We start from the raw sequence: 115,343 nt of genomic DNA, 5'->3' as shown, positions 1-115,343 counted from the left end.
CCGGCTGCACGATGGCGACTGCCCCCTTCTCGAGCACCTCGCGGAAGCCCCAACGCGTGAACAGACGCTCGCCCGTCGCGATCGGAATGCTCGTCGACTGCGCGACGCGCAGCAGCGCATCCACGTTCTCCGGCAGGCAAGGCTCCTCGATGAACATCGGATAATACGTCTCCAGCGCAGCCGCGAGCCGGATGGACATCGCCGGACTGACGCGCCCGTGGAAATCGATGGCGATGTCGAGCCCGCTGCCCGCCGCTTCGCGGATCGCCGCGAACTTCGAGGTTACGCCTTCCACGAAAGCGAGCGTGTCCACCTGCCGCACCGGCGCGTCGACGCCGATCTTGATCGCGGTGAATCCCGCTTCCATCCGCTTCTTCGCGTTGGCTGCGATCTCATCCGGCGTCGCTCCTCCGCAGTGGCTGTACATGCGGATCGTCTCGCGGCATTTGCCGCCGAGCATCTCGTAGACGGGCATGTTGTAGAACTTGCCCTTGATGTCCCACAACGCCTGCTCGATGCCGCTGATCGCGCTCACCAGCACCGGGCCGCCGCGGTAAAACGTGCCCCGGTACATGACTTGCCAATGATGCTCGATGCGCATCGGATCCTGGCCGATCAAATACCGCTTCAGTTCTTCGACCGCGGTCGCGACGGTGAGCGCACGACCTTCGACAATCGGCTCTCCCCATCCGCAGATTCCCTCGTCCGTCTCAATCTTCAGAAATAGCCAGCGCGGTTTCACATGGTACAGCTTCATATCGGTGATTTTCATAACGCTTCGTCTCCTCCTGCATCTTGGTACTGTAATCGACCATGCTCGGTTCGTATGACTCGCGGAATTTAAGCGCACTCGGGTTGGTTGGCAGAATAAATGCGTTTTTGCAGTTATTTACTGGCCCAATCGGTTCATGCGTGGAAATAACTGCAGTTATGCATCTATTTCCACGCTTTTGTTCGATAGCTGACGATAGAATGTAAAATAAGTGCTCATTTGCAGTTATTTGCTCTAAGAGCTCGTTTGAGGACGAAATAAGCGCACATTTGCAGTTATTAGTTAGAAATGGCGGAACAGCCCTAGCCCTTATCGGCCCATACCGGCAGCAGCGAGCCGCCGTCCATGTACATCGTCGTTCCCGTCATGTAGCCTGCATGCTCGGACGAGAGGAAAACGGCAGCCTCGCCGACTTCCGCCGTCGTCGCGAAGCGGCCAAGCGGAATGCGCGAAGACACGTTGGCGATACCCGCGCGCATGCGTTCGTCCTTGGGCTCGCCGAGCAGCGTATAGCCCGGGGCGATTCCGACGACGCGGATGCCATAGCTCGCGAGGTCAAGCGCCATGTTCTTCGTCAGCTTGTTGACTGCCGCTTTCGCCGCGGCGTATACCGTCGCGTTAGACCACGTACCTTCCGCATGGTTGGAACTGATATGGATGAGAACGCCCTTCGTTCCCAGTTCCGCCATGATGCGCGCCGCGCGCTGCGAGCAGAAGTACAGTCCTCTCAGATCGGTATTCATGACTTCGTCGAACAGCTCCGGCGTCGTCTCCAGAAACGGCCGCATCCGCGTAATGCCGGAATTCGCCACGTGAACGTCCAGCCGGTCGAACGAAGCGCGGAAGCCGGCGTACAGACGATCCACGCCTTCGATCGTCGAGATATCCGCCTGCACCGCCTCCGATCGGAGTCCCATCGCGCGAATTTCCGCTACGACGGCTTCGGCCCCTTCCGCGCTGCGGTTGTAATTGACGCACACGTCATACCCCGCCCGGGCAAAAGCCAGCGCAATGCCTCTGCCGATGCCTCTGCCCGATCCGGTCACCAATGCCACTTTGCGTTCCACCTGTATCCCTCATTTCCATGAAGTCTTCCTTGCTTATTTAATTCTTCGCTTCACGATGCTTTCTTCCTTCTTCGCCTCGCTGCGAATCCGCCGGAAGGGAACCAGCAACACTCGCCATCAATAAAAGTCAGCGCATGCAAAAGGCGCCGTTCCGAGGAACGGCGCCCGCAGCGCTCGCATGCGCGGGTGCGCAAGCAATTGTTCATATGCTGTGCTGTATGCACATCTTGCGCACAAACCAGCACATGCTTGGCAATTATCTGCTCCGCAGCTTCGAGAGCAGGCGGAGAATTTCAATGTACAGCCAGACGAGCGTGACGATCAGGCCGAATGCGCCGTACCACTCCATGTACTTCGGAGCGCCGCGCTCCGCGCCTTGCTCGATGAAGTCGAAATCAAGCACGAGGTTCAGCGCGGCGACGACCACGATAACGAGCGAAATCCCGATGCCGATCAGGCTGCTGTCATGCAGATAAGGAACCGTTACGTCGAACATGCCCAGCACCATGCTGACGAGATAAAGCAGCGCGATGCCGGCCGTGGCCGCGAAGACGCCAAGCTTGAAATTCTCTGTCGCCCGGATGATGCGCGTCTTGTACGCGACCAGCAGCGCGAAGAATACGCACATCGTCACAAGCGCCGCTTGCAGCGTAATCCCGCCGTACGACGACTCGTAAGTTGCGCTGAGCGCACCGAGGAACGCGCCTTCCAGCGCGGCATAGACCGGTACCAGGAACGGCGCCGTGCGCGGTTTGAAGCTGATGATCAGCGCGCAGATGAGTCCGCCGATTGCCCCGCCGATCACGTAAGGCATCACGTCGTGGCCCTTGAAATACATGTTCCATGTCGCGAACGCAGCGCCGAGCAGCACGGCGAGCGTAATGAACGTTTTATTCACCGTGCCGTCGATCGTCATCCGGTCTGCGCCGGAATGCGAGCCCGTGCGGTCGAACGTTTTCTCGTTTAAGGTTGGATTACCGCTTCTGCCTAGCATGAACTTGACCACCTCATCGTCATTTTTTACCAAGTATATCATATTCCGGACGGTTTAGAACAAGCCCTTCTTGGTCGACTCCCGGCATCGTCGGGCATAGTCGGTGCTGGCCGCATTCGGGACAGGCAGCAATCGATCGCCAATCATCCTTCCATTCTTGAACGTTCTTCTCCGTTCCATAAGCAAGCCGTCACGAAGCCGATGAGCAGCTTCGCGATACTGACGAAAGACCGGCTGGTGCAAAGCGCGACGTACGGCAACGATCTGAAGGTGACGGTCAACTTCTCCGGCAGCGATTATTCGTCCGGCACCTACGGCACCGATGTCATTCCGGCGCAATCGGCGGTCATCGAGAACGGCAAGCAGCGTCAAATTTTCCACGCCGCGTCGTAAGACCATGCGTACCAGTCATACCGCAGTCATGCCTGCCATTGGATTACGGGAGGAACGATATGTTATTGAAGTAACGCGTATGAAAGTTTTCTAAAATAAAATTAGGGAACGTTCGCTAATGTAAGGGTTAGTACGCGAAAGTAGCGGAAGTAAGCGGAAGTGCGGAAAATAAGAGGCAGTCCGATAGTCATCTTACGATGACACGGGCTGCCTCTTTCTTGCGTAAACGAGCGCGGTTATTTGTGATTCGGACAAGGGAACATTCACGCAGGCCGGCCCTCCCATAGGAACGGCTCGCTTCGTCCGCTGTTCCTGATCGTGCAAACACGACACAAACATGACATGTTACATGTACGGTAACTCCGTACGAGGAGTACGCCCGCTTGGCTGACGAAATAGATGCAAATCTGCATCTATTTTTTCGTTTTTGACCATTCATTCACGCCATAAGTGCAAATCTGCACTTATTTCGAATGAAAGAGCAGCCAATCGGTACAAAATCAACAAAATAGATGCATAATCGCAGTTATTTTATTCCAGTCGTCGATTTTGCGAGAAATAGTTGCATAATTGCAGTTATTTTTCCCGGGCGTAGTAGGTTACTGGGAGGTTTGTGCACGGCTGAGTGCCGGATCACCAATCATCCCTTCTCGATCCGCTCGTACTCCTCCATGAACGCAAGCTGCATACCCGCGAAAATATAGTCGTACAAGAACAAAAGCAAGAAGAAGAAGAAAGAGATCCATACCGCATTGATCAGCAGCCCGAACAGCACGTTCAGAATGATCGTTTTGACGATCAGGCTCGTCGTCACTCCCGTCCGGTTGCGGAATGCTCGCAGCGCGCGCGGGAACGCTTGGCGTATCGAGCAGTTCTCTGCGACAAGCGTAAATTCCAAGTAGACGAACCATACCCGAAGAATAAGGAAAACAAGCAGGCTGACGACGGCGCCGAAGCCTTGCAGGACATAGATCGCCAAGCCGCCCCCGATCAGCATCAAGGCCAGCACGAGCAAGTTCAGCAGCAGGAAACGACCGAAGAAACGCATGCCGTACTTACGGAAGACACTCATCGTTACCGGACGTTCATGGGCCGCTTCGCGAAGCAGTCCGATATAGCCGCCTTGAAAGAACGCCTGCACGAGCAGGAACACGATCAGCACGAGCAGCACGATCGCCGCGCTGCCGGCAGCTATGCCGCCCTCTGCATTTAACTGCACGGAGCCCGCCATAAACCGCTGCTCGGTCACGGCGCTGACCGAAGGCAGGCCCATTTGGAGCGCAAGCTTGAACGCGATATGCGGACTGCCGTGAAAGCCGTTCATCAGGATGCCCGTTAACGCAGACAGGCCGTCTATGGCGACGGGCAGCCCGACGAGCAGCGGCAGTCCCGGTAATTTGCGAATGGCGCTGAGCAGCATCTCCTCGCCTCCTTTTGCTTGTACTACGCAGCCCGTCTGGAAAATGTTGCATCTATTAGGAGGCTTCAAGATGCCGCTGGAGAACGCTCAAACGTCAATTCATCGAGATTGCTCCACAATCGGAGCTCAAGCGGCACCGGTCGCTCAACCGACGCTTTATCGCCTGCCGCGCCATCAACGGCGCCGCTTGTAGTAGTTCACGCCGGCATGCTTCGCCGCCGTTTCGACCATGCGGGCCGCGGCAGACTGGGCGGTGACGGCGATGCGGCGTTCATCGATATTCACCAGCCGGCCTTCCTTCACCACGATTTTCCCGCCGACGATGGTCATGTCTACGTTTTGGCCGATGCCTGCCACGACCGGCAGCGTCGAATCGTCGAAGAGCGCGCCTGCGTAGTCCAGCCTGCGGGAATCGATCATGAACAGATCCGCCGCTTTGCCGACTTCCAGCGAGCCGATCGCATCCTCCCAGCCGAGCACCCGAGAGGAACCGACCGTGCCGAGCCATATGCTCTCCTCGGCCGTAGGTCCTTGATTGCCGGAAATCAGCCTGTGCAGGAGATATCCCTGCCGCACCTCGCCAAGCAGATTCGACGCGTCGTTGGATGCCGAGCCGTCGACGCCGAGCCCGACATGCACGCCCGCCTTCAGCATCTCCATGAGCGGCAATACGCCGGAGGAAAGCTTCATGTTGCTGCTCGGGCAATGGGCGACGCCGCAGCCGCACTGCCCCATCCGGCGAATCTCGTCCGCGTTGAAATGAATGCCGTGCGCATACCAGACATCCCGCCCCGTCCAACCGGTTTTCTCCATGTAGGCGAGCGGACGGAGGCCTTTGGCCGCGAGGCAAAATTCCTCTTCGTCCTTCGTTTCCGCGAGATGCGTGTGCAGCCGTACGCCGTAGCTTCGGGCCAGTATCGCGGACTCGCGAAGCAGGTCCTCGGATACCGAGAACGGAGAGCAGGGCGCCACGCCGACGCGCAGCATGGAAAACTTCGATGCGTCATGATACGTCTCGATAACCCGCTGCGTATCCTTCAGAATGACGTCCATCGTCTGCGTCACTTCATCCGGCGGAAGACCGCCCTGCGAGCGTCCCAGATTCATGGATCCCCGCGTCGGGAAGAAACGGATGCCGAGTTCGGACGCAGCGCGGATCTCCTCGTCGATCAGCTCGCCGCTGACGGCATTCGGAAAGCAGTAGAAGTGATCCGATGCCGTCGTGCAGCCCGTCTTGAGCAGCTCCCCCAGGCCGACCATGGCGCTCAAGTAAACATCCTCGGGCCGCATATGGCGCCAAATGTCGTACAACGCGATCAGCCAATCGAACAGCTCGACGTCCTGCGCCCATGGAATATTGCGCGTGAACGTCTGATAGAGATGATGATGCGTATTGATCAACCCGGGATACACGATCATGCCTGCGGCATCGATGACGGTATCCGCAGTTTCATACGGAATGTCATGGCCGATGGCCTTGATCTCCTGCCCGTCCGCGAACAGGCTCCCTCCCCGGTAAACGTTGCGCTCCCCGTCCATCGTAACGATGCTGCGCGCGTTCTTGATAAGCAGCGTAGCCATGCTTTCCATCCCCTTCCCTCTTCTTCCGCTTCAACCGACGCGAAAATAAAAAATCCCAACGACAAACGCCATGCCGCGAAGGACATGACGTTCGTAGTTAGGATGTTTACGGATCCCAGTAGAGCCCCCGAACCGATTATCGGGGTTATACGAATTATCCCAAGTATAGAAAGGCCCGGCAAGCGTTGTCAATCGTTCCCGCGCAAGTTTGGCAGGAGTAACGAATCGTTGACTCCGGCATTGTTACCCGTAACGAAATCCCTCGGACTTTTGCCATCTTGCGGTCTCATTCCGGATCCCTGCCGCATGCATTCGGGCTGTGCTATAGTTATCGGCAAATGAACGCAGAAGGGATGCGAATATCGCCATGCATACGATCATCAACCCCAAAATCCTTTACTTCGGCACCTCCGTCGTGCTGATCAGTACGGTCAATGAAGACGGCACCCCCAATCTCGCGCCGATGTCCTCGGCCTGGTGGCTCAATCAATCCTGCATGCTCGGACTCAGCAGCAAATCGCAGACCGTTCGCAATCTGATCCGCGAACGCGAATGCGTGCTGAATCTCCCCTCCGTCGATCTGGTCCCCGCGATCGATCGCCTGACCTTGCTAACGGGACGCAATCCGGTTCCGGAATCCAAAGCGGCAAGAGGCTACCGCCATGAAGCCGATAAATTCGGCATCGCCGGCTTGACCCCGCTTCCGTCGCTGGCCGTTCGGGCGCCGCGCGTTCAAGAATGCCCTGTCCATCTAGAGGCTTCTTTCGTGAAGCTGCATGCATTCGAGGAACCGAGCTCCCTCGTCGCCATCGAAGTGCGGATCGAAAACGTGCATATCGAGGATCGTCTGCGGATGGAGGCGCATCCCGAATATGTCGACCCGTCGAAATGGAATCCGATGATCATGAACTTCTGCGAATACTTCGGCCTCGGCGAGCAGCAATCCGCTTCCAGGCTGGCGCCGGTATTCGGACCGAATGCCGTAAAATAGTCAGGCTGCTCGTATGGCTTATATCGCTTGTATGGCTTGTATGGCTCGGTCGGTCGCTCGCCCGCCTCGTTGACTCATCCCCGCGCCTCGTCCCAAGATCAGGGGTACCCTCGCCGAAAAGCATAGGATACAATGGAGGATAGTATACATTCCGAGGTGAGGATATTGTCACGGCATACCTGGAAGGCTGCCGCCGAAGAAGCAGCCGCTGGCGGGCGCGATGTGATCGGCTTGACCTTCTGCCTGTTATCCGACGCCTCCGCGGAGGCGGAATTGCTGCCGTTGCTGCCGGACCAAGAATTGGCCGCAGCGGTGAAAAACGCGGTTTATCCGCTCGATGAACGCTGGACGGCATCGATGAAGAAAGCACCAAGCCACGTGCAGAGGGACTGTGCCTTCAGCGTATCTGCCAGCAGTGACGACGCGGTTCGGCTCGTTTCTTCCGGCACGGCGGACCTGTTCGGGGTTACGCCTGCCACGAAAGCAGCTCTTCGGCTGGCTGCGCTTGTGCGGGACACCAGCGACTTGGGTCCATTACAAATCCATCTGCGGGAGCTTCATGCCCCGGCGATTCTGGCATACGGCAAGCTATTGGCGGCGCTGCTCGAGCTTCGTTCGTCCATCGTCTTCGAGCTGGCAACGGCTGCGGGCGAGCGGCGCGTAACGGAGCTCAGCTTCCTTCAATTGCAATCCGCATATTCCTATATCAATGAAACCGAGGTTACTTCGGTTCTCCTGCGCGTCCGAGGCAGCTTGACTGCGCTGAATCTCTCGGCAAAATCATTCCACGTCGACGGCGATGACGGATCGCGTTATGACGGGAAAATAACGAAAGAGGTGCGCCAGGAGCTTGTGAAGTCGGCTGTCTCCCCTTCGCTTCCCCTCATTGCGGAGGCATTGATCGAGCGAAGGACAACCTATCAGGCGAGCATCGACGAGGAATCGACCGTCGACCTGCTGATCGAGCTGGATCCCGATCCCGGCTTGAGCTTGGACGAGACTCTGCCGGTGTTCCAACGACTCTATGCCCGCATGAACGCCGTACTGGAACGCGACGACGGAGACGAGCATTCGCCTCCGATTACGGCCGCGGACTATTGGGAGCTCACGGAGCTCTCCGAACGGCTTCAGGGCAGCAACCCGCTCAAAGGTGCCCGGCGTGCGCTTCACCCGGCGGATACGGCCGAGATGCATGCGCTGCTCGCGGAGAACAAACCGATCGGCAGGCTGGTGCTGTCCGATGAAGGCGGAATGAATGAAGACGATGAAGATGCAGAGCATTACGCACCGAGCCCGGCAGCGCGTGCCGCTAAGCTCAAAGCCATCGCCGAGCGCCAGAAGCTGGCGGCAGCCGCTTACGCCGACATCGTCAAGCTTACGAGCCGGCTGCTCCGCATGATCGACGCCCTGCAGGACATAGAGGCCGCTTCCGGCCAGCCAAACTTTCCAAGGAGTTGAGCGCATGATTCAATCCATCGTTCACATCGCATTGGTCGTCGACGATTACGACGAAGCGATCGCCTTTTATACGAAGAAGCTGCATTTCACGCTGGTCGAGGACACCTATCAGCCCGCGCAGGACAAACGATGGGTCGTCGTCTCTCCGCCGGGCTCCGTCGGCACGACCATCCTGCTCGCCAAAGCATCCAAGCCCGAGCAAGAGCCGTTCGTCGGCAACCAGGCCGGAGGCAGGGTATTCCTGTTTCTGAACACGGACGACTTCTGGCGGGATTACAACGATATGGTGGAGCGCGGCATCGAATTCGTGCGAGAGCCCGCGGAGCAGGCATACGGCACGGTCGCGGTATTCAAGGATCTGTACGGAAACCTGTGGGATCTCCTGCAGTTGAACGAGGATCATCCGATCGCGAAGCGGATGAAGTAAGGTCGGAGACTGGCATAGTAGTCAATCCGAAAAGAAGCCAACCGCTGACCGAAAGAGAGGAACGCCATGTCCGTTAAAACAAACGCCTGCCGCATACTCGACAAGTTCCAAGTTGCTTATACGCTGCATGAATACGAGTGGGACGAGGAGCACTTGGACGTCGACACCGTAGCGGCCAAAGTCGGCTTGCAGCCCGGCCAATTATTCAAAACGCTCGTCCTGCGGGGCGACAAATCCGGCGTCCTCGCCGCCTGCATCCCCGGCGACCGGGAACTGAACCTGAAGAGCCTGGCTGCGGTCAGCGGCAACAAGAAGGTCGAGATGGTGCCGGTCAAAGACATTCAAGGCCTTACCGGCTATATCCGCGGAGGCGTCTCGCCGCTCGGCATGAAGAAGAGGTATCCGTTCTACTTTCATGCGTCCATCCAAGCGATGCCGCTCGTCAGCATCAGCGCCGGCCGCAGAGGCTTGCAGATCTTCCTGCAGGGAGACGACTTGATCGCCGCTTCCGAAGGGCAGCTTGCGGATATTGCGCAGTAGCGGTGCGTCGGCTATCGCCGCGAAGACGGCACGCAGGGATAGCTGCATTAGGTAAGTGAATAGAGCTCGCTGTTCGGGGTTCCGCAGGTCTCCGGGTCAGCCTGCCCGTTGATCCGAATACACGACAAAGAAGCTGCCGGCGCAAGCCGACAGCTTCTTTGTTGTCTTTCAATTGTCATACAATCGTACATGGTTGCCGATTACGCCAGCTCGAGCAGCGCCATCCGCACCGCGCCGCCCGAGGCGTCGTCCGGCGCCGCGACGCACTGCATCGCAGGGAATTCCCGCTTCAGCAGCGTCTCGAAAGCCTTTCGCACATACGTATTCTTGAGCAGCACGCTGCCTGCCAGCACAAGCCGGCCACCCTGCATGGCCAGCTTCTCGGCGACCGGAACGACGAGCTCCAGCAAGGAGGCCGCGCTGCGTTTCACGATGGCTTGCGCCACGCCGTCACCGGCATCGCAGGCCGTCGTGAGCAATGGTGCCAATGCCGCGATGTCCTTCTTGTTGGTATTCTTGTCATGCGCGAAGCCGATCAACTCCCGGACCGTCGACATGCCGAGACGCGCATAGACGAGCTCCGTGATGACGGTGGGTTGAATCCGTCCGTCAGCCGCTTTTACGACCGCCGACAACAGGTCGCGGCCGATGCTGTAGCCGCTTCCCTCGTCGTCGATCAGATAGCCGCAGCCGCCGGTACGGTGCGTGCGATCGTCCGCGGAACGGCCGAAGCAGATCGAGCCCGTCCCCGCGATCAGAATCATCCCGACCGGACTATCGAGCGCGCCGCACAAGGCGGTCTCGTGATCGCCCGTAATGAGCAGCCCGCCCTCGTAGCCGCACTCCCGGACATTGGCCGTAAGCCGCTCCTGCACGACGGGATTGCTGACGCCGGCCGCGCCGATGCAGATCTGCGCGCAATGCTCCAAGCCTCCGCACGCCTTGCCGATCTCCGCCATGATCGTTCGGAAGCTGAGCCGAATGCTCTCTTCGTCCTGCCCGTTATAATTGATGGCGCCGGATACGAAGGTATGGATCGGCCGCCCTCGTTCATCGGCAACGGTAACCGCGGTCTTCGTCCCGCCGCCGTCCAAGCCGGCTACGTATCTCATCTGTCCCCGCTCCTTCTCATGCGCTCTGGATGCTCAGCTTGCCGGTCGGAATAACCTCGCCGCCCAGCACGCGGATCAACGATGCCATCGCAAGCGGCGTATATTCGAAAGCGGCCAGGCCGCAGACGCCGCCGCTAAGCTCCTCCAAGTCATACGGCTTGCCGAGCGCAACGGCCGTCACCTTGTGCCCGCCGGCCGCAAGCTTGTTCGCCAGCTTCAACTGCCCGGCATTCTCGCGTCCGTTGAACAGGCCGATCACGACATGCGCATAGCCTTCCGCCTGCTTGGATGTCCGTTCGATCTCCTGCTCATCCGGATCGATGCCGATCATGACGCTTGGCGCGTCGAACGCTTCCGCCATCGCCGCCGGGAACGACAACCCCGACTTGGCCTGGCTGGAAGCCTGGTCCGTCCGATACGGATAGCTTCCGATGAAGATCGTATCGCCGCCGCTTCGGCGTACGGTTTCGAGCTCGCCGCGCACGAGACAGATGCTCTCCTCGCTGATGGCCGCCGCAGCGCGGAGGTGCACATCGGAGCCGACGACGTCCAGGTCGGATGCGCCGGTATCGCCATACTTCTGCTTATAATAAACGACCTGCTCGAGCGCCTCGTCAATGACGGACATCGGCAGCTCGCCGTTATTCACGGCCTGCTCGATCAGCTCCACCGCTTCAATGACCAGCGCAGGCGTATGGCTGACGAAGACCAGATGGACGCCGGCTTTCAACGCGCCCAGCGCGCCGCGGGCCGTGCCGTAATACTTCTTGATCGCGTCCATCTCCAAGCAGTCGGACACGACAAGGCCGTCATAGCCGAGCCGCTTCTTCAGCAGGTCGGTAACGATCGTCCGCGACATCGTGGCCGGAACCCCTGTCGTCTCGATCTGCGGGAAGAGGATATGCGAGCTCATGATTCCTTCGGCCCCGTCCGCGATTGCCGCCTGGAACGGCTTCAATTCCAGCTCCATCAGCTGCTCGAGCGATTTGTCGATGACGGGCAGCCCCAGATGCGAATCGACGGCCGTATCGCCGTGACCCGGAAAATGCTTGACGGAAGTCAGCACGCCGCCATCCATCAGGCCGCGCATCATCTGCAGACCATATGTTTCGACCGTATCGGACGTGTCCCCGTAGGAACGGACGTTGATGACCGGATTGTGTTTGTTGTTATTGATATCCAGCACCGGCGCAAGGTTGAAATTAATGCCCAGCGCACGCAGCTCGCGCGCGGTGATTCGGCCAGCGGCATAGGCATTCTCCGGCCGGCCCGTCGAGGCAATCGCCATCGCGCCGGGCATGTTGGTCGCGTCGGCCGGAAGCCGCGTCACCCGTCCGCCCTCTTGGTCGATCGAGATCAGCGCCGGCAGCCCGGTATGCTGCGTGATCGTATGCTGAAGCTCGCTGCACAGCTCGCGCAGCTGCGATGTATTCGTAATGTTATGCGAGAACAGAATGATGTTCCCGATCTTGTATTCCTCGATCAGACGTTTCAAGTCTTCGGTCATGCCCGCGGCCGGAAACCCGGTCACGATCAGCTGGCCGATCTTCTTCCGTAACGTGAACCCTTTCATGCTCGCCCTCTCCTTACCTTAATACAGATGATACCGCTGCTTCCTGTCCGCGAACGCCCGGCTTTCCTCGCGGAATCGCGCCAGCATCGCCGGGACGTCCACGGCATCGGCGCGATACAGGTTGTCCCCGCCGAGCAGATCGATGAACGGCCGTGAGCCTTCCTTGAACGGCGGCAGCCAAGCAAACGCCTCGTAATTCTCCTTGATCGCGTACAATAACGTGACGCCCGTATCGACGGGCTGTACCGCGTGCATATCCGTAATGTGAAGTTGGACGCCTCCGCAAAGCTCGCCTTGATGCTTCGAAGCCGTAGGCTTGTAATACACGGGACGGAATATCACGCCGGGCAGCTTCTTCGCGTTCATCTCATCCGCAAGACGCTGAGGTTCGATGTACGGCGCGCCGATGATTTCGAACGGGAACGTCGTTCCCCTGCCTTCGGACAAGTTCGTCCCCTCGAACAAGCAGGTACCTCCGTACAGCAAAGCTGTCTCGTACCGTGGAATCCCCATCGAAGGCTGCACCCAGAGGCGATTCAAATCCGGGAAGCGCATGGTGCGATCCCAGCCTTCACAAGGCACGACGTGCAGCTTGCAGTTCCAGCCCATCTCGTCGTTCGCCATCTTCGCCAACTCGCCGACGGTCAGTCCGTAACGGACGGCCAATGGATAATTGCCGACGAACGAGGTGTAGCCCGGCTTCAGCACGTTGCCTTCCACCGTGACGCCGTCCAGCGGATTGAACCGGTCGAGCACGATGAATTCCTTACCCGCTTTGGCGCAATCCTCGAGCGCATAAAGCATCGTATAAATAAACGTATAATAGCGAATGCCGACATCTTGAATGTCGTACACGACCGCATCGACTTCGTCCAGCATTTCTGCCGTAAGCCGCTTGGAATCTTTGCGATACAAGCTGTACACCGGCACGCCCGTCTGCGGATCGGTATAGGTCTCCACCAGACCGCCCGCATCTTGATCCCCGCGAACGCCGTGCTCCGGAGAGAACAGCGCCGACAAATGGAACCGTTCATGCAGGATGTTAATCGTCGGCGTGAACTCACGGTCCAAGCCGGTAGGAGACGTAATCAACCCAAGCCGCTTCCCTTGAAACAAGCGGGCGTGCTGCCCGATCCGATCGACGCCGTTCAGGATCATAGCAGCGAATCCTGGCGCAGGCGCATCGTCTCTTCCGGCACCATGAACGTCTCGGCGTATTGCTTCCGCGCTTCGATGCCGCGCACGCGGGCCAGGTGCTTATAGTACTCGAGGTACGGAAACGACTTGCTGCCCGTCACGAACCAATGCGTGGAGACCGCCTTGACCCACAGCTCGTAGGCCTCGTGGTTGAAATCGACGTAGACGTACGGCTTGTAGTCGACCGCGTCCTCCCAATTCTCCGCGTAATAGAGCTTCGAGGCGAAGTGGGCCGGCAGCTCCCGCTCGAAGGAAGCGAGTCCCGCGAAGAAGCGCGCGTCGTTCACGATCCGGTGCGTCGTCATGTGGTCCTTGTGCATGCTGTTCTTGAAATGCGTGATGATCACGTTCGGCCTCACTTGGCGGATCACGTCGCATACCCGGTAACGCATCTCGTCGCTGTCTTCCAATTCGCCGTCCGGAATCTCGAATACGATCGCTTCGCCGCCGAGCATCGCAGCGAACTGTTCCGCTTCCCGCACCTTCTGCTCCCGGTAGTCCGCCATGTCGCGGCCCGCCGGAACGCCCCGTTCCCCTGCCGTCAGCGCCAAGGTGACGATCCGATCCCCTTTCAGGGCATGGCTCGCCAGCACGCCGCCTGCCGTCAATTCCGCATCTCCTACATGTCCGCCAATCGCCAAAATCGTCAATCGCTGCTCGCTCATTCGTTAAAACTCCCTCCGCATGATCGCAAAATGTTTGACTGTCCGGAAGCCGGCTTTCTCGTAGATCCGAATAGCCGGGTTCTTGATCCCCGTGTACAACGACATATAGTCCGTGCCGATCGCCTTGAACGCTTCGCACAGCCGGAAGAACAGCAGGCTGCCGAGGCCGTGTCCCTCGTGGTCCGGATGCACCCCGATGCCGGCAAAATAGCCCCGGCCATTGTCCTGGCGAATGACCGGTCCGGCGAATCCAACCGCCTCATCGCCCTTCGCGGCGATGACGACCGGAATGCCGTCCGCCGTGCACTGCGCGATTTCGCGCTGCCAGAGCGGGTTGTCGAAGCCGGCCAGCATCGCTTCGATGCCGCCATGCCGCCGCGGATCGAAGAGCTCTACCGCGTAGCCTTCCGCATTCGCCTTCGCTTCCTTGGCCCGCATCTCGTCCGGCCAATCGAAGTCGGATAGATTTAAGTACATCGCGCATTCCTGCGTCCGCTCGGCATAGCCGTGCGCCAGCAGATACGCATGGAACGGGCTGCCTACAGGCACGCCCGGCGCATTGTTATGCTCGTGCTTCGGCGTGCCCGGAACGTACCACGGCAGCATCATGGGATTGAAGAACAGCACGTCCGCCTGTTTCTTGCCGAGCTCCCGGAACCGCGCCTCGAGCGCGCCAAGCATCATGCCGTAAGCGTCATCATTCCGATAAGCGTCCGCCAGCACGACGCAGGTGATATAGCCGGCAACTTCGCCTAATGGCAGGTCGTCTCCCGTGCAGCCGCATGCGAATCCCTGCACCACCGCGCCGGGCTCGTCCAACAGCACGAATGCATTGGCCGGATCATAGTACGAATTCGACAGAAAAATCCGGTCGAAGCTTGCCGCGTCCAACTCCTTATAATCCTCCGCGACCGCCGCGGCGTTCCATAACGTGAGAACGGAATCTAAATACCGATGCTCGAAAGAGGCGATCCTCATTCGGGCGTCACCTCGCATTTCGATTGGTATGTGATTGTCATTCGACTGGCAGCAGTTGCTGCAGCTAATAAGAAATTTTCCCCATCACGACCGGACGCGCCGCGCCCGTGACGCTCGGCAGATTGTTCGCCCGCCGCGCGATCGCATAGTCGGCCAATAGCGCGAACGCCACCGCTTCCTTCGCGTCGCTGCTCTGCCCGATGTCCTCCTGGATCAGCACTTCCACGCCCATCGGCGCCATCTCTTGCTTCAAGAACCCGATCAGCGAAGGGTTGTAACTTCCCCCGCCCCCGACGAGCATCACGTCGGCCGTATGCGAAGGCTGCACGTATCTGCGATACGCGTCACCGATCGACCAGGCCGTCAGCATCGTAACGGTGGCGACCAAATCCTCGGCGGTCAGCCCGTGAGAATCCCGGTACGCCATCAGCTCATCCACGTAGACGGAACCGAACAGCTCTCTGCCCGTCGACTTCGGCAAAGGCAGCGCGTAGTACGCTTCTTCTTGCAAGATTTCAAGCAACTGACGATCCACCTTGCCTGCGCTTGCAATCTCGCCGCCGACATCCATCGTCCGCTCCCCGCCGTACAGCCGGGTAACCACGCCGTCGATCAGCATGTTCCCGGGTCCGGTATCGAACGCATAAACCTCCTCGGGCGTACAGCCCGCGGGCAGGACCGTAATATTGCCGATGCCGCCGATATTCTGGAGAAGCAGCGTTCTGTCCGCTTCGCGGAACAGCCCGTATTCCGTGAACGGCACGAGCGGCGCGCCCTGTCCGCCGACCGCCATGTCGGCGACGCGGAAGTCGGTCACGCACGGAATGCCGGTTCTGGCGGCAATAACCGCGCCTTCCCCGATCTGCACCGTGAAGCGCAGGTCGCGTCCGTCCTCCACATGCGCTTCGGGCGCATGATAGATCGTCTGCCCGTGCGAGCCGATGACCGCAATGTCTTCCGGCTTCAAGCCGGCGGACGCGATCACCGACAAGGCAGCCTCCGCGTACAGCTCGCCTAGCCGGACGTTCATCCGTCCGACCCGGTCGATCGTGGCGCGGGACGGATCGAACAGCTCGAATATCTCGTCGCGTACCCTAGCGGGGAATGCCGTGTTCGCGAAGGCAACCAGCTGCACGTTCGCGAATCCGTCTCCCTCGGGCGCGTCCCCGGCAATTCGGATCACCGCCGCGTCGATCCCGTCGACGGACGTGCCCGACATCAGTCCGACGGCGTAACGTTCCTTGCGCGCCATCGCGCTTTCCGCCGCCATATCAGCCCTTGACCGCGCCTACCGTTACGCCCTCAAGGAAGTAACGCTGCAGGCTGAAGAACAGAATGAACATCGGCAGGGCGGAGATCGTCGCGCCGGCCATCATCGGCGCGAAGAACGTCGTGTTCGCGAACCGGAAGTTTTTGAGTCCGACCTGGATCGTCTGCATATCCATCGTGTTCGTGACCAGGAACGGCCAGAAGAACGTGTTCCAGCTGTCCATGAACGTCAGAATCGCCATGACGGCAAGGACGGTTTTGGACAACGGGAGGATGATGCGCAAGTAAATCTGAAATTGATTGCAGCCTTCCATCTTCGCGCTCTCGATGATTTCCTTCGGGATCGAGGACATGAACTGCTTCGATAGGAAGATGTTATAGACCGTAACGAGGCCCGGTACGATAAGTGCCGTGTACGTATTTTGCAGATTGAACGTGTTGACGATCAGAATATAGAGCGGTACCTGCGTCACTTGGTAAGGGATCATCATCGCGATCAGCAGCAGCGTGAAGAGAAAAGCTCTGCCCCTGAAACTGATTTTGGAGAAGGCGTAGCCCGCCATGCTGGCGAAGATGACGTTCGATATCATGACGCTTCCGGCGACGAGCAGCGAATTGCCGAGCCAACGGAACGAATACTCGCTGTAATCGAAGAAGAATTTATAAGAAGCGAACGAAATCTTGGACGGCCAGAGCGAGTAGCTCATCGCGCCTGCTTCGACCGGGTCGCCCAGCGAAGAGATGACCATGAAGTAGATCGGGAAAATCGTAGCGAGCGCGAACAGCAGCAGCAGCCCGATGATCGTTCCGTTGCGGAGCAGCTTGGCTTTGCTCCGGTCCGGGTAGTTTCTGTACAGCGACATATGCGAACCTCCTTCCTTAATACTCCACTTCTTTGCCGAAGAACTTAAATTGAATCAAGGCGACAACCGCGATCAAACCCGCGAGCAGCAGCGATTGGGCAGCCGCTTTGCCGAACTCGAAATATTTGAATGCATTGTTGAAGATCAGTAAGCCGACCATCGTCGTTGCGTTATCCGGTCCGCCGCCTGTCATCAGATACGCGTTCTGGAACACCTGGAACGACCCGATGACGCCGGTTACGAGCAGGAAGAGCGTCGTCGGCTTCAAGCAAGGAATGACGATATACCGCAGCTTCTGCAGGAAGGTCGCGCCGTCCAAATCAGCCGCTTCGTAATAGCTGGTGTCGATGCCGAGCAGCGCCGCCAGATAGATGATGATGCTCGTGCCGTGGCTCGACAGCCAGGCCATGAATACGAGAGAGAACATTGCCGTGCTGCTGGAGCCCAGCCAGTTCTGATTGCTGATGCCGAAGAGCGAGATCAATTTATTGAAGATCCCGGAATCCATCGGATCGAAGATCCACAGCCATACGACCGACAAGGCCACCCCGGAAGCTACCGCGGGCAAATAGTACACGGCTTTGAACGACGTTTGCAGCCATTTCTTCAGAGGCAATATGAGAATCGCCACCGCAAAGGAGAGCAGCAGCGCTACGGGCACGGTTAGGATCGTATAAATAATCGTATTGCGAATGGATTTCCAGAAAAGCGCGTCCTTGAACGTTTCGGTGTAATTATCGAAACCGATGAACGTGGAACCCAGCGGCTTGTAATCTTGAAAGCTGATGATGAACGCACTGGCGACAGGATAAGCGGTGAACAATGCGAAGACGACGAGCGCCACCGCAATAAAGGCATAGCCCCAGCCGTTATCGCTCTCTAGCCGGCGTCTGAAAAAAGATTTCTTGGATGGATTCATAAGGCAGCACCTCTTTTCCACTATCGAATCGATGACCATGTGATAAAAAAGATTTCGGATAGCCCCTCAAAGTCAAGAGGCTATCCGAACGGGAAGATTACTCCTTGACGACGCCGTCTTCACCGAACGTATCGATCGCTGCTTTCTTCACAGCATCGTACATGTCTTCAGGAGAGATTTCGCCGGCCAAGAGCGCCTGCAGCTTCGGAACGATGACTTCGTCTTCCAGCTTGATCGCTTTCGCGCCGAGCTCGACCGGGATGTCGGGACGCGCAGGAGCCGCATGGGAGAGAAGCACGCTCACGGCAGCAACGTTATCCGGATTACGGTTCGTCGTCATGCCTTCGGCAGCTGTTTTGCCGGATTTCGTAATGTTGGCTACGAACAGGTCGTTATTCGTCGTTGCCGCTACTTTGCCGCTTGCAAGGAAGTAAGCCGCTTTCACGACGTTCGCTTTGTGCTCGGCGGATGGTTCTTTCTTGCCGCGGAACGTGACGTAGCCGTCTACCGCTACGGTCGTTACCGGCGGTTGTCCCGCGAACGAAGGAACAGGAAGGACGATATAGTCCGTTTTGATGCTGCCTTTGACAGCACTGCCGTCGTTTGCGTCGATTTTCTCATTGTTTTTATTCGCGGAGTTCTCGAACGTCGCAAGGCCTTTACCCGTGATCATCGTTTGGCCCGTCAGGAACATGTTCCAACGTTTGCCCGCATCGACGGAGCTGAGCTCTTTCGGCATGGAACCGTCGTCGATCAGTTGGCGGATGCCTTTCAGCACTTCCAGGTAGTTTTTGCTCGTGTATGCATATTTATTGTCCGTCGTGAACGCGTTCGGCATGCCCGCGCCTTTCACCAGAACGCCCAAGTAGTCTTTGGAAGCAACGCCCGCCGTCGCGAACACGAAGCCGTAACGGCTCGTTTTGCTGCCTTCCTTCACGACGCCCTTCTTGATGGCTTCGCGGAACTCGTCGTAGGTCCAGCCGTTCTTCTGCACGTTCTTGTAGTCGATGCCGGCCTTCTCGAGGAATTCTTTGTTGCCGCCCAGCGCATGGGCTTCCATATAAGCCGGGAAGCCGTAGATGCCTTCGCCGTTCTTCATATATTCAAGCGGCGCCGTATCGAAGTCGGAGATCATGTCCGGCGTCGCCGCATCCTTGATATCCATCAGCATGCCTTGTTGCACGTACTTGGAGATGCCGTCGGAACCGATGAACGCGATATCCGGCGGGCTGCCCGCGTTCACTTGCGTGTCCAGCTTCTGCGTCATGTCTTCCCAGCTTGCAGGCTCGATTTTGAGCGTCAAGTTCGGATATTTCGCATTGAAATCTTTGGCCATTTGATCGAAGTTCTCTTGATATGTCGGAGATACAGGGGGCAGCAGCGCCGTGATGGTGTCTTTCGCGCCTGCCGCGTTGCCTGCATTCGAAGCGCCGCCGGCGTTGTTCGAACCGTTATCGTTATTGTTGGAAGAACAGGCTGCCAGCGTCGTAACGGATAAACCGATTGCCAATACGGATGCCAAAACGCGAGATTTCGTCTTCATATGAATATCCTCCTTAAGGATTTCAGCATTATAGTGTCCTGTTCAGTGCTCATTAACCGATTTGGGTGCAATTGCGAATCGCTTTCTTCAAGCTGCCTTCGCTTCGTTCGAGTTCACGTTCTGCTTCCGCATCATCTAATCCGGTAAGAATCATCATGATGGCCAGTTTGCAATTCATCGAAGCCCGCTTCAAGAATTTCTCCGCCGTCTCCGCATCCTCGCCGGTAGCGGTTTGGATGATCCGGATCGAACGGTCGTTCAGCTTAATGTTGCTCGCCTTCAGATCGACCATCAGGTTGTTGTAGGTCTTGCCGAGCTTCACCATCGTACAGGTGGACAGCATGTTGAGCACCAGCTTCGTTGCCGTACCCGACTTCATTCGCGTCGAACCCATGATCACTTCAGGTCCGACGACAGGCGCGATGCATACATCGCAGACTGCTTCAAGCTTGGAGTGCTTATTGTGCACGACGCCGATCGTCGCCGCACCGAGCTCGGAAGCTCGTTTCAAGCCGGCAATGACGAAGCTTGCGCTGCCGCTTGCCGATATCCCGACCACTGCGTCTCTCTCTGTAATGCCGCAGCGTTCAATGAGTGCAACCCCCTCCTCTGCGTTGTCTTCGAATCCTTCCACGGCGACCCGCAATGCGATATCCCCGCCCGCGATATGTCCTTGGACGAGCGTTGCATCCGTACCGAACGTTGGCGGAATCTCCGATGCGTCGAGCACGCCGAGCCTGCCGGACGTACCTGCGCCGATGTAGAACATTCTCCCGCCGTTTTTCAGTTTTTGATGCAAAATATCAACCGCTTTCACGATTTGCGGAATTTCCGCATCGATCGCGGCAGGCACCTTCTGGTCCTCTTGATTTAAGAGTCGGAGCATCTCCTCGGTGGAGCATTCGTCGATCATCCCAGTTGCATGGTTAATCTCCTCCGTAGTCAATCCCGCTAAATATTCGTTCATAACCATTCTCCTACCCTTGATGTCGTGATGTCAGGTTATCTAACACACTTATTCTTTCTAAGACCCATATTAAACTTCTGCGGCTCGATCCGTCAATAGATTCTGAAATAAAATTTTATACTAAAATTAATATTTGTTTTTTTATTTTGGGAAATGGCGTAAAAAAAGACATGTTCAGCCGTAGCTTGCCCATGTCTCTGCGTATTATGACCATTTATTTGCGGTGCTTGCCCGCAAGAATATTGTGCGTCTTCGTCAGAAACTTCTTCACGTTCTGATACTCGGCGCTCGCTACGCCGGCGAACAGCATATCAATGACGGTGAGCATCGCGATTCTCGAACCCATCGCGCCGCTGCGAATCGTGAGCTCGGGCGTGGAGATACTAAGCAGGATATCCGACTTGTCCGCCAGCTCGCTCTTATTATACTTGGTGATGGAAATCGTCGTCGCCCCGTTCTTCTTGGCAACCTCCAGCGTTTCCAGAATCTCCGCCGTATCGCCGGAATTGGAGACGAAGAACGCCACGTCGCCTTTGCCGAGCAGCGTCGCGGCCGTCAGCTGGCTGTGGCTGTCCGTATAGGAATGACACATCTTATTAATGCGGCTGAACTTCTGCTCCGCGTCCTTGCAGACGATACCCGAAGCCCCGACGCCGAAGAAGATGATTCGGCTGCTCTCGCGCAGCACCTTCACGGCCTTCGCCACTTGATCGCGATCGATGACGCTGAGCGTGTCTTCGATGGACTTCATGTTGTTGCGCGCTATATTGGAGATAATAATGGACAGATCGTCGCCGGGCTGGATATCGGTATACTGATCCTTCGTCTCTTCGTCCCTGGAACCCAGGGAAGCCGAGATGCTGACGATGAAGCTCCGATAGCCGCCGTAACCGAGCGTCTTGCAGAAGCGCAGAACGGATGCATCGCTCGTCTTGCTCATCTGGGCAAGGCTCTTGATCGAGAGATGCGGTACTTCTTCGGTATTCTCCAATATAAAATCGGCAACCAGTTTCTCAACGGGCGTCATGCTGTCCTTCATGTCCCGAATCTTAATCAAAATGTTGTCGTTTATCGCCATTATCGACCCGCCCTCGTCAAATTCACTATTATCTTACGGGTATTCCCCCTAAAATACAAGGAATAGTTACACCGCGTGTCATGGTTTCGAAGTCCATTATTAGAAATTTTATTTCAAAACAAATTTTTATTATGGAATTAAAAATCTATTTTTTATTGTTGCCCAGTCTCCTGCGTGCTATAATGGGCACATAAAAATAACGTGCTTTACGACTCCAACCAAGAGGTGGTTCCCATGAAGAAAGAAAGCATCAAAATCGCCATTATCGGATCCGGCAGTACGTATACCCCTGAATTGATCGAAGGCATGATCAAACGCAAGGACGTGCTCCCGATCGGCGAGCTCGTGCTCATGGATATCGACGATCGCAAGCTGCAAACCGTAGGCGCCTTGTGTCAGCGCATGATCGAAGCCGCAAACATTCCTTGCCGCGTCGTCATGACGCATGAGCTGGACGTCGCGCTTCACGATGCCGATTTCGTCCTCGGCCAAATCCGCGTCGGCAAGCTGCCTGCGCGCGTGCTCGACGAGAAGATTCCGCTCAAGTACGACATGATCGGCCAAGAGACTTGCGGCATCGGCGGTTTCTTCAAAGCCATGCGCACCATCCCGGTCATGCTGGACATCGCGGCGCGGATGAAAGAGCTTTGCCCGGACGCCTGGCTGATCAACTTCTCCAATCCGGCGGGCATCATTACGGAAGCGATCCTGAACCATACCGGCGTCAAAATGCTCGGTCTCTGCAACGTGCCGTACAATATGTTCAAGAGTATTCGCGAATCGCTCGATCTCGACCATCCGAACATCGAGTACATCGGCCTGAACCACCTGAGCTGGATCACGGGCATCGAGCAGGACGGCAAGGATTATCTGAAGACCGCCCTGGAAATGGGCCTGAACAGCGAGACGATGAAGAACATTCCGGCGAGCGGCTTCAGCAAAGAGCTGATCCAAATGGCGGGCGCGATTCCGTCCTCGTACCTGGAATATTACTACTTCAAAAACAAGAAGCTGCAGGTCGTGCGCGACATGGAACTCTCCCGCGGCGAGAAATGCATTCAAATCGAGGAAGAGCTGCTCGACATCTATTCCGATTCCGAGCTGCATTCCAAGCCCGAGCTGCTCTCGACCCGCGGCGGCGCCAATTACTCCGAGGTCGCCATCAGCCTCGTGGACGCGATCTATAACGATAAGCAGGAGGTTCACGTCGTGAATTTGCTTAACAACGGCGCCCTTGATTTCATGGAAGACAGCGACGCCGTCGAAGTATGCGCGGTCGTCGGCAAGGACGGCGCGAAGCCGATCCGGATCGAAGGCTTCGACAACCAGCATATCATCGACTACATGCGGATGGTGAAAGCTTACGAGCGCGAGACCGTAGAAGCCGCCGTAACCGGCAGCGAAGACGCGGCGATGCGCGCCCTGCTCATGAATCCGCTAGTCGGCGACTACAACGCGGCCAAAGGCGCGTTCGATGAATTGAAGGAAGCGCACAAAGAATATTTGCCGCAGTTCTTTAAGGAAGAAGCGAAGAAATAATGGAACGTTACATTATCGGCGTCGATGGCGGCAACAGCAAAACCGACTATTTCCTGTTCGATCTGCAGGGACGCTTCGTCGATCATCTGAACGCAGGCACCTGCAGCCATGAACAGTATTCGGACGGCTACGCCAGCGCTTACCGGGTCATGAACGAGAAAATCGGCCAGCTGCTCGACCGCAACGGGCTGACGATGGCGCAAGTCGCCGCAGGCGCATTCGGCTTGGCCGGCGCGGACACGCCTTCCCAGAAGGCGCAGCTGTGCGCGGTCGTCGAACGGCTGGGATTCACCAACTATGCCGTCGACAACGATTCGTTCTTGGGCATTAAGGTCGGGAGCGAGAAAGGCTACGGCATCTGCTCCATCAACGGCTCCGGCACCGTTGCCGGCGGCATCTCCCCGAGCGGGCGCCGTCTCCAAATCGGCGGCATCGGCAGCGAGCTGGCCGGCGATGAAGCGGGCGGCTTCTATCTCGGAAGGAAGGTACTCCGCGCCGTATACGACGCTCTCTATCGGCTCGGTCCGCAGACGTCTATGGCGGAGCCGGTCATGGCGCTGCTCGGCGTCCCTGCCAAGGAAGCCTTCATGGAATTCGCAGTGGAAGGCACCGTGAACCGGACGCTGCCGAATACGGAGTTGATCCGGATTCTGTGGCGTGCCGCCGAAGCCGGCGACCCTGCTGCCTTCGGCATCGTCGATAACTCCGCGAGACAGTTGGCCCAGTCGGCGGCGGGATGCCTGCATCACTTGGACTTCGACGGCGAAGCCGAAGTCGATGTCGTGCTCGCCGGCTCCGTGTGGGTGAAGGCGGATCGACCGCTGCTGTTCGAGCGGTTCAAGCTGCACTTCTCCGAATTGACCGCTCAGCCGTGCAGGTTCATCATGCTGCAGGAACCTCCGGCGACCGGGGCGGTGTTATGGGCGCTCGAGCTCGCGCATTGCCGTCCGGTCGATGCGGATATGCGCCGCAGCGTAATCGAGAGCGTTCGACAACTGCAGTAGCAATAGAAGCTAGCATTAGCGCCGGCAATATCATAGCATTAAGCTGCAACATAACTGCGGCAAAGGCGCTTGTCCGAATTGACAATCCAATCACCATCGCGCAGCACCAGCACCAAAAAACCGTTCCTACGAAGAAGGCGAGAGCCCTCATCCTTCGTCGGAACGGTTTTTTCCTTTCTTCATCGCTATTTCCCCAGCGGAAGCCTCACCGTAAATGACGTTCGCCCTTCATCGCTCGCCGCGGCAATCGAGCCATGATGCAGCTCGACGATGTTCTTCGCGATCGCGAGGCCGAGGCCCGAGCCGCCCGTATTCCGCGAACGCGAATGCTCGCCGCGATAGAACCGCTCGAACAGCAGCGGAATGCTCGATGCCGGCAAAGGCTCGCCGTAGTTCGCGATCTCGACGACGACTTGCCCGAAGTCGCTCCAAGCCGCGATATCGATCCGCCTGCCGTCCTTGCCGTACTGGATCGCGTTCACGATCAAGTTCTCGAACACCCGGACAAGCCTGTCCCCGTCCGCATCCACGATGATCGGATGATCGGGGAGAGCCAAGACGCACTCCATGCCGGCCTGATCGAATTGCAGCCGGAATTGGGCTGCAAGCTGCCCCAGCATCTCGACGATATTGATCGGGGACAGCCGCAGTCCCATTCCGCCGCTCGTCCTCGTGAATTCGAACAAATCGTTGATCATCGTTTTCAGGTGCAGCGATTTCTCGTAGGCGATTTGAACATATTGCCTCAGCTCCACTTCATCCCGGTAACGGTCCTCCTCGATCAGTCCCAAATATCCGACGATGGACGTCAGCGGCGTGCGCAAATCATGGGACACGTTCGTGACCAGCTCGACCTTCGTCCGCTCCGCGCGCCGTTCCTCCTCGATGGACAGCTTCAGCTGCGCCGTCATGGTATTGATATTGTCCGCCAATGCCGCAAGCTCGTCGTCTCCCCGAATCGGAAAGCGGTAATCGAAATTCCCCCCTGCGATCCGCTCGATCCCCTGCGAGATGTCCATCAGATAGCGAATGGTTGCATGGCTGAGCGCGAAGAAATAGAAAATAAACAGAATGAGACAGACTGCGGTAAACGTGAGCGGAGCGCCGAGCTCCGACTCCAGCATCCGCAGAAGAGCGCCGATGTATGGAAAATTCATCCGGTATGCGGCGAGCGCGGCCAAGCCCAACATGCCGGCCGTCAGCGCAGACGCCACCGCGCTTACTCCGAACAAAAACAACATTTTGAAACGAAGGCTCTTCCACGGTTTACGGATCAATTTTGTACCCTACTCCCCATACGGTCTGGATAAGCTTGACGCCGCCCAGCTCGCTCTCCAATTTATCGCGAAGCTTGCTGATATGAACCATGACGGTATTGGTGGACTCCAGAAACTTGTCCTTCCACACGCCCTCGAAAATCGCCTCCGCGCTGAACACCTGCCCCGGATGGCTCGCCAGCAAATACAAGATATCGAACTCCGTCGACGTCAAATTCACGTTTCGGTCCTCCACCGTGACCGTGTGCGCCTTCTTGTTGATTTTCAGCGCATGCAGCTGAATTTCGTCCTGCTCCTGCGCCGGTTGAATCTGCGCGTTCAAATAATGGGATCTGCGCAGCAGCGACTTCACTCTCGCGAGCAGCTCGAGGGCGTTGAACGGCTTGACCATATAATCGTCCGCTCCCGTCGTCAGCCCCAAGATCTTGTCCATGTCTTCGGCTTTGGCGCTCAGCATCAGGATTGGAATGCCGTACGCCTCGCGCACCGCACGGACGACCTCCAGGCCGTCCATCTCCGGCATCATGACGTCGAGGACGATCAATTGGATCGATTCCTTGGCGATCACGTCCATGGCCTCGCGGCCGTTGCTCGCCGTCAGCACTTGATATCCTTCGTTGGTCAAATAGATTTTGATCAGCTTGGCGATCTCGAGATCGTCGTCGGCGATCAGGATTTGTATCGGCATCATAGTCTCTCTCCGTCTTGTTAAGGTTTGACTCCACGCGTTAGTAGGTACAGCTTATCAGAAAATATCCCCGCAACCGACCCCGCAAAACCACAAATAAGAAAATCTTAAGGATTCCTTTATAGCGTCTTACGAACTTCCCCGGCCCAACGCGTTATCTTGGAGATAGAGCAACGGACAAGAAACCTATCGGAGGTCAACCAACATGAAAACCAAGCTATACGTTCTATACGGCGGCAGATCCGTCGAACACGAAGTGTCTTTGAAAACGGCGGTCACGGTCCTTCTATCCATCGACGAAAGCCGCTTCGAGGTTTATCCCGTTTACATTACGCGTGACGGCTTCTGGTGCACGCCGGGCCGACTTGCCAAGGAGGGATTGACGGTCGAGCGGTTGATTGCGCAGCCCGAGTATCGGGACCCCGCTCGATCGATCGGCGAGATCCTGTCGGGCGTCATGGCGCTGCCCGGACCGAAAGTCGTTCTGCCGCTCCTGCACGGCTCGAACGGCGAGGATGGTACGGTGCAAGGCTTGATGGAGCTGCTGAACGTTCCATACGTCGGCAACGGCGTACTGGCATCCGCGCTTGCCTTGGATAAGGCGATGTCGAAGGAAATTTTGGCCCAAGCCGGCATTCGCCAAACGGACTACCGGGTATGCCGCTTCGACGAGTGGAATGCGGATGGGCTGGCAGTGGCGCGCGATGTCGAGGCAACGATCGGCTATCCGTGCTACGTGAAGCCGGCCTCCCTCGGTTCCAGCATCGGCATCAGCAGATGCACGAACCGCGAAGAACTGCGGGCCGGCGTTCAAGAGGCCTTCTCCTACGATAAGAAGCTCGTGTTCGAACGCGAGGTGGCCGGCAGGGAAATTCAAGTGGCCGTCCTCGGCAACGAGAGGCCGCTGGCTTCGCTCCCTGGCGAATTCATCCATGACCATACCTTCTTCGATTACGAATCCAAGTACATGGACAAACGGCTGACGATGTCGATTCCCGCCGAAATATCCGCCGCCCAGACCGAGCGGATCCGCGAGCTGGCAATCCGGGCTTATCAAGCCCACGGCTGCGAGGGCCTTGCCCGCGTCGATTTCTTCCTGGACGCTGAAGGCGAATTGTTCCTGAACGAGATCAACGCGCTGCCCGGATTCACGAATTTCAGCATGTACCCCGTCATGTGGGAGCGTACCGACGGAACGTCCTACGCAGCGCTGATCGAACGGTTGATCGGTCACGCCGTCGCGCGTCATGAAGACAAACAAACGATTCGCTATTCGAGGTGAGCGAGGTGAGCGAAGTGGACGGAATGCTAAGAGAAACGTGGGCCGAAATTAGTTTGGGCCGCATTCGCGAGAATATGCTGAAGATTCGCAAGTCGCTGCCGTATTCAGTCAAGCTGATGGCTGTCGTGAAGGCGAACGGGTACGGGCACGGCGACATCGAGTCGGCAGCGGCGGCGGAACAGGCAGGGGCGGATTACTTGGCGGTCGCCTACTTGGAGGAGGCGCTCAAGCTGCGCAACGCAGGCACGAAGCTGCCTATTCTCGTATTGACGCCTATCCGGCCGGAGCAGGTGCAAGCAGCGGTGGAGCACGACTTAACGTTAACCGTCATGAGCGCTCGATGGTTTGCCGAGATGCGGGCCTATAAGCCTTGCGCTTCCGCTGGAAAACTTCGGGTTCACGTGAAAATGGATACGGGACTCGGACGGATCGGCATCCGAATGAAGAAGGAATGGGACGAGCTCGTTCCTTGGCTGCGCGTCAAGGATATCGAGGTGGACGGCTTCTATACGCATTTCGCGACGGCGGGGGAAGCCGATACGACCTTTCTCGAGCGGCAAGCGGCGCGCTTCATGGAGATGAAGCAATGGGGACGCGCCTCGGGCTTGGCAATCCGGCATTATCATTGCGCGGGCAGCGCCGCGGCGCTCCGATTTCCGCATCTCGCGATGGATATGGTCCGGATCGGTGCGGCGATGTACGGCTACTATCCGGAGAAGCTCGTGCATTCCGTCAAGCTGGAGCCGGCCTTAAGTCTTCATAGCCGTCTGATCCACGTGAAGAAGCTGGCTCGAGGGGAATATCTCGGCTACAACAATTCGTACCGGGCCGATGAAGACGAATGGATCGGGACGGTGCCGATCGGCTATGCCGACGGCTGGACGCAGCGGATGCAGGGCACGGACGTGCTGATCGAAGGCCGGCGTGCGCCGATCGTCGGCAAAATCTGCATGGACCAGCTGATGATCAAGCTTCCGGGACCGTGCGCGGAAGGCGCGTTAGTCACCTTCATCGGCACGCAAGGCGAGCAGCGGATTACGTTCGCGGAGCTTGCCGCCCATATCGGAAGCGTCGCGCAGGAAATATCCACGTCGATTGGCGTCCGAGTTGAACGAACGTATACCGATAACGAGGAGGTTCTCACGAGATGGGATACCCAGACCATACAGAACGACATCAAACCGAACGCTATCAAGCCGAGCAGCAGCAGACAGACTGTCTGCCAATCGGTCGTCAACCGACAGGCCGCCATTTAACCGATAAGACCGTTCAAGCGGCTAATTCCGCGATTCACCAGGGCTATTTGGTCTTGATCAATCCTGAGCATCCCATAAGGGAGACGATCTCTTCCGACAGTTTGCTGCCGCTGCGTGCGGTTCCTGCTATCCATGCGCTGAGCGATGACATTCGGTTGGAACGGACCAGTTTGCGGCAATTGGCTGATCTGCTTGAGGCCTGTCAGGGGATGAGCGAAATTGTGGCCGTCAGCGGCTATCGGACCAAGGCGGAGCAGGAGGAGATCTATGCATCTTCATTAGCCGATAACGGCGCCGAATACACCGCATGCTACGTCGCGTTGCCGGATCGGAGCGAGCATCAGACGGGGCTGGCCATCGACGTCGGCAAGCTGAACAAGGACGTGGATTTTATCGCGCCGGCCTTCCCCGACACCGGCGTCTATAAGAGCTTCAAGCAGCTTGCCGCCCGGCATGGCTTCATTCAACGCTACAAGGAAGGCAAGGAATCGTTAACCCGGATTTCCTGCGAGCCTTGGCATTTCCGGTATGTCGGCTATCCCCACGCCGAGATCATGGAGCGGAACGATTGGTGTCTGGAGGAATATATCGATGTGCTCGAAAGCTTCCCGTTCGAGGATGAACATCTTGTGTTCGAGGATGAGTGGTCCGTCGCAGAGATTTATTATGTAGCGGCGAACGCGGGGCAGTCGACGTCCATTCCCCTGGTCCAATGCGATCGCTACCACTTGTCGGGCAATAACAGGAATGGATTCATCGTGACCGCATTTCGGGATAAAGGGCTTGAGGCTTATGTCTAAGCCGAATTACGGCGGGCTCGATTGGATCAAATTCGTTGCCGCCATCTTAGTCGTAGCCAATCATACCGGTCCGCTTCTCTCTTACAGCGACACGGCCGATTTTCTGATTAGCAATCTGCTTACCCGCATTGCCGTTCCGGTCTTTTTCATGACGGCCGGATTTTTATTTTTCCGCAAGCTGACGGACGACCCGTTGAAGAACCGACAAGCGCTGCGGGGGTATTTGAAGCGAACCTGGAAGCTGTACGCGACCGCGATTGTGCTGTACATTCCGCTGAATATCTATACCGGTTATTTTTCCGATTCCTTCACGGCATATTCCTTGATCAAGGATATCGTCTTCGACGGGACTTTCTATCATCTGTGGTATTTGCCGGCGTTACTGCTGGGCCTGCCGATTACGGTCTTGCTGTACCGGAAAACGTCTCTCAAAACCATGCTGGCTGTCGCGGGGTTCTTGTACATCGTGGGGCTGTTCGGGGATAGCTACTATGGACTCATACAGGACAGCAAAGGGATCGTCCATGCGTATGACGGCATGTTCGCCCTATTCGATTACACGCGCAACGGACTATTCTATGCTCCTATTTATTTGGCGCTCGGGGCTTGGGCAGCCAAGGGGAAGCCTCCGGCGAGAACGCCGTTCGCCAATGCGGTTTTGTTTGCCGGTTCGCTCGGCATGATGTTCGTGGAAGGGTCGCTGCTGAACGCGGCGGACATGCCAAGGCATGACAGCATGTATGTGTTCGCCCTGCCCGCCACGTATTTCTTGTTCCATTGGGCGATGCAGTGGAAGGTGCAATCCAACAAAACGTTCCGAGAATGGCGGGTATGGATCTATATTTTGCACCCGATCGCCATCGTGCTCGTTCGCGGAGCCGCGGAGGCCACGAAGCTGGAACGGCTGTTTATCGCGAACAGCCTGCTCCATTTTGCCGCTGTCTGCCTGTTGTCGATCGGCATGGCCGCTGCTGCGGTGTGGCTGATCGCGATCAGGCGGAAATTCCGGCCGGCTCGCTCCTTGTCGTCGCGATTAAGCTAGGACCAAAGGCACCCGATCTGCCCGATCAGGTGCCTTTGTTTTCTCTTATAAGCGCGAAAAGTCCACATCAATATACGGCGTGCGATTCAGCAGGTTGGCATAAAAGAAACGCCTGGCTTGCTCATCCCACTCGCTCCAATCAGGCGTATTGAAATCCCTGCTTCTATAAAGAGCGGATAACACTCTCGCTTGTCTTAAATCGATGAACAACGGGATTTTCTTCAACCAGGCTTCGCTGATCGTATTTTCTTTGCCATAGCCGTTCATGAAGTTGGAGAAGAAGCACTTTGTTATCTCTTTCCTTAGCTCGCCATCCACAACCCACGGGATCGGGATTTCATAAAATAACGGCGTGGCGATATCGGACACGAACCAGCTATATTCCGCCTCGTCAAAGTCGATGATGTTGGCCTTATCCCCATCATGGAGATAATTGCCGCAGCTGACATCCCCATGAATAAGTCCGTAGCTATCTTTATCCTTAGGAAGATCGCTAACCTGCCCCATTAAACGGTCGAATCTGTCGTGTAATTCCGACGGACAATGGTTCTTGAATGCAGCTAATAACGCATTGTCATTCCATTCATAGCGTAGATGCCGAGGGGTATAGCGAAGGGAAAACTTGTGTATCTTCCCAACCATTCGCCCAATGTTTTCATAGAAAGCATTGCTCTCCTCGGCAATTTTCGCATTTCTGCCAGGGACCTTCTCGAACGCCGTCACAACGAAAGCGTCGTCAATCGTATGAATAAGCTCACCCGTCAGAGACGGAATCGGGCTGGCTATCTTGACGCCGGACTCCGCCAAAAACAGGATAAACTCTACTTCCGCTTTCGTTAGCGCTTCATTCCGATGCGTGATATGGGCCATTCTTAGAATGACTTCGCGACCTCCGGCCACTCCCGAATAAACGAAGTTTTGAAACCCGTTTAATTCCATTAAGGAGTCATTACGTATGCCATAGCGCTCCGCAGCTCGATTCAACAGATCCCGAGTGAAGAGCTGTTTTATGCTTTTATGCATCTGATTCCGAATCACCGCCCGCAGCAACGTGTGATGCTCTCTAGATTACAGCATCGATTCGATCGCTGCTTGCTTTCGTGCATCGCTTGCACACTTGGATTTGGCCGCCGCCTGTTTTGGTCTTCGTATACAGCAGCTTGATCCTTGTAGCCGAACAAACCGGACAAGTCCCCCTGCCTCTGGAAGGCATCTTCCATAGCGCTCTTCCTCTGTGGGATTTGGACATTGCAGTTCACCTCCTGTCATCGTTACCTTGGCGTTAACCCAATCATAACCATGGCAGGAGCTTGCGGATATATAAGAAACAGTTAGAAACCATTCGTTGCTTAAGGAGTATCTTCCTTAATAGCCACAAAGGAGTTCGTTCATTTTTTCGAATACACGATTTTTTTAATGCTATCGCAAGAAAGACAGAACTGATCCGATAATTGAACGATGTTGGCACCGTCGGAAAAGTTTTTGCGGATTTCGTCGTTTCTTTGGCTCAAGAACGTCCTGCCCCCCGAGTTTTCGCCCCATTTCTTGCGCGCCCGCTCCGGAGTGGGAATGTATAACATTCCGCCTTGGACATACTTCTGAACTTCCTTCAGCAAATCTTCCGGAAGAATAATATCTGCATTTACATATTTCATGATCGCTTTGCCCCTTAAAATTTTTTTTAAAATTTTAGGTAGCAAAGTCTAACCTACAACGCAAGGTCACCCTGCAGCGACGTTAGGCGGAACAAGCTTCTTCTGCTCCATACAACAACCGCCGTTGTTTGTAGTGTAGACTTTGCATGGAGCAGATCTGTTTAAAACCAGCCATCTTTAACCCTCCTTTCCTAAAGATCGAGAAGAAATTCGATTCGGACGATTCCGTATCCTTCGTAGTGTCCCGGCTTTTACAAAAGTTAACAAGCCAACTTTATTATAAGGGCTGGCCGCTTTCAATAATATGTAAAAAACGAGTTGAACGATTTATTACACCGTTCATGGTATACTTCCCCATAGATCACAGACGTCGAGGTGCATGCGCATGGCGGGATTGACGAAGGAGAGGCCGTACGGCGACCCTTCCAGCTATTTGCTTCTAACGATTATACGGTTAAGCTATTTTCTTGTTCTAAGCTTCATGTATCTGTTTATCAAATTTCCGGCTCCCGCTTGGGTGAACGTCTACATTATCGGCTGCATCGCTCTCTTTGTTCCCATTCACTTTCTCTATCCGGTCGTGAAAGGGAAATGGATGAGAATCGCGACAGTCTCCATTGATCTGGCCATTACGGCCTCCTATTCCTATGCTTTTCTGAACGAGGAATCTCCCGACCTGCTGTTCATGGGTTTATCCAGCTTGTTTCTGTTTATGTTCGTGGAATCCCGGTTCGTTAAAATCGCTTGGTACGTCTTCTTCGGAGCGAATATCCTGGCCCTCATCCTCATTCAACTACATAAATACGGGCGTATTGAAGGCGCCTACTATATCGTCAATGGGTCATTCGTGGTGTTCGCGGGGCTGATCGGTTCCTTGATCCGTTACTATAAACAATCGCGCATGGAAACGGTTCGCCTGCATGAGCAATTGGCGACCTCGTACAAGCAACTAAGCGAGTACTCGCTGCAAGTGGAGGAACTGTCCGTCAGCCGCGAAAGAGTTCGCATCGCCAGAGAAATCCATGATACGGTCGGACACAATTTGATCGCGCTTCTCATACAGCTTGAGCTGGCTCAGAAGCTTCAACGATCCGATGCCGATAAAAGCCGCGAGAGCCTGCAGCAGTGCGAGAATCTAGTCCGTTCCGCTTTGCGCGAGGTCAGGCTTTCGGTACGTACCATTCGCGAAGAGGACAACGGTTCGACGTTTGCGGAATCTGTCGCGAGATTGACCGGACAGTTCTCGGAGATGACGGGGATGCAAATTGCGGTCGAGGTGGACCATGCGCTTCCTGACGTACCGGATTCGCTGCGTCTCACCCTCATTCGGATCGTGCAGGAATCCCTGACTAACGCTCAGAAACACGGAGATGCTTCGCAAGCGTGGGTGTCTCTGCGCTATGCGGAGAACACCATTGATGTACGGATCGGCAATAACGGATTGGGGCATTCCGAATACTTGCCGGGATTCGGCTTGATGAATATGCAAGAACGGGTACAGGAACACGGGGGGACGCTGCGGATTGCAACGGATCCTGAAGGCGGGTTCGACGTGCACGTTACGATCCCGCTCGATTAGAGCCTCATGGAAGGAAGCGACACGAATGATACATGTGCTGGTTGCCGATGATCAGCGTCTGATGCGGGAAGGACTGTCTACCCTTATTGGACTGGATCCGGCTATTAAGGTGGTCGGTACCGCTTCGGACGGCAAAGAAGCGTATGAGAAGGCAATCGAACTGAATCCGGACGTCGTCCTGATGGACATTCGCATGCCGGGCGTAGACGGCGTGGAGGGAACGCGGCTCATTCGTCGCCACTTGCCGGAAGTGAAGGTGCTGGTGCTCACGACGTTCGAGGATATTGAGCTCATTGTAACGGCGCTGGAACGGGGAGCCAACGGCTATCTCCTGAAGGATATGCCTTCGGAAGCGATCGCTAAGGCCATCCATACGATCCATTCGGGCGGAACCGTGCTTCAGCCGAGCATAACCGCCCGAATTCTCGCGGAATGGAAGAAGCGCGAGAACGGAACCGAGGGTACTTCCGTTCATCGTGACGATCCCCGGCTATCCTTGCTCGAGCAGCTGTCGGTCCGAGAGAAGGAAGTGCTGCGGCTAATCGGCCGCGGGTTAAACAATAAAGAAATTGCGGACGAACTGGTCATTACCGAAGGAACCGTGAAGAACCACGTGTCGAATGTCATCTCCAAGCTAGAGCTGCGCGATCGCACGCAGGTGGCGATTTTCGCCGTGCAGCAAGGAATCTCCGCAATAGAAACATGACTTTGTGCATAGTCATATGCCGGAAGTACGGAAACGCATGCGATCGCATGCGTTTTTTGGCGTGTTCGTTCTATCGGATTGCAGATTCGTTCGATGATCGATTTTGTTACGCTTATTCCAGAAAGATAAACCAGATATGGAAAGAGGCGCTGCAACGTGAACAAACCGATTTGGATTCTGATAGCCATGTTATTGCTCGTTCTAACAGCAAGCTATTCTCCGGTTTACGCAGATTCACGGCTGCTTGGCGGAGATTTGAAGGGCCATGAACGGGAAATCGATCAGTTGGTGCGCGATAATATGGCCAAAGGCAAAATTCCCGGCATCTCGCTAATCATCGTCAAAAACGGCCGTACGGTATTAAACGAAGGCTACGGATATGCGGATAAGCAATCCAAGCAAAAGGTCGCTTCGGATACGAAATTCCAGCTCGGCTCGCTGTCCAAAGCGTTCACGGGACTCGCGATCACGCATCTGGCCGAGGAACACAAGCTCGTATTAGACGAGGATGTCTCTTCTTATCTGCCCTGGTTCCAAGTCAGGTACCGTCAAGCTCCCTCGGAGATTACGCTCAATCAATTAATGGAGCATGCTAGCGGATTAGGCACGGCAACGTTCGTCGACATTCCCGCCTCTTCGGACGAAGATGCGCTGGAGCAAGGCGTTAAGACGTTGGCGAACGCCTCGTTAAGCTCCGCTCCGGGAGAGAAGTACGCCTATTCCAACGTGAACTTCAACATCTTGGGTCTTCTGATCGAGAAAGCCTCCGGTCAGTCTTATGAAGGCTACATGAACGAACACATTTTCCAACCGCTCGGACTTCAGCATACAAGCGTTCGCGAGGAGCGGCTGCCGCAAAATTTGGCGACGGGATACAAGGTTTCGTTTTATGGAACACAACCGTATTCAATCCCTTTCAGCTCGAGCCAAGCCCCTGCAGGATCGATTATTACCAACGGGGACGATATGGCGAAGTGGCTTGCATTCAACTTAGGAATTGACCATGTCGACGGTTATAAGCCCGTTCATCCAACGGCCGCGACTCCATTCCGCTATTACGGCGGCTGGGAATTCGACGCGGATTCGAACCAAATCCAGCACGGAGGAAATCTCGAGCATTACTCTTCCTATATCGTAATGGACCCTCGGGAGAAGACAGGCGTCGTCGTCATGGCCAACTTGAATTCGACCTACACGACGGCAATCGGCGAGGGAGTCATGTCCGTATTGACGGGACGGCCCGCATCAAGCGGGGATTCGGACATGTATCTCCTGACCGATCAAATTGCCTCGTCGCTCATCCTGATTCTGGGCGCGCTGATTCTAGTGATGCTGTGGCTGATTCGGAACACATGGAAGGCTATCCGATCGGGGCGCCGAACCATCCGATGGACAACTTTGAACGTCCTGATCTCCATCCTGCTGCTATCTGTGCTTGCATTTCTCTACATTCTTGTGATTCGATTGCCTACGTTTATTTTCCCGAATGCGGATTGGAGCTTTATGAACGACTGGATGCCGAATACAACCCTGTACGGGGTGATGGTTTTACTCTGCGCCTCCACACTTCTCGCGATCAATACGATCGCCAAGCTTATTTATCGGAAGTAGCTGCCATCTATTCAAGCCTATAAAAGCTCGGACAGCATCGTAAGTTACCTGGATCTCTTCCTTCCGGTTTTACCCGAACGCCAAAAGACGCTACAATGTAGCTATTGCGTGATTACGATACAGATTGCGAGGGATGAACCATGAATCAAGATACGATGGAGCTGTTCCGGACATTGACGACGTTCCAATCGGCGTCCGGCTTCGAACGGGAGCTGCGGGGCTTCGTCCGCGGAGAATTGGAGAAATATACGAACGAAATCGTGCAGGATCGGCTCGGAAGCATCTTCGGCGTGCTGCGCGGCGACGAGCAGGGACCCGTCATCATGGCGGCCGGCCATATGGACGAGGTCGGCTTCCTCATTACCGGCATCACCGAGAACGGCATGCTCCGCTTTCAAACGCTCGGCGGATGGTTCAGTCAAGTGCTGCCGGCGCAGCGCATCCAAGTGATGACGGACAACGGCCCGCTCGTCGGCATTATCGGCACGACGCCTGTTCATTTGCTTGACGAAGCGGCACGAGGCAAACCGCTTGACGTGAAAGGCATGTACATCGACATCGGCGCCGACAGCAAAGCCCATGCGCAGGAGATCGGCGTGCGCATCGGTCAACAGGCGGTTCCCTATTGCGAATTCACGCCGCTCGCGAATCCGAAGAAAATCATGGCCAAAGCCTGGGACAACCGCTACGGCGTCGGCCTGGCGATCGAGCTGCTGAAGGAGCTGCAGGGCAAGAAGCTGCCGAACGTGCTGTACTCCGGCGCGACGGTGCAGGAGGAGCTCGGCCTGCGCGGGGCGAAGACGGCTGCGGGCATGATCCAGCCGGATCTGTTCTTCGCCATGGATGCCAGCGCCGCGAACGACATGAACGGCGACAAGACGGCCTTCGGCCAGCTCGGCCAAGGCGCTTTGCTGCGCATCTACGACCCGACGATGCTGACCCACAGAGGCATGGTGGAATACGTGCTGGATACGGCGCAAACCCATCATATTCCGTATCAGTACTTCGTCTCGCCGGGCGGCACCGACGCAGGCGCCGTGCACACGATGGGCAGCGGCATCCCTTCCACGGTCATCGGGGTATGCGCGCGCTACATCCATACTTCCGCCTCCGTCCTGCATACCGACGATTACGACGCGGCCAAGGAATTGCTCGTGAAGCTCGTGGCCAATTGCGACGCGACGACGTACCGGACGATTTTGGACCGCTCCTAGGCTGCCGATCGAATACCGCTTGAAACAGCAAACACGCCGTTCGCAGGAACGGCGTGTTTGTCTTGCGCTGTTTGCCAGCCGCATCCACAATTTTCATCGCTCCCATTTCGAAACATTACGCCGTATCGCTACGTCCATAACGTGAAAGGCTAGGATAGAAAGGGAGGGTGCATGAAATGAAAGAGAGACAAACCGGGCAGATCGCCCTGACACCAATACGTACACGGCTGTTGTCAGCCGTTCTCATAACGATGGCGCTGACCCTGTGCGCCGGATGCGGCGCTTCGAACCGCAACGCGGACAATGCCGCGCCCGAAGCCGTGAGGACGAGCGCGCTGATATCCGCGGAAATGAACGCAGGCAAAAATCCGTTCGAAGTGGCCGGCATTGCCGATCCGCATGCCTTTATCGATGTATTCGACGCGGTAAAGGCAGCGATCGCCAAAGGCGACAAAGCAGAAGTCGCCAATCATATCTTATATCCGCTCCGGGTAAACGGACCTTCCGGCAGCGAGCGGATCCAAACGAGAGGCGACTTCGTCAAGCACTACGACGCGATCATCACGCAGCCGATCAAAGACGCCATCGCGCAGCAGTCGTCCGATCATCTATTCGTGAATTACCAAGGCGTCATGGTGGGCAACGGCGAGATTTGGTTCGCGGGCAGCGCGGATACCCCGCAGGTCATCGGCATCATCGCCATCAATCACGATTTTGACAGCGGCCTCGCTCATTGAAACAAACTGCGCTGGAACTCGGCGATGCTCGCGTACTCGTCCTCCAGCTTGTCCGTAATCCGCAAGTAAATCGGCAGCAGCCTCTGATACAGAGCTGCTGCTTCTTTATTAGGTTGATGCGCGTGCGTGGCCCCGACCATGCGATCGACGATATCGAACGAATCCGCACGTCCGATCGCGACAAGACCGAGAACGACGGCGCCCAGGCAGGAGCTCTCGAAGCTTGCCGGGATGACGACTTCCTGATCGAAAATATCGGCCATCATTTGGCGCCACAGCTCCGAACGCGCAAAGCCGCCGGTCGCATGAATCCGCTTCGGCTTGCCCGTCGTCTCCTCAAGCGCCTTCAGCACCGCGTACAAGTTATAATTGATGCCCTCCAGCACGGCGCGCATCATATGCTCCTTGCCATGGTGCAGCGTCAGCCCGAAGAACGAGCCGCGGGCGTCGGGATTCCACAGCGGTGCCCGCTCTCCCGTCAAGTACGGATGGAAGAGCAGCCCGTCGGATCCCGGACGGACCCGCTCCATGATTTGCGTCAGCAGGTCGTACGCATCCATGCCCAGATGCTTCGCGGTCTCGGTCTCCGAACCGCCCAGCTCGTCCCGAAGCCAGCGGAAGATGACGCCGCCGTTGTTGACGGCACCGCCGATGACCCACCGGTCTTCCGTCAGCGCATAGCAGAAATATCGGCCCTTGGGATCCGTGACCGGCTTATCCACGACCGTGCGAACCGCTCCGCTCGTACCGATCGTCACGGCGACGACGCCCGGCTCGGTCGCGTTGACGCCAAGGTTGGACAGCACGCCATCGCTTGCGCCCACGACGAACGGCGTCTCCGGCAGCAGCCCCATAGCTTCCGCGTATTCCGGCCGCATGCCCCGCATCGCATGCGTCGTCGGTACAAGCGTCGATAATCTGTCTGGCGTCACGCCCGCGATTTGCAGCGCCTCGACGTCCCAATCCAGCTGCTCCAGGTTGAACATTCCCGTGGCGGAAGCGATGGAATGATCGATCACGTACGAACCGAACAGCTTGCCGAACACATACTCCTTGATGGAGATGAATTTGTAAGCCGCGCTGAACACGTCCGGCACGTCATGGCGCAGCCACAACAGCTTCGTGATCGGCGACATCGGGTGAATCGGCGTGCCCGTCCGCCTGTAGACCGCATGTCCGTTCATCTCGTTCTTCAGCCGGTCCGCCCAGCCCGCGCTGCGATTGTCCGCCCAGGTCAAGCAGTTCATGAGCGGCTTGCCCGCCGCATCGATCGGGATTACGCTGTGCATGGCCGAGCTGAAGGACGCCAGCAGCACCGCTTCCGCTTCGATCCGTGCCATCGCCATGACCTGCTTGACGGTCGAGATCACCGCCGCGAAGATCTGTTCCGGATCCTGCTCCGCCACGTCCGGCGTCGGCGTGTAGAGCGGATACTCCACATGCGCCGAAGCAGCCACTTCTCCATCTTCGCGGAACAGCACTGCCTTCGTGCTGGTCGTTCCGATATCAATGCCGATCATATAATTATCAAGCCGATGCTCCATTGCTTCCCGTACCTTCTTTCTTTCTGTCTGTCTGCTCTGCTGCTGTGAATCAATCGCTGCACGATTTAGTGCCCGATTGCACGGACAATCCTCCCATTAAGCTCTCCTGCAACCGTTACCGATTTAAAATGGTCATTTTGAACAGATTAGCCACTCGTGCAACCGTTAGCTTAGCTAATTTTGGGATCGAACTTTAACCGACTCATGAACGCATGAATTTAGCATATGCATGTCTTGCGTTTATGTCCTCGCTTGCCCATCGCGTCCATTTTGGTCAAATAATCCTTGGCGAGCGGCACCTTGCAGGCCGTATTGCCGACTTGAACGTGAACCTTGCCGATCGCGGTCGCGGCGGCCATCGCATCTTCGTACAACGCCACGACGTAAGCGCCGACCGAAATAACAAACCCGTTCATCGTGTAACGAACCCGGTCCCGGGGCTCTTGGTGAATGCTCAATTCCACCGTGCTAAGCAATTCCCGCAGCTCCCCAACATGCAGCCGATCATCCGGCGTGATCGAGACCAGGTTCGCGTAGGTGCTCCAGCCGCAGGCGGAGACCAGCTCGTCCGAAGAAGCGATCCATTCCATCGCCAGCTCCCGTCCGTACGGACTTTCCACGGCCAGTCCCGCAACCGTCGTCTCCGCCAGCAGGTACCAATTCGCGCGAAGCACCCACTTCCGAAGCTGGTCCTTGTCAAGCAATGCAGGGTCGAGCGTAAGCCCGGCCAAATACATCGCGTCGCTCACGCCGGATTCATACAGGGAAGCCGCTAACGCCTGATCCTTCTTCACGGGTTTGACCAGCTTCTTCAAGTCGCCGATCTTGACGCCGAAGAGCGGTTCCTGCGCGCCGTGATTCATGAACGTCTTCTTCGTCTGCTCGGAGCCTAATTCTTCGAGCTGCCTCATGACTTCCTCGTAGGTCATCCCAACGCGCACCGCCTCATGAACAGAAAGAAAGAACGAATGATAGGAACGGGAAGCCGCCGGCAAGGGGCATTGCTGCTCCCCTCCCGTCTTGCTCGGCTTACCGATCCAGTCACGCGTTCATCTTCGTCTAAGTTATTTTATTACTATAGCATGTTTGGTCCGCAATCTCACTACGAAAGGCGGAGCCTCGGCTTACTTCGCCCGCTCCAGCACCAGCACCCAGTCGTGGAAGACCGGAAGCGGGCCGGTGTACCATGTGCCCTCTGCATCCGGTTCGACGATCCCCTTGTCGATCTCTTCCCCCGTCGCCGGATCGAACAGAAACGCCCGGTAACTCACGTCCTGTTCGATGCCGCGCACCGTCAGCCCCGGGAACACCATATGAATGGATGCGTAGATGACCCGCACTTCGCCCGGAATGCCTGCCGCATACGGCCGCGAATACACGTCGGCGTTGTCCGGTACCGGATTCAGCCACTCCGGATGCGACGTGAACGCCCACCATTCATAGCGCTCAAGCAGCCGCTTGCCGAGGCCGACCTGACCGGAGCCCGGCAGGTTGGCCGCATCCTTCCAGAAGCTGTGTCCCCAAGCGATACCGGTTGGCGATGCGCCGTACGGCCGCTCTTCGTCGTTGACCTGCCAGATGCCGTTCGCGCCATACGTGTGGCCGCAAGCGCCGTTCAGCACGCAATTCCAGAAAAGCATGCGCTGCGCATCCTGGAAGCTCGTCCCGCCGATGCCCTCGTAGCATACCTCGGAATTGATAACCGGCGTCTTCGGCTCGCGGGCGACGGACGATTGAATCCGTTTGGTCGTGGCATCGACAGTCAGCAAGCCGGAATGTCCGGTTTGAAGCATGTCGAGATCCAGCATGGAAGCATCCTCGACCATGTCATGGCCGTATTCCGTCGGATGGATCGTCAATCCGCGGCGGAACGGATCGATGCCTTTGATGAACTCGCCCATTTCCGTCCATTCGACTTTATGCCGGAGCATGTAAGACTCCTTCAACGCAGCATCCTTAAAGGAATCCCACTGGTAGTAAGGCATGTTCGCTTCGCCGGCCGCGCACCAGATGACGGGATAAGCCGCGTACCGCGCCACGAGATATTCCCAGTGCTGGCGAAGCTTGTCTTTGCCGGCAAAATCCAAATAGTAGCCCCAGCTGCCGACGATGCACGGCATCAGTCCGGATTGCACCATCCAGTCGATTTTGCGGTCTGCCGCGTCGAAGAAGGCCGGATTGATCCGCTTGAATTCCGGTTCCCAAGACTGCCCGCCTTCGTTCGCGCCCCGCTCGTCGAAAGGTCCCATATCCGGATAAAGTCCGGCTACGACTTGGATGGCGGTATAGCCTTTGGCCACCCTGTCCTGCGCCAGCCATTTGAAGTCGTCCGGCCACTGCAGCCGGCCGGTCAGCGACATCCACCACGTATCGGCCAGCCAGAAGAACGGCGTGCCGTCCTCGTGCTCCAGATGCGAACGGTTCGCGGCCGCATGCACCGCGCCATGCTTGAGCAACGGGTTGTCGCCTTCGTAAGCCTCGATGGAGATCACGGCAGCCTGCGCGTCCAGACCCTCGTCGATATGGTTGGAGCATTTGGTAATGATGCGATGTTCGCCGATTTGCGAAGAGGCATAACGGAGCTTCCACTGTCCGCCGCCGGCCCAGAAGCCGGGGACCTTGAGCGTCTCGCCCGCAGGCGTCGAGACGAACGCCTCGAATTTGACGTGATTGAACGGATCCTCATAGTTGATGCTGGATTCGAACGTCAGCTCGACCATTTGATTCTGCTTGCTTTGTACGGTTGTCATAGGTATCGTTCCTTCCGAAATAGATGATGGATTGTCTAAGATAACAACGTGCAGCGGTAGACTTGAATGTCGTTAGCCTCCAAAGCGATTCGGATCGTCTTGCCCTCCACGCTCGCTTCGCCGTCTTGGAACCATGGTTCGCAGCGGACGGGCGTTCTTCCGCTGAAGCTAATGCTGCGGAAAGCCGGCTCGCCCAGCAGATTCTGCACGAAGAGCAGCGCTTCGGTCGTGCGATCGCCAATGCCAGCGTTATTGCGCTCGCTAATGTTATCACTATCGCCGGCAGCACCCTCGATCCGCCGCGAGCGCTGCTCCAAAATATCGACGCGGAAGCCGTAGGCATCCGTTGCGACGCTAGGCGCGCAGCCGGCCCGGTGCAGCAGCCGTTCCGCGAGCTCCCGCGTCTCTTTATCCCGGCCATGCCAATAGGCAGCCCCCATCAGCGTGCCGATCCATATCGCGTTCCCGCTGCCGAAGCGATTCAGCGTGACGGCGGCATTTGCGCTGGCATCTGAGTTGGCGTCGGCATCGGTGTCGGCGCCATCAGCGCTGGACCTAGCGACTCCCGCGTCACCGAAGCTTGCGAGGATTTCCGTACCTGGCGACACGCGAATTTCCGATTGATAATACGCGCCTCTGGCATAACGGATTTCCGTTGCCTGAGCGGAATCGGAAACGGCGTTCCCTTCATAAGCAAGCCAGATATCGTCGCCGCGTCCATCGATCGTACGCTCGTGATAGCTGTGATCCAGATGAGCGGCGGAATGAATCCACTCCTCTCGCACGCCGAACACCTCATCGAACCCGAAGCCCGGTATTTGATAGCTGTGAAAACCGTTCTCCGCCCGAATCATGCCGAAGGAACATTCGGAGACGAGCGTTCCTCCATCCGCAATCCATTGCCGCAGCAATTGACTGTCCGTCTCGTTCAAGTAGATTGGGAACGGCATCCACAAACAGCGGTAGCGCTGCAGTTCGGCTGCCAAATCCCGCTCGTGCACGAATTCGGCTTTATAATTCAAGTCATGAAGCAGCTGATGCGCGCCCTGAAGCGATTCGAAATACGTGTCCAAATGGCCGAACGCGGCGAAATTCGCAATCTGCGTCTCCGCGCTGTATAGAATGGCAATACCGTCGCTTCGCGTGTCATGCCGCAGAATAAGGTCCTGGTTGGCCTGCACGATCCGGTTCAGTTCGGCCGTTTGCATGAGCCAAGGCGTCGGATCCCCGTTCAAGTACGTATGCCCCCAGGCCGGCGCCTCGTAGCCGAGCACCTCCGCCCGATATTGCCAGAACACGAAGCCGCCGATGCCGCGGGCGAGCGGAATCAAGATATGCTCCTTGAGCGTGCGCCAATCCAGCTTGCGGGGCTTCAGCGCCGTCGTGCCGGGCATCGCATGGATTTCGGAGTTGATCAGCTTCTTGCCTTTCGCTGCCGATTTGAGCAAGTCCGCCGCCCATGCCGACGACCCCAGGCTGTTGCCGAACAGATCGCATGGTTCCGCCAGCTGAAAATCATCGGAGCCCGCCGTGATCAGATTAAAGATCGGTGCGGGTACGGTATGGCACATCACGGAATGATAGGCATCGTATCGCTTCACGACGGCAATGCGCCGCTTCAGCTCGTTCGTCACCGTGTCCGCCATGAACAGGCGCCAGTCGACGAGATCGTTGACGATCGCCTGCTGCCGCGGCGCCTCGACTTCTTCCCAATGAACGTAAGTGCGCTGCCACTTGGCGTTGAGCGCGGCAAGCGAGTCGTATTTGCATCGCAGCCAATCGTGAAAGGCCTGCACCGAATGCCCGCAATAGCAGACCTGATTCCCAAACGATAGCTCCCGCTTGATAGAGACCGTCAGCTCGGGCTCGTTCCACAGATCCCACACGTACAGCGCCGGATGATCCTTGTACCTGTTCACGGCAGCCGCCAGAAACGCATCCTTCCACGCATTCGCTTCCTCGTGATGGAAGCAAGGTCCCGGCGCCCCGCCGATCTGCCTGCAGGATATCGCCGTGGGTTCGAGAACCTGCCCGTTCGCCGTCATCATCTTCGAATCGGGATACCGAATATATACCCATGCGGGCGCGGTATCGAAAATCACGTTCAAAATAACCTTTAAACCGTGCTTGGCGGATAAATCCATCAATTCGTCCACGTCGCCGAATTCGAAGCGGTCCGGCTCCGGATGGCTCGCGCGCCACTGGATCCAAAGCTTCACCGTATTGAAGCCGAGCGCCGCCTGCTGCGCCAGATCCTTGTCCCAGTCCGCGCGAACAGGCGTGGGCGAACGATAATATTGGAATCCAAACGGAATGAAATCTTCATCGATGGACTGCATTGCCGTCTCCGACCTCCCTTATAAAAACGTTTTTATTGGCGTTAGCTATTAGGTTTCTTCACGAAGCGACAATCTCCTGCCTTACGGTGCAATCGCTTACAAAAATTATTAATCTCTTTCCGTTCGTACTTGCATCCCGTGTGCCAAGCACAAAAAAACGAGCACGCCGCTGCATGTCGCAGTCTGTGCTCGCCTCTTGATCGTTCAATCGGACAGCTCTGATTAATCGAAATCGTATCTTTCTTCTTTCCAGGGGTCTCCATACATGTTGTACCCATTCCGCTCCCAAAAGCCCGGCTTGTCGTTCGCCATGAATTCGATGCCGCGCAGCCACTTGGCGCTCTTCCAGAAGTACAGATGGGGCACGACCATGCGAAGCGGATAACCGTGCTCCGGAGTCAGCAAAGCTCCGTTATGCTTGATGCCGAAGAACGACGTCTCCCTCAAGAAATCCGCGATCGGCAAATTCGTCGTCCATCCGTGCTCGGCATGCAGCATGACGTATTTGGCTTCGGGCTTGATTTCAATCCCCTTCAGCACCTCCTGAACGGCGATGCCTTCCCACACATTATCGAGCTTGCTCCAGGTCGTGACGCAATGAATGTCATTGCTGAACGCCTGCCTTGGCAGCTGCATCACTTCTTTGTAGCTGAGTTCTTTTTCCTCCGCTACTAAGCCGAACAATTTCAGACTCCATATGCTCATATCATTGTAATACGGCACCTCGCCATGGTGAAGCACGGGGAATCCATTGGTCAATCGTTGTCCCGGAGGCACTCTGGTTTCATTCTGGGCACTGCTCACGGCAATCACGCTCCAACTTGAATGTTCTTCTATATCCTATTGTTAGTTTACCCCAATTACGGTTCAAATGCTCTAGTATCTGCTTGTCTTCCTGCAATCGTGCCAATAATTCTGAAGCAGGTTAGAACAAATAAACAGCCCCCGCTTCCTGAAGAGAGAAGCAAGGGGCTGCGCACCTTAGCGTATATGCCATTACGATTGAAACGATTCTTTAGCCAAACGCAAGCATCTTCATTTCAACACGGACTTCTTGATCTCTTCCTTCGTCAACGTGTAGGGATGCTGATAGGCAGCGATGATTTGTTCATTGGCATTGCTGCCTGTCAGTAGATTTCCCCAGCCCAGAAAGTACGTGTATAACGGTTGCTCGGTCTTGATCAGTTCAATATCCGGAAGCGGCCCGCATTCGCCGATCGCGATCGGTTTGCCGTCCGCAATGCGCAGCGTATCCTCGTAATAGGACTGCTTGAAGCTGTCGTAGATATCCACGGAGACCATGTCCACATACTGATCGCCGGGGTAGAAATCACCGACGGGCAGCGACCATTCATTGTAGGAGGCCGTGTTGTAGTTCCAAATCAGATTGTTCAAATGGTGAACGTTCGTGAAGCGGTTGTACAGGTTCGTCCACAGCTGCTTCACCAGCTCCGGCCGCCCGCCCCACCAGAAGAATCCGGCATTGTTCTCATGATATGGCCGCCAGATGACTGGAACGCCCGCTTCTTGCAGCTGCCCGAGATAGCCTGCGATTTCATCGGCCTTTTTCTCCCACTGCTTGTATTTCTCGGTTCCCGGCGTGACGACGTCCAGCATCTCTTCATCGGTATACCAGCTTTGCACGTCCCACCAGCCCGCATCGTCCGGCGCATCCGGCTTCTCGGCATGCCAGCTCAGCGTGACGATCGAACCGTGATTCCATGCGTCGATGGCGGCGTCGACAACGGCTTGGCGCTGGGAGGAGTATTCGCCCCAGGCAAAATCATTGCCCCATACGGCAGGGTATTTGCCCGTGATTTCGGCAGCCTTATTCGACCAATCGTTCAAAGCATCGACGTAATTATGCTGGCCGGACAAGATTCCCTTGCCGGAGATATTGTACAAGTACTTCAGAACCGCTTTCGCTTCTTTGGTCATGTTCGGATTGGACCAGCGCGGGTCCGCCGACGCGGCGGACGGCCCCTGAAATGCCGCGAGAACGAAGGTCAAAGCCACGAGCGCCAAGAAACTTCGTTTGAATACGTTCCAACGATTGCTAGCCAAGGGTGTACCTCCTCCTAATCATTGATCTTCCGTTATTCATCCGCGTCCCGTCCCGACCGTACTAGGAGGTGACGACCGCCCGGTCGGCCGTAATGACGGTCCAGGTGGACGCGGCGTTCTTCGAGCCGGTTACCCGCACCTTCACGGTATGATTGCCCGCCGCAAGCGTCGGACTGGTCCATATCAGCGTATTATCCACACGCGCGGCCGCATAGAAGTCGACGTTCGTCTCCGCTCCGCCGTCAATGGATACCGCGGCAATGCCATGATGGACATCCTTCGTGCCGTACAGCTCGATGCGGGTGCCGTTGAAGCGGACCTGATAATAATCGTTCGCGTTGCCCGAGTAATGGTCGTCCCCGTTATACTTGGTGGTTGAGCCTGTGCTGGCGCTCCAGCCGCCGACATATTCGAACTGGTTCTGGCCGGTTCCCGTCGTCGCGTCATTGATCGTCGTCTGCGTGACGGCCGTCACCGCAACGCGATCTGCCGTGATGACCGTCCACGTCGATGCCGAATTCTTGGAGCCAGTGACGCGCACCTTCAGAGTGTGGTTCCCTGCGGCCAGTGTCGGACTGGTCCATACCAGCGTATTATCCGCCCTCGCGGCCGCATAGAAGTCGACGTTCGTCTCCGCCCCGCCGTCAATGGATACGGCGGCAATGCCATGATGCGCGTCCTTGGAGCCATACAGCTTCACCTTCGTGCCGTTGAACGAGACTTGGTAGTAGTCGTTCGTCGTCGCGGAATAATGATCGCTGCCGCCAAACTTTGTCGTTCCGGTGCTCGTGCTCCACGAACCGGAATAGGTGAATTTATTCATGCCCGTTCCCGTCGCGTTATCGTCGATGTCCACATCGCCGGTGCTTGGAAGCGGCGGAATGCTGACTTCATCGCGCGTGATTACATGCGTATCGTTGTAGGTTCCCTGGATTTCCGAGGTCGAGTTCTCCGAGTACAGATGATCTCCCCAGATCAGGAAGTACGTATACAGCGGCTGATTCGCCAGCGTCGATGCGTCCGGCATCTTGCCGTTCTCGGTGAGCGCGATCGGCTTGCCGTTCGCGACCGTAACCAGTTCGTCGTAATACGACTGCTGGAAACCATCGTATACATCCTGGCCAAGCACGTCTACGTAAGCATTGCCCGGATAGTAATCCGCCAGCGGCTCCGCCCAATCGTTATTCGATGCCGCGGACCATACCCAAATCAGGTTGTCGAGATGATGGTAGTTGGTGAAGCGGTCGTACATGTTCATCCACAGCTGCTTGAACAGCGCCGGACGGCCGCCCCACCAGAACCAGCCCGCATTATTCTCGTGATAGGGACGCCACAGCACCGGAACGTTCGCATTCTTCAGCTGCTGGAGATAGCCCGCGATTTCGTCGACCTTGGACAGCCACTGATTATACAGGGTCGTCCCCGGCGTCACGAGGTCGGTCATCTCCTGCTCCGTGTACCAGCCCTGAACGCTGCCCCAGCCGGCGTTCGCCGGATCGTTCGGCTTCTGCTGGTGCCAGCTGAGCGTCACGAGCGAACCTTGCTGCCACTGGCTGATCGCTTCGTTGACGACGCCTTGGCGATACGTCGCATAATCGTCCCAGGCGAAGTCGTTGCCCCATACGGCAGGCGCCTTTCCCGTTACGGACGCGGCCTGCGCCGACCAGCCGGCAGGATCCTCGATATAGTTATGCTGACCGGACAAGGTATGATTGCCTGAAACGCTGTATAAGTAATTAAGTACCGCTTTCGCATTATCCGTTGCGCTTGGGTTAACGGGCGGAGCCGCGTTGGCCGCCGAAGGAAAAGCAAACGCCGCCACCATCATGCAGAGCGCCAGCGCCGCCAATAACGGCTTCCTGATCCTGCCGGGAATATGGACACGGACTGCCGTGTCGAAAGCTTGCATCATCAAAGGTTCCTCCTTGTGAATAAGCATTGGACTTGCGTTTCATCCCGTAACGTTCATGCTGCGGTTAAAACGGTTCATCGATGACCATCTCAAGCTCGGCGCCCCATCACCTCCCTTCCGTTCGGTTCGGTTCGCGGCCGATCGGGAACGCTATAACGGGCTTCGCTTGTCTCTGTACTCACCCGGCGAGATTCCTTCCATCTCCCTGAACGCCCTCGTAAAATGCTTCGAATTTCCGAATCCGACGCGTTCTCCGATCCGCGCGATCTTCTCGTCCGTCGTCTCGAGAAGCTGCTTCGCCCGCGCGATGCGCATGCGCTTCAAATAGGTGAGGAAATTTTCGCCCGTGAACGCTTTGAACGATTGACTGAAGTACGTATAGTTCAGCGACACATGGTTGGACACAAGCGTCATGCTGAGGTCCTTGGCGTAATGCTCTTCGATATAGGCGATGGCCTGCTTCATTTCCTTCTGATCGACATGAATGCTCTTCATATTGGCTACGAATTCGTTCAGCTGCTCCAGAAGACGCTCCACGTCGTACGCATAGGCATCGAACGTGCCGCAGCCGTACATGCTTCCGACTTTCTTGTACATGCGCAAAATCTCGATCGTCTCTTCGCCGTACAGCTGAAACACCCGGTCGAAGACAAGCTCGTTAAGCGAGCCGCTCAGCTTCTCCGCGTACGAAATGTCGTACTTGCCGACGTTCTCTCTGTCCAGCACTTCATGAAGCAGCGCCTTCATCTCTTGCTCCCGGCTGGTGCCCAGCATATTGGAGATTTTACGGATGCGGTCGAGCGGAAGCTGGTAGCTGCGTTCCTTGTGCTCGATGCTGCCGTACGGAATGAGAATCGACTCCGGATGAATGAATCCATACTTCAGCGCTCTGGCCGCTTCCAAATAATGCCCCCGAAGCGCCGCCAAATCCTCCGCTTTCCCGCTGACGCCCATCCGAAAATTGCCGAAGCCGCATTGCGCCGCCCGGACAGCTAGGCATTCCAAAACTCCCGCGGTTTCCGTGATCAGAACCAATCTCGCGTCTTTGTCCAGCACGTGGACGCAGAGCGAATCCCCGTCTTCGTTACTACTCCTGTCGGCACAGGCATCCATCATGGATAAGAGACGTTGGAGCATCATATCCTGCTTCACCGTCAAGTTATCCAGCTCCGACAGCGCGATCAGTCCGATATAATACTCGCCCTGGAAACGACCCAGCTCCACGCTCTCGCACAGTCGGCGCACTTCGCCCGCTTCCAGCTGCGCATTCATGAAGATGTTGTTCAGCCGGCTGGCACGCAGCTCCTCCATTATCCGATCGGACTGCTTCAGCCGCTCCGCGGCATGCTCGCTGCGCGCGAGCGCCTCGCCGATCCGGCGAACCGCCCCGAACAGATCATCCCGCACGACCGGCTTTAGCAGATACTCCTTTACCTCGCACTTGATCGCTTCCTTCGCATACTGAAAATCGTCATAGCCGCTCAGAATCATGACCGCCGGCTTCGGATTCCCCGCTTGCAGCTCTTGAATCAACGCAATGCCGTCCATCCCAGGCATCCGGATATCCGTAATGACCAGATCCGCGGGACGTTCCCGGTGGATCTCAAGCGCTTCTTCTCCGTCTTCCGCAAGCGATATCTCGTACTCCTCCGGAAACTCCCGCTCGATCATCGCCTGAAGCCCTTGGCGGATCTGCTGTTCATCATCGACGATCAATAAGTTTCGCATGCTCCGCAAAGCCTCCCGATAGAATTAGATAAGGAATTTTCAGCGTAACGGCCGTCCATTCTCCCTCGGCACAGGTAATCGCAAGCCCATACTCCCTGCCATAGAAGAGCTGCAGCCGCTGATGCACATTCCGAAGCCCGATGCCGCTGCCTCCGTTATTCGCTCCTCGAAGCGTCGGGATACGACCGTTCTCGCGATCCAGTTCGGCATCGTCCATGGCAAGCTTACGCCGGATCTCCTCCAGTTGGCCTGACGACAGCCGGCCGCCGTTATCGCTGATTTCGATGTGCGTCGTATTTCCGTCTTCCCTGCAGGAGATGGTGATGACGATGCCTTTTCTCCGGCGACCCGTTTCCATGCCGTATTTGACGGCGTTCTCCACGATCGGCTGAAGCGACATTTTGAGCACCTCGTGTTCCTCGTACTTCGGAGCAATCGCCAGACGCAGGTCGATGAGCTGATTGTAACGGATGTTCATAATGGCGACGTAGTTCACGATATGCGCGATTTCGTCCTTCAAGCGGATATAGTCCCCGGACCAATTGAGGTTGTACCTCATAAGGCCGCCGAGCGAGGTGAGCGCATTGGAGATCTTGTCCTGCCGCTCCACCTCGGCCATCATCTTGATGTTCTCCAGCGTGTTGTAGAGAAAATGCGAATCGATCTGATTGCGGAGCGATTTCAGCTCCACCTCTTTGGTCGCGGCGTTCTTTTTGACCGCCTCGGCGATCAACCCTTTGATCTTCTGCAGCATTTTGCGGAAATGATGGGCAAGCTCCCCGACCTCGCCGCTTCCCTTGATCGGAATCGATACCTCGAAATCGCCGCGGTTGACCTGCTTCATGGATTCGCTCAGAACGCGAAGCTTCTTCAGAATGAAGGCGTTGATCAAATAGGTTGCTGCCGTAAGCAACACCATCAAGATCACGTTCGCGATAATGATCTTGTTCCGAATGCCTTGCACGCCGGAGAGCACGTTGTCCAGCGAGACCACTTGAACGAGCCGGGCATCCAGCAGTTCCACCTGCGAATAGAGGCACAGGTAAGGTTTGCCGCCGTAGGTAAATTGAAAGCGGTTACTGTCAGGTGCAGCGAAAAGACGCAGCTGCTCCTTGACTTTCGACGGCGTAAAGCCCGTTTGGGCCGTGAAATCGTTCCGATCGTTAAAGTACACCTGCCCGTCGCCGGATACAACGTACATCTGCGAATTCGATTGCCCGATCGGACTGAACGTCTTCGGGAAGAAATCCGACATCAGCATATCGACTTCCACGATGCCGAGGTGATTGCCGAGCGGAATGTTCGCCTCCCTGAACAGCGAGACGAGCGGCGTCGGCTTCTGTTCCGTCGTGATGAACGGATCGTTCTCCGTTGCGAAGATCGACCAGCGTTCCTTGACGCCCAGCTGCCTGACCCCGCCGTACCACGCCTGCCCGCTGATACGGCTCTCACGCAGCAACAACGGCCACGCTTCGTACAAGACCGGATTGTCGAAATACACGCGCAAGCTGTGAATCGTCGGATTGTTATACTGAAGCCGCGACAGATTGGCGATCGTCGTCTTGTTGAATGCGATCAGCTCTTCCGTCGTCGGCTCGTCTTCTCGAGTCAGGTAAGCGATGATGCTCTGATCCGACAAGGTTAGCTGCGCCATACGCTCGAGCGATTCCATATTGTTGCGGATACTAAGCTGCTCCAGCTGCATCTCGGACTCGCTCGCCCGAGCCAGACCGTTAATATTGCCTTCATAGAACTCATTGAATACATAGACGGAGATGATCAGAATCGGAATCAGCATCACGACGAGATAAGCCGCGATCAGCCGGTTTTGGATCGACATCCGCTCGAGCCTGGAGGACAGCTTCTCTACGACATGCTTCAAGAAGACGGGCAAGGGATCACTTCCCTGTTTCATTGGAATGGAATACCCTTCCTATTCTACCAGCGGGTAGCCGCGCGATGAAGCCCCTTCGAGACCGGCATTACCGCCGCCCTCGAAGCTTCTTCGCGCGTACCGCCCGGCAGTCCGCGTTATTGGCCGAGCTTCTTGACGTTATCCTCGTATTTTGCCTCGCGGTAAGCCATGACTTTCTCGTAGCCGTAGGTATTCCGCTTCTCGAGGAATTCGTTGAATACGGTGTCGAATTCATCCTCCGACTTGGCCAGCAGCAGCTTCGGCAGCGTATCGCCCCAGAGCAGCGCGATCTTGCCGGCGGCCACCCCTTCCTCCGATTGCCCCGACGGATTGATTAAGTCGAAGGCGGAGAAATTGGAGATCTTGCCCTTCGTCCATTCCTTCGTCTGCAGGTCCGGCTCCACGACGGGCGACTGCCAAGGCAGCGTCAGATTGAAATCCATCAGCATCCAATACGCGCTCTCAAGCCCGTATTCTTTGCCGAAGGCATCCGGGTCCTTCACCTTCAGCTCCTTGATTTCCGGAAGGAACTGGTCCTTGCCGTCGATCGTATCGTACGTGGCGCCCTGCTCGCCCAAATACATATCCCGCTGGCCTTCTTCGCTCAGCATATAGCTCAGGAACTGAATCGCCCGCGCCTTATCCTTCACGTTCTTCGAGATCAGCGTCAGCGTCCATCCGGAGATGCCCGGACCCGTCAGCGTCGGCGTATCCATGTTCGCGTTCGCCGGCCCTTCGATGGCCATGTAGGCCGAGTTCGGATCGTCCTTGTACAGCTGGCTGTTCGGACCGGCCATGTCGCCAGCCTGATAAAGCATGGCGAAGTAGCGCCCCTGCGCGACCTTCTCGTCGATTTGGGCTCTCTTATCGATGAACACGTCTTTGGACAGCAGCCCTTCTTCGTTGGCTTGGCGGAACACCTTCATCCACTTGATGAATTCCGGATCGGTCGTGCGGTCGTAAAGCTTGCCGTCCTTCTCCATCGGAATCGCCAGGAAGTTCTGCAGCATGGAATCCAGCTTCGTTCCGCCCATGAACGAATAGCTGCCGTCGGCGCCGAACTCCGTCAATCCGATCGGAACGAGCGGTTGGCCGTTCACTTTCGGGAATTTTTCCTTCGCCATCTCCAGCGCCTTCAGGAAGCCTTCCGGCGTCCGCATGTCCGGCTTGCCGATCGCCTCGTACATGTCCTTGCGCACGAGGAACGTTTGGTTCGACGTATATTGATCGCCGTACTTCTGATAATCCTGCGGCGAAGAGGAGAAATTCGGGTAGCCGTACGTATTGCCGTCTTCCTGTGCGTACCAGGAGAGCTTCAGCGGATCGGCGACCTTGAAGAAATACGGATCGTATTGTTTGCCCAGCTCGTTAAGCGGGAGTACCAGCCCGCTGTCGATCAGCTGCTTCACGCCGTCGTTGGACCAATCCAGCGTGATGAAATCGGGCAGCTTGCCGGAAGCGATCATCGTGTTCAGCTTCTCGTTCTCGTTGCCTGCCGGAACGACGAATTTCAAGTTGACGCCGGTCTTCTTGGTAATGTACTTGGATACGAAGTTATCGCCCCAATCGGATTTGGCCCATGAGAAGTTCATGTACCAATCGAATGTAATCGGGGAGGTGTCTTTCTTCCAGCCCGGTTCATTCTCGTTCAACGTCGACGTATTCGTCGCCGCCGCGTTCACCGCGTTGCCCGTGTTCGACGCGCCGTCCTCGTTCTTCGTGTTCGAACTCGCGCCATTGCTGCCGCCGCTGTTATTGGACGAGCATGCTGCCAGCGACAGCGCGAGCGCTGCCGTCAGAGCGCCTGTGGTCCATTTACGTACTCGGTTATTCATGTTTTGTTTCCAGCCCCTTCGTTTCTATGATTGTTAATGACGATGATCAATGCTGCCCGCCCTTGCCTGGCGAGCCGGCTCCATGCCGCTTCTCAGCCCTTGATCGAGCCGATCATGAAGCCTTTGACGAAATACTTCTGCAGGAAAGGATATACGATGACGATCGGCAGCGTCGTCACGACCATCGTCGCCAGCTTGATCGACTGCATGGTAACGGTGCGGTTGATGCTTCCGGACTGCAGCTGCGTGCTGCCGCTCTCGGAGACGATGCGGTACAAGAAGGTTTGGACCGGCTGCAAGCTCGGATCGTTGATGAAGATCACCCCGGTAAAATAATCGTTCCACTGGGATACGCCCGTGAAGAGCGCGATCGTCGCGATAACCGGCATGGAGACGGGAATAATGATGCGGATGAAGATCTTCAGATCGTTCGCGCCGTCCAGCTTGGCGGCCTCCTCCAGCCCTTCGGGAATTTCCCGGAAGAACGAGAGGAAGATGATCAGATTGAAGAAGCTGAACAGCGCCGGAATGATGTAGACCAGAAAGCTGTCGAGCAGATGCAGGTCGCGGATGAGCAAATAGTAGGGGATTAGCCCGCCGCTGAAGAACAGGGTGAACGTGCCCAAGTACATATAGATCCGGCGCCCGATCAGCTCCTTGCGGGAGTAGGCGTAGGCCACCATCGCCGTGAAGAACACATGCGTCACCGTGCCGGCGACCGTCTTCGCGACGGTAATCCAGAGCGCGCGCAGTACGCTCTGGTCCTCCAGCACGACCCGATAGCTCTGGATCGAGAACACGCGGGGCCAGAAATAAATGCCGCCGCGCATGGCATCGCTGCCGTCGTTCAAGGAGTTGACCAGTACGTACCAGACGGGATACAGCATGAACAAGCACAATAGAATCATGAGGATGACGTTGAACAGATCGAATGCGGCTTCGCCGGATGTCCGGCGGTCTTGTGTGAACACGCGCTGAAGCCTCCTTTTTATACTAGCGATTCGTAACGATACGGCCTGCTGCGATCTATGCCCCTGGACTAGCGGACCCGGTCAGAAGAGCGACGTATCGTTCAGCTTTCTCGTCGTGTAGTTCGCCGCGAGCAGCAGCAGCAGGGCAAGAATCGATTTGATCAGCCCGATGGCGGCGGAGTACGAATATCTGGCCGATGCGATGCCGGTCTGGTAGACATAGATGTCCACGACGTTGCTCGCGCTGTTGTTCAAGGAATTGTGCAGCACGAAGATTTGATCGAAGTTTGAATTGAAGATGCCGCTGACCGCCAAGATGAGCAGAATCGATACTGTTCCTTTGATGCCCGGCATCGTGACGTAGCGCATCTTCTGGAACCGGCTGGCGCCGTCGATGGTTGCCGCCTCGTACAGCTCGGGCGATACGCCGGCGATCGCCGCCAAGTAAATAATCGCCGACCATCCCAGCTCCTTCCAGATATCGGATCCGATGACGATCGACCAGAAGTAGCTCGGCTCCGCCAAGTAGAAGATCGGCTCATCGATCAGGTTCAACCGAATCAGGACGTCGTTGACGATGCCGGTGTCGGCCAGCCACGTCGCTACGAGGCCGCCCAGAACGACCCAGGACAGGAAGTGCGGCAGGTAGGTAATCGTCTGAACCGCCTTCTTGAACCGAACCGAGCGCAGCTCGTTCAGGAACAGCGCGAACAGGATCGGAAGCGGAAAGCCGATCAGAAGCTTGAAGAAGCTGATGCCGAGCGTGTTCTTGATCATGAGCCACAGGTTATCATCCTGCAGAAATTCCCGGAAGTGCTCCAGGCCTGCCCATGGAGCCGCCGAGATCGGCTTGGCGATCATATAATTCTTGAATGCGATGATGACGCCGTACATCGGAACGTAGTTGAATATAATCATCCACGCCGCTCCGAGTATCGCCATGCCTTGCAAGTAGCGCTGCGCGGCGATTTTGCGAAGCAGTCCTGCCGTCGTACTCCGGCGAGCAACCCGCTTCCTCAGCGCATTGGTCTCATGCGCCTTTGCGTCCGTTAACATAGCTGTATACCTCCAAACTTCAATGTAAGCCTTTTCTGCCACTATCATATCGTGTCGGAAGCGCGGACATAAGGTAGCAGATTTAGGTTGAGGTGACTGGTTTTCTGTTCTTGATTATTGAAACGACGATTAAGCAAACAGTTATCATTAGAGGTGATTTCCTTATCGTTCATCGCATTATGAATGCGCAATTTTCGGTGGATGATAAGCAATTTACTTGTTTCTTTTCATGCAATTCGGCACTTATAATGAGAGTTAGAAGAGCAATTCATTGAGGAGGAATGAGAAATGGAACTGCACGGAATGACGATGGAGCAGAAGCTTGCTTGGGAACGCGACGGATATTTGGTCGTGGAAGGGTTCTTGGACGCCGCTCAGGTGGACTTTTATAACGAACGGCTTGACAGCGCTTTCCAAGCATGGGAGACGCGGGGAGGCTTCAATCCGTCATCCGGCCAGCTGCAGAACGTGCAGCAGGTTTGCAATGTCATCGAGTACGACGATGCGCTGCTGGAATTGATGGAGAACGCCCGAATGATGAATATTTTGCGCGACGCGATCGGCGACTCCTTCGTCATGATCGACAATGACGGTCTCATCAAGCCTCCGCAGAAGGAAGCCCACACGAACTGGCATCGGGACACGAGGACCATGCTGTTCATGAACGAGAAGAAAGTGCCGTTTATGGCGAAGGTGTTCTATTTTCTGTCCGATGTGCGGCATGACGGCGGCTGCCTTGCCTTCCTGCCAGGCAGCGTGCATATGACGAACGAACAGCTGCCGAAGGTGGAGAAGCAAGAGGATATGCCCGGACATGTGCGCATGAGCGTCAAAGCCGGTACCGCCGTTATCTTCAACGGGTATACGTATCATTCCGCGCTCAACAATTTCACCGACGAGACGCGCCGTTCGCTGATCTATAACTACGCGCCGTCATTCCTTCGGACTTGGCCCGGCTACGAGCCGTCCGAGGCGCTCAAGGCCAAGGCGGACACCCGGCTCCGGCAAATGCTGCTCGGAATGCTCCCTTGGACGGACGACCCGAAGGCATTTGAAGAGCCTGTACGGGCGGCTGTTACGGGCAAGGCCGAAGCCTGATTCTGACTACGAATCCATAACGACGATAGCAAACATCCTGCCGGGATTCGTCCGGCAGGATGTTTCCGTTGGCCTCCGCGCGGTTACCCGTGCGGGCTCTATAGCCGCGAGATTCCCATGGAGGAGTGGTCATATGCAAGAAGAATGGCTGAACACGCCAAGCCCCTATACCAGGGCGACGCTATACTATCCGCTCATCGGCGGGGTCGATCCCGTCAATCCGCGTTTTTTCTTCGAGCGCCACAGTTACCCGGCGTATGAGATGCTCATCGTCATGAAAGGAAAAGGCGCGTTTCGTCATGGCGCGGCGTGGATGAGCTTCGGCACCGGCGACTGTCTAATTCACAACATGCGCTACCCGCATGCTTACAGAGCCGACCCCGACGATCCTTGCGAGCTTCACTATCTCGTCTTCGACGGCATCGATTTGGCTAATCAATGGGGGCGTCTGTTCGGGGCATCGGTGAGATTATTCCCGGCGTTTGAAGCCGGTTTCGAGAATGAGGCGGTTCAGAACCGGGAGACCGCCCCAATCCTCCGCTTGCTCCGCTCCGTGCTGGCCGGCATGCGGGAGCCCGGTCCTCATCAGGAATGGCGGCAATCCTCGCTGGTATACAGCCTGCTCATGGAATGCGCCCGCTTGGCCGGCGGCGACGGCTCCGTGCAACCGGTACCGACGAGCATCGAGCGGGCGGCCAGATATATCGACGCGAACTATACCGCCATCGGGAGCATCGGCGAGGTGGCGTCCGAGGCCGGGCTCAGCGTCTTTCATTTTATCCGCCGGTTCAAGAAGCATTACGGCTGCACGCCGAAGGACTATCTCCTGCAGAAGCGAATCAACGACGCGAAGCGGCTATTGATGCTGACCGACGAAGCCGTTGGAGACGTGGCCGAGCAATCCGGCTTCGACAGCTACAATGCCTTCCTGCAGGCGTTCCGCAATTCGGAGCACTGCTCGCCTACGGCGTTTCGCAAAAACTGGAAGCGGGGCTAGATGCCCCGCTTCCAGTTTTTCTTCTTATTATTCTTACTCCTACTTTTACAGGCACTGTTACTCTATTCCCTCTTACTCTTCTTCTCTCGCTACCTCTAGCGCAGTCGCCCTTACCCTTCCAAGCCCAGCTTCTTCAACTGCGCGAGGCTGATCGCCAAGCTGTCGAAGGGATTGCGATCATAGCATGAATCCTGCTCGACGGCGCCCCATTCCACGCCGATTTCGCGGCAGGCTGCCAGAATGCCGGGGAAATTCATGTTCCCCTCGCCGATCTCGGCATACCGCTGCTCCCGCGAGCTGGTGACCACCATGTCTTTCAGATGGACGACTTCCATCCGACCCTTGAATCTGCGAATCCAATCGATCGGATCCGCTCCGCCGGCTTGCGCCCAGTACACGTCCAGCTCGAAGTGGAATGCCTCCGGATCGGATTGTTCGAGCAGAATTTCCATGCCTGTTTTGCCCGCGAATTTGGCGAATTCGAAGTCATGGTTATGATAAATAAACGTAAGGCCGGCGTCTTGCAAGCGCTTGCCAATCTCTGATGCCTCATTGGCGAAGGCGGCATACCCCTCCGCGCTCCCTCTGTAGGCTTCGGGCAATCCGCCGATTCCCACATACCGACATTCCCAAATGTGATGATGTTCGATGATCTCGTCAATCCGAGTCGTTAAGTCCGCATACCCGACATGCGTCGCGCAAATCTCCAAACCTTCGCGGTCGGTCAATGCTTTCAATTCCCGATGGCCGATAGGGCCGACTCCCGATACTTGCACCGCATTGTACCCGATCTCCTTCACTCGCTTGAGCGTCGCTGCGATATCTTCGGGCGTTTTCAAATAATCACGTAACGTATAGAGCTGAGCTGCCACTTTCATGCCATTCACCGCTTTCTATCAGAATGTATCTCTAGTTTCACACAAAAGGGGCAATCTTCCAATAGGAGGATCGGATTATGCAGAAAGGCGACCTGCAGCTTGGTGCCGCGGTCGCCTCTCGGCATGCATGTAGGATGAATAAGGACGAATTAGCCTTCTACTTTTACTTCGGCTTCCGCTCCAGGCAATGCCGTCGTCGGAACGTCATCGCCTCCCGACTTCAATACGAACGGCCCTACTGCCAGCGTGAGCGCCAACAAGCCCACTCCGATGAAGAAGGAAATGCCATAACTCTGCAGCCAATACGACCCGTCTTCAATCCGCCTGTAAATCCAACCGCCAAGCAGCGGGCCGATAAACCCGGTTGCGCCGGTCAGCGCGGAGAATACGGCCACGTACATCGGACGGTCGGACTTCGGGGTATCTCCGATAATGAAATTGAAAATCAATAAATTATAGCCGCCAAGACCGACGCCGAGCGCAATGTTGACGATAATCAGCACGAGAATGACCGGCAGAATGGCGATCCCCGCCCAGAGCACGCAGGATGCCGCGATAATCGGCAGCGCCCAGAGCAGCAGCGTTCGCGTCGCGTACCTCCCGTTCAAATTGCCCCAGTAATAGTAGCTGAACATCGTCACGACCATCTGAATCGTCGTGATGAGCGTGATCCACCATTTGCTGAGGTCCAGCGTTTCCAGCATGACGTAGGAAAACAGCGGTATGGCGATATTTTGCAGCAAAATGAATGCCGCAATGAAAGCCGTCGCCTTCATATAAGCGGAATCCCGGAGCGGCTTGCCGAATAAGGCTGCGGTGCTTGAAGCCGCCGACCGTTCGAACGGCAGGTCGGGATAGCGCCACAGCTCGATGCCGTTCCACGCGGTGCAGACCGCACTGACGGCGTAGATGACGATGAACGCGGTGCGTTCGTCCACCTGCTCCAAAATCTGTCCGCCGATCAGCAGCGAAACGCTCGCGACGGCCCAGTGTATCGTATTGCGGATACCGAAATAACGGCCACGAATTTGAGCCGGCACCAAGTCCGCGACAATCGATGTCCAGAACACCGAGGAGGTGGACGCGCATATGAAGGACATCAGGAACATGCCGATAAACACGTCCACGCGAAGCGATTCCGTAACCAGGAAAGGGATCAGCCCGGTTGCGACCCATAAGATCCGATGCGTGAGCGCGAAGCCGAATAACAGCATGCGCCTATTCGTGAACCGCTGAATATAGAAGGCCGCGACCAGCTGGACCAGGTTGGCGAGCGCCGGAATGGCGACGACCAGCCCGACGTCCGATGCCGTTCCGCCAAGATAAACGACATAAATCGTAAGAATCGGACCGCCGAGCAGATTTGCGATAATATTGGCGGGAATGCCCTCCGTGATGGTCGTAAGCAAACCTCTCCGCTGCACGGACAGATTTTTTCGGCGAAATGCCGACGTGACGTGGCTCAAAAATGACATGACCTTGTTTCCCAGCTCCCCATGACCCTAGTTGTAATTCAGGCCTTATCGTCAGCCAACAGCTCGCCAAGCGTCCGTACCATGACACCTGTTCCGCCCTTTACCTCCCACGAGCGGTCCCGTTCCAGCCAAGCCGTTCCCGCAATGTCCAAATGCACCCACGGCCGTTCCTCCGCGAACGCGCCGATGAACAAGCCAGCTATGCTGGCCGCGCCATATCGGCTTCCGCCGTTCTTCATATCCGCCGCTTCGCTGTCCAGCTGCCGGCGGAATTCCGGATACGGCGGCAGCGGCCAGATTCGCTCGCCCGCCTGCTTGGAGGCAGCGATCACTTGCTGCTGCAAGGATTCGTCGTTCGTGACGGAGCCGGTTGCCGTATCCCCGAGCAGCACCAAGACGGCTCCTGTCAGCGTTGCGATGTCGATGAGCTTCGTTGCGCCGCCGCGAATCGCCGTCGTCAGCCCGTCGGCCAGCACGAGCCGGCCTTCCGCATCCGTGTTCACGATTTCCACCGTCGTGCCGTTCATCATCGTCAGCACGTCCCCTGGCTTGAACGCACGGTCCGACGGCATGTTCTCCGCCGTAGGGATCACGAACACGGCATTACGCTTCGGTTTGGTTTCGCCGAAGATCCGAACGAGGCCCAGTACTGCAGCGGCGCCGCCCATATCCGATATCATCTCTTCCATGCCTGGCCCCTTCTTGAGCGAGATGCCTCCGGTATCGAACGTAATGCCTTTGCCGATAATGCCCCATTTCTCCCCGTCGTCCGGATCGCCGGTATACGAGATGACGATCATGCGCGGCGGATGAATGCTGCCTTTGCCGACGCCGATCAATCCGCCCATCCCTTGAGCTGCGGCCGCGTTCTCGTCGATAATTTCGCAATCGAACCCATACGTCTTCGCCAAGCGCTCCGCTTCTTCGGCCAGCTTCGCCGGCACGAGCGTGCTGCCGGGCAGATTCGTCAAATCCCGGGCATACATGACCGCTTCCGCGAAAATGCTCCCGCGCCGAATGCCGGCTTCCCATTCCGAGCCGGCGGCAGCCGCATCAGCAGCCGGCAGCGCAGCCGAAGGAGCGTATGCAACCTGGGCAATCAGCGATTTTCTGCGCGTGTCGACTTTCTTGGCCGTCGTGCGCGTGTAGGCGCCAAGCGTATATCCTTCCGTCAGCGCCTGTGCAGCTTGCTTTGCCGTGATGGACGATGTGCCGGATGCCAAATAGGCCGGAAGCAGCTGGAACACCTTAACCGCCTTCAGCCTCTTCGCCGCTTTGGCCGCGGCTGCCGCCGCATCGCGCAAGCCGTCCGTCGTCAAGCTTTCCTGCGAGGAAAGGCCGACGTAGACGACATGCGCGGACGGATACAGACCGAGCGTCGGCAGCACGAGCGTCTCCTTCGGGTCGGCCTTGAACAGCTCCTTCGCCGCGTGCTGCCGCATCGCATCGTCGAGCACGGCCTGAATCCATGGGCCGGTCTGCGGCGTTCCGGTTGAATTCGAGGCACCGCCGCCGAGTTCCGGCTTGCTCACGAAGGCCACGACAACGTCCGGGGCGTCAGTCTCATCGACCCGCCCGCCATATGTGAATTGAATGCTCATTCGAATGAACATCCTCCAATCTCTCCGACTGTAATGCAAGGATTTGAACCGTTTTCTCCCGATCGGAACAAACAACAAAAAAAACCGGGTTTCCCCGGTTTGTAAGGTCAGAACCGAGGCTTACCCCGATTCTAATCGTTTATTCAGCTAATGGCAAATAGATATTAAACTCCGTACCTTCGCCCGTATTGCTGGACACGCGGATCTTGCCGCCATGGTTCCGCACGATGCGATAACTGACCGACAGGCCTAAGCCGGTACCCGCCGCCTTCGTCGTATAGAACGGGTCGAACAGCTTGGACTTCGTCACGAGATCCATCCCGTTGCCGTTGTCCCGGATCGTAATTTCGGCGTCGCGCCCGTCACGCCTCGTAACGATATCGATTCTGCCGCCCCGCTCGCCCTGCAGATCGCCGATCGCATCCATCGCATTTCGGATTATGTTCAGCACGACCTGCTTGACCTGCTTCACGTCGATGGAAACCGCCAGCTCCTCGTCATAAGTCTCGAATTGAATTTGGCAGCCCTTCATCAACGCCTCGCTGTCCGACAAGAGGATAACCTCCTTCAGCAAGGAATTGATCTTCACCTTCTGCTTCATCGGCGCGGAGGGCTTGGAGGAATTCAAAAATTCATAAATAATATCGTTCGCACGGTCGATTTCCGTCAAAATAATGCGCGAATACTCTTCCTTGCCAAGCTGCGTCAGATGGGGGTTCAGCAATTGAATAAACCCGCGGATCGAGGTGAGCGGGTTACGGATTTCATGCGCGATGGAAGCCGCGATTTTACCGAGCATGGCAAGCTTATCGTTCTGATACGCCGATTGCTCAATTTGCTTGTATTCCGTAACATCCTTCACGCTGAACAAATAATCGCCCTCGAGCTGATCCCCGTATGTAACCGTCACCAGGAGCGTACGTCCGTCTTCGTCCACGAACTCCATATACCGGCTGCGCCGGAGGAAGACTTCCTTGTACAGCTTCAAAATGACTCGTTTCGTGCTTTTTCGCAATCTGCTATGAGACAAAATATTGATCAAATTACAGCCGATCAGCGTTGTACGGGGGATATCGAGCAGCTTGGCCATTTGAACATTAATGAACGACAGCATGCCGTCCCCGTCAAAGATCGCGATGCCGCTGTCCATATGCTGCAGCACGTTTTCATATTTGTTCTTAACCATTCGAAACGAGCGGTGCGAACGAAGCATCATATCTCTCATCTCGCTGAAGCGCTGCTCCGAGGTTTGCTCCGGCTGTACGCGGAAACGAAACGCCACCATAAGCTCGATCAAAAAAATAAAAGAACGGCTATACAGCCGCAGTGCTTCATCCGAATCGACGTTGGCAACCAGCATCTGCATGGACTCTTCATGCACGGCGATAATATCTTCCGGATGAATATTCTCCAACAGTTTTCCAATTTCCGTTGCTTCAAATAGCGATGCTTCACTGCCGCTGCGAATGTACTCCGCCAGTGCAGGGAAGTAACGCATACGTATTGCCTGCATCATTTACTCCTCTCCTGCCGCGTAAATCGGTGAATCGACTCGCAATGGCGCGTGAACCCATTTTTGAAACGTAATCATGGTTCCGCGCGTATGGTCGTGACTGAGCTCCAAGGAGTCCGTCATCTCCTTCATCCATTGCAAATGGATTCGACTCGGCCCCGTGAAATGATCGAATAGTCTGACTTCTATTCCACTGGCTGGATCTCCTTTGCAGAGACTCACAGGGCGGATCATCATATGTCCTTTCGCCGAGATTGAAATAAGCTTTTGGGCAAGCTCCGATATGGTATATGCGATGATGGTCTGATCAACTAGGCTGAAACCAATCGCTTTGGCGATTTCCCTTCCTCTTTGACGTGCCATGATTGCGTCCGACGTTTCCCAAATATGAAACATTTCCACGTTGTAAGCTCGCCTCCACCCTTAAAGATGTCCCAGCAAATTCCGAGTTGAGATCGCTTACAGTAATCATAGTAAGTTTTCCTAATTATTGTCAACAGGAGATCCTGTCGAAAATCATCGATAGAACTCGCTTTTTCTGCACGCTGCCGCGGCAAGCCGATCTTCATAATTTGAGCGGAAAAACAAAAGAAAAGGCGCTGAAATCAGCGCCCTTTCCGGTTATCCGATTGATTGTTTTCTCGATTACTGCCGCTCGAGCTGTTTCGCTTACTGTCATCATTCCCGTTATTTCTGCCGTTCTCATTGCTCTTGCTGGCGTCTTTCCCTTTGTCCGTATTCGCTTTGTTGTTGTCTTGATCGTTGCTCTTCCCATTATCTTTATTGTTGTTCTTGTTGTTATCTGAACTGTTATTCTTGCCGTTGTCCTTGCTGCTATTCTTGTCGTTGTCCTTACTGTTGTTCTTGCTGCTGTCCTCATGCTTGTCCTTATCTTCGCCGCGCGCATTTCCGCCTTTGTCTGCCGACTTGCTGCCGCTGCCGGAGCCGAAAGTCAAGCCTACAGTTGAGCTGCTCCCTTGGATAACGCCGCTAGGGCGGCCGTCAGAAGCATTTTTCGCTTCGTCGCCGCCGCCTTTAACTTTGCTGCCCGAATCCTTGGAAGGATTGGAACCGGTATGGGATTGCTGTTGTGAAGGGGCTCTAGTGGGCCGTTTGCCGTTATCGTCTTTCTTCTGGCCGCCCTTGCTATCGTTGCCATGACCGCCGCCGCCATTATTGCCCGGGGAATGCTCCATGATATTGATGATGCTGCCCGGCTGGCCAGTCCGATTGCCATTGGATCCGCTGTTGGTGCTGCGGTCTCTATCCTTATTTCCTTTATGCGAGCCGCGCTTCTCCTGCTCGTGCTTGACCAGCGCCTCGAGCTGCTTCTTCTGCTTCTCCCGCAGCGCTTCTTTCTCCGCTTCCTTCGCTGCATCCGACTTGGCCGGCTGCGGCTTGAGAATCTGTTGTTTCGTCGGAGCGTCCGCTGACGGGCCAGCGTTCTTGGCATCTTTATCTCCGCTATCGGCGCCGTTCATGATTGCCGCAACGCCGCCCATCGCCTTCGCCGCTTGATGGATGGACTCTTTCTTCAGGTTTTTGATGGTTACATGGTAGCCATGCTCCTTCGCCATCAGATAGAAAGCCATTTTGCCGGAAGATACGCCTTCGCGCTTCGCTTCTTCACGAACTTCCTTCGGCGCGGACAACGTCGTCACTTCGACCTGAAGCTTTCGGCCCTTGTCGGTCTTAGCGAGCGACTTGCGCACGGCCGTGTCCATATGAGTGGTGAGATTGATTTCTTCCGCAGCTTTGACTCCGTCTTGAACGGCTACGCTCGTAATGACGACGTCGCCTTCGCCGCTGTTCAAGTAAGGACCTGCGCTGATGCGGTCCATGATGGCTTCGGTAACGGACTGCAGCGAAAGCCCCTTATATGCCAAGCCCTTCGTAACGTTCTCGCCGTCCACATTGATCGGCCTCAGCTCTTCTACCTGCTCATCCTTATTGATGCCAAGCTCGATGCTAGGATTGACATCCATCGTTAAGTAAGCGACGACGGAGGACGGCTTCGAGAATTGCTGCGCAATGAGAGGGGCGAATAATAGGAGCACGATCGCTGCTGCGCCTGCGCTGAAGCTGTACAGCTTGCGCGGCCGCTGCATCCGCCTTTGCTCCGAGAAGGTGAATTCTTCCCCGATCTCGGGCTTGAGCGCGGTTCGCACTTTACGGAATTGACCGTCCGGCATCATTACAATGACATGCTTGCTGCCGGTTTCCATCACGATTCCACGGCTCATGCTCTCACTCCTTCCACTGCGGGCTGTTCCTTATGTAACGGTTCTTGAGGCTTTATGTACTGCTGTAAGTATGGGAAATCTCCATTATGTAAAATCGTCAGCGCGATAATATATTTACGGTTGCGCTCGATGGTCTTGCGCGATACGCCGGTCATTTCGCAGAGCTCCTTGATCGGCAGCTTCTGCTTGGTCTCCAAATAGGCGTACAGCTCGAGGTCGTTCGCCAATCGCCTGCTGATTGCGATCAGCAGCTGCCTGGAATCGGAATGCTTGGGTGAAATATCGGGCAGTTCGGCAAAAGTGATGTCGAACGCTTTAAGCTTGCCGTCGTATTCGCCGATCTCGAGTCTCCGGGCTTCGGCCTCCAGCGTAAGCGAGTAGCGATGCATCGCTTCGTTCGTTTCAATCGTGTTGACGGTCGATTCCTCTTCGTCCTCTTGATCGAACGCGCTGTAGGGCACCGTCACGTGATGCCTACTCTCTTTTCGGACATAGTCAATAAGCCTGCGCCGAATGACCGTTTCGGCAAAGCCGAGGAACGATTTTCCTGCCTGACTTGAGAATTGTCCGATCGCTTCGTCGAAAGCAGCGAGCGCGATACTGAATTCATCCGCGCTTGCGGGATCAATATAACGTTTGCAAAATCGGCTCGTCACTTTGGCGATATAGGGCTGGTAAGCGTTGATGAAGGCGTCGCGGGACGCTTCTCCGCTGCGAATCTGCTCGATCATTTCTTCGGGAGCGATTCGGGTATCGGGGGTGACCGCGGACGTATCGTGCTTGCCGCCGAAAATTCGTTTGAACAGAACGAGTAACAACCAGCTCCACCTCACATGTACAGTATTCGAGTCATCTTGTTTGTTTTGAGGGGGTAGAAATTAATAAATTCTAATCATTTCACGAGATCCGGCAATCAAGCCGAATCAAGTCCCGTGCAATAAAAAAGCCCCCTTCGTCAGGGGGCCTTTGCCGCTAACAATATCCTTCAGAGGTTCTGCGTTGTCTAAGCTTGTTGCGCCGCTGATTCAGTACGCCAAGCCGCTTCTTTAATTCGCCCTGCCAGCTGTCGTCGCCGATTTGCTTCGCGAAGCTGAGCAGGTCCAGCGCCATGTCGATTTGATTGCCGACGACATCCAGAGGATCTTCGTTCTCGTTATTGACGCAATTCTCGAACAGCTCTTGATCTTCCTGTTCGACGTATTCAATGAAATCGACCTCGGATGCGCCGTCCCCATGAGCGTATTCGGCCAGGATTTCATATTCGTTCTCGATTAAATAATGGATTTCGACGCGATGACAAACCGGACAAAACAGAATCGGGACATTGTGAATATGGGTACGAAAATGCTTCAACGTACCGTTCGTGCCAATCATGCTGGCACCGCAGCAAAAGCTCATGCCGGATTCCCTCCTTAACTGCTTACCACAATTCTCGCCTCTTGAAACATGATTTAACTTATTCGCACCAAGACGGCAAAATTCCTGCTTGCGCACGGCAACCTGTTCTAATCCGGTACTTTTGGAATAGGAAGAAAGCCCGAGGTCTGTGAAAGACCTCGGGCTTTGTCGTACTTAGGATGCTTATTATTTTGCAACCAGGTTTTTGTCGCCTGGTTTCCAGTTGATTGGGCACAGGCCGCCGGATTGCAATGCTTGCAATACGCGCAGCGTTTCTTCAACGGAACGACCAACGTCGTTGTGGTTAACGACTTGGTATTTAATTTCGCCTTCCGGATCGATGATGAACAGGCCGCGAAGCGCGATGCCTTCTTCTTCGATCAGAACGCCATAGTCGCGGGCAACGTTCTTCGTGATATCAGCCGCAAGCGGGAAGTTCAGCTTGCCAAGACCGTTGTCATTGACAGGCGTATTGATCCAAGCACGGTGGCTGTGCTTGCTGTCTACGCTTACGCCGAGAACTTCGGTGTTCAGCTTCGAGAACTCTTCTGCCGCCGCGCTAAGCGCTGTGATTTCTGTAGGGCATACAAATGTGAAATCCAATGGATAGAAGAAGAGGACCAGCCATTTGCCTTTGTAATCGGAAAGAGCAGCCGTGCTGAAATCTTGACCATTGCCTGTTACGGTCTCCATCGAGAAATCGGGAGCCGGACGACCAACCAAACGTTCTGCCATGTAAAAAACCTCCTAAAAGTTTGAATGATATGCCGTTGAGAATGAAACTCATTTGGTGACTACGTTTAGAATAATACCAACTATTAAGAACGAAGTCAATATTGAAATTATTACTTATTTATAATTATTCTAAATTACTTCTTCATCGCGGCGATGATCAGATCGCCCATTTCGATCGTGCCGATCGCTTTGCTCTTATCGACCGCGATATCGCCGGTCCGGTGTCCGGCATCCAGTACGGACTTCACCGCATCCTCGATGCATTGTGCCGCTTCAGCATAGCCGAACGTCAGACGGAACATCAGAGCTACGGACAAAATCGTCGCGATCGGGTTGGAAATGCCTTGGCCGGCAATGTCGGGAGCCGAGCCGTGTACCGGTTCGTACAGGCCGAAGCTGCCTTCGCCAAGCGAAGCGGAGGAAAGCATGCCGATCGAGCCGGTCAGCATCGCTGCTTCATCGCTGATGATATCGCCGAACATGTTCTCCGTTACGATAACGTCGAAACTTGACGGACGGCGGAGCAGCTGCATCGCGCAGTTGTCGACAAGCACATGCTCCAATTCGACATCCGGATACTCGACCGCGATCCGGTTCACGACTTCACGCCACAGACGGGACGTTTCCAGTACGTTCGCTTTGTCGACGGAAGCCAGCTTCTTGCGGCGGGTGCGTGCGATTTCGAAGCCTTGGCGCGCGATACGCTCTACTTCTTTCACGTTGTATACGCAAGTATCGACCGCTTCTTCGCCGTGCTCGCCCTCGCGGCGGAATTTCTCGCCGAAGTAGATGCCGCCCGTAAGCTCGCGAACGACGATCAGGTCCGTGCCGTAAAGCACTTCCGGTTTTAGCGTGGATGCTTCCTTCAAGCAGTCGAACACGTTCGCCGGACGGATGTTGGAGAACAAGCCTAGCGCTTTGCGAATGCCGAGCAGGCCGGTTTCGGGACGAAGCTCTTTGGAGTTGTTATCCCATTTCGGGCCGCCGACCGCGCCAAGAAGCACGGCATCGGCGTTCTTGCAGATGTCGAGCGTTTCTTGCGGAAGCGGAGTGCCTTTCTCGTCGATTGCGATGCCGCCGAACAGGCCGTGCTCGGTTTCGAATTGATAGCCGAACAGTTCTTCTGTTTTCTTCAATACTTTCAATGCCTCGCCGACTACCTCCGGCCCGATGCCGTCACCGGCGATTACTGCGATTTTTTTCACTTCTGCCATGGGAAAAACGCTCCTTTTATTCAGGACCTCGTAAGCGTCCTTGATTATGATTCTCAGTCTATCCTAGTTGTACCATAACGACGCCATAAAGACAAAGATATGAAAGCTATGACTTTTATAGGCTCAGCATATAAGATGATGATTTAAGTTAGCTTTCTATGAGCTTTGTTGGATGGTTTGGATCCTGGCTTGGAGATTGATCTTGTGTTTGGTCTTGTGTTCGGTCTTGTGTTTGATCTTGTGTTTGCTCTTGTACTTGCTCTTGTACTTGCTCTTGTACTTGCTCTTGTACTTGCTCTTGTACTTGCTCTTGTACTTGCTCTTCTGCTTGATCTTGTATTTGTGTTTGCATTTGCTCATGTGCCTGCGTTTGATCTCGTACCTCGGACTCGGCCTGATCAGACAGACCGGCGAGATCCGGCTGCGCATGGTGCTGCAGCGCACTTGCCAGCTCGCGGTCCCGCCACCGCTGGTTCACCCAGGTAATGCCGAAGCAAATCGCGCCAAGCATGGTGAACGCGATGATTTTATAGATCGTATCCTCGCCCGATAAATCGAACAGCATCGCTTTCAAGGCCACGATGACCAGCACGCCCGAGCCGAACCAACGGAACAAGCTTCCGCGGCTGTACGCGCCCCATAAGTAGAGCAGCAACGCATAGACCGCCCATGCGACGGACAACAAAAGCCCGTTTCCGATATGCCAATCGTATTCATCCGCCGCGTTCGTAAGCTGAACCGTCAGCAGGCCGCCAACGACGAGGTGCGAGAATATGGCGTACATATGGCCCAGCAGCACATTGTCCGCTTCCCGAGGCAGACTCTTATAGCGGAACATTCTAGAGAAGCAGAAACCAATGGCTGCCAGCAGCATCCACGCCACAGCGCCTCCGTTCAGAAAAGGAACGTACACCGCAAACCAATCCATCCTCGGCACGTCCCAGGTCGTTCCGAACCAATAGGTGCCCGTAAACAGCCAGACCATCGATGCGGCCAGCTTCAAGGCATCCGAACGAAGCTTCATGCCGGCAATTCCGATCAGCACCGCTACCAACGACCAAACGTAGACAGCGATGACGGGACGATACTCCGAGCCGCCGCCGATCTCGGCCAGCCCGATCAAGAGCGTGAAGGCGCCGAACAGCAGATGCGACCAAAATGCAGCCTTCATCTGTCTACTTAGCTTGATGACTAACGCGCTCATCGCCAGATACAAGATGCCGATCGCCACGAGCAGCAGCGTCACCGACAAACGGCTGTCCAGCAGCGCAGGTGCCCACAGGCAGAAGATAACCGTATTCGCGAAGCTTGCATACATATTCCAGCCCGCGAAGTCGCTCTTCTCCCGCCATGCGGAGACGTAGAACGCGAGCGCATAGAAGACGAAAGCCGCAGAAGCATAAGACATCGGCATCGTAAACCAACCGCTGTCGTGATGCGTGAATTGCAAGTAGTACACGGCATATAAGAGCCAGGTCGCTGCAAAAGCGCTAATTCTCGGTTCCAGCCAAGACTTTGCGACGCCGATGGCGAAGTACGCGGCATTGACGACCAGCAGGTATAGGAAGAGCGGGAATACATGGTCCGCATCCGGCCGCAGCACGAGCGGCGCCAGCAGCGCACCGCCAAGACCGAGTCCCAGCAGCAGCCGGTAGTTGAAACGGTACGCATAGGCCGTAATGCCGACCGTGATTACCGACATGACGATGAAGACGGTGAGCGGCTCCCAGATCGCTTCATAAACGCCGGCATACGCGCTGGTCATATACAAGACGGCGGCGCCAAGTCCAAGCAGGATTTCCCCGGCACGCCTCCATTCGGGGCGCTTCGCAAGCGACAGTCCTGACACGACGGCAGCGGCACCGAATAACATGCCGAAACCTAGCTTCATGGGTAAGGTAATCAAGCCTTGCTCCGCGGTGTACTTGAAAAGCGTAGCGAGCGCAGCAAGCACAAATAATAAGCCAATCAGCGTTGTCCAATGTCTTTTCCACAATTCGTTCATTTCGGGCAGCCCCCATTTGGGATGAAGTTTTAGGATGTGCTCCTAATTCCCATTGTAGAGCTGACTCTCCCGCCTCATAAGTACCAACTTTCTCTGGTACCTGGCCATTGGCTCATCCCTTGTGCCTGCCCTGCATTTGCTTGCCTCTGCTTGCCTATGCCTTGCCTATGCCTTGCCTCTGAATGCCTATGCCTGCCTATGCCCATGGGTTCAGGCTTTGGCTCAAAACAGCTCGTGATCCTTCGCTTTCTGCGCCGCGTCCTTGCTGCTCTTTCCGCCGATTTTACGCAAAATATTGCCCACGTGGTTCTTAACCGTTCGCAGCGACAGAAACGATTGCTCCGCAATCTGCGTTTGGCTGTAGCCATCATGAATCATCGACAGCAACTGCACCTCAGAAGGGGTCAGCAGGCGTTTGAACTTGTCGGTCTCGTATTCGCGCTCCAGCTTCTTCAGCCTTCGGAATTCCTCCAGCATCTGTTTGGCTGCAAAAGCGTCGATGGCGGACCGATCCGCTGACGCTTGTCTGACCGCTTCCGGAATGGCGGCGAAGTCCGATTTCACGAGATAATTGACCGCACCGGCCCGGAACGCCTCCGCAACGAATGCGCGATCCTCCATCGACGTAAGCATCACGATGCGCGCTTGCGTTGTTCCTCCTAAAGTGCCTGCCAGCTTGAGGCCGTCAGGACTGTCTGCCAGCATAATATCGAGCAAGATGACATCCGGAGAAGCCTCTGTTGCCAGTTCGATAGCGGCAGCCGCATCGTCCGTCTCGCAGACGACCTTCAAATCCGGCTCGTTGTTCAAATATGCGATCAGCCCTCTGCGCCAATCCGGATCGTCTTCGACCAGCATGACTCGTATCGGCGTGCCGTTCATAGTCGGCCTCCTTTCTGTCTTCGGACTGCGCGGAAATGAAACCGCACGGTCGTGCCTTCTCCGGGTGCGCTACTAATCCGGAGCTCGCCGCCCTGTCGGCTCATGAGCTGGGCACAATACGCCAGCCCGAGTCCGAAATTCATCGCTTTGCCGCTCTTTGTCGTGAAGAAAGGCTCCGTTACCTTTCGGAGCTGCGATTTCTCGATACCCGTTCCCGTATCGCGTATTTCGATCGTGCTGCCGCGCTTCCCGCCGAACACCGAAATGCTCAGCTTCCCGCCTCGGGGCATGGCGTCGATCGCATTTTGCAGCACGTTATGGATGGCTTCCTTCGTCTGCTCCGGATCCGCTTCGGCAGAAGCAGCTTCGTCCAACTGCTGGTGTACGGCAATGCCCCGCTCGGCCGTCTGTCCGGCGATCGCCGCAAGCTGACTGCGAACCAGCTCGGAAAGCGGAACGATGCGCGGCTGAAGTCGCAGCTCTTGTGTCCGCTCGTGAACGCTGCGAATCATCGCTTCGATATGCGCGGCGGCCGTGCTGACCACATTCAAGTCCGCACGAAGCTCGTCTTGGTTTCCTGCTTCCCGGCCGATTTTGTCGGCGAACAGCTTGATCTTGCCGATATCGTTCTTGATCGCATGGTTCAGCATGGCGGTACCGCTCGTAATGGCGCGGAAGGAGTAATCCAGCTGGCGTTTCTCGATCAGCAGCTGCACGCCGAGGAAGCCGAAGTTGAATAAGGAGAAGAGGAACATAACGAAAGCGAAGCCGATCGGCCACACATTGTACACCCACAGCCGGTACAAGCCGAAGAGCGGCAGCACGTAATTCATCACGACCGCGATCAGCACCGCGGGCATGACGGCCAGCAGCATCAGGGCATGGGCACGCCGTTCCGCCGGATGAACATGTGCCTTGCTTAGCAGCAGCACCGTCCCGAGCGCGAGGTAAGGAAGCGCCCAGATGGCCAGCAAATGATAATGAACGGGATAATTGTCCGCGAGCGGAAGCAGAAACATGCCAAGCGGAAGCACGATCGCAGTATATGGCAGCCACCGGTAAACACCGGACGGCAGCAAATCCCGATTATAGGCCGCTCCGAAACACAAGAACCCATAAGGAAGCCCATAATAACTGGTCCACGAACAGCCGCGCTGAATGGTGCGCAGCACCTGCTCGCCCGATAAATCGATCGCGCCGCTGTCCAGCCATGCCACGATCCAGCCCTCCACCACCGAAGCCAGTGCTCCCGTACCCCCGCAGAAAGCGACGAAGCTCAGCCAGCGCCCCGCCGGATTCCGCCGGTTCGCGATCAGCAGAAGCCCCGCGGCGATCCAAAGCACGATCCAAACAAACAACATCTCCCGGAAGCTCCCCCAATGACCTACTAAATGTCTGATTTTCCTTCATTATAGCATGGGAAAAGCTAGTTCTACGCGCGATTTACATCGCTAGTCGTGCAACAAACGTACTAGAAGCCCGGGAGCGGCTGCCTGACTGTAACTTCCTAGAAGTACTGCTCCCATGAAGTCACCCGCAAGGCAAGACGACCTGAGGCTTGCTGCTCTAATGTCTGCACTTAAATTCCTGCTCCTATGAGGTCACCCGCAAGGCAAGACGACCTGAGGCTTGCTGCCCTTATGTTTGCTCTCTTAATCGCTGCTCCCATGAAGTCACCCGCAAGGCAAGACGACCTGAGGCTTGCTGTTCTGGTGTCTGCTCTTAAATCCTGCTCCTATGAAGTCCCCCGCAAGGCAAGACGACCTGAGGCTTGCTGCCCTTATGTTTGCTCTCTTAATCGCTGCTCCCATGAGGTCACCTGCAAGGCAAGACGACCTGAGGCTTGCTCCTCTGGGTTCCGTTCTTAAGAACTTGAACTGGCCTATAAAAACAAAAAACGCCCCAGCAAGCCCGGGAGGGCCGCTGAAGCGTCATCTGTTATCAATTTAAAGGTTCTATTAATAAGAGCGCCCGGAGGGAGGGACGGAGTCGGAGTGTCGCCTTTGTAGTCGGATTTCCACCTCTAAATGTCTAATCCAATGAAGGAAATCCGAACTACAACAGCGACCGCAGACCCGTCCCGCCCGCAGGGCGCCCCCTTATTCAATGAGCCTTTAAATCAGGCTCATTTTGTCGCGTCTCCCCGGCGTCTTCCGTTTCTCCACAAGGCGGTTCAACGCGTCGACGTAAGCACGCGCGCTCGCCTCGAGAATGTCGGTGCTAACGCCGCGGCCTTGCGCGGACACGTCGTCCTGCTTCAGCACGACATGCACTTCGCCGAGCGCGTCTTTGCCGTGCGTAACGGACTTGATGGAGTAATCCTCAAGCTCCACGGTCTCCGACGTCAGCGCATCGATCGCGTTGTAGATCGCATCGACGGAGCCGTTGCCTTCCGCGCGAGTCTCCTGCACGCTGCCGTCCGCCATGCGAATGCTCAGCGTTGCGTTTGGCGTGGACTTGTTGCCGTAGCTGACTTGAATTTGCTCGAGCGTATAGACCTCAGGCGCATCGACAAGCTTCTCTTCCAGCATGGCGCGAATATCTTCATCGCTGACATTCTTCTTCTTGTCCGCGAGGTCTTTGAACTTCGCGAATGCCGCATTCACAGCTTCGTCGTTCAATTCGTAACCCAGGTCGATCAGCTTCTCGCGGAAGGCCGCGCGGCCGGAATGCTTGCCGAGCACGAGCTTGGAATCGACCAAACCGATCGTTTCCGGCGAAATGATCTCGTACGTCGTTTTTTCCTTCAGCATGCCGTCTTGGTGAATGCCGGATTCATGCGCGAACGCATTCGCGCCGACGATCGCTTTGTTGCCCGGAACGACCATGCCCGTCAATCTGCTGACGAGGCGGCTCGTTTTGGCGATTTCTTTCAGGTTCAGGCCCGTTGTCGCTCCGAAGAAATCAGAACGCGTCGCAAGCGCCATCGCGACTTCTTCGATCGCCGTGTTGCCCGCGCGCTCGCCGATACCGTTGATCGTGCCTTCGATTTGATCGGCGCCGTTCAGGATCGCGGCCAGCGCATTCGCCGTCGCCATGCCAAGATCGTCATGGCAGTGCGCGCTAAGCTGGATTCTCTCGATGCCCGGCACTTGATCCTTCAAGGTTTTGAAAATATTTCCGTATTCCGAAGGGTTCATATAACCGACCGTATCCGGAATGTTGATGACGGAGGCTCCCGCCTTGATAGCCATGTCCGTCACTTGGCAAAGGAAGTCCAGCTCTGTGCGGCCGGCATCCTCTGCGGAGAATTCGATTTTGCTAAAATATTGCTTTGCATACCGGATTGCGCGCTCAGCCGTCTCGAGCACCTGCTCCTTCTCCATGCGCAGCTTGTGCTTGCGGTGAATAGGAGAAGTGGCGAGGAACAGATGGAGGCAAGGGTCTTGCGCGCCCTTCAGCGCTTCGACCACGGCATCGATATCCTGCTCGCGCGAACGCGACAGTCCGATGACCGTCGCGTTCTTCACGGCGCGGGCTACCGCGTTAACCGCTGCGAGATCGCCGGGAGAAGCTGCAGGAAAGCCCGCTTCAATGCGGTCTACGCCAAGCTTCTCAAGCTGATAAGCGATTTCAAGCTTTTCCTTCGTGTTCAGGTTCACGCCCGGAGATTGCTCGCCGTCACGAAGCGTCGTATCGAAAATATAGATTTTGCGCATTAGTTACACCTCGGACTTCAAGAATAATCCCGGATAGCGAAACGGCCCTGACGTCTGTCGCATTCGCAAGAGACGCAGGGGCCGGTCCGCATATCCGGGCAACCATGCATTTATATTTCAAAGCTATGAACGGATAACCCGGTTCATGTATTTATTACTTCTTGATCCAGTGCATCAGTTCGCGAAGTTGGCCGCCGACCACTTCGATCGGGTGTTGTGCTTCGTTGCGGCGAGTTGCCGACATGAAGGCATTGTTGGATTGGTTCTCCAAGATGAAGTCGCGCGCGAATTTACCTTGTTGGATATCGGTAAGAACGGCTTTCATCGCTTTTTTCGTTTCGTCCGTAACGATACGAGGGCCAGTAACATAATCGCCATACTCCGCTGTGTTGGAGATGGAATCGCGCATCGTGGACAAGCCGCCTTCATACATCAGGTCAACGATGAGCTTCAGCTCATGCAGGCACTCGAAGTATGCCATTTCAGGAGCGTAACCAGCTTCAACCAACGTTTCGAAACCTGCTTTCACGAGTGCAGTTGCACCGCCGCAAAGGACAGCTTGCTCGCCGAACAGATCGGTTTCGGTTTCTTCGCGGAACGAAGTTTCGATAACCCCTGCGCGCGTACAGCCGATGCCTTTCGCATAAGCAAGACCGATTGCTTTCGCGTTGCCTGTAGCGTCTTGCTCGATCGCGATCAGACCAGGAACGCCGAAGCCTTCAACATACGTACGGCGAACCATGTGACCTGGCGATTTAGGAGCAACGAGCAGGACGTCGTTGTCTTTGCGAGGTTTGATTTGGCCGAAATGAACGTTGAAACCGTGGGAGAACATCAGAGCTGCGCCTTGTTTCAGGTTAGGCTCGATTTCTTCATTGTATACGCGTGCTTGCGTTTCATCCGGCATCAGGATTTGTACGACGTCAGCCAGTTTAACGGCTTCGCCGACGGACAATACTTCAAAACCGTCGTTTTTAGCTTTCTCGGCGGATTTGCCGGCACGAAGACCGATGATGACTTTCAGACCGCTGTCGCGCAGGTTTTGCGCTTGCGCGTGACCTTGGGAACCGTAACCGATAACTGCGATTGTTTTGCCTTGCAGAACGCTTTGGTCTGCATCTTTTTCATAATACAATGTAACTGCCATGTGTAAATGAAGCCTCCTTTTATTTAACCCTTTTGAGCGGGTGTTACAGGCGGGACGCCTTTTCGGCAGCAGGTCGAGCACATGCTCGTCCGAAAATCAGTCTCCGCACTCTAACCCCCGCTCAAAAGCGGTGTCTTCCATTTTCAATCGTTCGTTACATTCATTGCTACCAATCGCTCGCTACATGTCGTAGGTTTGATTCGTTCAATCGGTTACTTCGCGTTGCCGCGGGTCATCGCCGTAACGCCTGTGCGGGACAGCTCGCGAATGCCGTACGGCTTCATGAGCTCAACCATGGCATCAATTTTCTCGGTATCCCCGACAACCTGTACCATGATGGAATGCGTGCCGATATCGACGACTGCTGCCCGGAACGTCTCGACGACGCCCATGATTTCAGGACGGGAAGCAGGTTCCGCGCTTACTTTAATCAGGGCCAGTTCGCGCCCGACCATAGGGTTGGCGCTGAGATCGACGACTTTGATAACATCGATGAGCTTGTACAATTGCTTAATGACTTGTTCCAGCGTATTATCGTCGCCCGTGGTAACGATGACCATCCGGGACAAGCCGGCTTCCTCGCTTGTCCCGACGGTGATGCTTTCGATATTAAAGCCGCGGCGTCCGAACAGGCCGGAAACACGCTGGAGGACGCCGGGCTGGTCATTGACAAGAACGGCTACTGTATGTCTTTTCATTCCGCATCCCCCATTAACATTTGATCGATCGTGGATCCTTGCGTAACCATCGGATACACGTTTTCATGCTTGCGAACAACGAATTCCACGACAGCCGGACCCGGATGGTTCATCGCTTCGGTCCATACCGCACGCGCGTCTTCCTTATTCGAAGCCCGGAAGCCTTTTACGCCGTAAGCTTCCGCCAATTTCACGAAATCCGGGCTGCCGGACAGATCGATGTGGCTGTAGCGATTGTCGTAGATCAGTTCCTGCCATTGACGAACCATGCCGAGCACCTGGTTGTTGATGATAACGACCTTGACCGGAATGTTGTTAATCGCGCAGATCGCGAGCTCCTGCGCGCACATTTGCATGCCGCCGTCGCCGTTGATGGAGATAACCAGCCGATCCGGATTCGCCATTTGGGCGCCGATCGCGGACGGGAAACCGAAGCCCATCGTGCCGAGGCCGCCGGAGGTAACCCAAGAACGCGGCTTGTTGAACTTATAATACTGCGCGGCCCACATTTGATGCTGACCAACGTCCGTCGTAACGATCGCTTCGCCTTTTGATTCCTCATAGAGCATTTCGATAACCCATTGCGGCTTCAGTTCGTCTTCGCTGTCCGTGTACTTGAACGGCTTCTCCAGCTTGGATGCAAGTAGCTGCGCACGCCATGCGTCGGCTTTGGCTGCATATTTCACGTCTTTGTTCGCGATTTGCAGCACCGTCTTCACGTCGCCTACGATCGGAATGTCCGTTGGCACGTTTTTGCCGATTTCCGCCGGATCGATGTCGATGTGAACGATTTTGGCATGCGGCGCAAAGCCGGCCAGCTTACCCGTTACGCGGTCATCGAAGCGCGCTCCGATATTGATAAGCAGATCCGCCGATTGGATCGACGTGTTCGCCGTGTACGTACCATGCATGCCCGGCATGCCTAGCCACAGATCCTCGCCGCTTGGGAAAGCGCCGAGACCGAGAAGCGTCGTCGTAATCGGGATACCCGACTTGATGATAAACTCGTGCAACTCTTCATGACCGCCGGAATATACGACGCCACCGCCCGCAAGGACGATCGGACGCTCCGCTTCCTGGATCGCTTTGAGCATTTTGTCGACCTGCAGCTTGTTCGGCTGTACGGTCGGATTGTAGCCGCGGATGTTCACTTCCGTTGCCGGCTCGAACATCGTCAGTTCAGCAGAAACGTCCTTCGGAATATCGATCAGGACAGGACCTTTACGGCCCGTATTCGCGATATGGAACGCTTCGTGGATGATACGAGGCAGATCGGCTGCCTTGCGTACCAAATAGCTGTGCTTCGTAATCGGCATCGTAATGCCCGTAATGTCCGCTTCCTGGAAAGCATCCGTGCCGATCAAAGTCGTTGCTACGTTGCCGGTGATGACGACCAGCGGCACCGAATCCATATACGCAGTGGCGATGCCCGTGACCAGGTTCGTCGCCCCAGGTCCCGATGTCGCGATGCAAACGCCGACTTTGCCGCTAGCCCGCGCATAGCCGTCCGCCGCATGAATGGCGCCTTGCTCGTGACGGGTCAGCAGATGCTGAAAGTCCGAAAAGCCATGCATGGCGTCATAAATGTACAGTACCGCGCCGCCCGGGTAACCGAACACGCAATCGACATCCTCAAGCACCAAGCTGCGAAGTAAAATTTCTGAGCCCGAGATGACCTCCGGTTGTCTCAGCTTTTCCTTAATTTCCTCTTTTGACCTTAACGTTGCATGTTGAGCGACCATTAAGTCGTCCTCCCTTCTAAAAAAACAAAAAAACCTTTCGTCTCTAGATGCATGCCGCATCCAGGGACGAAAGGTTGATCTTCCGTGGTACCACCCAGGTTGATATACGCCTCACGGCATATATCCTCATAAGGTAAGAAAGACACAGAGGTCCGTTCATACCTTGGCACATTAACGTGTGCCTGACGATTTTCCCTAATGCGCACCGCTAGCAAACGATGCTTTTCAGGAAAACAGCTCCGAGGTGAGCTCGTTGAAAAGGGATTTTGGCGTCGGTTTCAGCAGTTCCGCACGCTCTCTGGAGCAAAAGGGCCCTTAACACTTCGTCCTCTTCATAGCCGATCACTTTATTAACCTACACATAACGGCAATGCCGTTCTTCTTAGCTTATCGTTTATTATATGCTTCGGGATTCCATCCGTCAAGAAGAAGGATGAGCATTCCGAGAAAAACTTATGTATGCCCGTTTGCCGCGGGCGCACGGCCCTCGAAATCAACATAGAATGTAACACCTTACGATAAAGAAAGCAGGATGCCTTATGATTCGAGCACGTCAGGCGCGAACGGATGACAAGGAAATCATACGGCTGATCAAGCAGGAACTGATCCCTCTCTCCTATACGGCTTCGCCTCGGGATGCCCAGACCATTCGAGAGCTGCCGAAGCGTCTCTCCGAAGGCGTCTCGCTTGTCTATTCCCGCACGAAGCGCAGCCTGCCCGTGGGCTACATTCATTTCTATATCCGTGAAAGCGTACTTCTGTATGACCTGCTGGTCGTGCACCCGCAGCACCGCGGCAAGCAAATCGGCACGACGCTGATGAACCAGGCGGAGACGCAGGCGAAAGCAAAGGGCGCCAAGCTCGCCCGGCTGTTCGTCGATCACGGCAATCCAAGAGCCCAGCGGCTCTATGCCAGACTGGGCTTTCAGACCGTCCGCTATTATTCAGAATTGCGCTGCTACGAAATGATGAAGTCGTTGGTGTAGCTGTTACCATGTCTCCGAGCCTGCGGCCCGTTTAATAGAATGGCGTGTTTACAAAGCCCTGTCCGGGCTGGCAGCATGGATTGAAGCCGCCGTCGAAGCCGGGGCCGCCAAAGCCGGGACCGTAGCCAGGGCCCCCGAAGCCGGGACCTCCGAAGCCAGGACCTCCGAAGCCGGGGCCGAAACCTCCGCCGAAGCCTCCGAAGCCGAACGGCCCTGCGAATAAGCCAATGGCCAGCAGATCGAACAAGACGAGCGGAATGATCGCTCTCGTTTGTACTTCTTTGCCTTTAACGACCGGAATGAGCTGCAGCTGGTTTTGATGCATCCGTACGAGCTTGCCCGTAACGACCGATCCGTCCTTGCGAACCGCATAGATGGTCTTCCCGACCAGCTTCTGCGCTTGATCCCTTGTAACGCGTGGCATAGGATTTCCTCCTCATGATTGTACTTCCAATGCTTGTGTGCGCCTTATATGGCAAATGTGACTGCCCGGCATTTGCCGCGGAAGGTAATACGGCGTTGTCCTATACTCTATTCACTAGCAGGAGATTTCGATTGTACCGATGTCCATAGGACACTACACCAATTAAACAAACCCATGCCTCCCGGCATGGGTTGTCGCGCATATGCGCTGTTGGCCGAAGCTATAGTCTCACGCCGTTTGCAAGCAGCAGTTTGCCCGCCTCGATCTTGGAGAGTTTGGCCGGGTCTCCCGGACGTTTGCTCTTGTCCAGCTTGCTAACGGCCGCCAGCTGCGTCTTCGTGACCGGTTCGCCTTAAGCTTGTCGAGGTTGCCGCCGGCAATCTTCGCGGCGATGTCGCGCCCTGTTAAAAATACGAGTCTTTCTTCCCGCACGCAAAAAAGCGCAGCCCCCTGCATAGCAGGAAGCTGCGCCTTATCTCAGATCGGACCGATGTACCGAATCCGCCGATTAACCGATAACCGTCAGTTCTTTCGGAAATTGCGTCAGCACCTCGACGCCCCGTGCCGTTACAAGCACATCGTCCTCGATGCGCACGCCGCCTACGCCGGGGACATAGATGCCGGGCTCAATCGTGAATGTCATGCCTTCACGAAGCAATTCCTCGTTATTCCCGTGGATGGACGGATACTCGTGAATGTCCAAGCCAAGCCCGTGTCCCAGCCGGTGATTGAACTGAGGTCCGAAGCCGGCCTCAGTGATCGATTCGCGCGCCGCGCGATCCAGGCTGCCGAACGTCGCGCCAGGACGGACCGCCTCGATGGCTCGAAGATTGCCGGCCAGCACGGCATTATAGATCCGCTTCATCTCGTCCGTGATTTCGCCAACCGCGAACGTCCTCGTGATGTCCGACGCATAGCCGTCCGTGAACACGCCGAGGTCGAAGAGGAGCAGTTCCCCTTCCTTCACGGCATTCCGGTCCGGCATGCCATGCGGCATCGCGGACTTCGCTCCGGCGAGCACGAGCGTATCGAACGACGGCCCCTGAGCGCCCCGCTTCTTCATCTGGTATTCCAGCTCCGCGACGAGCTCGATCTCCGTGACGCCCGGCTTCGCCAGCGCTATCCCTGCGCGCAGCACGTCCTCGACGATTCGGACGGCATCCCGCATGCGATTCGCTTCTTCCGGGGTCTTGACCGCGCGCATATCTCGCAGCTGCGTGCCGACATCCACGTAAGACGCGGCTCCGATCGCGTCGCTCATCGCCTCGAATCGGCTGACGGTGAGATGCTCCTTCTCTACGCCCAGGCGGCGAACGCCGTTCGGCATGAGGCTGCGCAAGATCGCATGGGCATCGTCCGTATCCGTGTGGACATGAATATTCGTTACGCTGGATGCCGCTTGGGCCGCTTCGTAATCGAGCGCGGGAACGAGCAGCATCGCCTCGTCTCCGCGCGGCAGCAGCAGTCCGAGAAAACGTTCATGGGGTTCGGAGGCGAACCCCGTCAAATAATACACATGCTTCGGCGCGGTGATCAGCATGGCGTCGATTCCGTTATCGAACATGTATGTTTGCAGCTTATTAATGCGGGTTGTCGGGATATTCATCTCATGACCGCCTTTCCATTCTATTGTACGATCCCCGTACGAAAGTATACAGAACAAAATAGCGCCCTCCGCAAGGGAGGGCGCTATCGTCATCTATGCGATGCAAGTAAACTAGGCGTTTACTTTTTGTTTCGCAAGGTTAGCAATCGCGTTGAACGAGTTGATGTCGTTCACGGCGAGGTCAGCCAATACTTTACGGTTGACTTCAACGCCGGCTTGTTTCAAGCCGAACATGAATTTGCTGTAGGACAGGCCGTTTTGGCGAGCTGCCGCGTTGATACGAACGATCCACAGTTTGCGGATGTCGCGTTTGTGTTGACGACGGTCACGGTATGCGTAAAGCAAGGATTTCATTACTTGCTCTTTTGCTGTTTTAAACAGGCGGTGCTTGGAACCGAAATAACCTTTTGCCAGTTTCAAAATTCTTTTACGACGACGTGCGCGGACGAATCCGCCTTTAACTCTTGCCATGAGTAGAAACCTCCCGAGATATTAGTAAGATTATGAATTAACCTTTGATGTTTGCAAGACCTTGAGCCAGACGCTTTACGTCTCCTGGAGCCATAACAGGGTTCGTAGCCAGAACGCGTTTTTGACGAGCCGATTTGCCCGACAGAAGGTGGTTTTTGTAAGCTTTATAGCGCATTACTTTACCTGTACCTGTGATTTTGAAGCGGTCTTTCAAGCTGCTGTGTGTTTTCATTTTCGGCATTTGGTGTTCCTCCTCAAAGAATGTTGGTTACGATGGTTTAGGTGCCAAGATCATGATCATGCTGCGGCCCTCAAGCTTCGGAACGCGCTCCATGACGCACAAATCGGCTACTTCGCCTGCAAGCCGGTCCAGAATTTTCTGGCCGACGGAAGCATGCGTGATTTCACGTCCGCGGAAACGAACGGAACATTTCACTTTATCGCCTTCGCCTAGAAACTTCACGACATTGCGGAATTTCGTTTGGTAGTCGTTCTCGTCGATGTTTGCACGGAACCAAACTTCCTTGGTGTCGACGATCTTCTGGTTCTTGCGGGCTTCCTTCTCTTTCTTCTGCTGCTCATAACGGAATTTGCCATAGTCCATGATGCGGCACACCGGCGGTTTAGCTGTCGGTGCAACGTTTACGAGGTCCATGTTCAAATCGATTGCCATTTGCAGTGCTTCACGGAAAAGCTTAATGCCGATCTGCTCGCCTTCGGCGCCTACGACGCGGACTTCTCTCGCCCGAATCTCATCATTGATTTGATGTTCCCTGCTAATAACCTGCCACCTCCAAAGTTTATGAATCGAGAAGTCGCCTTCTCTCAAAAAGATCAGAAAAGAACGCGTAGCTCTCATACTCCCTGATCTGATCTTCCCAGCAAAAGCAAAAAATGCGGGTCCGCTCGGGACCCGCATTTCAATAACCAAGATGAAAGGCATTCTAATCAGCTCGTAGCTGAAGCCTGTTCTTAATCATCGATCGCAAACCGTTCAGCCGCAGCCGAATAGGTGAGAAGCGGGCGCCTCTGCTTGTGCGTAAACATGAATTCATTGTAATCAACACACGTTACCGAAATAATATAGCATGTTTCGTTGCCTATAGTCAACCTATCATGAAAGCCACATTTTGTGGGAATCGACTTTGGCGCTTGGCGAAGCATCGAGATTGCGAATGGGAACGACTTTGGTGCGGAGCACCACGGGAGCGATCATCGCAATCTCGATACGAAGCCGTAGTGCGCCACGGTAACGAGCCTCAAATTATTACACTTGCTTGCTCTGCACCTCTTCAAGACGAAGCACGCGCGTATGCTGCGTGTGGCTCCATTGCTTGTTGTTTTGCGTGAAGAACGCATAGAACGTAATCGGCAGCCACGACAGCTGGAAGATGACCATCGAGAACAGGTGCAAGTACATCTTCCATGATTTGATGCCTTCGAGCATCATGACGAGCGGGAACATGATGACCGTTGCCGTAATGGCCACGACCGCAACCCAGCTCGGCAGGTAATAATAAATCGACGCGAACACGTTGTCCGCCGGAATCAAGTTATCCATGTAAAGCAGTGCCGTGACCAAGAAGCCGAGGAACGTGTTGTATACCGAGATGGAATACAGCGCCGCGTCGAACTTGACGAAGCTGCGCTCCTTGATACTCTGCCACAAGAGCGGGAAGAAATAACTGCGCGCCACGGTGAAGTGGCCCTGCATCCAGCGCAGGCGCTGGCGAGCCGAAGCCTTGAACGTGAGCGGCTTCTCGTCGTACACCTTCGCGTCGTAATTCAACACGGGATGAATGCCGCGTTTCACGCAGCGCATCGAAAACTCCAAATCCTCGACAAGGCTTGTCGCGCCCCAGCCCATTTCCTTGATCAGCTCGGTGTCGAAGCACATGCCCGTGCCGCCGAGGTAATTGGCCATATTCAGGTTGCGGCGGGACAGCTGCCACAGCCGGTTGCAATACCAGTACGTGATGGCATACGAAGCGGTAACCCAGGAATCCGTCGGGTTCTTCGTATCCAGATAGCCTTGAATGACTTTATGCCCTTCGCACAAATCGTTGTTCATATGCAGCAGGAAGTCGTTGCCCACGAGGTTGTCGGCATCGAACATGACGATCGCGTCGTACTGGCGCGGCATCGCCCAAAGTTCCTTCAGCATCCATTCGATCGCGTGGCCTTTGCCGCGAAGATGCGGGTTCTTGCGTTCGCACGCCGTAGCGCCGTAGCTGCGCACGATTTCGGCCGTGTTGTCCGTGCAGTTGTCGCAAATGACGAAGATATCGTAAAGTTCTTTCGGGTAATCCAGTTTTTGCAGGTTCTCGACGAGCGCTCCGACGACTTGCGCTTCATTGTGCGCGGCGACGAGGACGGCAAACGATTTTTGCGGCTTATGCTGTGCGGTTTTGCGTTTTCTGGCGATGCCGAACAGGGAAATGCAGAATTGATAAACCCCTACGAAAGCCAAAAAAACTTGAAACAAAATAATGATGGTGTTGATCATTACGTTTTGTTACCCCCTTGAGACCCCTTTTTGTTATATTCTCTCTGTTCTGTGGTCGGACAGCCGAGGTATCTATTTTTTGTAAACCACGGCCCTACTGATTTTCCATGCTGAGCATGCATTTGTCAAAAGTGGAAATCGGCGCTGAGCGCTTAAGAAAGCGAAGAAAAGCGCTTGCATCGGAACTGTGCGGGACTGAGCCCCTGTTTTCTTCCCGATTGCCCTTATTTTCGGCCATTTACAACGAAAACATGTTTCATTTTTATTGAACGTGAAATAAAGCCATTTGGTTTCGCCCGATTAACCTCGTATGTGACGAATTGATGAACGTATATCCGGCTGGATGACCGTCGTTTGCAGCTTAGCCAGCAGATCGTCGAATATCGCATCCCACGATTGCCGCAGGCTGTGCGCGAGTCCCCGGGCTATAAATCGGCTGCGCAGTCCTTCGTCGCGATACATCCGTTCCAGCGCATCGCTGAACGCATCCGCATTGCCTTGCTCGCAGCATAGACCGTTCCATTCATGCCGCACCGTATCCGTAACGCCGCCGGTATCGGCGCAGACGACAGGCGTGCCGCAGGCCATGGCTTCCAATACGACGTTGCCGAAGGTTTCCGTCGGAGACGGGAATAGGAACACATCGGATGCCGCATACCACTTCTGCAGCTCCGGCATGGCCGTAAATCCAAGGAAATGCGCGGATACGCCCTCTCGCAGCGCCTGCTGCTTGAGACTGTCCATGGACGGACCATCTCCTGCAAGGACCAGCGTCGCTTCCGGACATACGTCTCGCTGAAACTTGGCGAACGCCGAGATGGCAACATTCACGTTCTTCTCCGGGGCAAGCCTGCCCGCGTAAAATACGATGAACTTGCTGCGCTCGAGACCGTGCCTGACCAGCAGCTGCGCTTTGTCGGCATTCGGATGGTAAGCCTTCGTATCGACGCCCCGCGTCCACACTTCCAATCGTTTCTCGTCCCACCCCCGTTCCTTCAAATCCTGAAGGGTTGATGCGGAGGGAACGAACACATACCGGCAATCGGCATGAAACCAGTCGATATACCTCCATAACATCTTAACCATCCATTGGATATTGTAAAACGCCAGATAGCGGTCAAAATGCGTATGATACGAAGCAATTAGCGGAATACGGTGTTTTCGAGCGTATCGAATGCCGAGCAAACCCATGTTAAACGGCGTTGCGACATGGATCATCGTTGGCTGGAACGCATTCAGCGCCCGGCGCACGTGCAGCGGATTCGGCAGTGCCAAGCGGCACTCCGGGTAGAGGAAAAACGGCAGGCTGACGAAGCGTTCCACGAAGGGTGAAGCCGCAAGCGGCGCGGTGACCGCAGGATCTGGGGCGAACACAAGGCAGGGAATATTCCGCGCGTGCAAATAATCCGACCATCGCTCCAGCGTTCGTGCCACCCCGTTGATTTCCGGTGCAAACGTATCCGTGAATATAGCCAGCCGCATTCCAAATCGCCTCCGCCGTTCGGCTTGTGCAGCGCTTCCTTAGGAAGAAAGTCGCTGAAGCCGGTAGTTTGGAGTGAGTGTAAAGGAATTGTATTACCGCGGTATCAAGGCTTCATGAAGGGTTAATGAAGAATTTCGTTCGAAGTTAATACGGGGTTAGCAGACCGTTGATGTCGCGCGAACATTCGCGGCTTATGCTGGGAAGGAAGAGTGCCAACTACAACGCATACCGGAGGAGATAGCCACATGGTGAATATGGTTTTCTGGGTGTTAGCGCAGGAACAACGGATATTCTTCTGGGCGAATCGCAGGCCGCTTCATCGTGGCGCGGACGTATGGCTGAGCAGATGGCTAGGTACGAGTACCCATATGGGAGGGGCATCGTTCACCCTACTTACGGCCCTGGCCTGCGCGCTTGCCGCCCCGGGCGCGTGGAGCACGGCTGGCTGGCAGTGCCTCTCGGCCGTAGCCGTCAGTCATATTCCGGTCGCCGTCGTCAAACGCAAATTCAGCCGGCTTCGTCCGTATCAAGCGCTCGCGGAAGTCCATACATGCCAAAAGCCGCTGCGCGACTCGTCGTTTCCTTCGGGTCACACAACGGCTATATTCGCCTGGCTCACGCCTTGGCTGATGGTCGATTCCGCGCTGCTGCCGCTCCTCGTGCCGATCGCGGTGCTGATCGGCGGGTCGGTCGCGTGGTCGCGCATGTACCTCGGCTTGCATTATCCTTCCGACGTCACCGTCGGCGCCATACTCGGATCGTTATCTTCCGTGCTTGTCTCCGCCGCTTGGTCCTTGATCTGAGCCGCGCGCTTCGCAGCCTTGTGGGCAGCGATCGCCTGCTCGCCGATCACGACTTCCACGCGGTGGATATTATTGCCGCGTTCAACGAATTTGCCCTCGTATTCCGTGAGCACGAGATCGTCGCGCAGCTCTTCCTTGTGCAAATGCAGCGAAATGTTGCGCATATGCAGCTCCATATCCGCGAAACTGTTTAGCGAGAATTCAAACAGGGACTGCGAATCGGTCTTCAGATGAATTTCGCCGAGCTCGTTCAGGATCTCGATATATTTCGCCACGAATCGCGGATGCGTCAGGCGGCGGCGCGCATGCTTCGCTTTCGGCCACGGATCGCTGAAATTGAGGTGAATCCGTTGCACCTCGCCGGGCGCGAACATGCTCTCGATGCCCTCGATATTGGCGCGAAGCAGCGCAAGGTTCGGCGGCTGCGTCGTTCCGTGAGCCGCTTCCCAAGCATTGCGGGCCTTCTCGCTCGCGCGGCGAATCAGCTCGTCGTACATGTCGACCCCGATATAATTGATGTGCGGGTTCCGCACGCTCATGTCGCTGATGAACTTGCCTTTGCCCATGCCAAGCTCGATATAGATCGGATTGTCGTTGCCGAAAAACTCGTGCCAGCGTCCCTTATGCGGTGCCGCATCCAGCACGACCAGCTCCGGCTGGGCTTCAATGCTTTCCAAAATTCCTTTTCTTCCTCTAAGGCGCATAATGCACTCATTCCTCCACGTCTTCTTAAGCTAGTCCTTATTGTGCCCGAATTCCGCACTCCTTGTAAAGTCCGAATGCCCTCCTGCCAGCCGGTTTCGGCGAACGGTCATAACCGGTTGCAGCTAGACGTACCTCTAGGAAAGCATAATAAAAGCCGAAGGCTCTTCGCCGTCGGCTTCAGTCGGTTACGTTCGGTTTATGTTCGGTCTACGTTCAATGCTTGCTTAGTTCAACAGCTGCCGAGCGGCGCTCTCTTGCGACTCGAGGATATCATGCAGTTTCTTGCGAGCGGATACTTCGATATTATGGTTGCCGTGGAAACGGATCCCTGCCAGCGACATCAATTCTTTTCTCGTTAATTCAACCGTGACTTTCTCATCGCCCTGCGGAATTTTCACTTGCGTATTCATTCCTCATCACCTCACTGGTTTATTCATGCGAATTTCCAAAAAATCAACTTGCTATGACAACTAGTGTGAAGGTGGTAAAAGTAGTGATATTGTTGATCTATCGCCCTTTTAATATAACAGTTCATGTAAGGTTTAGCAAGCCCTTTTTTCAATAATACCGCTTTCATTTTCCATCTATTTTCCCTGCTTGTACGACAATTTCCAGTGATTTTTCGGAAGTTTAAGCGGGGGTAACGTGGCGTTTTGCGCCGATATTCGTTATGATTGTAGATAAACGCTGGAACGAATTTTCGAAGCAAGAGGAGCTGCAAGCACATGCACGTTCAAATTAAACCCGATGCCGCCTCTCTCCCCCCTAGGCTGTGGAGCGACAAAAGGTTTCATACATGGAATTACGAAATGCGCGAGCAGTTCGGAGGCAAGGTGTTCAAGGTCATGCTGGACGCCGGCTTCACCTGCCCGAACCGGGACGGGTCCATCGCCGCCGGCGGATGCACGTTCTGCAGCGCGCGGGGCTCGGGCGATTTTGCCGGAAGCCGCAGGGACGATCTGATTACCCAGTTCAATAAGATTCGGGATTTGCAGCATCAGAAATGGCCGGAAGCGCAATATATCGGGTATTTCCAAGCCTACACGAACACGTACGCGCCCGTTGAGGAGCTTCGGGAATATTATGAGGCGATTCTCGCGCAGCCCGGCGTCGTCGGCCTATCGATCGCCACGCGGCCCGACTGCCTGCCGGACGACGTCGTCGATTATTTGGCGGAGTTGAACGAACGTACCTACCTGTGGGTCGAGATGGGGCTCCAGACGATTCACGAATCGACGTCCGCCCTCATTAACCGCGCGCATGATACGGCGTGCTACGAGGATGCCGTCAAACGGCTTCGTGCCCGCGGCATTCGCGTCTGCGCCCACGTCATCTACGGCTTGCCGCAGGAAACGCATGAGATGATGATGGACACCGGACGCGCCGTCGCCGCGATGGACGTCCAGGGCATCAAGATCCACCTTCTTCATCTCATGCGCAAGACGCCGATGGTCAAGCAATACGAGGCCGGGCTGCTGCGATTCCTCGATCGCGACGAATACGTGAAGCTGATCGTCGACACGCTGGAGGTGCTTCCGCCCGACATGATCGTGCACCGGTTGACCGGCGACGCGCCCCGCGATTTGCTCATCGGGCCGATGTGGAGTCTCAAGAAGTGGGAAGTGCTCAACGCCATCGACCATGAGCTGACCAGCCGCCATACGTGGCAAGGCCGTCTGTGGGAGGCTCGTTAATGGGCTTCCTCAGCGTGCTCGGCATGGCCCAGCGGCTGGTAAAGGAGCGCGCGGCTCCGGGAAGCGTCGTCATTGACGCTACCTGCGGCAACGGGGTGGACACGCAGTTCTTGGCAGAGCTTGTCGGACCGCGCGGGACCGTGTATGCATTCGACATCCAAGAAGCGGCGCTGGAGCGAACGCGCGAGCGGCTGCTCAACTCCGCAGGCGGTTCCCTGCCGGCTAATACCGGTGCTCAGCTTCGGCTCGTGCATGCCAGCCATGCGGAGATGGACAAGCATGTGAGCGCTGCGGACCACGGCACCGTTGCCGCCGTCATGTTCAATCTCGGTTATTTGCCGGGAGCGGACGCGGATCAGGCCGTCATTACGGAACCTCCCTCCACGCTTGCCGCGCTCGAGGCGTCCCTGCGGCTGCTTCGGGCCGGAGGCGTGATTGCCGCCGTTCTCTATCCCGGCCATGCCGGCGGAGCAGCAGAAGCGGAGGCTGTCGCCGCTTGGGCGGCTTCCTTGCCGCAGAAGGCCGGCCAGGCGATGGCGTACCGAATGGTACAGAAACCCGAGGCGCCTTATCTGATCGCCATCGAGAAGAAGTAAATGGTAGACCACATTAAGGAGGAATTATTCATGGCAGTTCGCAAATTGGAGCATGTAGGCATTATGGTCAGCAACATGGAGCAATCCATCGCGTTTTACACCGAGATCGTCGGACTTAAGCATCTCTATACGATGACGCATACCGACGGCGTTATTCGTCTGGCATTCTTGGCCGGAACCGATGGCGAGGAAAGCGAAATCGAGCTGATCGAGAACTATCCGGGCGCGCTCGCCGCAGAAGGCCGTACGCACCATGTCGCGTTCACGGTCGACGACGTGGAAGCGGAATTCGTGCGAATCAAGAGCCTTGCGGGCGTGAAGGTACGCGACACGGAAATTACGACGCTGCCGAACGGCGCGCGCTATTTCTTCTTCGAAGGCCCGGACGGCGAGTTCCTCGAGATGTTCCAGCCTGGCAAGAAGCTATAGACGAAAACGGCGTTACCATTACTGCGATTACGACAATAAAGACCCCATAACAGAGAGAGTACATAAAAGGAGAGAATCACATTGACACAAGCTTACCCACTGCAATTTAAACCCGAAATGAAAGAACGTATCTGGGGCGGCCGCGCGCTGGAGCAATTCGGCCTCGAGCTGCCGGAAGGCGCCATCGGCGAAGGCTGGATGATCGGCGACCATCCGAACGGAACGACGAAAGTCATGAACGGCGCGCTCGCCGGCCTGGGCCTCGACGAAGTACGCGAACAATACGGACGCGAATTCTTCGGCACGAAGGGCTATGTCGAGAATGGCCGCTTCCCGCTGCTGATCAAGCTGCTGGACTGCAACGACGACCTGTCCATCCAAGTTCATCCGACCGATTCCTACGACCGCCTGCCGAAAGGCGAGCTGGGCAAGACCGAAATGTGGTACATCCTCGCTGCCGAGCCAGGCGCGAAGATCATCTACGGCCTCAAAGACGGCGTCGACCGTCCTGCGCTTGCGGCAGCCATTGAAGAAGGCCGCGTGATGGATTGCCTGCAGGAAGTGCCTGTAGAAGCCGGCGACGCGTTCTACATTCCGGCCGGCACGATTCACGCGCTGTGCGCCGGCGTCGTCGTAGCCGAAATCCAGCAAAATTCCGATACGACGTACCGGGTGTTCGATTACAACCGCCCGGGTCTGGACGGCAAGCTCCGCGAGCTGCATGTCGAAGACTCCCTCAACGTGACCGCCTATGAAGGCGCAGGCGCAAGCCGCATGAAGACCGACGGAATCGGCAGCAACGAATGGCTGGCCATTGCGGAATCGCCTTATTTCATCGTGGAGAAAGGCCTTGTCCGCGCACCATGGAAGCTGGAGACGACGCCGGAATCCTTCGTCATCCTCGTCATCGCCGAAGGCACAGGCTCGCTTAGCTGGGATGGCGGCAAGCAAGACGTGAAAGCGGGCGAATGCTTCCTGCTTCCCGCCAGCCTCGGCGGCTACGAGCTGGACGGCAGCATGACCGTGCTCCGCAGCGTAACGCCTTAACGAAACGCTTTTGACTCGGCAAAGACTATTACGACGCAATTAAAAACGACGTTCCCGCAAGATACGGGACGTCGTTTTTTTTTGTTTTTATGCTCATGATTTAACTTGGACCACGAATGGCGCCGTGATGACTTCGCCTTGGTATTGAAACTGGGCCCACAGCTTATACGTGCCTGCCTTCGGAAACTCCGTATGGAACATGACGCTGGAGCCGGTGCTCATCTCGGCCGCGGCATGCACATGCAAATATTGATTGGCGTTCTCGTCCAGGATCACGCAGTGCCCGAACGTGCCGAGATAAGGCTCGAGCACGATCCGTTCGCCCGTATCCGCTTTCCTCAAGCTGAAATTCAGCATGGCCATCTCGCCTGCCTTCAGCTCCCCCACCTCGGGCATGGCGGTCAGCTTGATCGCGATGCCATCCAAGACAACCGCCTCGGACCCGTTCGGCACGAGCGCTGTCGGCTCCGGCTCCGTCCCGAGGACGTTCATCCACGCTTTATGAACGGTCAATCCTTTTCCGTCCGGCATAAACTCCGATACGAGCAGAAACGGCCCGCCGTGCGAGAATGTCAGCTTCACCCGAAACTTTCCTCCGCCCTCGTAAATCGGATGAAGGTGCTGGAAGGCAGACAGGTCTTTGCTGACCACGATCAGATGGATCAGCTTCGTCATATCTTCCGCAAATTCATCGACCGGCTGGCCGGCGGGATTCCGGACTTGCAGCAGAAGCGAAGCCTCCTTGCCGGACTCGGGCTGACCTTCCTCCGCTGTCGCCGTTACGGTATACCCGCGGTCCGATACGTTCGTCATTTGGCCGGCTTGCTGCAAATAATGAAGAAGCCCTTTCGTAGGCGGTCGAACCTCGACGCTGTTCATCGTTCCGCCCCCGCAGCCGACCAGCAGGAAAGCCAGTAAACCTAGCATAGCCATCGTTGCGTGCAGCGGCCTCGGCTGAATCCTCATCGCTTCATCCCTTTGCCGGCGTCTTCTGGGTGGCGAGCAGCTGCAGCCCCATCGATAGCAGCGCCGCTTCGACGATCGAACCTGCCCACAGCTCGGTCTCCCAGCCGATGCCGTCCGATATCGCCATCCAGGCATAATAGAAGCTCCACAGCGCAATGGGTACGACCGCCGCTATGATTCTTTCGCCGGATACGCGTCCCTCTCCGGCCCGAAGCACACGATAGAGGATGTCGCCTATCAGTCCGGCGCCAAACGCGATGAAGATGGACGGGTAGTTTTGGAAGCCGTCCAGCACGTTCATCATCACGGTGACCAACGCGAATAACATCGCGATCGTGCCCATAGGCAGCTGCCAGCGCTTCATGAGCAGGAAGACGGGAAACATATATACGATCGTATCGATCAAGATGTAAGACAATCCGCGCAGCTGGTTGCTTTCGGCGATGAGGCCTCCGTCTCCAAACTGCAGCGCGTACCAGTCCACGGACGTCGAAGCAGCCAGGTTATAGCGGAACGCCCAGGCGTACATGAGGAAGAAGCTGACCGCGCCGGTCGTGGCGACGAGCGAGATGAAGACGGGCGCGAACGCCTGCCAGTTCGGTTTCGTCAGAGCGGCATGATGCCAGCCGGCGCGAAACGGGCTCGACAGAATCAAGAGAGCGCCAATAAGCAGGACGAGATGCGTGGGACTAAGAAGCGCGGACACGTTTTGTTCAATGCCGAATACGGTGTGCCAAATCATATCGCCGAGCCCGCCAAGCAGGAAGATGAATACCCCTGCGAGACCTAGTCCGTAGCCGACAGGCACGGCTTCCCGCCAAGACAAGCCGGATTGGGCTTTCGAGCGATGCAGCAGCCAGCCCATCCATGCCGCCGAAGCCAGAAAACCCGAGTACAGAATGGCATGCCAAGGGGTGAAGAACGTTTCGACGACGCCATGGTTATGCGCGAACCCGTCTACGAATATGCCCCCGATGAGCCAAATGCCGAACAGAATCGTGACATATTCTTTGTTCGTGGACAAACGAATCTCCGGCTGTCTCGCAGCCGCTAACGATACCTGCATCATGATCTGCCTCCCATGTTTGGACATGAATTGCCCTGCGCCTGCAGACTGAGCCCGGTTGTATGCTCCAATTGTAACCGCATTCGGAGACGAAAGAAAAGAGACCGCCGAATCAATCGGCAATCTCTTCCCTGCCTCTCAGTACGCCACGCGCCTCCAAGATCGAGACGATGGCAAACGCGGCGAATATGGACAACAGGAACATGAGCGGATAACCATAGCGCCCGAAGGTAATAAATGGTAGATGAATGAACCAATAATAGAGAAACGGCAGCAGAATCGGCAGCGCGAGCTTGAAGCGCCCCCGCAGCATCGTCAGGACGATTCCCGCGAAGCCGGCCAGGACGTAAATCCAATGCACCACGTTAATCGCCGGCCGCGGCAGCCCCGGAACCGGTCGGGAGTAGAACGGGTTCTCGAACAGCTGGATGGACTTGCCGACCGTAAACCAGTAGGTATAATCCAGCGTCTGGTGCTTAAATCCGTAAACGATGAGCCGTTTGGCCGTCCGCTTCTGCTCGGTGTCGTAGCCGGCGAACAGATTGTTGCTGTCGCCCTTGTACTCTGGATACTGCTCGAAGAATCCCTTTGGCGGCGCGGCGCGCTCGATCAGCGCTCCCAGCAGCATCGGATTGCCCGTGGACTTCGTAAACGGAATAAACGCATGAAAGTCATTGTAATTGCGAATCCACCAAGGCGTAAGCAGCAGCATGCTGCAGGCGCCGACGATCGCCGTGTATTTGATGATTTCTCCCCAACTGTATTTGCGGAGAAGCCATAGGATGAGCAGGCAGACCGGAATCAGCGCGCACTGCGGCTTCACGTAGCAAGCCAGTCCCAGCATAATGCCGGCAAAGACGTAAGCGCCTGCCGTCCGCCGTTTCACCGCATAAAGAAAGCTGGCGATCAGCAACAAAAAGAGCAGTTTAAACGTCGATTCGGTTAGAATCGCACCGGAGGCGAACAGGTTCGGGATATACAGCGCATCCAGCAGCACGGCAACGACGGCCACCCGCCTCCCCAGCGTTTCGCGGGCCAGGATGAAGATGAGATAGACCGAGGCCGCCTGCATGAAGCACTGCAGCAGCCGGAAACCCATGACCGCCGCGTCGCGGTCCAGGAACGACATGAATCCGCTAAGCATGACGGGAATGGCCGGCATGATGAAATTCGTCGGCTGCATGCCGCTGTTGTAGACGAGCGTTCCGTGTTCGACCAGCACCTGCGCGGAATACACGTATTTGACATCGTCGTTGTTGCGCAGCTCGTAGGAGCCCAGAAGGAAATGATCGCCTAACCACAGCACGATCCCCATATGTACCACAAGCACGGCCGCCATAACGATCCATATAAACATCCGCATGCGGGAGGTTTCCAAGCGCAGTGAAAACAAAGAAAAGCTCCTTTCCAATAATCTGATAGTCTTTTATAATCGATTTCTATTATACTATATAAGATTCGGAAAGAAGCAACCTCCGCAGCAACGCAGGATAGAAAGAAGGTTTAACCGCATGCAGCAGCAGCGCAACAGCGATATTTTGGTCATCATCCCGGCGTACAACGAAGAAGCGACGCTGGCCCGGACCGTCCATGAGCTGAAACGGCATACCCCATACGATTTCGTCGTCATCGACGACGGCTCCTCGGACCGCACGCCCGATATTATCCGCAAGGAAGGCTTTCCTTCCCTGCGGCATGCCGTCAATCTCGGCATCGGCGGCTCCATGCAGAGCGGCTACAAATACGCGGACCGCGGCGGCTACGCGTACGCGATCCAACTGGATGCGGACGGGCAGCACCGCCCCGAGGACATCGAGAAGCTGGTCCGCGAAATCGAAGGCAGCGGGTTCGACATGGTCATCGGCTCGCGGTTCGTCGAGAAGAGCAGCTATCGGGGCAGTCTTTCGCGGCGCCTCGGCATCTTTTATTTTCACCAGCTGATCCGGCTTCTGACGGGCATTCCCGTCCATGACCCCACCTCCGGCTTCCGTATCGTCGGCCGTGCGGCCATCGAACAATTCGCCCGTCATTATCCGACGGATTATCCCGAGGTCGAAGTGCTGGTCAGCTTGTCCAAACGCGGCTTCCGCATGAAGGAGATCAGCGTGGAGATGCGCAGCCGCCAAGGCGGCACCTCGTCCATCAACTGGTCCAAATCGATTTATTACATGATGAAGGTAACCTTGTTCTCGCTCATCCGCAAAAGCTTCTCCTAAGCGAAGCGGGAACGAATCTTCGAAAGGACTTGCAAGCCATGAATCAGTTCGTCGCAATTCTGATTACCGTTTTCTTCCTGGGGCTCATCATCTACTTTACGGTGACGCATAAGCTGAAGGACCGCTACGCGTTCCTGTGGCTCGTAACCGCCGCAGCCGGCGTCCTGGCGGCCGCCTGCATTCCGCTGCTCAACCGGTTTGCGCTATGGATCGGCATTGCTTACATGCCCACGTTCGTATTTCTCGTCACGATCATCTTCATTCTCGCCCTGCTCGTCCGACAGACGATCAGCTTGTCCAAGCAAGCGGATAAGATCAAAACCTTGACGCAGGAATTCGCCGTCATGGAGAAGAGGCTGCTGGAGCTGGTTCGGAAGACGGAAGGACGGGAGACGCTATGAATGCCATTCAATTCGTGCTGATACTAGCGAACACGCTCATGCTCGTAACGGGGCAATTTCTGTGGAAATACGGATTGATGCAACGGGATAAGCCGTTTGAATCGCTGCGCGCCATACTGGAGCTTATGTTCTCGCCTTGGATACTCGGCGGCTTGTTCATATACGGCTGCGCGACCGTCCTTTGGCTCTTCATCGTGTCCAAGGTCGATCTCGGCCTCGCCTACCCGATTCAAAGTCTCGCTTACATCATCTCCATCGTCGGCGCGTACTATCTGTTCGACGAATCGCTGAACGGCTTGAAGATCGCCGGCTGCCTGCTCATTTTGGCAGGCGTCGCCTGCATCGGACTGTCGGCCAAATACGCCTAAGCAAACAAAAGCACGACGCAAGACGGAGCCGCCTGCAGCTGCGATTCGCAGGACAGACGCCTAAGCTTGCTCGTGCTTTTTTTGTCGTGATGTTCGGTGGGATTGGTTGGGTAACGATTATCGTCCTCTTGCTCGCTGGCCACTCATCGCCGTAGATTAGTCGCGCTTATTGGTCCTCGTTCGGTTCACCGATGCCACAGCTCTCGTCCGTACACACTTGACCCGTCGCGCGGTTCGTCGATGAAGGATCGAGCATGATCAGCGGCTTCTCCTCTTCCCAGCACGTGTTCAGCACATCCAGGAACACCTCGCTGGACTGCGCGCCTGCGACCGCGTATTTGCGGTTAATGACATAGAACGGCACGCCGTTCGCGCCCAACTGCGACGCTTCGCGGCATTCCGCCTGCACGTCTTCCGTAAACTCGTCCCCGCTCAGCACGGCCTCTGCTTCCTTAGGATCCAGTCCCAATTCGGCAGCGATGCCGATCAAGGTCTCCAGCCTGCCGATCCGCTTGGAATCGGTAAAATACGCCTTAAATAGCAGCTCCGCCGCTTCCGTCCGTTTGCCGAAGCGTCCTGCGTAGTGAATCAGCCGATGCGCGTCCAGCGAATTCGCCGGATGCGCATGCTCGAAATTGTACGTCAGTCCCAGCTCGGCCGCCTGTTGTACGAGATTCGCGTGCATCGCCTCGGACTGTTCCCGGCTGATGCCGTATTTCTTGGCCACAAGGCCATAAGCATCCTGCTCCGGATCCTTCTCCGCGTTCGGATCCAATTGATAGCTCCGGTACACGACCTCGATCTCTTCCTTGTGCGCGAACTTCGCGAGCCCCGCTTCAAATCGCCGTTTCCCGATATAACAGAACGGGCAGGCGATGTCGGACCATACTTCTACTTTCATCTTGGTAGTCACTCCCTTGCTCAAAGTCATTTATTAGCTGTATTATACCTCCAACCTTCCGGCAGGTCGAATAATAACCGTCACCAGCCGACAGCGGAAGCAGGAGTCGCCGCTCGCAGCGAGAATTGTTCATCCAAGACCAATCCAATCGAAAAGAGGCGTGATGGTGCACAAAAATATATTCATCGAAGAAGCGGACAAGCAAAGCTTCGCTTGGGATAACGAACCTGAGCGTTGGTCGTATACGGAGGATGGCGGACTCTTCGTGCTGGCCCCGGCGAAGGCCGATTATTATCAGGACCCTGCCGGGAAGCATATCGTCAGCTCCGCACCGTTCCTGCACCGGTCGGCAGGGAGCTCCTTCGAGCTCACGACCAGGCTTGGGGCAGACATGAAGCAGCAATACGATTCCGGCTGCCTGATGCTGCTGGCCGACGACCGAAATTGGGCCAAGCTGTGCTTCGAGCACAACGGTCGCTATGCGACGATCGTCTCCGTCGTGACGCAGGACGGCGTGTCCGACGATTGCAACTCCATGCGCGTCGACGTAGAGAAGCCTTATCTGCGCATCACGAGAGCGGGAGCCTGCATCACCTTCCACTATTCACTGGATGGGGAAGCATGGGAGCAGGTCCGATACTTCGGCATGAAGCTGCCGGACGTATGCCGGGTCGGCGTCGTGGCGCAGTCGCCGCAGGGAACGGGCTGCGCGGTCGAATTCGACTTTCTTGCGCTGACGGAGCCCGCCAACGCCAACGCCGACGTCAACGCTTAAATAGTCGTAGACGACGCAAGACCGCTTCCGATGATCATCGGAAGCGGTCTTGTTAAGTTGCAGCTTCTAGCCTCGAAGGATCGATTCGATGCCTGCCAGCTCGTCTTCCGAGAACGACAAGTTGTTCAGTGCCGCGACGTTGTCTTCGATCTGGCTGACGCGGCTTGCGCCGATCAGCGCCGACGTGACGCGTCCGCCGCGCAGCACCCAGGCAAGCGCCATCTGCGCCAGCGATTGGCCGCGCTCTTGCGCGATCGCGTTCAGCTTCTGCAGCTTCGCCACGACTTCCGGCGTAACCTGGCCTTCCTGCAGCGCGCCGGTCTTGCTGGCCGCGCGGGAATCGCCGGGAATGCTTCCGCCCAAATATTTGTTCGTCAGCAAGCCTTGCGCCAGCGGACAGAATGCGATGCTGCCGACGCCATGCTCGTCCAGCACGTCCTGCACGCCGTTTTCGATCCAGCGGTCAAACATGTTGTAGCTCGGCTGATGAATGAGCAGCGGCGTGCCCAGCTTCTTCATGATCGCGATCGCTTCCGCCGTTTGCTCCGCCCCGTAGCTGGAGATGCCGACATAGAGCGCTTTGCCGGAACGAACCATATGATCCAGCGCGCCCATCGTCTCTTCGAGCGGCGTCTCCGGATCGAAGCGGTGGGAGTAGAAGATGTCGACGTAGTCCAGCTTCATGCGCTTCAAGCTTTGCTCCAGGCTCGCCATCAAATATTTACGCGAACCCCACTCGCCGTAAGGTCCTGGCCACATATAATAGCCTGCCTTGGACGAGATGATTAGCTCGTCGCGGTAAGGCTTGAAATCCGTCTGCATGATGCCGCCGAACATTTCTTCCGCGGATCCCGCAGGGGGACCATAGTTGTTCGCCAGGTCGAAGTGGGTAATGCCGAGGTCGAACGCACGGTGAAGCATGGCGCGGCCGTTCTCGTACGTGTCCACCCCGCCGAAATTATGCCAAAGTCCGAGGGAAATCGCGGGAAGCTTCAAGCCCGACTTGCCAACGCGATTATAAGTCATGGATGCATACCGTTCCGGATGTGCTGCGTATACCACGAATATCTCTCCTTCTACGATCGGATTAGGAAACCACTATCATCTTACCTTACTTTATCTTCTTACCTTTATTTATCATCTTACCTTAATTAAAGCACCAGCTCAAGCTTCCACGGTCTGGTTCAGCGGCATCGCGAAGAATTCCGCCTGACGGTGTTCGCCCTTACCGCCTCCGCTGTATACGACGATCAGCAGCGTCTCCGACTCGGCCGATACCGTCCCTTCAGCCAGATAACGCAGCAGATCGAATGGCAGCTTCTCGATCACGGCGTGCTTCTGAAGCTCCTTCTCGTTCAAGCCGAGCGCGGCGAATGCCTCCGAAACGTCCGCAGGAGATTCCGCCAACCGTTTCATCCAGCCGCTCCAATCGCTCTTCTCCATGCTGAAGTCCCACCACACCTTGCGGGGCTTGTAATTGTGGCCCAGGAAGTAGTCCAGCTTCATAAGTCCGAGCGCCACATCGAGCGACCAATTCAATTCCGCCTGCCCGGCGCGCTTCGCGTAATCGTCCGCGAGGAAGCTCCACAGCCGCGAGAACAGATCCTCGAGCTGATGGCCGATCTTCTGCCAGCCTCGTCCTTCCCAGAAATCGCCGAACAATTGGAAGAAATCGAATGCCGACGGGAACGCCCGCTCGATCAAATAAAGCAGGGCATGATCCATCCGATGCGCGTTCCAATACTTCTCCAGCACGTCCTCTACCCGCTTGATGCGCACGATGTCCGAGAATGGCAAGATATCGTTGCCGAGGATCTCGTAAGGCGCCCGATCCATATAGATATAGCCGTGCTTCTCCGCATCAATTCGCATGCCGGTGCCCCGGAGCATCTTCAGGAAGCCGAGCTGCAGCTCTTCCGGCCGGAGCTCGAACACGTCGTTGAACGTATTGCGGAACGAATCGTAATTCTCGTGCGGCAGGCCCGCGATCAAATCGAGATGCTGATCAATCTTGCCGCTCTCCTTCACCTTCGTCACCGTGCGCGACAGCTTCATGAAATTCTGGCGGCGCTGCACCGCTTCGTTCGTCAGGTCATTCGTCGACTGCACGCCGATTTCGAAGCGGAAGATGCCCGGCGGCGCATGTTCCGCCAAATAATCGAGCACCTCGGGGCGCATGATGTCCGCCGTGATTTCGAATTGGAACACGCACCCGCGGTGGTTCTCGATGAGGAAACGGAAAATCTCGAGCGCATAGTCGCGCTTGATGTTGAAGGTCCGATCCACGAATTTAATCAGCTTCGCACCGGAGTCGATCAGATACAAAATATCGGATTTGGTCCGTTCCATATCGAAATAACGTACGCCGACCTCGATGCTCGACAAGCAGAACTGACAGCTGAACGGACAGCCCCGGCTCGTCTCGAAATAAACGACGCGGCTGCCGAGACGGGACACGTCTTCGGGAAACCGGTGCGGGGAGGGCAGCGTCGCCAGATCGAGCTTGGGCCGCGGCGGATTGACGATGCATTCGATCCGTCCGTCCCCATGCTCCTTGCGATAAGCGAGCCCGAATACCATATGAAGCTTACATGAGCCGGACAGCTCCGTAAGCAGATGGTGAAACGTCTCCTCGCCTTCGCCGACGACGATGTAATCGACCTGCGGCAGCCGCTCCAACCAATGCGCCGTATCGTAGCTTACTTCGGGACCGCCCAGCACGATACGCAGCTCCGGCTTGATTTTGCGGAGCATGTCGATGACGGTGATCGTCTCTTCGATGTTCCAAATATAGCAGGAGAAGCCGACGACGTCAGGATCATGCGCGAACAAATCCGCGACGATGTTCATCGCGGGGTCCTTGATCGTATATTCGGCGATATCGATATCGAAATCCTTCTCGCTGTAGGCCTTCAAGCATCGCAGCGCCAGCGAGGTGTGTATATATTTGGCGTTCAAGGTCGCCAGTACGACTTTCATGTTCGTCATTCCTTCATCATCACAATTTTGGATTAGCCTCTATTGTACCGGACTCGGACGCAAAAAAGAAGAGCGGCCCCTCCGTATGCGCCGCATCCGTCATGCCGGCGCCCCGTCTGGAACCACTCCTTCTTATGCGGATCGACTACGCGTTTACGCGTACGATCGCATGATCCTTGCCCTGATAATCGATGACCGGGAAGCGGACGCGCCACTTGCCGTCGGCGAGCGCCGTCACTTCATCTGCCGCGAAGCCTCTTGGCTCGAAGCTGAACGTTTGCTCGTAATAGACGGTTAATTGCAAGTTCTCGTCAGGCAGCATGCGGCGCAGCTCATAGCCGGTATTCATCGCCCAATAGCGAAGGTCCTCGCTTGACGCATGGCCGTAAACCATATAGAACGACGGATCGATCAAGGCTTGAATGACCAGCCAGCCGTCTGCGTCCCGCGTTACCTTGAAGTCTTGGAATTCCGTTCCGATGCCCTGCGACGTTTGAATCTCGGCGAAATGTTCCTCCATTAACGTCTGGATCGTCTCCAGCGAGGCGCCTTTCAACGTCTCGGGCAAATCGCTCGGCAGGAAGCCGATCTTGGTCGGCGGATTCTCTTCGATATCGTAGAGCAGCATCATGACATGAAGCGCGGAAATGGCGAAATTCAAATCCGCTTGGGTATCGTCGATACCAGCTGCAGTGATGCCGATCAGCTGGCCGTAATCGTTGAACAAGCCGCCACCCGAGCTGCCATGATCGATCGGCACGCTGATCTGGATTTGATAGGGATCGTCCTCGAAGGAGGAGATATTGCTGACGATGCCTTCCGACGCCGTGTTTTGGATGCCGTTCGGACTGCCGATCGCCACGACATGATCGCCTTTGTCTAGGCCGTAACCGATATCGACCGGCGTGATATTAAGCGGCGTCTTCGTCTTCAAGACGGCTAGATCGTAATCTTCGTTGTAGCCGACAATACCGGCCAGCTCGATTTCCTTGCCGTTCACCAGCGTCACGGTTGCCTCGGACGCATCCGAGATCACGTGATAATTGGTCAGGATTTCATCCTTGCCGATTACGACGCCGCTTCCGAGTCCCTTATCCGTCGTCACCATGACGACCTTCCCGTCGTTCTTCGCGACGATCTGCTTCGTCGTCAGAATCGGAAGATGATCAGCCGCTTGCTCCTGCGCCAGCGCCTCTTCCCTCTTCTTCTGAATGGCTTCGGCGGAGACAATGCGAATGACGTGCTTCGCGGAATCATACTGTACGTCGGCGCCCAGTGCCTCGGCGATGAACCGAAGCGGCACCATCGTCGCGCCTTTGATCTGCTGCGGCGCTTCCGTAAGCGCAATTGCCTTGCCGTTCTTGACGGCGCGCTTCGAGCCGATCTGCAAGGAAATGGTCGTGCTGCCTTTCACGGCGATAATCGTCTTCGTCCGCGCTTCCCACGTTACGCTGGAATGCAGCGCCGAGAAGATCGCGCGCATCGGCACGAAGGTGGTTCCTTTCAGCGCGACAGGCGCCGGATTTAGAGATAGCTTCACGCTATCCACGAGTACGGAAGCGGTGACCGTCTGCGTGGCGGCAGACACCGTGTTCGTTGTGCCCAGCATGGCTGCCGGAGCGGCGATAAGAGTTGCGGCAAGTACGGATGAGAGCAATTTCTTCTTCCAGCTAATAGTGAAATCCACGAGTATGTTTCCTCCAATAATCTCCTAAATCTGCGTCATCTCATGGTATCACTGCTATTCTTCTTTGTCTATGAAATCGGCGTGAAAGAAATTGGAAGAAATAGTGAAGGACGGCACTCGTTTCCGCACTCGTTTTTGTATTCGTTTTCCGCTCATTTCCGTGTTCATTTCCCTACTTGGGCGCCGTGCCTATTGCTGCTTGAACTCCGTCGGCGTCAGCCCCGTCTCCTCCTTGAAGTTGCGCGAGAAATAGTGGACGCTCGTATAGCCGAGCCGCTCCGCGATCGCCTCCATCTTCTCCCCGCTCAGCAGATAGTACTTGGCCTTGCGAATTCGCTGCGAGATCAGGTATTGCTTCGGATTGTCGCCCGTGCATTTGCGGAACAATGACGAGAAATAGATAGCATGATAGCCGCACAGCGCGGCCAGCTCGGCAACGGTCCAATTCTTCTCCGGCTCGCGGTGAATCGCCTGCAGCGCGGGCTCGATCTTGCTATGCTCCGCTGACTTCGGTCGATCGGCAAGACGGCTTCGGACCGTCATTAGCAGAAGCTCCGTCATGAGAGAGCGCAGCAGCATAGCGTAGCCGGGCTGTTCGTTCATATACTCTTTGACGATCCGCATCAGGATCGGCTCTAATCCGGGAATGGCCATGAACGGCGGCAGCTCGAGCTCCTCTCCGTCGTCCAGCGCAAGCCTGCAGCCGCTCCTGCGTCCCGCCGCCAGCGCTTCCTCGGAAGATTCCGCGATCGAGAACGCGGGATGCACCGGTACGGGAGAAGCTTGCCGGAACAGAAAATGGATGCCGATGAACACGGCTTCCTCGAGGACCGTAATGGAGTGCGGGCAATCCGGACCGTACAGCGCGCATTCGCCTGCGCCGATCGTGCGGACATCTTCACCTATGGCAATGGTCGCCCGGCCGGAAAGTAAATAGAAGAACTGATAGTCGGGATTGATTCTTGGTCCCCAGAACGTCCCTGCCGGGGACAGGGCATGGCTCGCAAAGTTGACCGTCGGCTGCAGCTCCTCGAGCGCTCCGATGAGTATTTGGCTGTCGTCCCGCATCATCGGGCAACGCTCCTTCCGACGTCAATTAATGACAGTCCGTGTTGCAGCTAGAATATTAGAAAAGTGCAAAGCCCTGTTTTGTCTGTGTAAATACACCGCTTACATCTTAAGGTATTCTTGATTCATAGCAAAGCGGTCCACTAATCCAAGCGACACCGGGAGGAATTATAACTATGTTAAGTCAAGCACAATTAACGGAATTTGAAAACAACGGTTTTCTAAAAGGCGATGTCGTCCTAAGCGATGCAGAGGTCGAAGCGCTTCGCGAAGAGCTGGATAAAGTCATGAACGGCGAAACGGTCAAGAAGCCGGTGCTGAACCACAACATGCTGGGTTCGGATAATCCTTACGATAATATGAAAATGATCGCGAGCGAGCGCGTCGTCCAAATCGTCAACATTTGGATGGCAAGCGACCTGTACTTGCAGCATGCGGCGAATGCGCAAATCTGCGAGGAAGTCGCGCAGCTTACGCATACGAATTCCCTTCGCATCTGGCATGACCAAATTCAATATAAGCCGCCGGTAACGGGCGGACCTACGGCCTGGCATCAGGATCACCCGCTGTGGCCGATCATTCAGCCATCCGATCTCGTAAGCGCATGGGTGGCGCTGGATGACGCCGTGATCGAGAACGGCTGCATGTGGATGGTACCGGGCAGCCACAAGTGGGGCAATCACCAGCGTTACCTGTCCAGCACCAAGGATTTCAAACCGTTCCACAAGCAGCCGGAAATGCTGCCGAACAACGCCGTCGTCGAAGCGGTGCCGTTCGAAATCAAGAAAGGCCAAGTCGGCTACCACCACTGCCTCACGTGGCACGGCAGCCCGCATAACCGTTCCGACATGAAGCGTCGCGCCATCGCCGTGCACTATATGCCTGGCCATACGCGCTACGAGCCGGTCGGCGAGCACGCCATGCTCTCCTACGTGAACGTGAAGCCGGGCGAATTGCTGGTCGGCGATCATTTCCCTGAGGTTTACAACAAGCAGCGCGTACAAATTTAATCGCGGAAGGCGGTTGGGTTGCGCGTACAACCGCAAGGTTGAACACGAAGCATTCGTCAAGATGCCCCCAAGAAGCTGCCGACAGGTCATGGTTCATGACTTGCCGGCAGCTTTTCTATGTGCCGAAGCCGCAACCCCGCGCCAAGATTGGGAGCACGCGCTTTCCCGATGGCGAAGACCGCCGCATGAATCCGTTTGTAAGGCTCGTCTTCTTTCGGTATAGTAAGAGAACAGATTGCATGTTTAGGAGCGTATATCATTCATGGAAAAGAAACGTCCATATAAACCAACCGCATCCGGCAAGCCGGACGCGGCCCGCGGCAAATCCGCGCCGCACGGAGGCCCGCGCGCGCATGCGAAGCCCTTCGCCGCAGGAAAGCCCTCGCCGGTCAAACCGACCGTTACCGCGCGAACGCCTGCCAAATCCCCAGTCCGCAGCTTCGAGGTCAAGGAAGCTGCGGAACTGCTCGCCTTCCTGCTCGCGCACGTGACCGGCGAAGGCCGCAATGCCATCAAATCCATGCTGGGCCGCGGCCAGATTGCCGTCGACGGGACCCCGGTGAAGCTCTTCAATCAGCCGCTCAAGCCCGGCCAAACCGTCACCGTATCCAAAGAACGCATTACCGAGAAGCCCCCGCTGATCGGACTGACCATCCTGCACGAGGATGCCGACGTCATCGTCGTGCTCAAAGACGCGGGCCTTCTCTCCATCGCTTCCGATCAGGAGAGCGAGCTGACGGCTTACCGCCAACTGACGGCTCACGTGCGCGCGTCCGATCCGCACAGCCGGATCTTCGTCGTTCATAGACTTGACCGCGATACGTCCGGCGTCATGATGTTCGCGAAGAGCGAGCAGGTGCAGCAGCAGCTGCAGACGACATGGACGGACAGCGTGGAGGAGCGCACCTACGTAGCGCTCGTCGAGGGAAAAGTGAAAAAGCCGGAAGGAACGATCACTTCCTACCTGCGGGAAAGCAAAACGCTCAAAATGTACTCCTCGTCCAGCCCGACGGATGCGCTGCATGCGGTGACCCACTACAAAGTGCTGCAGAGCAACGCGAATTTCTCGTTGCTGGAAGTCGCCCTGGAGACCGGACGGAAAAATCAGATCCGCGTCCATATGGAAGACATCGGCCATCCGATCGTCGGGGACAAAAAATACGGCTCCCGTTCCAAAGCCATCGGCCGGCTCGGCCTGCATGCCCGCGTACTCGCGTTCAAGCATCCTACGACCGGCGAGCACGTCCGGTTCGAGACCGACATTCCGAAGCAGTTTCTGAATCCCTTCAAGGAAGGCTTCAACGCCAAGAAATAAACGCTGCCGAAGCAGGCAACTATCGCCGGGAAGGAGCGCTCCATGTCCAAAGCAGATAACATGCTCGCCATCCTCTGGCTGCTCAAAGCAAATAAACGCATGACGGCCAAACAATTGGCCGATGCGTTGGAGATGCATATTCGTACGGTATACCGCTACATCGACGCGCTTTGCGCAAGCGGCGTGCCGATCGTCGCGGATTCCGGGCATAACGGCGGATACAGCCTGCTTGCATCCTTCAAGGAATCGCCGCTGTTCTTCGATCTGGAGGAGCAGAAGGCGCTCGTGCAAGCCGCCGTCTTCGCGCAGGAAGCCGGCTACCCGTACGGCGACGCGCTCAAGCAAGCCATCGCCAAGCTGAAACGGTATACGAACGAAGAGCAGCGCACCGCGATCGAGCGCCATCTGGTCGGCTTCGAGGTGATCAGCAGCTCGGGTCTCGATACAGGCATGGAAGCCGCCTTGCGGCAGCTGGAGCAGGCTGTCGCTGCTGGCCAAACGATGTCGATCGTGCATCATAAAGGCATTGGACTGGAAACGCAGCAGCGTCAGATCGACCCTTACGGCATCGTGCATTGGAAAAACAAATGGTACGTCGTCTCGTACTGCCATCTCCGTGCGGACATCCGCTGCTTCCGCGTGGATCGGATTCAGTCGGTGACGGAGTCGGGAGCTCTATTCCAGCGGCCGGAGCATTTCTCGGCGCGCGATTATTTGCTGCAATTCCTGAAGCCCTGGGGTCACGCGGACGGCGAGCCGCTGGATACCGTTATCGTCCGCGGCGAGCCTGAGGCGCTTAACGCCCTGTGCGAAATCGGGCCTTTCGGCGATTCGCTCGTCGAGCGAACGAAAGACCAGGCGCATTTTGTAATGGAAGCGAGCGCGATCGTCACCTATATCCCCTATTACTTAATCAGCTTCGGAACCAAGCTGGACGTCCTTGCTCCCGGGAGCTTGAAGGAAAGACTGACCGGATTGGCTCTCGAACTTCATGAGCATTACACATTAACGCGGTAATGAAACGCCCCTTCCCGCATCGAATCGTTGGCTCTTCTGATAGGCATCGAGCTGTTCCGCCGGATTCAGAACCGCGTTCCCATGACACACCTCCAGCCGCTTCGGACGAAGCTTCCGCACGATTTCGCTGCTTCGGACCGCTTCCGTCATATCCGCGGTGAACATCGGCATCGGCTTCTTCAAGCGCCCCTTCTTCGACGTAAACAGGTCCCCGGCCAGCATGACGCCATCTTGCTCATGATAATACACGACATGCCCCGGCGAATGGCCCGGCGTTAAGTGCACCGACAAACCGCCTATACGGGCGGGCTGACCATCCGCATTCCCGGCAATCGGCTGCGCCAGACCAGGCTGAACGGATTGCTGCGCTTTCTTGCGGCCCGGATACGCCATTCTTCCTTCCATATACGGAATCTCGATCTCATGAGCCATTACGTTGGCATCCGGATATTTGGCAAGCAGCTTCGCGATCGCCCCGGTATGGTCGGAATGGCCATGCGTCAGCGCGATGCGCCGCACCGGCAGCCCTAGCGTCTTCTCCGCAAAAGCGATAATTCCCTTCGACATCATCGAAATGCCCGCATCCACGAGCGTAATTCCATCCTTCTCTACGACTGCCCACACGTGAATCGGAATAATGACCCATGTGCTTAAGCTCCAAACATGCTCTGAAATGCGTTCGACCTTCATCCTTATCCGCCCCTTCTTAATAACCACTGGTTACTAACCTTTGGTTATAATTTATGCCATATTTCCCTTTCTGTCAATGCTCATTTTCGGAGCTGTTTTGATGAAAAGCTTATGGTGTGAATAGATTAACAATAAGAAGGGAGAGGACAAGACATGAATACGTTTATTCGCATCGGTAATTTAATCGGGCTGGCGGCCGTCATCGCCGTCAATGCGCTCGCGGAATGGCTCCCGATCGGCGGCAAGACAACGAAGGAGCTGTCCGATCAGAACCCCGTCCTCGTCACCCCGGCCGGGTATGCGTTCTCCATCTGGTCGCTGATCTACTTGCTGCTCATCGGCTTCGTCGTCTATCAGCTGCTCCCGGCCGGGCGCTCTCGGGCAACGGTGATCCGAATCGGTCCTTGGTTCATGATCAGCTGCCTGCTGAACGTCGGCTGGATTCTGACCTGGCATTATGAGTACGTGACGAGCAGCGGCTTCGTCATGCTCGCGCTGCTGATCGTTCAGATCATCATCTATGTGCGGGCGAGAATCGCCTCCAGCCGTCCGACGACCGCGGAGCGCTTACTCGTTCGCCTGCCGTTCAGCTTGTATCTCGGCTGGATCAGCGTCGCGACGATCGTCAATATCGCTGTCGTGCTGCGCCATGAAGGCTGGAAAGGCTTCGGTCTCTCCGACGTGACGTGGACGGTCATCGTGCTGAGCTTCGCCATCGTGCTGGCGCTTGCCGTCGATTGGTCGTTCCGGGACGCCGTCTATGCGCTCGTCTTCGTTTGGGCGTTCGTCGCGATTGCCGCTAAGCAGGACGGCTATTCCGAAATCGTAACCGCGGCTTATATCGGAGCTGGCGTGCTGGCCGTCTCCGCTTTAGCCACTTGGATGACGTCATTATGGCGACAGCATTCGTCAAATTGAGGAATTGTAAAGATAGGCGAGCATCCAGTGGAAAAGGTCATGATTTCGGCGATATACGGTAAAATTTATAATATTCTGAATATTTACAAAATATCAATAAGCCTGTACACTGAAGTCAGATCAAACAAGACGAACGCCTCTCCTTCGGGCGACGCATTCGGCACTGAATGATCGGCAGTCCACTTTCTTGCAGAGAGGGGATAGTCCATTGGAGAATGTCAGCGAAGCATGTTCCAATCTAATCCGTGAAAGGAGTATCTATCGGATTTAACGCAAGCGGAGCGTGCGGGGACCCGGGATGACTCGTTAACGGCAGTGAAAATCTGAAAATGTGGATGAAGCATTTAGAATGGAGAGCGGTAAATAATTGAATAGGTGCATCTTGAACGAATAGGGATTCCGGTTGTCTCAGACAAGCGGGATCCCTATTAGCGTTGTCCGGAAGCGAACGCACATCGGTCCACAATCGTTCATCGTTATGCCCGCCCCGCCTGAGCTCGATCCACAATCGTTCATCGTTATGCCCGTCCCGCCTGAGCTCGATCCACTTTCTTTCATCCAGCTATGACGAACCCGGCGTTTGTCTCTTGACGCGCCTTACGGATTAGATTATTATCTAATTAGATATTTATTAAATTAGTTGCGTAGAAAGGCGGGCTCCCCCATGATGCAGCTCGATAAAATCGTCAATTACCACAAAGCGCTGGCCGACCCCACGCGCGTCCGGATGCTGATCCTGCTGTCGGAGGGCGAAATGACCGGGCAGACGCTGGCCGAGAAGCTGTGCCTCTCCCCTGCTACGATTACGCACCATGCCGCCAAGCTTCGCGCGGTCAGCCTCATCCACGAGCGGCGCGACAAGAACGCGATCTATTTCTCGCTGGACCGTTATTTTCTGAAGCAGTACGAGAGCTCTCTCGGGGCGATTCTGGCGAAGCCCGCAAGTACCGAAGTCAAGGAGATGGAACCGATGGACGAGAAGAACGAACGAATGAAGCAGTCCGTGCTGCGTAATTTCTTCACGGCAGACGGCAAGCTGAAGCATATCCCCGCGCAATTGAAGAAGAAACGAGTCGTGCTGGAGCATCTTGCGGAGCGGCTGGAGGAAGGTCGGAAGTACTCGGAGAAAGAGCTGAACGAATTCATCAAGCTCGTGCATCCCGACTTTGCCACCATTCGGCGGGAATTTATCATGCATGCGTATTTGTACCGGGAACAGGAAGTATACGAGCGCAATCCGCGGGAAATGTGGGAACGCTGGGAGACGCTGGCTTGACGCCCCGTCCAAACGAATAAGGCTGCAGAAACCTCATGGGTTCCTGCAGCCTTCTTGTTAGGCCGGCCTTATTCGCCGGTAATGTTGTTTTCTTTCAAAATGACGTCATGCGCGCCGCCTTCGACGATACTGGTCGCGGACACGAGCGTGATCCGGGCGTTGCGCTGCAGTTCCGGAATGGAGATGGAGCCGCAGTTGCACATCGTCGATTTGATTTTGTGAATCGTCTTGCTCATGTTCTCTTGCAGGCTTCCCGCGTACGGAACGTAGGAATCGACGCCCTCTTCGAACATGAGGCCGGCTTTGCCGCCGGTGTCGTACCGTTCCCAGTTGCGGGCGCGGTTGGAGCCTTCGCCCCAGAACTCTTTGACGAAATTGTTGCCGACTTTCAGCTTGCGCGTCGGGCTCTCGTCGAAACGGGCAAAGTAACGGCCCATCATGACGAAGTCCGCGCCCATCGCAAGCGCCAGCGTAATATGGTAGTCATGCACGATGCCGCCGTCGGAGCAGATCGGCACGTAGATGCCGGTTTGCTGGTAGTACTCGTCGCGCGCGGCAGCCACTTCGATCAGCGCGGAAGCTTGCCCGCGGCCGATACCCTTCTGTTCGCGCGTAATGCAGATGGAACCGCCGCCGATGCCGATTTTAATGAAGTCCGCGCCCGCCTCGACAAGGTACAGGAAGCCTTCCCGGTCGACCACGTTGCCGGCGCCGATTTTGACATCGTCGAAATTCGATTTTACGTACTCGATCGTATTCTTCTGCCATTCGGAATAGCCGTCCGAGGAGTCGATGACCAGCACGTCCACGCCGGCTGCCACGAGCGCAGGCACGCGCTCCGTGTAATCCTTCGTATTGATGCCCGCTCCAACGATGTAGCTCTTGTTGGCATCGAGCAGCTCCGTCGGATTTTCTTTATGCTCGTCGTAATCTTTGCGGAAGACCAGATATTCCAGGTTGCCTTCTTCGCTGACGACCGGCAGGCAGTTCAGCTTATGATCCCAAATCAAATCGTTCGCTTCCGACAGCGTAATGCCGGATTTGCCGTAGATCAGCTTCGAAAACGGCGTCATGAAATTGCCGACGGATTTGGTCAGCGCATCGCGGCTGATCCGATAATCGCGTCCTGTCACGATGCCGACCAGCTTGCCCTTCGGCGAACCGTCGCTCGTGATGGCCACGGTGGAGTGACCCGTCCGTTCCTTCAGCTCAAGTACATCCTTGAGCGTATGTTCCGGCGTCAGGTTGGAGCGGCTGACCACGAAGCCCGCCTTGTAGCTCTTCGCTTTGCGGACCATGTCTGCTTGGCCCTCCACGGACTGGGATCCGAAGATGAAGGAAATGCCTCCGCAGCGCGCCAGCGCGACAGCCATTCGGTCATCCGACACCGCCTGCATGACGGCGGAAGAGAACGGAATGTTAAGCGAATACTTCGGCGTCTCGCCTTTCTTGAACTTCACGATCGGTGTCTTGAGCGATACGTTCGACGGGTTGCAGTCTTTGGTCGTCAGATTCGGCACCAGCAGAAATTCACTGAAGGTGCGGGACGGTTCCATGTAATAATGAGCCAAAAAATGTCGCCTCCTGCTAGAATGGATTCCGGATAAATTTTTACAAGCATATCACAGAGCCCTGAAACAAGCAATGGAAGCCGTCATTTTGGCTAGCTGCCCGCAGCAGCGCCGGATTTCGCCGCTTGCAGCAGCTCCATCGCCTTGCCCAGCTGCGGATCCTCGGCCTGATATTTGACCATCAGCTTCGCCATGATGCGGTTGGCGGTCCGATCGTTCATGTCTCCGGTAACCGGCAGCGATTCCTTCTGTTGGAAGGCACGAACCGCCGCGGTCGTCGGCTCGTCGTAAATGCCCGACCCTTTGCCGGTATCGTAGCCGATCGCTTGGAGCATCTTCTGCACCGTCACGACCTGGTCGCCATAGTCTCCGTTCGTCAGCTTCAGGTCGACATTCAGTCTCGGCAGCAGCGCGTAATCCGGCGCGGCGACGGCCACGTTCGGTTCGATGCCCTTCTTATGAATCCACTGGCCGTCCGGCGTCCGCCACTGCGCTTCCGTCAGCTTCAGCACGGAGCCGTCCTTCAATTGATTGAAGTTCTGGACGATGCCCTTGCCGAACGTCTTCTCCCCTACCACCTTCGCGCCCGCCGTATCCTTAAGCGCCGCGGTCAGCACCTCGGCAGAGCTCGCCGTATGCGCGTCCACGAGAATCGCGATCGGCAGCTTCCACGGCTCCTTCTGGCTGGATTTGTGCGTCAGCACCCGCTTCTCGTCCTTGTACACGACCTGTACGATCGTCTTGCCTTTCGGGACGAAACGGTTCGCAATCTCGATTGTCGGGTTGAGCAGCCCGCCGGGATTGCCGCGCAGATCCAGCAGCAGCGCCTTCATGCCTTGCTTCTGCAGCTTCTCGATCGCGGCCGTGAATTCCTGCGACGTCTTCTCGGCGAACCGGCTGATCGTGATTTCGCCGATGCCGCCCGGCTTCATCGCGGATGCAACCGTCAGCACCGGCACGTCGCCGCGCACGACGGGAACCGTCAACAGCCCGCTTGCTCCCGACCGCTCGATCTGCAGCGTCACCTTGGAGCCGGATTTGCCCTGCAGCTTGGTCTTCAGCTCGTCAAAGGTTTGCCCCTTCACGCTTTTCCCGTCGATGCTTGCGATCCGGTCTTCCTTCATCAGCTTCGCCTTCTCGGCCGGCGCCCCTTTAATGATGCTGTCGATGATGAAGTTGCCGTCCTCTTGCCGGATCTCCACGCCGATGCCTACGAAATGATCCTGGTAGGACTGCATGTAAGCCTCGCCCTTGTCCTCAGACAAGTAGACGGAATACGGGTCTTGAAGCGAGCCCACCATGCCTTCGGCGGCGCCGTCGACGAGTGCCTTGGAGGCAGCGCCGTTCAAATAATCATCCATGATTTCATTGTACGCGTACGATAAGTTGCCGAATGCCTTGTCCTTCACGATGGGATATTGGAGCTGCATGCTGAGCCTGCCGCCCGCGAAGCCGGCCGCCACGAGCACGACGACCAGCACGATGAGCGTAATCTGCCGCTGCTTCGCGGCCTTTTCACCAAACCTGTTCATTCCGACACCTCTTCCACATTGAACCTGTTTCCTCACTCTATCGCATTCGGGGAGCCGTCGCAAGTTGGGCGGGCGAGGATGAAAAATACCCCCTCGGGGAAACGGGCGGCAGCCGTCTAGGCTGGTTGCCGTGTCCCAAAGGGGGCGTGGATTCTATGCTGCTTGCCGCAATTCGGTCGCTCCGAATCAACGATTAGACGCCATATTGGAGATTGCATGTCACAGGCGCGCGTCGCAGGGCGCGTCGAATGCGCATAGCAAGAGAGGCATGGCCGGAGCTATTGCAGGAGGCATGTCGGGGGCCGCAGTTATCTAGGCCCGGGCGACGCGACGGTTGCCCGCTCCTTAAACCGGCGCTTTCTCCGACGATAAATTCAGCCACGCGCGCTCGTCCGCGGTCAAGACGACCGGCAACGCATTCACGCTGTCCTGAAGCTCGGAAGGCTTCTGCGGTCCGATGATCGCCGCGACCGGGAACGGCTGATTCAGCACGTACGCAAGCGCGATCTGATTGGCGGTCACGCCGTAGCGTTCCGCGAGAGCGCTTGCCCTGCGCTTGCGTTCCCAATTCCCCTCGTTGTAATTGACGCGGACCATTTCCGAATCGTCCCGCCTGTCTTCCGAATAGCGGTCCGTGAAGAATCCGCCGGATTGCGATGACCACGACAAGATCGGCAGCTGGGATTCTTCATGCCAAGCCTCATCCTCTGCCGTCGTCGTGACGCATCCCGCCCATCGCGGCTCGTTCGGCCGGGCAAGGCCCAGATTCGGACTGCTGCAGCTGAAGCCGGTCAACCCGTGCTTCGCCGCGTACGCATTGGCTTCGCGAATGCGCGCGACGCTCCAGTTGGAAGCGCCGATCGCCCGGCAGCGGCCCGAAGCGATCTGATCGTTCAGCCCTTCCAGGATATAGCCCACATGCACGTTGGGTTCGTCGCGATGAAGCAAATACACATCCATGTAGTCGGTAGCCAGCCGTTCCAGGGATTCCACCAGATCGCTTTGAATGCATGTCTTGGTCATGCGCGGCTCTTCATACGGATGCGCGCCTTTGCCGATGATGACGATGTCGCCGCGATTCCCGCGCGTCTCCATCCATTGGCCGATCGCTTGCGCCGAGCTAGCGCCGTACACGTGTCCGGTATCGATCGCATTGCCGCCTGCTGCCGCATAGGCATCCAACAATTCATTGGAATAAGCCATATCTTCCACTCTCAGCATCATGGAGCCTTGAATCAACT

At 56.1% G+C, this 115,343-nt stretch carries 104 protein-coding genes and 1 riboswitch (2 of these 105 only partly in view); of the genes, 33 read left to right on the top strand and 71 right to left on the bottom strand.

The window, feature by feature from the left end; translation table 11 throughout:
• The 3 genes from dgoD to AC0YNU_RS16445 form a co-directional block, all read right to left on the bottom strand.
• A protein-coding gene (gene dgoD / locus AC0YNU_RS16455) for a galactonate dehydratase (RefSeq protein WP_475758394.1) crosses the window boundary here: on the bottom strand, positions 1 to 772 show its 5' portion. Its footprint begins 362 nt before the window's first position; only the first 772 of its 1,134 coding nucleotides appear in the window; it begins with the start codon at positions 770 to 772; the stop codon falls past the left edge of the window.
• A 302-nt stretch (positions 773 to 1,074) separates the two neighbouring features.
• Entirely contained in the window at positions 1,075 to 1,839 is a 765-nt protein-coding gene (locus tag AC0YNU_RS16450) for an SDR family NAD(P)-dependent oxidoreductase (protein ID WP_475758392.1), read from the bottom strand.
• A gap of 256 nt (positions 1,840 to 2,095) precedes the next feature.
• Positions 2,096 to 2,833 (bottom strand): Bax inhibitor-1/YccA family protein, encoded by a 738-nt coding sequence (locus tag AC0YNU_RS16445; protein ID WP_475758390.1) that lies wholly within the window; start codon positions 2,831 to 2,833, stop codon positions 2,096 to 2,098.
• 201 nt (positions 2,834 to 3,034) lie between these two features.
• Here AC0YNU_RS16445 and AC0YNU_RS16440 point away from each other — a divergent pair, with 201 nt between their 5' ends.
• Entirely contained in the window at positions 3,035 to 3,226 is a 192-nt protein-coding gene (locus AC0YNU_RS16440; RefSeq protein ID WP_475758388.1) for a hypothetical protein, read from the top strand.
• A gap of 640 nt (positions 3,227 to 3,866) precedes the next feature.
• Here the strand turns inward: AC0YNU_RS16440 and AC0YNU_RS16435 are convergent.
• Positions 3,867 to 4,646, bottom strand: coding sequence for a hypothetical protein (locus AC0YNU_RS16435; protein WP_475758386.1), 780 nt, complete (start codon positions 4,644 to 4,646; stop codon positions 3,867 to 3,869).
• Between the two features lie 174 nt (positions 4,647 to 4,820).
• Positions 4,821 to 6,227 (bottom strand): 8-oxoguanine deaminase, encoded by a 1,407-nt coding sequence (locus tag AC0YNU_RS16430; protein WP_475758384.1) that lies wholly within the window; start codon positions 6,225 to 6,227, stop codon positions 4,821 to 4,823.
• Positions 6,228 to 6,301: 74 nt separating this feature from the next.
• A riboswitch (purine riboswitch) is annotated at positions 6,302 to 6,400 on the bottom strand.
• A 194-nt stretch (positions 6,401 to 6,594) separates the two neighbouring features.
• On the opposite strand from AC0YNU_RS16430, the gene AC0YNU_RS16425 reads away from it, so the two are divergent.
• From AC0YNU_RS16425 to ybaK, 4 genes are all read left to right on the top strand, one after another.
• Positions 6,595 to 7,218 (top strand): flavin reductase family protein, encoded by a 624-nt coding sequence (locus tag AC0YNU_RS16425; protein ID WP_475758382.1) that lies wholly within the window; start codon positions 6,595 to 6,597, stop codon positions 7,216 to 7,218.
• Between the two features lie 165 nt (positions 7,219 to 7,383).
• Positions 7,384 to 8,676 (top strand): hypothetical protein, encoded by a 1,293-nt coding sequence (locus tag AC0YNU_RS16420; RefSeq protein ID WP_475758380.1) that lies wholly within the window; start codon positions 7,384 to 7,386, stop codon positions 8,674 to 8,676.
• A gap of 4 nt (positions 8,677 to 8,680) precedes the next feature.
• Positions 8,681 to 9,103 (top strand): VOC family protein, encoded by a 423-nt coding sequence (locus tag AC0YNU_RS16415; protein WP_475758378.1) that lies wholly within the window; start codon positions 8,681 to 8,683, stop codon positions 9,101 to 9,103.
• Between the two features lie 66 nt (positions 9,104 to 9,169).
• A complete protein-coding gene (ybaK, locus tag AC0YNU_RS16410) occupies positions 9,170 to 9,643 on the top strand; it encodes a Cys-tRNA(Pro) deacylase (protein WP_475758376.1) in 474 nt (157 codons plus the stop codon).
• A 200-nt stretch (positions 9,644 to 9,843) separates the two neighbouring features.
• On the opposite strand, the gene AC0YNU_RS16405 is transcribed toward ybaK, so the two are convergent.
• The 11 genes from AC0YNU_RS16405 to AC0YNU_RS16355 all read right to left on the bottom strand — a co-directional run bounded on the left by AC0YNU_RS16405 (position 9,844) and on the right by AC0YNU_RS16355 (position 21,807).
• A complete protein-coding gene (locus AC0YNU_RS16405; protein WP_475758373.1) occupies positions 9,844 to 10,755 on the bottom strand; it encodes an N-acetylglucosamine kinase in 912 nt (303 codons plus the stop codon).
• A 16-nt stretch (positions 10,756 to 10,771) separates the two neighbouring features.
• The gene (locus tag AC0YNU_RS16400; RefSeq protein ID WP_475758371.1) at positions 10,772 to 12,328 is read right to left on the bottom strand and encodes a glycoside hydrolase family 3 protein; all 1,557 of its coding nucleotides are present in this window, start codon (positions 12,326 to 12,328) and stop codon (positions 10,772 to 10,774) included.
• An 18-nt stretch (positions 12,329 to 12,346) separates the two neighbouring features.
• A complete protein-coding gene (locus AC0YNU_RS16395; protein ID WP_475758369.1) occupies positions 12,347 to 13,486 on the bottom strand; it encodes an exo-beta-N-acetylmuramidase NamZ family protein in 1,140 nt (379 codons plus the stop codon).
• On the bottom strand, positions 13,483 to 14,190 hold the full coding sequence (locus tag AC0YNU_RS16390) for a PIG-L deacetylase family protein (RefSeq protein ID WP_475758367.1): 708 nt from the start codon (positions 14,188 to 14,190) through the stop codon (positions 13,483 to 13,485). The genes AC0YNU_RS16395 and AC0YNU_RS16390 overlap by 4 nt, the downstream gene beginning before the upstream one ends.
• Positions 14,191 to 14,193: 3 nt before the next feature.
• Positions 14,194 to 15,168, bottom strand: coding sequence for an N-acetyltransferase family protein (locus tag AC0YNU_RS16385; RefSeq protein WP_475758364.1), 975 nt, complete (start codon positions 15,166 to 15,168; stop codon positions 14,194 to 14,196).
• 64 nt (positions 15,169 to 15,232) lie between these two features.
• A complete protein-coding gene (locus AC0YNU_RS16380) occupies positions 15,233 to 16,438 on the bottom strand; it encodes an anhydro-N-acetylmuramic acid kinase (protein ID WP_475758362.1) in 1,206 nt (401 codons plus the stop codon).
• A gap of 1 nt (position 16,439) precedes the next feature.
• Complete coding sequence (locus AC0YNU_RS16375; RefSeq protein WP_475758360.1) at positions 16,440 to 17,300, bottom strand: carbohydrate ABC transporter permease; 861 nt, start codon at positions 17,298 to 17,300, stop codon at positions 16,440 to 16,442.
• A 16-nt stretch (positions 17,301 to 17,316) separates the two neighbouring features.
• The gene (locus AC0YNU_RS16370; RefSeq protein WP_475758358.1) at positions 17,317 to 18,219 is read right to left on the bottom strand and encodes a carbohydrate ABC transporter permease; all 903 of its coding nucleotides are present in this window, start codon (positions 18,217 to 18,219) and stop codon (positions 17,317 to 17,319) included.
• Between the two features lie 97 nt (positions 18,220 to 18,316).
• Entirely contained in the window at positions 18,317 to 19,762 is a 1,446-nt protein-coding gene (locus tag AC0YNU_RS16365; protein ID WP_475758356.1) for an ABC transporter substrate-binding protein, read from the bottom strand.
• 52 nt (positions 19,763 to 19,814) lie between these two features.
• Entirely contained in the window at positions 19,815 to 20,729 is a 915-nt protein-coding gene (gene murQ, locus AC0YNU_RS16360; protein ID WP_475758354.1) for an N-acetylmuramic acid 6-phosphate etherase, read from the bottom strand.
• Positions 20,730 to 20,943: 214 nt separating this feature from the next.
• Positions 20,944 to 21,807, bottom strand: a complete 864-nt coding sequence (locus tag AC0YNU_RS16355) for a MurR/RpiR family transcriptional regulator (protein WP_475758352.1) — start codon at positions 21,805 to 21,807, stop codon at positions 20,944 to 20,946.
• Positions 21,808 to 22,041: 234 nt separating this feature from the next.
• Between AC0YNU_RS16355 and AC0YNU_RS16350 the strand changes: the two genes are divergently transcribed.
• Positions 22,042 to 23,346: a 6-phospho-beta-glucosidase gene (locus AC0YNU_RS16350; RefSeq protein WP_475758350.1), complete on the top strand. Its 1,305-nt coding sequence runs from the start codon at positions 22,042 to 22,044 to the stop codon at positions 23,344 to 23,346.
• A complete protein-coding gene (locus tag AC0YNU_RS16345) occupies positions 23,346 to 24,350 on the top strand; it encodes an N-acetylglucosamine kinase (RefSeq protein WP_475758348.1) in 1,005 nt (334 codons plus the stop codon). The genes AC0YNU_RS16350 and AC0YNU_RS16345 overlap by 1 nt, the downstream gene beginning before the upstream one ends.
• Positions 24,351 to 24,535: 185 nt before the next feature.
• Here the strand turns inward: AC0YNU_RS16345 and AC0YNU_RS16340 are convergent, their stop codons facing one another.
• Positions 24,536 to 25,627, bottom strand: coding sequence for a sensor histidine kinase (locus AC0YNU_RS16340; protein WP_475758346.1), 1,092 nt, complete (start codon positions 25,625 to 25,627; stop codon positions 24,536 to 24,538).
• Complete coding sequence (locus AC0YNU_RS16335) at positions 25,617 to 26,318, bottom strand: response regulator transcription factor (protein ID WP_475758344.1); 702 nt, start codon at positions 26,316 to 26,318, stop codon at positions 25,617 to 25,619. The genes AC0YNU_RS16340 and AC0YNU_RS16335 overlap by 11 nt, the downstream gene beginning before the upstream one ends.
• A 202-nt stretch (positions 26,319 to 26,520) precedes the next feature.
• Here AC0YNU_RS16335 and AC0YNU_RS16330 point away from each other — a divergent pair, with 202 nt between their 5' ends.
• The 4 genes from AC0YNU_RS16330 to AC0YNU_RS16315 are packed head-to-tail and all read left to right on the top strand — an operon-like array spanning position 26,521 to position 30,695.
• A complete protein-coding gene (locus AC0YNU_RS16330; RefSeq protein ID WP_475758342.1) occupies positions 26,521 to 27,597 on the top strand; it encodes a D-alanine--D-alanine ligase family protein in 1,077 nt (358 codons plus the stop codon).
• A gap of 23 nt (positions 27,598 to 27,620) precedes the next feature.
• Positions 27,621 to 28,853 (top strand): alanine racemase, encoded by a 1,233-nt coding sequence (alr, locus tag AC0YNU_RS16325; protein WP_475758873.1) that lies wholly within the window; start codon positions 27,621 to 27,623, stop codon positions 28,851 to 28,853.
• A complete protein-coding gene (locus AC0YNU_RS16320) occupies positions 28,745 to 29,653 on the top strand; it encodes a D-alanyl-D-alanine carboxypeptidase family protein (RefSeq protein ID WP_475758340.1) in 909 nt (302 codons plus the stop codon). The genes alr and AC0YNU_RS16320 overlap by 109 nt, the downstream gene beginning before the upstream one ends.
• Positions 29,646 to 30,695, top strand: a complete 1,050-nt coding sequence (locus tag AC0YNU_RS16315) for an acyltransferase (protein WP_475758338.1) — start codon at positions 29,646 to 29,648, stop codon at positions 30,693 to 30,695. The genes AC0YNU_RS16320 and AC0YNU_RS16315 overlap by 8 nt, the downstream gene beginning before the upstream one ends.
• Positions 30,696 to 30,740: 45 nt before the next feature.
• Here the strand turns inward: AC0YNU_RS16315 and AC0YNU_RS16310 are convergent, their stop codons facing one another.
• The 3 genes from AC0YNU_RS16310 to AC0YNU_RS16300 all read right to left on the bottom strand — a co-directional run bounded on the left by AC0YNU_RS16310 (position 30,741) and on the right by AC0YNU_RS16300 (position 32,350).
• Complete coding sequence (locus AC0YNU_RS16310) at positions 30,741 to 31,745, bottom strand: phosphotransferase enzyme family protein (RefSeq protein WP_475758336.1); 1,005 nt, start codon at positions 31,743 to 31,745, stop codon at positions 30,741 to 30,743.
• A 13-nt stretch (positions 31,746 to 31,758) separates the two neighbouring features.
• On the bottom strand, positions 31,759 to 31,944 hold the full coding sequence (locus AC0YNU_RS16305; RefSeq protein WP_475758334.1) for a hypothetical protein: 186 nt from the start codon (positions 31,942 to 31,944) through the stop codon (positions 31,759 to 31,761).
• A gap of 139 nt (positions 31,945 to 32,083) precedes the next feature.
• On the bottom strand, positions 32,084 to 32,350 hold the full coding sequence (locus AC0YNU_RS16300; RefSeq protein WP_475758332.1) for a CD3324 family protein: 267 nt from the start codon (positions 32,348 to 32,350) through the stop codon (positions 32,084 to 32,086).
• 385 nt (positions 32,351 to 32,735) lie between these two features.
• Here AC0YNU_RS16300 and AC0YNU_RS16295 point away from each other — a divergent pair, with 385 nt between their 5' ends.
• The 5 genes from AC0YNU_RS16295 to AC0YNU_RS16275 all read left to right on the top strand — a co-directional run bounded on the left by AC0YNU_RS16295 (position 32,736) and on the right by AC0YNU_RS16275 (position 38,197).
• Complete coding sequence (locus tag AC0YNU_RS16295) at positions 32,736 to 33,929, top strand: sensor histidine kinase (protein ID WP_475758330.1); 1,194 nt, start codon at positions 32,736 to 32,738, stop codon at positions 33,927 to 33,929.
• 25 nt (positions 33,930 to 33,954) lie between these two features.
• On the top strand, positions 33,955 to 34,635 hold the full coding sequence (locus tag AC0YNU_RS16290) for a response regulator (protein ID WP_475758328.1): 681 nt from the start codon (positions 33,955 to 33,957) through the stop codon (positions 34,633 to 34,635).
• A 156-nt stretch (positions 34,636 to 34,791) separates the two neighbouring features.
• On the top strand, positions 34,792 to 36,246 hold the full coding sequence (locus AC0YNU_RS16285) for a serine hydrolase domain-containing protein (RefSeq protein ID WP_475758327.1): 1,455 nt from the start codon (positions 34,792 to 34,794) through the stop codon (positions 36,244 to 36,246).
• 140 nt (positions 36,247 to 36,386) lie between these two features.
• Positions 36,387 to 37,460 carry a M42 family metallopeptidase gene (locus tag AC0YNU_RS16280; protein ID WP_475758325.1) on the top strand — a complete coding sequence of 358 codons (1,074 nt, stop codon included), beginning with the start codon at positions 36,387 to 36,389 and terminating at the stop codon, positions 37,458 to 37,460.
• 176 nt (positions 37,461 to 37,636) lie between these two features.
• Positions 37,637 to 38,197, top strand: coding sequence for a hypothetical protein (locus AC0YNU_RS16275; RefSeq protein ID WP_475758323.1), 561 nt, complete (start codon positions 37,637 to 37,639; stop codon positions 38,195 to 38,197).
• Here AC0YNU_RS16275 and gntK read toward each other — a convergent pair.
• From gntK to AC0YNU_RS16215, 12 genes are all read right to left on the bottom strand, one after another.
• Entirely contained in the window at positions 38,191 to 39,741 is a 1,551-nt protein-coding gene (gene gntK, locus AC0YNU_RS16270; protein WP_475758321.1) for a gluconokinase, read from the bottom strand. The two genes, AC0YNU_RS16275 and gntK, sit on opposite strands and share 7 nt — an antisense overlap.
• Before the next feature lie 218 nt (positions 39,742 to 39,959).
• Complete coding sequence (locus AC0YNU_RS16265; protein ID WP_475758319.1) at positions 39,960 to 40,670, bottom strand: DNA alkylation repair protein; 711 nt, start codon at positions 40,668 to 40,670, stop codon at positions 39,960 to 39,962.
• 195 nt (positions 40,671 to 40,865) lie between these two features.
• Positions 40,866 to 42,491 (bottom strand): glycoside hydrolase family 140 protein, encoded by a 1,626-nt coding sequence (locus tag AC0YNU_RS16260; protein ID WP_475758317.1) that lies wholly within the window; start codon positions 42,489 to 42,491, stop codon positions 40,866 to 40,868.
• Positions 42,492 to 42,526: 35 nt separating this feature from the next.
• The gene (locus AC0YNU_RS16255; protein WP_475758315.1) at positions 42,527 to 44,830 is read right to left on the bottom strand and encodes a beta-galactosidase; all 2,304 of its coding nucleotides are present in this window, start codon (positions 44,828 to 44,830) and stop codon (positions 42,527 to 42,529) included.
• A gap of 222 nt (positions 44,831 to 45,052) precedes the next feature.
• Entirely contained in the window at positions 45,053 to 45,634 is a 582-nt protein-coding gene (locus AC0YNU_RS16250; protein ID WP_475758313.1) for a sulfite oxidase-like oxidoreductase, read from the bottom strand.
• Positions 45,635 to 45,865: 231 nt separating this feature from the next.
• Positions 45,866 to 46,894, bottom strand: a complete 1,029-nt coding sequence (locus AC0YNU_RS16245; RefSeq protein ID WP_475758311.1) for a glycosyl hydrolase — start codon at positions 46,892 to 46,894, stop codon at positions 45,866 to 45,868.
• Positions 46,895 to 46,955: 61 nt separating this feature from the next.
• Positions 46,956 to 48,806: a glycosyl hydrolase gene (locus AC0YNU_RS16240; protein WP_475758309.1), complete on the bottom strand. Its 1,851-nt coding sequence runs from the start codon at positions 48,804 to 48,806 to the stop codon at positions 46,956 to 46,958.
• A 150-nt stretch (positions 48,807 to 48,956) separates the two neighbouring features.
• Positions 48,957 to 50,534 carry a response regulator gene (locus AC0YNU_RS16235; protein ID WP_475758307.1) on the bottom strand — a complete coding sequence of 526 codons (1,578 nt, stop codon included), beginning with the start codon at positions 50,532 to 50,534 and terminating at the stop codon, positions 48,957 to 48,959.
• Complete coding sequence (locus AC0YNU_RS16230) at positions 50,509 to 52,449, bottom strand: cache domain-containing sensor histidine kinase (RefSeq protein WP_475758305.1); 1,941 nt, start codon at positions 52,447 to 52,449, stop codon at positions 50,509 to 50,511. The genes AC0YNU_RS16235 and AC0YNU_RS16230 overlap by 26 nt, the downstream gene beginning before the upstream one ends.
• Before the next feature lie 116 nt (positions 52,450 to 52,565).
• On the bottom strand, positions 52,566 to 54,284 hold the full coding sequence (locus tag AC0YNU_RS16225) for an extracellular solute-binding protein (protein ID WP_475758303.1): 1,719 nt from the start codon (positions 54,282 to 54,284) through the stop codon (positions 52,566 to 52,568).
• Between the two features lie 92 nt (positions 54,285 to 54,376).
• The gene (locus AC0YNU_RS16220; protein WP_475758301.1) at positions 54,377 to 55,255 is read right to left on the bottom strand and encodes a carbohydrate ABC transporter permease; all 879 of its coding nucleotides are present in this window, start codon (positions 55,253 to 55,255) and stop codon (positions 54,377 to 54,379) included.
• An 81-nt stretch (positions 55,256 to 55,336) separates the two neighbouring features.
• Positions 55,337 to 56,311: an ABC transporter permease gene (locus AC0YNU_RS16215; RefSeq protein ID WP_475758299.1), complete on the bottom strand. Its 975-nt coding sequence runs from the start codon at positions 56,309 to 56,311 to the stop codon at positions 55,337 to 55,339.
• A gap of 288 nt (positions 56,312 to 56,599) precedes the next feature.
• Here AC0YNU_RS16215 and AC0YNU_RS16210 point away from each other — a divergent pair, with 288 nt between their 5' ends.
• Together AC0YNU_RS16210 and AC0YNU_RS16205 are read left to right on the top strand one after the other, a co-directional pair.
• On the top strand, positions 56,600 to 57,409 hold the full coding sequence (locus AC0YNU_RS16210; RefSeq protein WP_475758297.1) for a phytanoyl-CoA dioxygenase family protein: 810 nt from the start codon (positions 56,600 to 56,602) through the stop codon (positions 57,407 to 57,409).
• A gap of 133 nt (positions 57,410 to 57,542) precedes the next feature.
• Entirely contained in the window at positions 57,543 to 58,406 is an 864-nt protein-coding gene (locus tag AC0YNU_RS16205; RefSeq protein WP_475758295.1) for a helix-turn-helix transcriptional regulator, read from the top strand.
• A 110-nt stretch (positions 58,407 to 58,516) separates the two neighbouring features.
• On the opposite strand, the gene AC0YNU_RS16200 is transcribed toward AC0YNU_RS16205, so the two are convergent.
• From AC0YNU_RS16200 to ilvB, 17 genes are all read right to left on the bottom strand, one after another.
• Positions 58,517 to 59,284, bottom strand: a complete 768-nt coding sequence (locus AC0YNU_RS16200) for a sugar phosphate isomerase/epimerase family protein (protein WP_475758293.1) — start codon at positions 59,282 to 59,284, stop codon at positions 58,517 to 58,519.
• A 149-nt stretch (positions 59,285 to 59,433) separates the two neighbouring features.
• On the bottom strand, positions 59,434 to 60,759 hold the full coding sequence (locus tag AC0YNU_RS16195; protein ID WP_475758291.1) for an MFS transporter: 1,326 nt from the start codon (positions 60,757 to 60,759) through the stop codon (positions 59,434 to 59,436).
• 38 nt (positions 60,760 to 60,797) lie between these two features.
• A complete protein-coding gene (locus tag AC0YNU_RS16190; protein ID WP_475758289.1) occupies positions 60,798 to 62,360 on the bottom strand; it encodes a leucyl aminopeptidase in 1,563 nt (520 codons plus the stop codon).
• 139 nt (positions 62,361 to 62,499) lie between these two features.
• Positions 62,500 to 63,873, bottom strand: a complete 1,374-nt coding sequence (locus AC0YNU_RS16185; protein WP_475758871.1) for an ATP-binding protein — start codon at positions 63,871 to 63,873, stop codon at positions 62,500 to 62,502.
• A 3-nt stretch (positions 63,874 to 63,876) separates the two neighbouring features.
• Positions 63,877 to 64,275, bottom strand: coding sequence for an ATP-binding protein (locus AC0YNU_RS16180; protein WP_475758287.1), 399 nt, complete (start codon positions 64,273 to 64,275; stop codon positions 63,877 to 63,879).
• 203 nt (positions 64,276 to 64,478) lie between these two features.
• A complete protein-coding gene (locus AC0YNU_RS16175) occupies positions 64,479 to 66,116 on the bottom strand; it encodes an anti-sigma factor domain-containing protein (RefSeq protein WP_475758285.1) in 1,638 nt (545 codons plus the stop codon).
• Positions 66,113 to 66,934 carry an RNA polymerase sigma factor SigI gene (gene sigI / locus AC0YNU_RS16170; protein WP_475758283.1) on the bottom strand — a complete coding sequence of 274 codons (822 nt, stop codon included), beginning with the start codon at positions 66,932 to 66,934 and terminating at the stop codon, positions 66,113 to 66,115. The genes AC0YNU_RS16175 and sigI overlap by 4 nt, the downstream gene beginning before the upstream one ends.
• 154 nt (positions 66,935 to 67,088) lie before the next feature.
• Positions 67,089 to 67,514 (bottom strand): hypothetical protein, encoded by a 426-nt coding sequence (locus AC0YNU_RS16165; protein WP_475758281.1) that lies wholly within the window; start codon positions 67,512 to 67,514, stop codon positions 67,089 to 67,091.
• Positions 67,515 to 67,700: 186 nt separating this feature from the next.
• Entirely contained in the window at positions 67,701 to 68,249 is a 549-nt protein-coding gene (locus AC0YNU_RS16160) for a peroxiredoxin (RefSeq protein WP_475758279.1), read from the bottom strand.
• Between the two features lie 134 nt (positions 68,250 to 68,383).
• Positions 68,384 to 69,463: a 3-isopropylmalate dehydrogenase gene (leuB, locus tag AC0YNU_RS16155; protein ID WP_475758277.1), complete on the bottom strand. Its 1,080-nt coding sequence runs from the start codon at positions 69,461 to 69,463 to the stop codon at positions 68,384 to 68,386.
• 148 nt (positions 69,464 to 69,611) lie between these two features.
• A complete protein-coding gene (locus AC0YNU_RS16150) occupies positions 69,612 to 71,468 on the bottom strand; it encodes a DUF2339 domain-containing protein (protein ID WP_475758275.1) in 1,857 nt (618 codons plus the stop codon).
• Positions 71,469 to 71,690: 222 nt separating this feature from the next.
• On the bottom strand, positions 71,691 to 72,350 hold the full coding sequence (locus tag AC0YNU_RS16145; RefSeq protein ID WP_475758273.1) for a response regulator: 660 nt from the start codon (positions 72,348 to 72,350) through the stop codon (positions 71,691 to 71,693).
• On the bottom strand, positions 72,347 to 73,711 hold the full coding sequence (locus AC0YNU_RS16140; protein WP_475758270.1) for a sensor histidine kinase: 1,365 nt from the start codon (positions 73,709 to 73,711) through the stop codon (positions 72,347 to 72,349). Before AC0YNU_RS16140 ends, AC0YNU_RS16145 begins: the two co-directional genes overlap by 4 nt.
• 753 nt (positions 73,712 to 74,464) lie before the next feature.
• Positions 74,465 to 76,009, bottom strand: a complete 1,545-nt coding sequence (locus AC0YNU_RS16135; protein ID WP_475758268.1) for a 2-isopropylmalate synthase — start codon at positions 76,007 to 76,009, stop codon at positions 74,465 to 74,467.
• A 154-nt stretch (positions 76,010 to 76,163) separates the two neighbouring features.
• A complete protein-coding gene (gene ilvC / locus AC0YNU_RS16130) occupies positions 76,164 to 77,156 on the bottom strand; it encodes a ketol-acid reductoisomerase (protein WP_475758869.1) in 993 nt (330 codons plus the stop codon).
• Between the two features lie 212 nt (positions 77,157 to 77,368).
• The gene (gene ilvN, locus AC0YNU_RS16125) at positions 77,369 to 77,854 is read right to left on the bottom strand and encodes an acetolactate synthase small subunit (RefSeq protein WP_475758266.1); all 486 of its coding nucleotides are present in this window, start codon (positions 77,852 to 77,854) and stop codon (positions 77,369 to 77,371) included.
• Positions 77,851 to 79,596, bottom strand: a complete 1,746-nt coding sequence (gene ilvB, locus AC0YNU_RS16120) for a biosynthetic-type acetolactate synthase large subunit (RefSeq protein ID WP_475758264.1) — start codon at positions 79,594 to 79,596, stop codon at positions 77,851 to 77,853. The genes ilvN and ilvB overlap by 4 nt, the downstream gene beginning before the upstream one ends.
• Positions 79,597 to 80,135: 539 nt before the next feature.
• Between ilvB and AC0YNU_RS16115 the strand changes: the two genes are divergently transcribed.
• Positions 80,136 to 80,582 carry a GNAT family N-acetyltransferase gene (locus AC0YNU_RS16115; protein ID WP_475758262.1) on the top strand — a complete coding sequence of 149 codons (447 nt, stop codon included), beginning with the start codon at positions 80,136 to 80,138 and terminating at the stop codon, positions 80,580 to 80,582.
• 31 nt (positions 80,583 to 80,613) lie between these two features.
• On the opposite strand, the gene AC0YNU_RS16110 is transcribed toward AC0YNU_RS16115, so the two are convergent.
• The 7 genes from AC0YNU_RS16110 to AC0YNU_RS16080 form a co-directional block, all read right to left on the bottom strand.
• The gene (locus tag AC0YNU_RS16110) at positions 80,614 to 81,006 is read right to left on the bottom strand and encodes a hypothetical protein (protein WP_475758260.1); all 393 of its coding nucleotides are present in this window, start codon (positions 81,004 to 81,006) and stop codon (positions 80,614 to 80,616) included.
• A 508-nt stretch (positions 81,007 to 81,514) separates the two neighbouring features.
• Complete coding sequence (locus AC0YNU_RS16105; RefSeq protein ID WP_475758258.1) at positions 81,515 to 82,612, bottom strand: M24 family metallopeptidase; 1,098 nt, start codon at positions 82,610 to 82,612, stop codon at positions 81,515 to 81,517.
• Between the two features lie 111 nt (positions 82,613 to 82,723).
• Positions 82,724 to 83,083: a 50S ribosomal protein L20 gene (gene rplT, locus AC0YNU_RS16100; protein WP_475758256.1), complete on the bottom strand. Its 360-nt coding sequence runs from the start codon at positions 83,081 to 83,083 to the stop codon at positions 82,724 to 82,726.
• A 37-nt stretch (positions 83,084 to 83,120) separates the two neighbouring features.
• Positions 83,121 to 83,324 (bottom strand): 50S ribosomal protein L35, encoded by a 204-nt coding sequence (gene rpmI, locus AC0YNU_RS16095; RefSeq protein WP_162643265.1) that lies wholly within the window; start codon positions 83,322 to 83,324, stop codon positions 83,121 to 83,123.
• A gap of 27 nt (positions 83,325 to 83,351) precedes the next feature.
• Positions 83,352 to 83,942 carry a translation initiation factor IF-3 gene (gene infC / locus AC0YNU_RS16090; protein ID WP_475758253.1) on the bottom strand — a complete coding sequence of 197 codons (591 nt, stop codon included), beginning with the start codon at positions 83,940 to 83,942 and terminating at the stop codon, positions 83,352 to 83,354.
• Between the two features lie 408 nt (positions 83,943 to 84,350).
• Entirely contained in the window at positions 84,351 to 85,589 is a 1,239-nt protein-coding gene (locus AC0YNU_RS16085) for a glycosyltransferase family 2 protein (protein ID WP_475758251.1), read from the bottom strand.
• Positions 85,590 to 85,889: 300 nt separating this feature from the next.
• The gene (locus tag AC0YNU_RS16080; protein ID WP_475758249.1) at positions 85,890 to 87,071 is read right to left on the bottom strand and encodes a glycosyltransferase family 4 protein; all 1,182 of its coding nucleotides are present in this window, start codon (positions 87,069 to 87,071) and stop codon (positions 85,890 to 85,892) included.
• A gap of 246 nt (positions 87,072 to 87,317) precedes the next feature.
• Between AC0YNU_RS16080 and AC0YNU_RS16075 the strand changes: the two genes are divergently transcribed.
• Positions 87,318 to 87,875 (top strand): phosphatase PAP2 family protein, encoded by a 558-nt coding sequence (locus tag AC0YNU_RS16075; RefSeq protein WP_475758247.1) that lies wholly within the window; start codon positions 87,318 to 87,320, stop codon positions 87,873 to 87,875.
• Here AC0YNU_RS16075 and trmB read toward each other — a convergent pair.
• Positions 87,794 to 88,579, bottom strand: coding sequence for a tRNA (guanosine(46)-N7)-methyltransferase TrmB (trmB, locus tag AC0YNU_RS16070; RefSeq protein WP_475758245.1), 786 nt, complete (start codon positions 88,577 to 88,579; stop codon positions 87,794 to 87,796). The genes AC0YNU_RS16075 and trmB overlap by 82 nt on opposite strands.
• A 225-nt stretch (positions 88,580 to 88,804) precedes the next feature.
• A complete protein-coding gene (locus tag AC0YNU_RS16065; protein WP_161701545.1) occupies positions 88,805 to 88,990 on the bottom strand; it encodes a hypothetical protein in 186 nt (61 codons plus the stop codon).
• Positions 88,991 to 89,305: 315 nt separating this feature from the next.
• On the opposite strand from AC0YNU_RS16065, the gene mnmL reads away from it, so the two are divergent.
• From mnmL to AC0YNU_RS16045, 4 genes are all read left to right on the top strand, one after another.
• Entirely contained in the window at positions 89,306 to 90,274 is a 969-nt protein-coding gene (gene mnmL, locus AC0YNU_RS16060) for a tRNA modification radical SAM protein MnmL/YtqA (RefSeq protein ID WP_475758243.1), read from the top strand.
• Positions 90,274 to 90,870, top strand: a complete 597-nt coding sequence (mnmM, locus tag AC0YNU_RS16055) for a tRNA 5-(aminomethyl)-2-thiouridylate-methyltransferase MnmM (protein ID WP_475758241.1) — start codon at positions 90,274 to 90,276, stop codon at positions 90,868 to 90,870. Before mnmL ends, mnmM begins: the two co-directional genes overlap by 1 nt.
• 30 nt (positions 90,871 to 90,900) lie before the next feature.
• Positions 90,901 to 91,299, top strand: a complete 399-nt coding sequence (locus AC0YNU_RS16050) for a VOC family protein (RefSeq protein WP_475758238.1) — start codon at positions 90,901 to 90,903, stop codon at positions 91,297 to 91,299.
• 81 nt (positions 91,300 to 91,380) lie between these two features.
• Positions 91,381 to 92,346, top strand: coding sequence for a type I phosphomannose isomerase catalytic subunit (locus AC0YNU_RS16045; RefSeq protein ID WP_475758236.1), 966 nt, complete (start codon positions 91,381 to 91,383; stop codon positions 92,344 to 92,346).
• A 93-nt stretch (positions 92,347 to 92,439) separates the two neighbouring features.
• Here AC0YNU_RS16045 and AC0YNU_RS16040 read toward each other — a convergent pair whose 3' ends face one another.
• The 3 genes from AC0YNU_RS16040 to AC0YNU_RS16030 all read right to left on the bottom strand — a co-directional run bounded on the left by AC0YNU_RS16040 (position 92,440) and on the right by AC0YNU_RS16030 (position 95,741).
• On the bottom strand, positions 92,440 to 93,312 hold the full coding sequence (locus AC0YNU_RS16040; protein ID WP_475758234.1) for a hypothetical protein: 873 nt from the start codon (positions 93,310 to 93,312) through the stop codon (positions 92,440 to 92,442).
• Positions 93,313 to 93,316: 4 nt separating this feature from the next.
• On the bottom strand, positions 93,317 to 94,381 hold the full coding sequence (locus tag AC0YNU_RS16035) for a hypothetical protein (protein ID WP_475758232.1): 1,065 nt from the start codon (positions 94,379 to 94,381) through the stop codon (positions 93,317 to 93,319).
• 109 nt (positions 94,382 to 94,490) lie between these two features.
• On the bottom strand, positions 94,491 to 95,741 hold the full coding sequence (locus AC0YNU_RS16030) for an ArnT family glycosyltransferase (protein WP_475758229.1): 1,251 nt from the start codon (positions 95,739 to 95,741) through the stop codon (positions 94,491 to 94,493).
• 148 nt (positions 95,742 to 95,889) lie between these two features.
• On the opposite strand from AC0YNU_RS16030, the gene AC0YNU_RS16025 reads away from it, so the two are divergent.
• From AC0YNU_RS16025 to AC0YNU_RS16015, 3 genes are read left to right on the top strand one after another with little or no spacing between them, the layout of a single operon-like run.
• Positions 95,890 to 96,594, top strand: a complete 705-nt coding sequence (locus tag AC0YNU_RS16025; RefSeq protein ID WP_475758227.1) for a glycosyltransferase family 2 protein — start codon at positions 95,890 to 95,892, stop codon at positions 96,592 to 96,594.
• Positions 96,595 to 96,632: 38 nt separating this feature from the next.
• Positions 96,633 to 96,995 (top strand): DUF2304 domain-containing protein, encoded by a 363-nt coding sequence (locus AC0YNU_RS16020; RefSeq protein ID WP_475758225.1) that lies wholly within the window; start codon positions 96,633 to 96,635, stop codon positions 96,993 to 96,995.
• Positions 96,992 to 97,363 (top strand): EamA family transporter, encoded by a 372-nt coding sequence (locus tag AC0YNU_RS16015; RefSeq protein WP_475758223.1) that lies wholly within the window; start codon positions 96,992 to 96,994, stop codon positions 97,361 to 97,363. Before AC0YNU_RS16020 ends, AC0YNU_RS16015 begins: the two co-directional genes overlap by 4 nt.
• A gap of 166 nt (positions 97,364 to 97,529) precedes the next feature.
• Here AC0YNU_RS16015 and AC0YNU_RS16010 read toward each other — a convergent pair whose 3' ends face one another.
• A complete protein-coding gene (locus AC0YNU_RS16010; protein WP_475758221.1) occupies positions 97,530 to 98,264 on the bottom strand; it encodes a DsbA family oxidoreductase in 735 nt (244 codons plus the stop codon).
• 163 nt (positions 98,265 to 98,427) lie between these two features.
• Between AC0YNU_RS16010 and AC0YNU_RS16005 the strand changes: the two genes are divergently transcribed.
• Positions 98,428 to 99,039, top strand: coding sequence for a DUF1349 domain-containing protein (locus AC0YNU_RS16005; RefSeq protein WP_475758867.1), 612 nt, complete (start codon positions 98,428 to 98,430; stop codon positions 99,037 to 99,039).
• A 66-nt stretch (positions 99,040 to 99,105) separates the two neighbouring features.
• On the opposite strand, the gene mgrA is transcribed toward AC0YNU_RS16005, so the two are convergent.
• The 4 genes from mgrA to AC0YNU_RS15985 all read right to left on the bottom strand — a co-directional run bounded on the left by mgrA (position 99,106) and on the right by AC0YNU_RS15985 (position 104,776).
• Positions 99,106 to 100,101, bottom strand: a complete 996-nt coding sequence (gene mgrA, locus AC0YNU_RS16000; protein ID WP_475758219.1) for an L-glyceraldehyde 3-phosphate reductase — start codon at positions 100,099 to 100,101, stop codon at positions 99,106 to 99,108.
• A 102-nt stretch (positions 100,102 to 100,203) separates the two neighbouring features.
• Positions 100,204 to 102,018, bottom strand: coding sequence for a B12-binding domain-containing radical SAM protein (locus AC0YNU_RS15995; RefSeq protein ID WP_475758217.1), 1,815 nt, complete (start codon positions 102,016 to 102,018; stop codon positions 100,204 to 100,206).
• Between the two features lie 145 nt (positions 102,019 to 102,163).
• Positions 102,164 to 103,705 carry a stalk domain-containing protein gene (locus tag AC0YNU_RS15990; protein WP_475758215.1) on the bottom strand — a complete coding sequence of 514 codons (1,542 nt, stop codon included), beginning with the start codon at positions 103,703 to 103,705 and terminating at the stop codon, positions 102,164 to 102,166.
• A 189-nt stretch (positions 103,706 to 103,894) separates the two neighbouring features.
• A complete protein-coding gene (locus tag AC0YNU_RS15985) occupies positions 103,895 to 104,776 on the bottom strand; it encodes a helix-turn-helix domain-containing protein (protein ID WP_475758213.1) in 882 nt (293 codons plus the stop codon).
• Positions 104,777 to 104,949: 173 nt separating this feature from the next.
• Here AC0YNU_RS15985 and AC0YNU_RS15980 point away from each other — a divergent pair, with 173 nt between their 5' ends.
• The 3 genes from AC0YNU_RS15980 to AC0YNU_RS15970 all read left to right on the top strand — a co-directional run bounded on the left by AC0YNU_RS15980 (position 104,950) and on the right by AC0YNU_RS15970 (position 108,115).
• Positions 104,950 to 105,783, top strand: coding sequence for a phytanoyl-CoA dioxygenase family protein (locus AC0YNU_RS15980; protein ID WP_475758210.1), 834 nt, complete (start codon positions 104,950 to 104,952; stop codon positions 105,781 to 105,783).
• 262 nt (positions 105,784 to 106,045) lie between these two features.
• Positions 106,046 to 107,098 (top strand): RluA family pseudouridine synthase, encoded by a 1,053-nt coding sequence (locus tag AC0YNU_RS15975; protein ID WP_475758208.1) that lies wholly within the window; start codon positions 106,046 to 106,048, stop codon positions 107,096 to 107,098.
• A gap of 42 nt (positions 107,099 to 107,140) precedes the next feature.
• Complete coding sequence (locus AC0YNU_RS15970; RefSeq protein WP_475758206.1) at positions 107,141 to 108,115, top strand: helix-turn-helix transcriptional regulator; 975 nt, start codon at positions 107,141 to 107,143, stop codon at positions 108,113 to 108,115.
• Here AC0YNU_RS15970 and AC0YNU_RS15965 read toward each other — a convergent pair.
• Positions 108,104 to 108,805: an MBL fold metallo-hydrolase gene (locus tag AC0YNU_RS15965; protein ID WP_475758204.1), complete on the bottom strand. Its 702-nt coding sequence runs from the start codon at positions 108,803 to 108,805 to the stop codon at positions 108,104 to 108,106. The two genes, AC0YNU_RS15970 and AC0YNU_RS15965, sit on opposite strands and share 12 nt — an antisense overlap.
• Before the next feature lie 153 nt (positions 108,806 to 108,958).
• Between AC0YNU_RS15965 and AC0YNU_RS15960 the strand changes: the two genes are divergently transcribed.
• Both AC0YNU_RS15960 and AC0YNU_RS15955 read left to right on the top strand, forming a co-directional pair.
• A complete protein-coding gene (locus AC0YNU_RS15960) occupies positions 108,959 to 109,723 on the top strand; it encodes a tryptophan-rich sensory protein (RefSeq protein WP_475758201.1) in 765 nt (254 codons plus the stop codon).
• Between the two features lie 667 nt (positions 109,724 to 110,390).
• The gene (locus tag AC0YNU_RS15955; protein ID WP_475758865.1) at positions 110,391 to 110,999 is read left to right on the top strand and encodes a DUF2087 domain-containing protein; all 609 of its coding nucleotides are present in this window, start codon (positions 110,391 to 110,393) and stop codon (positions 110,997 to 110,999) included.
• A gap of 68 nt (positions 111,000 to 111,067) precedes the next feature.
• Here AC0YNU_RS15955 and AC0YNU_RS15950 read toward each other — a convergent pair whose 3' ends face one another.
• The 3 genes from AC0YNU_RS15950 to AC0YNU_RS15940 all read right to left on the bottom strand — a co-directional run.
• Positions 111,068 to 112,570, bottom strand: coding sequence for an IMP dehydrogenase (locus AC0YNU_RS15950; RefSeq protein WP_475758198.1), 1,503 nt, complete (start codon positions 112,568 to 112,570; stop codon positions 111,068 to 111,070).
• A 92-nt stretch (positions 112,571 to 112,662) separates the two neighbouring features.
• Positions 112,663 to 114,102 (bottom strand): S41 family peptidase, encoded by a 1,440-nt coding sequence (locus AC0YNU_RS15945; RefSeq protein ID WP_475758196.1) that lies wholly within the window; start codon positions 114,100 to 114,102, stop codon positions 112,663 to 112,665.
• Positions 114,103 to 114,447: 345 nt separating this feature from the next.
• Positions 114,448 to 115,343, bottom strand: the 3' portion of a protein-coding gene (locus AC0YNU_RS15940; RefSeq protein ID WP_475758194.1) for an aldo/keto reductase. Its footprint extends 43 nt past the window's final position; only the last 896 of its 939 coding nucleotides appear in the window; its start codon lies off the right edge, out of view — the gene reads right to left on this strand; the stop codon is at positions 114,448 to 114,450.

The organism is Paenibacillus sp. J31P316 (genome assembly GCF_056269105.1).
Note: the sequence above shows the minus strand (reverse complement) of the source record. Positions and strands in the feature narration are given on the sequence as shown.

Bases quoted from the DNA above. Each gene is read 5' to 3' on its own strand.
- AC0YNU_RS16445 (WP_475758390.1), bottom strand. From the start codon at position 2,833: ATGCTAGGCAGAAGCGGTAATCCAACCTTAAACGAGAAAACGTTCGAC.
- AC0YNU_RS16440 (WP_475758388.1), top strand. From the start codon at position 3,035: ATGAGCAGCTTCGCGATACTGACGAAAGACCGGCTGGTGCAAAGCGCG.
- AC0YNU_RS16435 (WP_475758386.1), bottom strand. From the start codon at position 4,646: ATGCTGCTCAGCGCCATTCGCAAATTACCGGGACTGCCGCTGCTCGTC.
- AC0YNU_RS16430 (WP_475758384.1), bottom strand. From the start codon at position 6,227: ATGGCTACGCTGCTTATCAAGAACGCGCGCAGCATCGTTACGATGGAC.
- AC0YNU_RS16425 (WP_475758382.1), top strand. From the start codon at position 6,595: ATGCATACGATCATCAACCCCAAAATCCTTTACTTCGGCACCTCCGTC.
- AC0YNU_RS16415 (WP_475758378.1), top strand. From the start codon at position 8,681: ATGATTCAATCCATCGTTCACATCGCATTGGTCGTCGACGATTACGAC.
- ybaK (WP_475758376.1), top strand. From the start codon at position 9,170: ATGTCCGTTAAAACAAACGCCTGCCGCATACTCGACAAGTTCCAAGTT.
- AC0YNU_RS16405 (WP_475758373.1), bottom strand. From the start codon at position 10,755: ATGAGATACGTAGCCGGCTTGGACGGCGGCGGGACGAAGACCGCGGTT.
- AC0YNU_RS16400 (WP_475758371.1), bottom strand. From the start codon at position 12,328: ATGAAAGGGTTCACGTTACGGAAGAAGATCGGCCAGCTGATCGTGACC.
- AC0YNU_RS16395 (WP_475758369.1), bottom strand. From the start codon at position 13,486: ATGATCCTGAACGGCGTCGATCGGATCGGGCAGCACGCCCGCTTGTTT.
- AC0YNU_RS16390 (WP_475758367.1), bottom strand. From the start codon at position 14,190: ATGAGCGAGCAGCGATTGACGATTTTGGCGATTGGCGGACATGTAGGA.
- AC0YNU_RS16385 (WP_475758364.1), bottom strand. From the start codon at position 15,168: ATGAGGATCGCCTCTTTCGAGCATCGGTATTTAGATTCCGTTCTCACG.
- AC0YNU_RS16380 (WP_475758362.1), bottom strand. From the start codon at position 16,438: ATGGCGGCGGAAAGCGCGATGGCGCGCAAGGAACGTTACGCCGTCGGA.
- AC0YNU_RS16375 (WP_475758360.1), bottom strand. From the start codon at position 17,300: ATGTCGCTGTACAGAAACTACCCGGACCGGAGCAAAGCCAAGCTGCTC.
- AC0YNU_RS16370 (WP_475758358.1), bottom strand. From the start codon at position 18,219: ATGAATCCATCCAAGAAATCTTTTTTCAGACGCCGGCTAGAGAGCGAT.
- AC0YNU_RS16365 (WP_475758356.1), bottom strand. From the start codon at position 19,762: ATGAAGACGAAATCTCGCGTTTTGGCATCCGTATTGGCAATCGGTTTA.
- murQ (WP_475758354.1), bottom strand. From the start codon at position 20,729: ATGAACGAATATTTAGCGGGATTGACTACGGAGGAGATTAACCATGCA.
- AC0YNU_RS16355 (WP_475758352.1), bottom strand. From the start codon at position 21,807: ATGGCGATAAACGACAACATTTTGATTAAGATTCGGGACATGAAGGAC.
- AC0YNU_RS16350 (WP_475758350.1), top strand. From the start codon at position 22,042: ATGAAGAAAGAAAGCATCAAAATCGCCATTATCGGATCCGGCAGTACG.
- AC0YNU_RS16345 (WP_475758348.1), top strand. From the start codon at position 23,346: ATGGAACGTTACATTATCGGCGTCGATGGCGGCAACAGCAAAACCGAC.
- AC0YNU_RS16335 (WP_475758344.1), bottom strand. From the start codon at position 26,318: ATGATGCCGATACAAATCCTGATCGCCGACGACGATCTCGAGATCGCC.
- AC0YNU_RS16330 (WP_475758342.1), top strand. From the start codon at position 26,521: ATGAAAACCAAGCTATACGTTCTATACGGCGGCAGATCCGTCGAACAC.
- alr (WP_475758873.1), top strand. From the start codon at position 27,621: ATGCTAAGAGAAACGTGGGCCGAAATTAGTTTGGGCCGCATTCGCGAG.
- AC0YNU_RS16320 (WP_475758340.1), top strand. From the start codon at position 28,745: ATGGGATACCCAGACCATACAGAACGACATCAAACCGAACGCTATCAA.
- AC0YNU_RS16315 (WP_475758338.1), top strand. From the start codon at position 29,646: ATGTCTAAGCCGAATTACGGCGGGCTCGATTGGATCAAATTCGTTGCC.
- AC0YNU_RS16305 (WP_475758334.1), bottom strand. From the start codon at position 31,944: ATGTCCAAATCCCACAGAGGAAGAGCGCTATGGAAGATGCCTTCCAGA.
- AC0YNU_RS16300 (WP_475758332.1), bottom strand. From the start codon at position 32,350: ATGAAATATGTAAATGCAGATATTATTCTTCCGGAAGATTTGCTGAAG.
- AC0YNU_RS16295 (WP_475758330.1), top strand. From the start codon at position 32,736: ATGGCGGGATTGACGAAGGAGAGGCCGTACGGCGACCCTTCCAGCTAT.
- AC0YNU_RS16290 (WP_475758328.1), top strand. From the start codon at position 33,955: ATGATACATGTGCTGGTTGCCGATGATCAGCGTCTGATGCGGGAAGGA.
- AC0YNU_RS16280 (WP_475758325.1), top strand. From the start codon at position 36,387: ATGAATCAAGATACGATGGAGCTGTTCCGGACATTGACGACGTTCCAA.
- AC0YNU_RS16275 (WP_475758323.1), top strand. From the start codon at position 37,637: ATGAAAGAGAGACAAACCGGGCAGATCGCCCTGACACCAATACGTACA.
- gntK (WP_475758321.1), bottom strand. From the start codon at position 39,741: ATGGAGCATCGGCTTGATAATTATATGATCGGCATTGATATCGGAACG.
- AC0YNU_RS16265 (WP_475758319.1), bottom strand. From the start codon at position 40,670: ATGACCTACGAGGAAGTCATGAGGCAGCTCGAAGAATTAGGCTCCGAG.
- AC0YNU_RS16260 (WP_475758317.1), bottom strand. From the start codon at position 42,491: ATGACAACCGTACAAAGCAAGCAGAATCAAATGGTCGAGCTGACGTTC.
- AC0YNU_RS16255 (WP_475758315.1), bottom strand. From the start codon at position 44,830: ATGCAGTCCATCGATGAAGATTTCATTCCGTTTGGATTCCAATATTAT.
- AC0YNU_RS16240 (WP_475758309.1), bottom strand. From the start codon at position 48,806: ATGATGCAAGCTTTCGACACGGCAGTCCGTGTCCATATTCCCGGCAGG.
- AC0YNU_RS16235 (WP_475758307.1), bottom strand. From the start codon at position 50,534: ATGCGAAACTTATTGATCGTCGATGATGAACAGCAGATCCGCCAAGGG.
- AC0YNU_RS16230 (WP_475758305.1), bottom strand. From the start codon at position 52,449: ATGAAACAGGGAAGTGATCCCTTGCCCGTCTTCTTGAAGCATGTCGTA.
- AC0YNU_RS16225 (WP_475758303.1), bottom strand. From the start codon at position 54,284: ATGAATAACCGAGTACGTAAATGGACCACAGGCGCTCTGACGGCAGCG.
- AC0YNU_RS16215 (WP_475758299.1), bottom strand. From the start codon at position 56,311: ATGTTAACGGACGCAAAGGCGCATGAGACCAATGCGCTGAGGAAGCGG.
- AC0YNU_RS16210 (WP_475758297.1), top strand. From the start codon at position 56,600: ATGGAACTGCACGGAATGACGATGGAGCAGAAGCTTGCTTGGGAACGC.
- AC0YNU_RS16205 (WP_475758295.1), top strand. From the start codon at position 57,543: ATGCAAGAAGAATGGCTGAACACGCCAAGCCCCTATACCAGGGCGACG.
- AC0YNU_RS16200 (WP_475758293.1), bottom strand. From the start codon at position 59,284: ATGAAAGTGGCAGCTCAGCTCTATACGTTACGTGATTATTTGAAAACG.
- AC0YNU_RS16195 (WP_475758291.1), bottom strand. From the start codon at position 60,759: ATGTCATTTTTGAGCCACGTCACGTCGGCATTTCGCCGAAAAAATCTG.
- AC0YNU_RS16190 (WP_475758289.1), bottom strand. From the start codon at position 62,360: ATGAGCATTCAATTCACATATGGCGGGCGGGTCGATGAGACTGACGCC.
- AC0YNU_RS16185 (WP_475758871.1), bottom strand. From the start codon at position 63,873: ATGCAGGCAATACGTATGCGTTACTTCCCTGCACTGGCGGAGTACATT.
- AC0YNU_RS16175 (WP_475758285.1), bottom strand. From the start codon at position 66,116: ATGAGCCGTGGAATCGTGATGGAAACCGGCAGCAAGCATGTCATTGTA.
- AC0YNU_RS16165 (WP_475758281.1), bottom strand. From the start codon at position 67,514: ATGAGCTTTTGCTGCGGTGCCAGCATGATTGGCACGAACGGTACGTTG.
- AC0YNU_RS16160 (WP_475758279.1), bottom strand. From the start codon at position 68,249: ATGGCAGAACGTTTGGTTGGTCGTCCGGCTCCCGATTTCTCGATGGAG.
- leuB (WP_475758277.1), bottom strand. From the start codon at position 69,463: ATGGCAGAAGTGAAAAAAATCGCAGTAATCGCCGGTGACGGCATCGGG.
- AC0YNU_RS16150 (WP_475758275.1), bottom strand. From the start codon at position 71,468: ATGAACGAATTGTGGAAAAGACATTGGACAACGCTGATTGGCTTATTA.
- AC0YNU_RS16145 (WP_475758273.1), bottom strand. From the start codon at position 72,350: ATGAACGGCACGCCGATACGAGTCATGCTGGTCGAAGACGATCCGGAT.
- AC0YNU_RS16140 (WP_475758270.1), bottom strand. From the start codon at position 73,711: ATGTTGTTTGTTTGGATCGTGCTTTGGATCGCCGCGGGGCTTCTGCTG.
- AC0YNU_RS16135 (WP_475758268.1), bottom strand. From the start codon at position 76,009: ATGCGCAAAATCTATATTTTCGATACGACGCTTCGTGACGGCGAGCAA.
- ilvC (WP_475758869.1), bottom strand. From the start codon at position 77,156: ATGGCAGTTACATTGTATTATGAAAAAGATGCAGACCAAAGCGTTCTG.
- ilvN (WP_475758266.1), bottom strand. From the start codon at position 77,854: ATGAAAAGACATACAGTAGCCGTTCTTGTCAATGACCAGCCCGGCGTC.
- ilvB (WP_475758264.1), bottom strand. From the start codon at position 79,596: ATGGTCGCTCAACATGCAACGTTAAGGTCAAAAGAGGAAATTAAGGAA.
- AC0YNU_RS16115 (WP_475758262.1), top strand. From the start codon at position 80,136: ATGATTCGAGCACGTCAGGCGCGAACGGATGACAAGGAAATCATACGG.
- AC0YNU_RS16110 (WP_475758260.1), bottom strand. From the start codon at position 81,006: ATGCCACGCGTTACAAGGGATCAAGCGCAGAAGCTGGTCGGGAAGACC.
- AC0YNU_RS16105 (WP_475758258.1), bottom strand. From the start codon at position 82,612: ATGAATATCCCGACAACCCGCATTAATAAGCTGCAAACATACATGTTC.
- rplT (WP_475758256.1), bottom strand. From the start codon at position 83,083: ATGGCAAGAGTTAAAGGCGGATTCGTCCGCGCACGTCGTCGTAAAAGA.
- rpmI (WP_162643265.1), bottom strand. From the start codon at position 83,324: ATGCCGAAAATGAAAACACACAGCAGCTTGAAAGACCGCTTCAAAATC.
- infC (WP_475758253.1), bottom strand. From the start codon at position 83,942: ATGAGAGCTACGCGTTCTTTTCTGATCTTTTTGAGAGAAGGCGACTTC.
- AC0YNU_RS16085 (WP_475758251.1), bottom strand. From the start codon at position 85,589: ATGATCAACACCATCATTATTTTGTTTCAAGTTTTTTTGGCTTTCGTA.
- AC0YNU_RS16080 (WP_475758249.1), bottom strand. From the start codon at position 87,071: ATGCGGCTGGCTATATTCACGGATACGTTTGCACCGGAAATCAACGGG.
- AC0YNU_RS16075 (WP_475758247.1), top strand. From the start codon at position 87,318: ATGGTGAATATGGTTTTCTGGGTGTTAGCGCAGGAACAACGGATATTC.
- trmB (WP_475758245.1), bottom strand. From the start codon at position 88,579: ATGCGCCTTAGAGGAAGAAAAGGAATTTTGGAAAGCATTGAAGCCCAG.
- AC0YNU_RS16065 (WP_161701545.1), bottom strand. From the start codon at position 88,990: ATGAATACGCAAGTGAAAATTCCGCAGGGCGATGAGAAAGTCACGGTT.
- mnmL (WP_475758243.1), top strand. From the start codon at position 89,306: ATGCACGTTCAAATTAAACCCGATGCCGCCTCTCTCCCCCCTAGGCTG.
- mnmM (WP_475758241.1), top strand. From the start codon at position 90,274: ATGGGCTTCCTCAGCGTGCTCGGCATGGCCCAGCGGCTGGTAAAGGAG.
- AC0YNU_RS16050 (WP_475758238.1), top strand. From the start codon at position 90,901: ATGGCAGTTCGCAAATTGGAGCATGTAGGCATTATGGTCAGCAACATG.
- AC0YNU_RS16040 (WP_475758234.1), bottom strand. From the start codon at position 93,312: ATGAGGATTCAGCCGAGGCCGCTGCACGCAACGATGGCTATGCTAGGT.
- AC0YNU_RS16035 (WP_475758232.1), bottom strand. From the start codon at position 94,381: ATGATGCAGGTATCGTTAGCGGCTGCGAGACAGCCGGAGATTCGTTTG.
- AC0YNU_RS16030 (WP_475758229.1), bottom strand. From the start codon at position 95,741: ATGCGGATGTTTATATGGATCGTTATGGCGGCCGTGCTTGTGGTACAT.
- AC0YNU_RS16025 (WP_475758227.1), top strand. From the start codon at position 95,890: ATGCAGCAGCAGCGCAACAGCGATATTTTGGTCATCATCCCGGCGTAC.
- AC0YNU_RS16020 (WP_475758225.1), top strand. From the start codon at position 96,633: ATGAATCAGTTCGTCGCAATTCTGATTACCGTTTTCTTCCTGGGGCTC.
- AC0YNU_RS16015 (WP_475758223.1), top strand. From the start codon at position 96,992: ATGAATGCCATTCAATTCGTGCTGATACTAGCGAACACGCTCATGCTC.
- AC0YNU_RS16010 (WP_475758221.1), bottom strand. From the start codon at position 98,264: ATGAAAGTAGAAGTATGGTCCGACATCGCCTGCCCGTTCTGTTATATC.
- AC0YNU_RS16005 (WP_475758867.1), top strand. From the start codon at position 98,428: ATGGTGCACAAAAATATATTCATCGAAGAAGCGGACAAGCAAAGCTTC.
- AC0YNU_RS15995 (WP_475758217.1), bottom strand. From the start codon at position 102,018: ATGAAAGTCGTACTGGCGACCTTGAACGCCAAATATATACACACCTCG.
- AC0YNU_RS15985 (WP_475758213.1), bottom strand. From the start codon at position 104,776: ATGATGCGGGACGACAGCCAAATACTCATCGGAGCGCTCGAGGAGCTG.
- AC0YNU_RS15980 (WP_475758210.1), top strand. From the start codon at position 104,950: ATGTTAAGTCAAGCACAATTAACGGAATTTGAAAACAACGGTTTTCTA.
- AC0YNU_RS15975 (WP_475758208.1), top strand. From the start codon at position 106,046: ATGGAAAAGAAACGTCCATATAAACCAACCGCATCCGGCAAGCCGGAC.
- AC0YNU_RS15970 (WP_475758206.1), top strand. From the start codon at position 107,141: ATGTCCAAAGCAGATAACATGCTCGCCATCCTCTGGCTGCTCAAAGCA.
- AC0YNU_RS15965 (WP_475758204.1), bottom strand. From the start codon at position 108,805: ATGAAGGTCGAACGCATTTCAGAGCATGTTTGGAGCTTAAGCACATGG.
- AC0YNU_RS15960 (WP_475758201.1), top strand. From the start codon at position 108,959: ATGAATACGTTTATTCGCATCGGTAATTTAATCGGGCTGGCGGCCGTC.
- AC0YNU_RS15955 (WP_475758865.1), top strand. From the start codon at position 110,391: ATGCAGCTCGATAAAATCGTCAATTACCACAAAGCGCTGGCCGACCCC.
- AC0YNU_RS15945 (WP_475758196.1), bottom strand. From the start codon at position 114,102: ATGAACAGGTTTGGTGAAAAGGCCGCGAAGCAGCGGCAGATTACGCTC.